The organism is Fictibacillus arsenicus (assembly GCF_001642935.1).
GTDB classification, from domain to species: domain Bacteria; phylum Bacillota; class Bacilli; order Bacillales; family Fictibacillaceae; genus Fictibacillus; species Fictibacillus arsenicus_B.
Map to the genome: position 1 here is coordinate 2,822,178 of NZ_CP016761.1, position 115,343 is coordinate 2,937,520.

Annotated in this window: 108 protein-coding genes, 1 tRNA gene, 2 pseudogenes, 3 riboswitches and 2 other annotated features (2 of these 116 cut by a window edge); of the genes and pseudogenes, 36 read left to right on the top strand and 75 right to left on the bottom strand. The window is 38.2% G+C overall.

The features are described 5' to 3' along the window. A protein-coding gene (gene rpsD, locus ABE41_RS14520) for a 30S ribosomal protein S4 (protein WP_066291704.1) crosses the window boundary here: on the top strand, window positions 1–238 show its final stretch. The gene continues 365 nt to the left of window position 1, outside the view; the window shows 238 of its 603 coding nt (coding positions 366–603); the start codon falls outside the window, past its left edge; it ends in the stop codon at window positions 236–238. A gap of 550 nt (window positions 239–788) precedes the next feature. Here the strand turns inward: rpsD and ABE41_RS14525 are convergent. Next, window positions 789–1,691, bottom strand: a pseudogene (locus ABE41_RS14525) (aldo/keto reductase). A 64-nt stretch (window positions 1,692–1,755) separates the two neighbouring features. Continuing rightward, window positions 1,756–3,015, bottom strand: a complete 1,260-nt coding sequence (gene tyrS, locus ABE41_RS14530; RefSeq protein WP_066291706.1) for a tyrosine--tRNA ligase — start codon at window positions 3,013–3,015, stop codon at window positions 1,756–1,758. A gap of 53 nt (window positions 3,016–3,068) precedes the next feature. Next, window positions 3,069–3,294: a binding site (T-box leader), on the bottom strand. A gap of 126 nt (window positions 3,295–3,420) precedes the next feature. On the opposite strand from tyrS, the gene ABE41_RS14535 reads away from it, so the two are divergent. Next, entirely contained in the window at window positions 3,421–6,288 is a 2,868-nt protein-coding gene (locus ABE41_RS14535; RefSeq protein ID WP_253805353.1) for a transglycosylase domain-containing protein, read from the top strand. A gap of 30 nt (window positions 6,289–6,318) precedes the next feature. Here the strand turns inward: ABE41_RS14535 and acsA are convergent, their stop codons facing one another. Then, window positions 6,319–8,034: an acetate--CoA ligase gene (gene acsA, locus ABE41_RS14540; protein ID WP_066291708.1), complete on the bottom strand. Its 1,716-nt coding sequence runs from the start codon at window positions 8,032–8,034 to the stop codon at window positions 6,319–6,321. A gap of 160 nt (window positions 8,035–8,194) precedes the next feature. Here acsA and ABE41_RS14545 point away from each other — a divergent pair, with 160 nt between their 5' ends. From ABE41_RS14545 to ABE41_RS14555, 3 genes are read left to right on the top strand one after another with little or no spacing between them, the layout of a single operon-like run. Continuing rightward, window positions 8,195–8,827, top strand: a complete 633-nt coding sequence (locus ABE41_RS14545; protein ID WP_066291710.1) for a GNAT family N-acetyltransferase — start codon at window positions 8,195–8,197, stop codon at window positions 8,825–8,827. 44 nt (window positions 8,828–8,871) lie between these two features. Beyond that, window positions 8,872–9,522 carry an acetoin utilization AcuB family protein gene (locus ABE41_RS14550; protein WP_066291715.1) on the top strand — a complete coding sequence of 217 codons (651 nt, stop codon included), beginning with the start codon at window positions 8,872–8,874 and terminating at the stop codon, window positions 9,520–9,522. After that, window positions 9,512–10,666, top strand: a complete 1,155-nt coding sequence (locus tag ABE41_RS14555) for an acetoin utilization protein AcuC (protein ID WP_066291718.1) — start codon at window positions 9,512–9,514, stop codon at window positions 10,664–10,666. The genes ABE41_RS14550 and ABE41_RS14555 overlap by 11 nt, the downstream gene beginning before the upstream one ends. Before the next feature lie 253 nt (window positions 10,667–10,919). Here the strand turns inward: ABE41_RS14555 and ABE41_RS14560 are convergent, their stop codons facing one another. The 3 genes from ABE41_RS14560 to ABE41_RS14570 all read right to left on the bottom strand — a co-directional run bounded on the left by ABE41_RS14560 (window position 10,920) and on the right by ABE41_RS14570 (window position 14,261). Continuing rightward, the gene (locus ABE41_RS14560) at window positions 10,920–11,621 is read right to left on the bottom strand and encodes a 5'-methylthioadenosine/adenosylhomocysteine nucleosidase (RefSeq protein WP_083207818.1); all 702 of its coding nucleotides are present in this window, start codon (window positions 11,619–11,621) and stop codon (window positions 10,920–10,922) included. A 308-nt stretch (window positions 11,622–11,929) separates the two neighbouring features. Continuing rightward, window positions 11,930–12,928: a catabolite control protein A gene (gene ccpA, locus ABE41_RS14565; protein WP_066291721.1), complete on the bottom strand. Its 999-nt coding sequence runs from the start codon at window positions 12,926–12,928 to the stop codon at window positions 11,930–11,932. 244 nt (window positions 12,929–13,172) lie between these two features. Further along, window positions 13,173–14,261, bottom strand: a complete 1,089-nt coding sequence (locus tag ABE41_RS14570) for a bifunctional 3-deoxy-7-phosphoheptulonate synthase/chorismate mutase (protein ID WP_066291724.1) — start codon at window positions 14,259–14,261, stop codon at window positions 13,173–13,175. Between the two features lie 129 nt (window positions 14,262–14,390). Between ABE41_RS14570 and ABE41_RS14575 the strand changes: the two genes are divergently transcribed. After that, on the top strand, window positions 14,391–16,544 hold the full coding sequence (locus ABE41_RS14575; protein ID WP_066291726.1) for a cell division protein FtsA: 2,154 nt from the start codon (window positions 14,391–14,393) through the stop codon (window positions 16,542–16,544). A gap of 286 nt (window positions 16,545–16,830) precedes the next feature. Here the strand turns inward: ABE41_RS14575 and ytxJ are convergent, their stop codons facing one another. The 3 genes from ytxJ to ABE41_RS14590 all read right to left on the bottom strand — a co-directional run bounded on the left by ytxJ (window position 16,831) and on the right by ABE41_RS14590 (window position 18,129). Next, window positions 16,831–17,169 (bottom strand): bacillithiol system redox-active protein YtxJ, encoded by a 339-nt coding sequence (gene ytxJ, locus ABE41_RS14580; protein ID WP_066291727.1) that lies wholly within the window; start codon window positions 17,167–17,169, stop codon window positions 16,831–16,833. A gap of 81 nt (window positions 17,170–17,250) precedes the next feature. Beyond that, window positions 17,251–17,673, bottom strand: coding sequence for a YtxH domain-containing protein (locus ABE41_RS14585; protein ID WP_066291732.1), 423 nt, complete (start codon window positions 17,671–17,673; stop codon window positions 17,251–17,253). Next, on the bottom strand, window positions 17,674–18,129 hold the full coding sequence (locus tag ABE41_RS14590) for a DUF948 domain-containing protein (RefSeq protein ID WP_066291735.1): 456 nt from the start codon (window positions 18,127–18,129) through the stop codon (window positions 17,674–17,676). It abuts the gene before it with no gap. A gap of 177 nt (window positions 18,130–18,306) precedes the next feature. Here ABE41_RS14590 and ABE41_RS14595 point away from each other — a divergent pair, with 177 nt between their 5' ends. Further along, window positions 18,307–19,419, top strand: coding sequence for an aminopeptidase (locus tag ABE41_RS14595; protein WP_066291737.1), 1,113 nt, complete (start codon window positions 18,307–18,309; stop codon window positions 19,417–19,419). 468 nt (window positions 19,420–19,887) lie between these two features. On the opposite strand, the gene murC is transcribed toward ABE41_RS14595, so the two are convergent. From murC to ABE41_RS14630, 7 genes are all read right to left on the bottom strand, one after another. Next, on the bottom strand, window positions 19,888–21,195 hold the full coding sequence (gene murC, locus ABE41_RS14600) for a UDP-N-acetylmuramate--L-alanine ligase (RefSeq protein ID WP_066291739.1): 1,308 nt from the start codon (window positions 21,193–21,195) through the stop codon (window positions 19,888–19,890). 230 nt (window positions 21,196–21,425) lie between these two features. Continuing rightward, window positions 21,426–22,523, bottom strand: coding sequence for a nicotinate phosphoribosyltransferase (locus tag ABE41_RS14605; protein ID WP_066291742.1), 1,098 nt, complete (start codon window positions 22,521–22,523; stop codon window positions 21,426–21,428). 478 nt (window positions 22,524–23,001) lie between these two features. Further along, window positions 23,002–25,617, bottom strand: coding sequence for a DNA translocase FtsK (locus ABE41_RS14610; RefSeq protein WP_066291744.1), 2,616 nt, complete (start codon window positions 25,615–25,617; stop codon window positions 23,002–23,004). Between the two features lie 159 nt (window positions 25,618–25,776). Continuing rightward, window positions 25,777–26,589, bottom strand: coding sequence for a DUF1444 family protein (locus tag ABE41_RS14615; protein ID WP_066291746.1), 813 nt, complete (start codon window positions 26,587–26,589; stop codon window positions 25,777–25,779). Between the two features lie 69 nt (window positions 26,590–26,658). Further along, the gene (queF, locus tag ABE41_RS14620; protein WP_066291750.1) at window positions 26,659–27,084 is read right to left on the bottom strand and encodes a preQ(1) synthase; all 426 of its coding nucleotides are present in this window, start codon (window positions 27,082–27,084) and stop codon (window positions 26,659–26,661) included. Between the two features lie 63 nt (window positions 27,085–27,147). Further along, the gene (locus ABE41_RS14625; RefSeq protein WP_066291752.1) at window positions 27,148–27,474 is read right to left on the bottom strand and encodes a thioredoxin family protein; all 327 of its coding nucleotides are present in this window, start codon (window positions 27,472–27,474) and stop codon (window positions 27,148–27,150) included. Between the two features lie 13 nt (window positions 27,475–27,487). Continuing rightward, on the bottom strand, window positions 27,488–28,495 hold the full coding sequence (locus ABE41_RS14630; protein ID WP_066291754.1) for a PTS sugar transporter subunit IIC: 1,008 nt from the start codon (window positions 28,493–28,495) through the stop codon (window positions 27,488–27,490). A 170-nt stretch (window positions 28,496–28,665) separates the two neighbouring features. Here ABE41_RS14630 and ABE41_RS14635 point away from each other — a divergent pair, with 170 nt between their 5' ends. Next, window positions 28,666–30,837, top strand: a complete 2,172-nt coding sequence (locus ABE41_RS14635) for a methyl-accepting chemotaxis protein (protein ID WP_066291756.1) — start codon at window positions 28,666–28,668, stop codon at window positions 30,835–30,837. A gap of 40 nt (window positions 30,838–30,877) precedes the next feature. On the opposite strand, the gene mltG is transcribed toward ABE41_RS14635, so the two are convergent. From mltG to queD, 6 genes are all read right to left on the bottom strand, one after another. Further along, on the bottom strand, window positions 30,878–31,903 hold the full coding sequence (mltG, locus tag ABE41_RS14640) for an endolytic transglycosylase MltG (protein WP_066291759.1): 1,026 nt from the start codon (window positions 31,901–31,903) through the stop codon (window positions 30,878–30,880). Window positions 31,904–32,211: 308 nt separating this feature from the next. Next, window positions 32,212–32,727: a DUF84 family protein gene (locus tag ABE41_RS14645; protein ID WP_066291762.1), complete on the bottom strand. Its 516-nt coding sequence runs from the start codon at window positions 32,725–32,727 to the stop codon at window positions 32,212–32,214. 13 nt (window positions 32,728–32,740) lie between these two features. After that, window positions 32,741–33,814: a M42 family metallopeptidase gene (locus ABE41_RS14650; RefSeq protein ID WP_066291764.1), complete on the bottom strand. Its 1,074-nt coding sequence runs from the start codon at window positions 33,812–33,814 to the stop codon at window positions 32,741–32,743. A gap of 87 nt (window positions 33,815–33,901) precedes the next feature. Beyond that, complete coding sequence (gene queC / locus ABE41_RS14655) at window positions 33,902–34,573, bottom strand: 7-cyano-7-deazaguanine synthase QueC (RefSeq protein ID WP_066291767.1); 672 nt, start codon at window positions 34,571–34,573, stop codon at window positions 33,902–33,904. 4 nt (window positions 34,574–34,577) lie between these two features. Further along, window positions 34,578–35,306, bottom strand: a complete 729-nt coding sequence (locus ABE41_RS14660; RefSeq protein ID WP_066291772.1) for a 7-carboxy-7-deazaguanine synthase QueE — start codon at window positions 35,304–35,306, stop codon at window positions 34,578–34,580. Further along, entirely contained in the window at window positions 35,303–35,776 is a 474-nt protein-coding gene (gene queD / locus ABE41_RS14665) for a 6-carboxytetrahydropterin synthase QueD (protein ID WP_066291775.1), read from the bottom strand. Before queD ends, ABE41_RS14660 begins: the two co-directional genes overlap by 4 nt. 232 nt (window positions 35,777–36,008) lie before the next feature. Between queD and ABE41_RS14670 the strand changes: the two genes are divergently transcribed. Next, window positions 36,009–36,317, top strand: a complete 309-nt coding sequence (locus ABE41_RS14670; protein ID WP_066291779.1) for a PepSY domain-containing protein — start codon at window positions 36,009–36,011, stop codon at window positions 36,315–36,317. 73 nt (window positions 36,318–36,390) lie between these two features. Here ABE41_RS14670 and ABE41_RS14675 read toward each other — a convergent pair whose 3' ends face one another. From ABE41_RS14675 to trmB, 3 genes are all read right to left on the bottom strand, one after another. After that, the gene (locus ABE41_RS14675) at window positions 36,391–36,927 is read right to left on the bottom strand and encodes a hypothetical protein (protein ID WP_066291781.1); all 537 of its coding nucleotides are present in this window, start codon (window positions 36,925–36,927) and stop codon (window positions 36,391–36,393) included. Window positions 36,928–37,054: 127 nt separating this feature from the next. Then, window positions 37,055–37,894, bottom strand: a complete 840-nt coding sequence (locus ABE41_RS14680) for a YtnP family quorum-quenching lactonase (protein WP_066291783.1) — start codon at window positions 37,892–37,894, stop codon at window positions 37,055–37,057. A 93-nt stretch (window positions 37,895–37,987) separates the two neighbouring features. Further along, window positions 37,988–38,626: a tRNA (guanosine(46)-N7)-methyltransferase TrmB gene (gene trmB / locus ABE41_RS14685; RefSeq protein ID WP_066291786.1), complete on the bottom strand. Its 639-nt coding sequence runs from the start codon at window positions 38,624–38,626 to the stop codon at window positions 37,988–37,990. A gap of 120 nt (window positions 38,627–38,746) precedes the next feature. Between trmB and ABE41_RS14690 the strand changes: the two genes are divergently transcribed. After that, on the top strand, window positions 38,747–39,031 hold the full coding sequence (locus ABE41_RS14690; RefSeq protein WP_066291789.1) for a YtzH-like family protein: 285 nt from the start codon (window positions 38,747–38,749) through the stop codon (window positions 39,029–39,031). A 44-nt stretch (window positions 39,032–39,075) separates the two neighbouring features. Here the strand turns inward: ABE41_RS14690 and ABE41_RS14695 are convergent, their stop codons facing one another. From ABE41_RS14695 to thpR, 6 genes are all read right to left on the bottom strand, one after another. Then, complete coding sequence (locus ABE41_RS14695; RefSeq protein ID WP_066291791.1) at window positions 39,076–39,858, bottom strand: phosphotransferase family protein; 783 nt, start codon at window positions 39,856–39,858, stop codon at window positions 39,076–39,078. 150 nt (window positions 39,859–40,008) lie between these two features. After that, window positions 40,009–42,147 (bottom strand): type I pullulanase, encoded by a 2,139-nt coding sequence (gene pulA / locus ABE41_RS14700; protein WP_083207819.1) that lies wholly within the window; start codon window positions 42,145–42,147, stop codon window positions 40,009–40,011. 101 nt (window positions 42,148–42,248) lie between these two features. Next, the gene (locus ABE41_RS14705; RefSeq protein WP_066291796.1) at window positions 42,249–42,449 is read right to left on the bottom strand and encodes a hypothetical protein; all 201 of its coding nucleotides are present in this window, start codon (window positions 42,447–42,449) and stop codon (window positions 42,249–42,251) included. A gap of 29 nt (window positions 42,450–42,478) precedes the next feature. Further along, window positions 42,479–43,405: a diacylglycerol/lipid kinase family protein gene (locus ABE41_RS14710; protein ID WP_083207820.1), complete on the bottom strand. Its 927-nt coding sequence runs from the start codon at window positions 43,403–43,405 to the stop codon at window positions 42,479–42,481. A 45-nt stretch (window positions 43,406–43,450) separates the two neighbouring features. Continuing rightward, complete coding sequence (locus ABE41_RS14715; protein WP_066291798.1) at window positions 43,451–44,233, bottom strand: hypothetical protein; 783 nt, start codon at window positions 44,231–44,233, stop codon at window positions 43,451–43,453. Window positions 44,234–44,257: 24 nt separating this feature from the next. Then, the gene (gene thpR, locus ABE41_RS14720; RefSeq protein WP_066291803.1) at window positions 44,258–44,818 is read right to left on the bottom strand and encodes an RNA 2',3'-cyclic phosphodiesterase; all 561 of its coding nucleotides are present in this window, start codon (window positions 44,816–44,818) and stop codon (window positions 44,258–44,260) included. A gap of 116 nt (window positions 44,819–44,934) precedes the next feature. On the opposite strand from thpR, the gene cysK reads away from it, so the two are divergent. Beyond that, a complete protein-coding gene (gene cysK / locus ABE41_RS14725) occupies window positions 44,935–45,870 on the top strand; it encodes a cysteine synthase A (RefSeq protein WP_066291806.1) in 936 nt (311 codons plus the stop codon). A 287-nt stretch (window positions 45,871–46,157) separates the two neighbouring features. On the opposite strand, the gene ABE41_RS14730 is transcribed toward cysK, so the two are convergent. The 3 genes from ABE41_RS14730 to ABE41_RS14740 are packed head-to-tail and all read right to left on the bottom strand — an operon-like array spanning window position 46,158 to window position 49,791. Beyond that, entirely contained in the window at window positions 46,158–47,336 is a 1,179-nt protein-coding gene (locus ABE41_RS14730) for an MFS transporter (RefSeq protein ID WP_066291808.1), read from the bottom strand. 25 nt (window positions 47,337–47,361) lie between these two features. Beyond that, a complete protein-coding gene (gene pepV, locus ABE41_RS14735; RefSeq protein WP_066291810.1) occupies window positions 47,362–48,762 on the bottom strand; it encodes a dipeptidase PepV in 1,401 nt (466 codons plus the stop codon). Between the two features lie 24 nt (window positions 48,763–48,786). Next, a complete protein-coding gene (locus ABE41_RS14740; RefSeq protein WP_066291816.1) occupies window positions 48,787–49,791 on the bottom strand; it encodes a potassium channel family protein in 1,005 nt (334 codons plus the stop codon). 430 nt (window positions 49,792–50,221) lie between these two features. Here ABE41_RS14740 and ABE41_RS14745 point away from each other — a divergent pair, with 430 nt between their 5' ends. Then, window positions 50,222–50,440 (top strand): DeoR family transcriptional regulator, encoded by a 219-nt coding sequence (locus ABE41_RS14745; protein ID WP_066291818.1) that lies wholly within the window; start codon window positions 50,222–50,224, stop codon window positions 50,438–50,440. A gap of 70 nt (window positions 50,441–50,510) precedes the next feature. Here ABE41_RS14745 and ABE41_RS14750 read toward each other — a convergent pair whose 3' ends face one another. Next, window positions 50,511–51,140 (bottom strand): PRC-barrel domain-containing protein, encoded by a 630-nt coding sequence (locus ABE41_RS14750; RefSeq protein WP_066291824.1) that lies wholly within the window; start codon window positions 51,138–51,140, stop codon window positions 50,511–50,513. A 42-nt stretch (window positions 51,141–51,182) separates the two neighbouring features. Continuing rightward, a complete protein-coding gene (locus ABE41_RS14755) occupies window positions 51,183–51,911 on the bottom strand; it encodes a pseudouridine synthase (protein ID WP_066291827.1) in 729 nt (242 codons plus the stop codon). Window positions 51,912–52,011: 100 nt separating this feature from the next. Between ABE41_RS14755 and ABE41_RS14760 the strand changes: the two genes are divergently transcribed. Beyond that, the gene (locus tag ABE41_RS14760) at window positions 52,012–52,449 is read left to right on the top strand and encodes a DUF6884 domain-containing protein (protein WP_066291829.1); all 438 of its coding nucleotides are present in this window, start codon (window positions 52,012–52,014) and stop codon (window positions 52,447–52,449) included. A gap of 50 nt (window positions 52,450–52,499) precedes the next feature. On the opposite strand, the gene ABE41_RS14765 is transcribed toward ABE41_RS14760, so the two are convergent. Then, window positions 52,500–54,104, bottom strand: coding sequence for a putative polysaccharide biosynthesis protein (locus tag ABE41_RS14765; protein ID WP_066291831.1), 1,605 nt, complete (start codon window positions 54,102–54,104; stop codon window positions 52,500–52,502). Between the two features lie 237 nt (window positions 54,105–54,341). On the opposite strand from ABE41_RS14765, the gene ABE41_RS14770 reads away from it, so the two are divergent. Next, window positions 54,342–55,604, top strand: a complete 1,263-nt coding sequence (locus ABE41_RS14770; RefSeq protein WP_066291832.1) for a BaiN/RdsA family NAD(P)/FAD-dependent oxidoreductase — start codon at window positions 54,342–54,344, stop codon at window positions 55,602–55,604. A 1-nt stretch (window position 55,605) separates the two neighbouring features. On the opposite strand, the gene ABE41_RS14775 is transcribed toward ABE41_RS14770, so the two are convergent. From ABE41_RS14775 to ABE41_RS14805, 6 genes are all read right to left on the bottom strand, one after another. Further along, window positions 55,606–55,794 carry a sporulation protein Cse60 gene (locus ABE41_RS14775; protein ID WP_066291835.1) on the bottom strand — a complete coding sequence of 63 codons (189 nt, stop codon included), beginning with the start codon at window positions 55,792–55,794 and terminating at the stop codon, window positions 55,606–55,608. Window positions 55,795–55,881: 87 nt separating this feature from the next. After that, the gene (locus ABE41_RS14780; RefSeq protein ID WP_066291837.1) at window positions 55,882–56,517 is read right to left on the bottom strand and encodes an SDR family oxidoreductase; all 636 of its coding nucleotides are present in this window, start codon (window positions 56,515–56,517) and stop codon (window positions 55,882–55,884) included. Between the two features lie 564 nt (window positions 56,518–57,081). Further along, window positions 57,082–59,001: a putative bifunctional diguanylate cyclase/phosphodiesterase gene (locus ABE41_RS14785; protein ID WP_066291838.1), complete on the bottom strand. Its 1,920-nt coding sequence runs from the start codon at window positions 58,999–59,001 to the stop codon at window positions 57,082–57,084. A gap of 138 nt (window positions 59,002–59,139) precedes the next feature. After that, complete coding sequence (locus ABE41_RS14790) at window positions 59,140–59,442, bottom strand: rhodanese-like domain-containing protein (RefSeq protein WP_066291841.1); 303 nt, start codon at window positions 59,440–59,442, stop codon at window positions 59,140–59,142. A 14-nt stretch (window positions 59,443–59,456) separates the two neighbouring features. Continuing rightward, on the bottom strand, window positions 59,457–61,877 hold the full coding sequence (leuS, locus tag ABE41_RS14795) for a leucine--tRNA ligase (RefSeq protein WP_066291843.1): 2,421 nt from the start codon (window positions 61,875–61,877) through the stop codon (window positions 59,457–59,459). Between the two features lie 279 nt (window positions 61,878–62,156). Next, window positions 62,157–62,384 (bottom strand) — a binding site (T-box leader). A 131-nt stretch (window positions 62,385–62,515) separates the two neighbouring features. After that, complete coding sequence (locus tag ABE41_RS14805) at window positions 62,516–63,715, bottom strand: MDR family MFS transporter (RefSeq protein ID WP_066291847.1); 1,200 nt, start codon at window positions 63,713–63,715, stop codon at window positions 62,516–62,518. 163 nt (window positions 63,716–63,878) lie between these two features. Here ABE41_RS14805 and ABE41_RS14810 point away from each other — a divergent pair, with 163 nt between their 5' ends. Continuing rightward, window positions 63,879–64,844 (top strand): tRNA modification radical SAM protein MnmL/YtqA, encoded by a 966-nt coding sequence (locus ABE41_RS14810; RefSeq protein WP_066291852.1) that lies wholly within the window; start codon window positions 63,879–63,881, stop codon window positions 64,842–64,844. Continuing rightward, on the top strand, window positions 64,841–65,416 hold the full coding sequence (locus ABE41_RS14815) for a tRNA 5-(aminomethyl)-2-thiouridylate-methyltransferase MnmM (RefSeq protein WP_066291855.1): 576 nt from the start codon (window positions 64,841–64,843) through the stop codon (window positions 65,414–65,416). The genes ABE41_RS14810 and ABE41_RS14815 overlap by 4 nt, the downstream gene beginning before the upstream one ends. Window positions 65,417–65,732: 316 nt before the next feature. On the opposite strand, the gene ABE41_RS14820 is transcribed toward ABE41_RS14815, so the two are convergent. Then, window positions 65,733–66,803, bottom strand: coding sequence for a tetraprenyl-beta-curcumene synthase family protein (locus tag ABE41_RS14820; protein WP_066291857.1), 1,071 nt, complete (start codon window positions 66,801–66,803; stop codon window positions 65,733–65,735). A gap of 28 nt (window positions 66,804–66,831) precedes the next feature. Next, entirely contained in the window at window positions 66,832–67,632 is an 801-nt protein-coding gene (locus ABE41_RS14825) for an alpha/beta hydrolase (RefSeq protein ID WP_066291859.1), read from the bottom strand. A gap of 321 nt (window positions 67,633–67,953) precedes the next feature. Between ABE41_RS14825 and ABE41_RS14830 the strand changes: the two genes are divergently transcribed. Continuing rightward, complete coding sequence (locus tag ABE41_RS14830) at window positions 67,954–68,472, top strand: gamma carbonic anhydrase (RefSeq protein ID WP_066291862.1); 519 nt, start codon at window positions 67,954–67,956, stop codon at window positions 68,470–68,472. Here the strand turns inward: ABE41_RS14830 and ABE41_RS14835 are convergent. Then, entirely contained in the window at window positions 68,462–68,833 is a 372-nt protein-coding gene (locus ABE41_RS14835) for a VOC family protein (protein WP_066291865.1), read from the bottom strand. The two genes, ABE41_RS14830 and ABE41_RS14835, sit on opposite strands and share 11 nt — an antisense overlap. Window positions 68,834–68,973: 140 nt before the next feature. On the opposite strand from ABE41_RS14835, the gene ABE41_RS14840 reads away from it, so the two are divergent. From ABE41_RS14840 to ABE41_RS14860, 5 genes are all read left to right on the top strand, one after another. Continuing rightward, window positions 68,974–69,195: a spore coat associated protein CotJA gene (locus ABE41_RS14840; RefSeq protein ID WP_066291868.1), complete on the top strand. Its 222-nt coding sequence runs from the start codon at window positions 68,974–68,976 to the stop codon at window positions 69,193–69,195. A 5-nt stretch (window positions 69,196–69,200) separates the two neighbouring features. Continuing rightward, on the top strand, window positions 69,201–69,464 hold the full coding sequence (locus ABE41_RS14845; protein WP_066291870.1) for a spore coat protein CotJB: 264 nt from the start codon (window positions 69,201–69,203) through the stop codon (window positions 69,462–69,464). 24 nt (window positions 69,465–69,488) lie between these two features. After that, entirely contained in the window at window positions 69,489–70,058 is a 570-nt protein-coding gene (locus ABE41_RS14850) for a manganese catalase family protein (RefSeq protein ID WP_066291873.1), read from the top strand. A 121-nt stretch (window positions 70,059–70,179) separates the two neighbouring features. Further along, the gene (locus ABE41_RS14855) at window positions 70,180–70,716 is read left to right on the top strand and encodes a phosphatase PAP2 family protein (RefSeq protein ID WP_066291876.1); all 537 of its coding nucleotides are present in this window, start codon (window positions 70,180–70,182) and stop codon (window positions 70,714–70,716) included. Between the two features lie 70 nt (window positions 70,717–70,786). Next, window positions 70,787–71,107, top strand: coding sequence for a UDP binding domain-containing protein (locus ABE41_RS14860; protein ID WP_083207821.1), 321 nt, complete (start codon window positions 70,787–70,789; stop codon window positions 71,105–71,107). Window positions 71,108–71,388: 281 nt separating this feature from the next. On the opposite strand, the gene metK is transcribed toward ABE41_RS14860, so the two are convergent. Further along, window positions 71,389–72,594, bottom strand: a complete 1,206-nt coding sequence (gene metK, locus ABE41_RS14865; RefSeq protein ID WP_066291881.1) for a methionine adenosyltransferase — start codon at window positions 72,592–72,594, stop codon at window positions 71,389–71,391. Between the two features lie 161 nt (window positions 72,595–72,755). Next, window positions 72,756–72,885, bottom strand: a riboswitch (SAM riboswitch). A gap of 261 nt (window positions 72,886–73,146) precedes the next feature. Between metK and pckA the strand changes: the two genes are divergently transcribed. The 3 genes from pckA to ABE41_RS14880 all read left to right on the top strand — a co-directional run bounded on the left by pckA (window position 73,147) and on the right by ABE41_RS14880 (window position 76,718). After that, on the top strand, window positions 73,147–74,730 hold the full coding sequence (gene pckA / locus ABE41_RS14870; RefSeq protein ID WP_066294891.1) for a phosphoenolpyruvate carboxykinase (ATP): 1,584 nt from the start codon (window positions 73,147–73,149) through the stop codon (window positions 74,728–74,730). Window positions 74,731–74,863: 133 nt separating this feature from the next. Next, window positions 74,864–76,150, top strand: coding sequence for an MFS transporter (locus ABE41_RS14875; RefSeq protein WP_066291883.1), 1,287 nt, complete (start codon window positions 74,864–74,866; stop codon window positions 76,148–76,150). Then, the gene (locus ABE41_RS14880) at window positions 76,104–76,718 is read left to right on the top strand and encodes a TetR/AcrR family transcriptional regulator (protein ID WP_066291884.1); all 615 of its coding nucleotides are present in this window, start codon (window positions 76,104–76,106) and stop codon (window positions 76,716–76,718) included. The genes ABE41_RS14875 and ABE41_RS14880 overlap by 47 nt, the downstream gene beginning before the upstream one ends. Window positions 76,719–76,730: 12 nt before the next feature. On the opposite strand, the gene ABE41_RS14885 is transcribed toward ABE41_RS14880, so the two are convergent. Next, window positions 76,731–77,528, bottom strand: a complete 798-nt coding sequence (locus ABE41_RS14885) for an alpha/beta hydrolase family protein (protein WP_066291886.1) — start codon at window positions 77,526–77,528, stop codon at window positions 76,731–76,733. Window positions 77,529–77,634: 106 nt separating this feature from the next. Between ABE41_RS14885 and ABE41_RS14890 the strand changes: the two genes are divergently transcribed. Genes ABE41_RS14890 through ABE41_RS14900 form a run of 3 tightly spaced genes read left to right on the top strand, consistent with a single transcriptional unit; the run spans window position 77,635 to window position 80,221 of the window. Then, window positions 77,635–78,639, top strand: coding sequence for an ABC transporter substrate-binding protein (locus ABE41_RS14890; RefSeq protein WP_066291887.1), 1,005 nt, complete (start codon window positions 77,635–77,637; stop codon window positions 78,637–78,639). 18 nt (window positions 78,640–78,657) lie between these two features. Next, window positions 78,658–79,449 (top strand): ABC transporter ATP-binding protein, encoded by a 792-nt coding sequence (locus tag ABE41_RS14895; RefSeq protein ID WP_066291890.1) that lies wholly within the window; start codon window positions 78,658–78,660, stop codon window positions 79,447–79,449. Next, window positions 79,415–80,221, top strand: a complete 807-nt coding sequence (locus ABE41_RS14900) for an ABC transporter permease (RefSeq protein WP_066291892.1) — start codon at window positions 79,415–79,417, stop codon at window positions 80,219–80,221. Before ABE41_RS14895 ends, ABE41_RS14900 begins: the two co-directional genes overlap by 35 nt. Before the next feature lie 7 nt (window positions 80,222–80,228). Here ABE41_RS14900 and ytkD read toward each other — a convergent pair whose 3' ends face one another. From ytkD to ABE41_RS14915, 3 genes are all read right to left on the bottom strand, one after another. Next, window positions 80,229–80,708 (bottom strand): RNA deprotection pyrophosphohydrolase, encoded by a 480-nt coding sequence (ytkD, locus tag ABE41_RS14905; protein WP_066291893.1) that lies wholly within the window; start codon window positions 80,706–80,708, stop codon window positions 80,229–80,231. A 121-nt stretch (window positions 80,709–80,829) separates the two neighbouring features. After that, window positions 80,830–81,372: a hypothetical protein gene (locus ABE41_RS14910; protein WP_066291895.1), complete on the bottom strand. Its 543-nt coding sequence runs from the start codon at window positions 81,370–81,372 to the stop codon at window positions 80,830–80,832. Window positions 81,373–81,631: 259 nt separating this feature from the next. Continuing rightward, window positions 81,632–81,895 carry a holin gene (locus ABE41_RS14915; RefSeq protein WP_066291899.1) on the bottom strand — a complete coding sequence of 88 codons (264 nt, stop codon included), beginning with the start codon at window positions 81,893–81,895 and terminating at the stop codon, window positions 81,632–81,634. Between the two features lie 220 nt (window positions 81,896–82,115). On the opposite strand from ABE41_RS14915, the gene ABE41_RS14920 reads away from it, so the two are divergent. Beyond that, window positions 82,116–82,328 carry a hypothetical protein gene (locus ABE41_RS14920; RefSeq protein WP_066291901.1) on the top strand — a complete coding sequence of 71 codons (213 nt, stop codon included), beginning with the start codon at window positions 82,116–82,118 and terminating at the stop codon, window positions 82,326–82,328. Window positions 82,329–82,681: 353 nt separating this feature from the next. Here ABE41_RS14920 and abbA read toward each other — a convergent pair whose 3' ends face one another. The 4 genes from abbA to ABE41_RS21085 all read right to left on the bottom strand — a co-directional run bounded on the left by abbA (window position 82,682) and on the right by ABE41_RS21085 (window position 83,860). Beyond that, window positions 82,682–82,870: an antirepressor AbbA gene (gene abbA / locus ABE41_RS14925; RefSeq protein ID WP_066291904.1), complete on the bottom strand. Its 189-nt coding sequence runs from the start codon at window positions 82,868–82,870 to the stop codon at window positions 82,682–82,684. Between the two features lie 90 nt (window positions 82,871–82,960). Then, window positions 82,961–83,146, bottom strand: coding sequence for a hypothetical protein (locus tag ABE41_RS14930; protein WP_066291911.1), 186 nt, complete (start codon window positions 83,144–83,146; stop codon window positions 82,961–82,963). A 48-nt stretch (window positions 83,147–83,194) separates the two neighbouring features. Continuing rightward, window positions 83,195–83,279, bottom strand: a riboswitch (cyclic di-GMP riboswitch). 118 nt (window positions 83,280–83,397) lie between these two features. Continuing rightward, window positions 83,398–83,586 carry a Fur-regulated basic protein FbpA gene (locus ABE41_RS14935; RefSeq protein WP_066291913.1) on the bottom strand — a complete coding sequence of 63 codons (189 nt, stop codon included), beginning with the start codon at window positions 83,584–83,586 and terminating at the stop codon, window positions 83,398–83,400. Window positions 83,587–83,695: 109 nt separating this feature from the next. Further along, a complete protein-coding gene (locus ABE41_RS21085) occupies window positions 83,696–83,860 on the bottom strand; it encodes a hypothetical protein (RefSeq protein WP_156774282.1) in 165 nt (54 codons plus the stop codon). 163 nt (window positions 83,861–84,023) lie between these two features. Between ABE41_RS21085 and ABE41_RS14940 the strand changes: the two genes are divergently transcribed. Then, entirely contained in the window at window positions 84,024–84,599 is a 576-nt protein-coding gene (locus ABE41_RS14940) for a DNA-3-methyladenine glycosylase (protein WP_066291915.1), read from the top strand. Here the strand turns inward: ABE41_RS14940 and ABE41_RS14945 are convergent. Together ABE41_RS14945 and ABE41_RS14950 are read right to left on the bottom strand one after the other, a co-directional pair. After that, a complete protein-coding gene (locus tag ABE41_RS14945) occupies window positions 84,596–85,279 on the bottom strand; it encodes a hypothetical protein (RefSeq protein ID WP_066291918.1) in 684 nt (227 codons plus the stop codon). The two genes, ABE41_RS14940 and ABE41_RS14945, sit on opposite strands and share 4 nt — an antisense overlap. A gap of 149 nt (window positions 85,280–85,428) precedes the next feature. Beyond that, window positions 85,429–86,664 (bottom strand): dicarboxylate/amino acid:cation symporter, encoded by a 1,236-nt coding sequence (locus ABE41_RS14950; protein WP_066291920.1) that lies wholly within the window; start codon window positions 86,662–86,664, stop codon window positions 85,429–85,431. 167 nt (window positions 86,665–86,831) lie between these two features. Then, a riboswitch (cyclic di-AMP (ydaO/yuaA leader) is annotated at window positions 86,832–86,993 on the bottom strand. Window positions 86,994–87,169: 176 nt separating this feature from the next. Here ABE41_RS14950 and ABE41_RS14955 point away from each other — a divergent pair. Then, window positions 87,170–87,364 (top strand): hypothetical protein, encoded by a 195-nt coding sequence (locus ABE41_RS14955; protein WP_066291922.1) that lies wholly within the window; start codon window positions 87,170–87,172, stop codon window positions 87,362–87,364. A gap of 35 nt (window positions 87,365–87,399) precedes the next feature. On the opposite strand, the gene ABE41_RS14960 is transcribed toward ABE41_RS14955, so the two are convergent. Together ABE41_RS14960 and ABE41_RS21090 are read right to left on the bottom strand one after the other, a co-directional pair. Further along, window positions 87,400–88,125, bottom strand: a complete 726-nt coding sequence (locus tag ABE41_RS14960; RefSeq protein ID WP_066291928.1) for a GDSL-type esterase/lipase family protein — start codon at window positions 88,123–88,125, stop codon at window positions 87,400–87,402. A 74-nt stretch (window positions 88,126–88,199) separates the two neighbouring features. Next, window positions 88,200–88,358, bottom strand: a complete 159-nt coding sequence (locus tag ABE41_RS21090; RefSeq protein WP_156774283.1) for a hypothetical protein — start codon at window positions 88,356–88,358, stop codon at window positions 88,200–88,202. Window positions 88,359–88,484: 126 nt separating this feature from the next. On the opposite strand from ABE41_RS21090, the gene ABE41_RS14965 reads away from it, so the two are divergent. Continuing rightward, on the top strand, window positions 88,485–89,186 hold the full coding sequence (locus ABE41_RS14965; RefSeq protein ID WP_066291931.1) for a TrkA C-terminal domain-containing protein: 702 nt from the start codon (window positions 88,485–88,487) through the stop codon (window positions 89,184–89,186). Between the two features lie 32 nt (window positions 89,187–89,218). Here ABE41_RS14965 and ABE41_RS14970 read toward each other — a convergent pair whose 3' ends face one another. From ABE41_RS14970 to ABE41_RS14980, 3 genes are all read right to left on the bottom strand, one after another. Next, entirely contained in the window at window positions 89,219–91,870 is a 2,652-nt protein-coding gene (locus tag ABE41_RS14970) for a bifunctional diguanylate cyclase/phosphodiesterase (protein WP_066291933.1), read from the bottom strand. A gap of 203 nt (window positions 91,871–92,073) precedes the next feature. Next, a complete protein-coding gene (locus ABE41_RS14975) occupies window positions 92,074–92,301 on the bottom strand; it encodes a hypothetical protein (RefSeq protein ID WP_156774284.1) in 228 nt (75 codons plus the stop codon). A gap of 219 nt (window positions 92,302–92,520) precedes the next feature. After that, window positions 92,521–93,165, bottom strand: a complete 645-nt coding sequence (locus tag ABE41_RS14980) for a 3'-5' exonuclease (RefSeq protein ID WP_066291937.1) — start codon at window positions 93,163–93,165, stop codon at window positions 92,521–92,523. Window positions 93,166–93,687: 522 nt separating this feature from the next. Here ABE41_RS14980 and ABE41_RS14985 point away from each other — a divergent pair. Beyond that, on the top strand, window positions 93,688–94,350 hold the full coding sequence (locus ABE41_RS14985) for a hypothetical protein (RefSeq protein ID WP_066291940.1): 663 nt from the start codon (window positions 93,688–93,690) through the stop codon (window positions 94,348–94,350). A gap of 125 nt (window positions 94,351–94,475) precedes the next feature. Then, a complete protein-coding gene (locus ABE41_RS20730; RefSeq protein WP_083207823.1) occupies window positions 94,476–94,652 on the top strand; it encodes a YjcZ family sporulation protein in 177 nt (58 codons plus the stop codon). 43 nt (window positions 94,653–94,695) lie between these two features. Here ABE41_RS20730 and nagE read toward each other — a convergent pair whose 3' ends face one another. The 9 genes from nagE to nagZ form a co-directional block, all read right to left on the bottom strand. Beyond that, entirely contained in the window at window positions 94,696–96,099 is a 1,404-nt protein-coding gene (nagE, locus tag ABE41_RS14990) for an N-acetylglucosamine-specific PTS transporter subunit IIBC (protein ID WP_066291942.1), read from the bottom strand. 21 nt (window positions 96,100–96,120) lie between these two features. After that, window positions 96,121–97,020: an N-acetylmuramic acid 6-phosphate etherase gene (murQ, locus tag ABE41_RS14995; RefSeq protein WP_066291944.1), complete on the bottom strand. Its 900-nt coding sequence runs from the start codon at window positions 97,018–97,020 to the stop codon at window positions 96,121–96,123. Between the two features lie 49 nt (window positions 97,021–97,069). Then, window positions 97,070–98,116, bottom strand: a complete 1,047-nt coding sequence (locus ABE41_RS15000; protein ID WP_066291947.1) for a DUF871 domain-containing protein — start codon at window positions 98,114–98,116, stop codon at window positions 97,070–97,072. A 17-nt stretch (window positions 98,117–98,133) separates the two neighbouring features. Then, entirely contained in the window at window positions 98,134–99,510 is a 1,377-nt protein-coding gene (locus ABE41_RS15005; RefSeq protein ID WP_066291949.1) for a PTS transporter subunit EIIC, read from the bottom strand. 51 nt (window positions 99,511–99,561) lie between these two features. Continuing rightward, complete coding sequence (locus tag ABE41_RS15010; protein WP_066291952.1) at window positions 99,562–100,281, bottom strand: GntR family transcriptional regulator; 720 nt, start codon at window positions 100,279–100,281, stop codon at window positions 99,562–99,564. A 9-nt stretch (window positions 100,282–100,290) separates the two neighbouring features. Then, entirely contained in the window at window positions 100,291–101,010 is a 720-nt protein-coding gene (gene nagB, locus ABE41_RS15015; protein ID WP_066291961.1) for a glucosamine-6-phosphate deaminase, read from the bottom strand. Next, window positions 101,007–102,194 (bottom strand): N-acetylglucosamine-6-phosphate deacetylase, encoded by a 1,188-nt coding sequence (gene nagA, locus ABE41_RS15020; RefSeq protein ID WP_066291964.1) that lies wholly within the window; start codon window positions 102,192–102,194, stop codon window positions 101,007–101,009. The genes nagB and nagA overlap by 4 nt, the downstream gene beginning before the upstream one ends. A gap of 119 nt (window positions 102,195–102,313) precedes the next feature. Next, window positions 102,314–103,576, bottom strand: coding sequence for an exo-beta-N-acetylmuramidase NamZ family protein (locus tag ABE41_RS15025; protein WP_066291966.1), 1,263 nt, complete (start codon window positions 103,574–103,576; stop codon window positions 102,314–102,316). A gap of 18 nt (window positions 103,577–103,594) precedes the next feature. Beyond that, the gene (gene nagZ, locus ABE41_RS15030) at window positions 103,595–105,655 is read right to left on the bottom strand and encodes a beta-N-acetylhexosaminidase (protein WP_066294895.1); all 2,061 of its coding nucleotides are present in this window, start codon (window positions 105,653–105,655) and stop codon (window positions 103,595–103,597) included. Window positions 105,656–105,986: 331 nt separating this feature from the next. On the opposite strand from nagZ, the gene ABE41_RS15035 reads away from it, so the two are divergent. Beyond that, a tRNA-Ala gene (locus ABE41_RS15035) sits at window positions 105,987–106,062 on the top strand. 336 nt (window positions 106,063–106,398) lie between these two features. On the opposite strand, the gene ABE41_RS15040 is transcribed toward ABE41_RS15035, so the two are convergent. Beyond that, on the bottom strand, window positions 106,399–110,052 hold the full coding sequence (locus ABE41_RS15040; RefSeq protein WP_066291967.1) for a type IIG restriction enzyme/methyltransferase: 3,654 nt from the start codon (window positions 110,050–110,052) through the stop codon (window positions 106,399–106,401). 410 nt (window positions 110,053–110,462) lie between these two features. Then, window positions 110,463–113,027: a helicase C-terminal domain-containing protein gene (locus tag ABE41_RS15045; RefSeq protein WP_066291968.1), complete on the bottom strand. Its 2,565-nt coding sequence runs from the start codon at window positions 113,025–113,027 to the stop codon at window positions 110,463–110,465. 139 nt (window positions 113,028–113,166) lie between these two features. On the opposite strand from ABE41_RS15045, the gene ABE41_RS15050 reads away from it, so the two are divergent. After that, the gene (locus ABE41_RS15050) at window positions 113,167–114,900 is read left to right on the top strand and encodes an ATP-dependent nuclease (protein WP_066291979.1); all 1,734 of its coding nucleotides are present in this window, start codon (window positions 113,167–113,169) and stop codon (window positions 114,898–114,900) included. Between the two features lie 126 nt (window positions 114,901–115,026). Here ABE41_RS15050 and ABE41_RS20735 read toward each other — a convergent pair. Further along, window positions 115,027–115,146: pseudogene (locus ABE41_RS20735) on the bottom strand (type I restriction enzyme endonuclease domain-containing protein); the annotation flags it as partial. Window positions 115,147–115,176: 30 nt separating this feature from the next. Beyond that, window positions 115,177–115,343: the final stretch of a site-specific integrase gene (locus tag ABE41_RS15055; protein WP_083207960.1), read on the bottom strand. 925 nt of this gene lie beyond the right edge of the window; only the last 167 of its 1,092 coding nucleotides appear in the window; its start codon lies off the right edge, out of view; its stop codon occupies window positions 115,177–115,179.

A 115,343-nucleotide genomic window follows, 5' to 3' on the forward strand; every position in this document is an offset into this window, starting at 1 on the left:
CGGAAAGCGTGTTGACATCGCTTCTTACCGTCTTTCTCCTGGAGATGTAATCGGAGTTCGTGAAAAGTCACGCAACCTTACTGCTGTTAAAGAAGCTATCGAAGTAAACAACTTCGTACCTGACTTCTTAACTTTTGACGAAAACAAATTGGAAGGTACTTTCACTCGCTTACCAGAGCGTTCTGAGCTTCCAGCTGAGATCACAGAACAACTTATCGTTGAATACTATTCTCGTTAAGAGTTTAAAAAACCTGAAACCCATTATGGGCTTCAGGTTTTTTCTTCTTCTAAGGCTATTTTCTAAAAGATTGTTGCTTTTGGTTCAATTTTCCATCCTTTTCATTGACAAGGTGATTGAAGTGCAAGGTGCGAGACGAAAAGCGTAAGCGTCATTTTAGTTAGCCCTATCTCCTGTCCTTTGTTGATGCAAGTTCACGGTACGTGTTCTTAAATTTATTACACGTTAGCTCAGAATTATTGAGTTTGGCTCAAAAACGCCGAGTTACGCTCAAGATCCACTCGTTTCGCTCAAACTACCTTTGGTTTCGCTCAAAATCTTCCTTTTTCGCTCAAAGTAACTAAAAACGAGGATAGCACTCGAGAGGCTCACCGCACGCTCCGCGGAAAGCGAGCATCCTGTAACGGAAATCAACCACTACCAAGAGCAACAAAGATTGCGAAAACAGTCTTTTAATGTATATTATTTATTTTTTATTTGTGAAAACAAAAAATCGGGGCTCCCAAAAGTAAGTTTACATTACTTTTGGGACAGCCCCTTCTTTCGTTTATTAATCTACTTCTTTCCCCATGCTCTCTTGAAGAATATCAAACCATTGTTCACGGGTTAAAGTGATATTTGCAGCATTGATCGCTGATTGAATCCGCTTCATTTGTCCGCTGCCGACAATCGGCATCACTTCTGCAGGATGAGCAAGCAGCCATGCATAGGCAACTTCATCTATCGACGCAGCACCTGTTTCTTTTGCAACTTTCTCAAGAACTTTCCTTGCTCTTAGACTTTTTTCATCTTGTCCTTTAAAAAGTTTTCCTCCAGCTAATGGAGACCAAGCCATAGGTTTAATGTTTTCTTTTTGAAGATAATTAATCGTGCCATCAAAGAAAGACTGTTCATGAAGTACTGATAATTCAATCTGATTTGTTACTAAAGGGCCATTGAATTCACGCTGCAACATTTCCATTTGGCGCGGCGTGAAATTAGAAACGCCAAAGTGCCTTACTTTTCATTGTTCTTTTAATTGATGAAAAGCTTCAGCCGTTTCGTACGGATCCATAAAAGGATCTGGGCGATGAATCAAAAGAACATCGAGATATTCAGTGTTCATCTTTTGCAATGAATTCTCAGCAGACTTAATGATATGCTCTTTGCTTGTGTCGTAGGATTTTATCTTATGATGCGGTCTGTTTTCCGATACCAGTTTGATGCCGCATTTTGTAACGATTTGAATATCTTTTCTTAGTGATGGTTTTAAAGCAAGAGCTTGTCCAAAGATTTCTTCACACATATAATTTCCATAAATATCTGCATGATCAAATGTCGTAATGCCTGCTTCTATACATTGCTCTACAAGATGAAGTAATTCTTCTGAGGTTAAGTTCCATTCAGCTAAACGCCAGTGTCCGTGAATGATTTGTGAGAAAGAAAGATCTTCTGCGATTTGAATTCGTTTCATAGCTGCACATCCTTTCGAAAATAGAGAAGAACCCTATAGTTAAAGGGTTCTTTCCTTTATATATTTAGTATCTGATTAATGTGTACTTCTTCTTCCCTCTTCTAAGGATAACAAAACGATTTTCGATTCTGTCTTTCGCATCAATCGTATATGAGAGGTCTTGAACCTTGTCGCCATTTACAGAAACAGCACCGTTTGTCACATCTTCTCTTGCCTGACGCTTAGATGGAGAAATCTTTGCTTCAACTAAAAGATCTACAATGTTCATGTCCGCTTGGTTCTCTACAGAAAACGATGGAACATCTTTAAATCCTTGTTCGATTTCATTTGCAGTAAGATCGCTAAGATTCCCGCTGAATAGTGCTTCAGTTATTTTCACTGCTTGAAGGTATGCTTTTTCTCCATGAACAAGCGTTGTTACTTCACGTCCTAAAGCTTTTTGCGCTTCACGCTTTTCAGGAGCTTCAGCCATTGATTTTTCAAGATCTGCAATTTGGTCCTTAGATAAGAATGTAAAGTATTTCAGCCAGTTAATAACGTCAGCATCTGCTGCATTCACCCAGAACTGGTAGAACTCATATGGCGTCGTTTTTTCAGCATCTAACCAAATTGTTCCTGATGCTGTTTTCCCGAACTTTGTGCCATCCGCTTTAGTAATCAAAGGTATGGTTAATCCAAAAGCCTTCTCTTCTTCTCCAGATCGTCTGATTAACTCCATTCCTGCAGTAATGTTGCCCCACTGATCACTTCCGCCGATCTGCAGCTTAATATCTTCTTTTTGGAAAAGATTTAAGAAGTCATAAGACTGCAAAATCATGTATGAAAACTCAGTAAAAGAAATACCGCCTTCTAAACGTGAATCTACAGAATCCTTAGCAAGCATGTAGTTAATAGAGAAATTCTTCCCTACATCCCGCAGAAATTCAATCATTGTAAGTTCGCTAAGCCAATCGTAGTTATTCACTGTATTTGCAGGGTTACCTTCTCTTTCAAAATCAAGTAGCCTGGAAAGCTGGCTTTTAATTTTTTCCGTCCATTGAACGACGATTTCAGCTTCGTTTAATGTTCTTTCTGTCTGTCTTCCGCTAGGGTCACCAATCAAACCTGTACCTCCGCCGACAAGAGCATAAGGCTGATGCCCTGCTTCCTGAAATCTTCTTAATGTAAGAATCGGCAGTAAGTTACCAATATGAAGACTGTCTGCTGTAGGATCAAATCCACAGTAGAGCTTTACTTTACCGCTTTCAAGTTCTTTTTCAAGCCCTTCTCGATCTGTAACCTGATTAAGCAGACCTCTAAATTCTAAGTCTTGTAAAATGTTCATCTCTTTCTTTCCTTTCTCTTTTTAATGGCAATAAAAAAAGTCCCTTTCAAATTGAAAGGGACGTGATTACAATCTCGCGGTACCACCCTAATTAAAAGCTCGCTAAAAAAAGCTTTTCACTTCATTTCATAACGGTTTCAATCCGTTCCTTGCTACTAAACGGTTCACAAGGAAAGCTCCAGGAGGTAATTCACAAACTGCCTATGTGCTGGTTTGCATCAACCACCAGCTTTCTGAAACAGGGAGACATCTGCTACTTATTCCTATCTTAGCTTTATCATTATTATTGTTCTTTTATTTTTACCATATGGACGAAATTCATGTCAATCTTATAATTTCAAAAAAACTGCCCATTTTCACAATTCGACCGTATGTTATACTTATACACAGGGGGGGGAGTACCAAATGATGTCTCATTTTGATGGACTTAAACAAAAATGGGAGAAATTTGTCCACTTTTTGAATGAAAAAAGTATTATTCGAACAGCACGAATTACATATAACGTTACTTGGAACATGTTTTTGATTGTCACAGTTCTTTTTGTTTTGGGTGGTGTTTTCGCAGCTGGAGTAGGAGCAGGATTCTTTGCTTCACTAGTAAAGGATGAACCAGTACGCGCTTACTCGGCTATGAAAGAAGACATCTACAACTACGAGGAAACAAGCACTGTTTATTTTGATAACGATCAATACATGGGTAAACTTCAATCAGACTTGGACAGGCAAGAAATTAAACTAAAAGACGTTTCTCCATACGTAATTAAAGCGATTATTTCTACAGAAGATCAATACTTTTATGAACATAAAGGCATAGTGCCAAAAGCGATTCTGCGTGCAATGTATGAAGAATTTTCTGGTGCCGCAATCGTCACAGGCGGAAGTACGCTGACACAGCAGCTAATAAAAAATCAAATTCTTACGAATGAAGTTTCATTTGATAGAAAAGCAAAAGAAATACTTTTAGCTATGCGTCTTGAAAAAGTATTAAAGAAGGATGAGATCCTTGAAGCTTATCTCAATATCGTCCCTTATGGCCGTAATTCTTCTGGACGAAACGTGGCAGGAATCCAGGCAGCATCTGAAGGTATATTTGGAGTCAAAGCTTCCAAGCTTAATTTGGCGCAATCAGCTTACATAGCAGGACTTCCGAAGAACCCGTTCGTGTACACGCCTTTCAACAATGGCGGTGAGCCAAAAGAAGATATTTCAGCAGGCTTAAAACGGATGAAGACTGTTCTAAACCGTATGCTCTCGGCTGGAACGATTACACAAGCTGAATATGATGAAGCGATTAAATATGACATTAAGAAAAATTTAACGACCAATAAGCAATCTTCTTTTGAAAAGTATCCGTTTTTAACAGTTGAAGTACAAAAGCGTACAGTTGAAGTTCTTACAAAATTAGAGGCTGAAAAAGACGGTAAGAAAGTAGAAGAATTAACTCCTGAAGAATTAAAAGAATATCAGGATAACGCACGTATTCAAATCAGGCAAAAAGGAATTAAAATTCATACAACTATCAATCAAAAAATTTATGATGAAATGCAGCAGGTTGTTAAAAATGATGGATTGTTCGGACCAGCTAATCAGTATGTATACAATAATAAAGGTCAGCGAATAAAACTTGAAAAACCACAGCCTGAAGAAGTCGGAGCAACATTAATTGACAATAAAACAGGAAAGATAATCAGTTTTGTTGGCGGGCGTGATTTTAATAGAGAACAAACCAATCATGCGACAAGCGCACCTAGACAAAACGGTTCAACAATGAAGCCATTACTCGCATACTCTTATGCTGTCGAAACAGGCAAAGTTCAGCCAGGAACAATCGTACCTGACACTCCAATCGACATAAATGGATGGAAACCTAATAACTATGATAAAGATTTTGATGGTCTAGTTTCTGTTCGTCACTCACTTAAGAAATCTAGAAATATTCCTGCTATCAGATCTTATCAAAGAGTAGATCATGCGAAAGCTACTGAAAAGCTGATTCAAATGGGGGTAACTACTCTTACTAAAGGTGATAGAGCCCACACTGCAATGGCACTAGGTGCTCTAGATATAGGGGTTACAGTCGAAGAAAATGTTAATGCTTTTTCTACATTTGCAAACAGCGGGAAATTTGTTGATGCTTATATGATTGATAGAATAGAAACGAATGATGGTGAAGTAATCTATCAGCATAAAAGTGAACCGAAACAAGTTTATAGTCCGCAAACATCATATCTAATGATTGATATGATGAGAGATGTACTGTCATCTGGTACTGCCGCAGGTGTACCTCGAAAACTGGCATTTCAGTCTGATTGGGCTGGTAAGACAGGAACAACCAATGAAGATAAAGATTCATGGTTTGTGGCCTCTAATCCTAATGTTACATTCGGAGTTTGGATTGGTTATGACACACCTGCTGATTTAGCTGGTAACACCGGTCAAAGAAATCAGACCATATGGGCTCAGCTTATAAATGTAGCTCATAAACACGCACCTCAATTAGTTGATCCTGAACAAAGATTTGCGATGCCTTCAGGAATTGTACGCCGTGAAATTTGTGGAATCTCTGGTAAACTTCCATCTGATCTTTGCCGAAGTGCGGGTCTTGTAACAACAGATTTGTTTAATGCAAAGTTCACTCCTAAAGAAGTAGATGATACTTTAACAAAAGGCCGTTATGTAGTTGTTGGAGATGCAAAATATAAAGCACTACCAACTACACCTGAAGAATTTACTAAAGAGGGTGTGCTTATAAAAGAAGAATTCTTAAAGGAGCTCGGATTAGAAACCCTGAATAAGCTTACCCAAAAAATTGATCTCTTGAGCAACATCGTTCCTGAGAAAGAGTTAAAAGAGAATGGCAAAGTGCCATCACCTGTTGCAGGAGCAAAAATGTCTGATGGCGTATTATCGTGGTCAGCACATGGTGAGAATGATGTGATTGGATACAGAATCTATCATTCAACAGATGGCAAATCGTTTAATAAAATAGGATCCGTTACAGCAGATAAAACTTCTGCGAAAGTTCCTAATGGAGTTGTCTATGTAACAGCCGTTGATATCTCTGGGAAAGAATCAGCTGCTCAAACAAAAGTTCAAGTAGGGGAAAAGAAACCGCCGGCAGAACCCGGAACTCCTCCTCCGACTGGGGGAGATGGAGATAAACCAGATAAACCACAGGATCCTCCACCACCTCCAACTGATCCAGGTACAGGAGATCCTCCACCAGCAACTACACAAGATAATAAAAAGAAAGACAAAAAACCCTCGAATTGATTTCGAGGGTTTTTCCTGTCTTATATACGCTTAGTCTTCCATTGTAGAAAGGTCGCCTGTTGGAAGATCAAGCTCCCAAGCCTTTAGTACACGACGCATAATTTTACCGCTTCGTGTTTTTGGAAGTTTATCCCGGAATTCAATCTCACGTGGAGCCGCATGCGCTGCGAGTCCTGATTTCACAAAACTTCTAATCTCTTCTATCAGCTCGTCGTTTGGCTCATAGCCAGAACGCAAGGCGATGAATGCTTTAATAATTTCTCCGCGAACAGGGTCTGGCTTACCAATTACACCTGCTTCTGCAACAGCCGGATGTTCAACAAGCTTGCTCTCCACCTCAAACGGTCCAACACGTTCTCCGGAAGTCATGATTACATCGTCAATTCTTCCCTGGAACCAGAAATATCCGTCTTCATCCATGTATGCTGAATCACCTGATACATACCAGCCGCCAGGAGTAAAATATGAATCATACTTTTCAGGGTTATTCCAAATTTTCCGCATCATGGACGGCCAGCCCTTTTTAATCGCAAGGTTACCCATTCGGTATGGAGGCAAGATATTATCCTGATCATCAATAATTGCTGCTTCAACACCAGGGAACGGTTTCCCCATCGAGCCTGGTTTAATTTCCATCGCAGGATAGTTACTGATTAATTGGCCGCCTGTTTCAGTCATCCACCAGTTATCATGAATACGAAGATTAAATACCTTCATCCCCCATCGAACAACTTCAGGGTTTAAAGGTTCACCGACACTTAAGATGTGACGCAGTGCGGACAGATCAAATTTCTTCACAACTTCATCTCCAGCGCCCATCAGCATACGGAAAGCTGTAGGAGCACTGTACCATACTGTTACGCCGTATTTTTCAATGGTTCCATACCAGTCTTCTGGTGAAAAACGTCCGCCTCTAATTACACTCGAAGCTCCGTTCAGCCATGGTCCAAAGATTCCATACGAGGTACCTGTTACCCAGCCTGGGTCTGCTGTACACCAGTATACATCTTCTTCTTTTAGATCAAGAACCCATTTAGAAGTCTGATAATGCTGAAGCATTGCATTGTGTACATGCAGCACACCTTTCGGCTTACCTGTTGAACCTGATGTATAATGAAGAATTAATCCATCTTCGCGGTCAACCCATTCAATATCAAGATCCTTAGAGGCTTTTGCCATGCGATCAAAGTAACTTACATATGGACCTTCTTCTTTTACATCTTCTCCAACAAGAATTACATGTTTTAAGTTTGGCAGTTCACTGACAGGTACACGTTCTAAAAGTGAAGGTGTTGTCACCAGTACTTTTGCTTCACTGTCTTCAAGTCTATCTCTTACGGCACCTTCCATAAATGCTTCAAAGAGCGGACCAACAATAGCTCCTAATTTGACGGAACCAAGGAATGCGAAATAAAGCTCAGGTGAACGCGGCATGAAAATAAACACACGATCCCCTTTTTCTACTCCTAGTTGACGCAGCATATTTCCTGCTTTATTAGACATTTCCTTCATTTCTTTAAACGTGTACTTCTCGTCCCTCTTTTGATCTGAAAAATAGAGTGCGACTTTGTTTTTTCGATGGGATGCAGCATGCCGGTCAATGGCTTCATATGCTATATTTACTCGACCTGTCTTATGCCAGGAGAATTCTTTCTCAATGTCTTTCCAATCAAATGCTCCGTATGCTGCCTCATAATCTTGTAAATTAAAATCACCTTTTATTATCGGAAGCGCTTCCAGTTTCATTGCTATTTCTCCCTTCCCTATTGAATATCTCTTCAAGTATAACATATTATCAAAATTTTTTAACTTATTAGAACTATCTATAAAAAGGGTTATGAAACCCCTTACATTGCGACGATATCATGTATAATAGAAGTTGGAAACAAACCTAGGTGGTGTAGACATGAAACACAATAAAACATATAACTGCGTTGCTTTAAAAACATCTCATGGCACAATAACCGTTGAAGGACCCGTGTCAGCCGAAACACTGGAAGGCCTATATTTTCATGAAAATCTAAAGGCGTTCAGACCAGCTAACGAGCAAAAAAAAGCTGTTACTGAAATTGCTAAGCTGGATGAAGGAAGAATTATTATTGCAAAAAATAAAGATACAGTCATCGGCTATGTTACATACGTGTATCCCGATCCACTTGAACGATGGTCAGAAGGCAACATGGAAAATCTGCTGGAACTTGGTGCTATTGAAGTAATACCTGACTACCGGAATTTTAAAGTTGGCAAAACACTATTAAAAGTTTCTATGATGGATGATGCGATGGAAGACTACATCATCATCACAACTGAGTACTATTGGCATTGGGACTTAAAAGGAACAAAGCTTTCTGTATGGGATTATAGAAAGATCATGGAAAAAATGATGAATGCAGGTGACCTTGAATATATGGCCACCGACGATCCGGAGATTAGTTCACACCCTGCAAACTGTTTAATGGTTCGGATCGGAAAGCGAATCGACCTGGATAGCGTTCAGCAATTTGATAGAATCCGTTTTAAGAATCGATTTATGTATTAATTCGACTGACAATACAGAGAGAATTTACTTGGGAGTGGTATATTGTGATCGTTCAAAATATGATGCAAGTAAACACAGTGACAATTCATGCGGAAGAAACGATTGGAACAGCCCTTAAACTTATGCTTGAGAAAGATGTACGTTACCTCCCTGTTGTTGATGACAGCGGCAATTTATTGGGTCTTGTTACTGACCGGGAAGTAAAAGATGCAAGTCCATCCATCTTTCATCAAAATGAGCATCCTGAAGATTTTGAGAATCCAGTTTCAACGATAATGAAAAATGCCGTTTTCACAGCACATCCTTTAGATATTGCAGAAGAACTCTCTACTATTTTTTACGAACATAACATAAGCTGCATTCCAGTTTTAGAAGATAACAAACTAGTAGGTTTAATTACCGAGCGGGAAATGCTCCATGCTTTTATTCAATTAACAGGTACTCATCAGCCTGGATCTCATTTGGAAGTTGCTGTACCAAACGAAGCTGGCCAGCTAGCGAAAGTAGCCAGTGTATTAAAGGATTTTCATTTAAATATCAGCTCTGTACTCGTCTACCCCTCTCATGATGAAAAAGAGAAGATTGTTGTTTTCAGAGTTGGAACGATGAACCCATTGCCAGTAATCGAGCATTTAATAGATCATGGCTATGAAGTGAAGTGGCCTCCAGTTCCAGGTGAGAACAATGGGAAATGATTCTGTCTTTGTTTATTCACCAGATCTTTTAGGCTATAAATTCAATGATACACATCCCTTTAATCAGCTTAGAGTCCAGCTGGCCTATGAGTTGCTTAAAGATTCAGGCTGCCTGGATGACAGCAAGATTGTCCTTCCAAGACAGGCTACAGACGAAGAAATCATGCTTATTCATGACAAAGGTTATGTTGATGCCGTTAAAAAAGCGGGAGAAGGAAAGCTCAGTAAAGAAATCGGACTTAATTACGGACTTGGTACGGAAGATACGCCGATCTTCCAAAACATGCATGAAGCAAGCAGCTGGATTGTTGGGGCTACACTAACAGCCGTCGATTGGGTCATGGAAGGGAAAGTAAAACACGCTCTTAGTTTGAGTGGAGGCCTTCACCACGGATTCAGAGGTAAAGCATCCGGATTTTGTATCTATAACGACAGCTCAATCGCTATTGAATATATGAAGCAAAAGTATAAGGCACGTGTTTTGTATGTGGATACAGATGCTCACCACGGAGACGGTGTTCAATGGGCTTTTTATGACGACCCGGATGTATGTACATTATCCATTCACGAAACGGGAAGATATTTATTTCCTGGAACTGGCTCCATTCATGAAAAAGGGGCTGGGAAAGGTTATGGATATTCCTTTAACGTTCCTGTTGATGCCTTTACTGAAGATGAATCTTTTTTAGAATGCTATGAAAAAAGCCTGTGGGAAGTGGCTGACTTTTTTAAACCGGATGTAATTATCACCCAAAATGGTGCTGATGCTCATTATTATGATCCTCTCACCCACTTGTCGGTGACGATGAAAACGTATGCTGAAATACCGAGAATAGCAAAAAAAGTAGCAGATAAGTACTGTAGCGGACGCTGGATAGCAACAGGCGGAGGTGGATATGATATTTGGCGAGTCGTGCCGAGAGCATGGTCTTATTTATGGTGTGTGATGAATGATAATGCACCTGCTGGTCGGATCGCTGAGAGCTGGCTTACCCGCTGGGATAAAGAAGCCAAGCATCCATTGCCTCGTACATGGGAAGATGAAACTGGCATCTATAAGCCGATTCCAAGGAAAGACGAAATCACTTCAAAGAACAGGGCAACACTTGAAAAAAGCTTGTATTCCATTCGAAAAAGCTCATAAAAGAAGGAGGACTCCGTGGGGAGTCCTCCTTTTTGGTACTATAAATGTCAGTTTTTGATAATCGCACGTAAATAGAAATATTCACACGTTATTTTAGATAATCGCACGATAGCGGCTATTAATCGCACGTTATTTTAAAAATAAACGATTTTCGACAAAGTCTCATATTCCCTCTGCAAAATAGAAGGTTCGTTATTAAAAAAACTGGCTTAACTAGGAAAATATACGCCTATGTTGAGCCAGCTGTACAACTTTATATGGATTTTATAATAGATTCCACCATATCAGATGAACGTCTTGCTGCAAGTGCTGTAAATTCTCCAAAGCTTGCTGGAGCTTCACCATTTGCTTTATCTGAGATGGAGCGAATAATAACAAATGGCACCTCGTTTAAGAAGCAAGCTTGAGCTACAGCTGATCCTTCCATCTCGATGCATGATCCATTAAACAGTGTACGATAAATTTCTACCAGCTCACGATCGGCGATGAACTGATCACCGCTTAATACTTTGCCAACCTTTACTTGTGGTCCTGAAAGATTTTCAGCTGCTGTCTCTGCTAGTTTAACTAGCTTCTCATCCGCTTTAAACTCAGAGTCAAAGGCAAACATCGGAATGGTTCCCTTCGGAAAATCAGGACTCAATGCAGATGCATCGATATCATGCTGCATCGCGCTCGATGAGATGACGATATCCCCCACTTCAAGAACAGGGTCGAGTGCACCAGCAACACCAGTGAATAGGATGTGAGTAACTTTGAATCTGTCGATCAGAATCTGTGTAGTAATCGCTGCATTAACTTTACCTACACCTGATTTACAGAGTACTACCTCTTTATTATGATGTGTGCCCTCATAAAATTTATTTTGTGCGAAAATGCTTTCCCCATATATATCAAGTGCTTCTTTCATATATACGATTTCTTCATCCATTGCACCGATAATACCAATTCTCAATTCTCCCACCTCATCAAATCGTCTTTATTTGGCTGTTTTCGCAAACTTTGTTACTTTGAAAGTAGTTGATTTCCGTTAAAGGATGCTCGCTTTCCGCGGGGCGTGCGGTGAGCCTCCCTAACGCTTTGCGCTGGCGGGGTCTCACCTGTCCCGCTGATCCCGCAGGACAAGGAAGGCTTCGACAGCATTACATCGCACGAAGAAAATGTTGATTTTCATTTTCGAGGAGTCTCGCACCTTGCACTCCAATCAACTTTCAATGAAGAGGATAAAAAATGACCTAGCAACAATCTTTTGAAAAAAACCTTTTATTTTGTAGAATCTCTAAATTGAATACGATGAGGCAATACAACAGTATGTTCTTCCACCGTTTCTTTGTTCATTAACTTTGTCAGCAATCTCATTGCTACCGCTCCAATATCATACATAGGCTGTACGACTGTTGATAGGGTTGGACGAACCATAGTCGCAAGTCTGGTATTGTCGAATCCGATAACTTCAATATCTTCAGGAACCTTTAAACCGCGATCCTGTGCGCCATGAATAACACCTAAAGCCATTTCGTCTGTTCCTACAAATATAGCGGATGGTTTATTATCACTATCAAGGAAAGACTCGACAGCTTCAATACCTGAATCGTACGTGTATTCACCGACAAAAACTTGGCTCTCCTCCACTTTTTTTCCATGTTCTTCTAGCGCTTTTCGGTAGCCGTTAAACTTATAGTAACCGTTGATTGGATCCTCTAGGGGTCCTGTCACCATAGCGACAGATGAGTGTCCTTTTTCAAGAAGGTTTGTAACTGCTTCGTAAACAGCATTTTCATAATCGATATTAACTGAAGGAACTTCTTCGTTCATGTCCACCGTTGCTGCCATAACAATAGGAACCGGAGCACGCTTGAACTCTTCTACATGCTCTTCTGTAATTTTACCGCCCATGAACACAATTCCATCTACTTGTTTTCCAAGCAGCGTGTTCAATAGATGAATTTCTTTTTCTTTGTTCTGATCAGAGTTACATAAAATAATATTGTACTTATACATTGTCGCAATATCTTCAATACCCCTTGCTAATTCAGCAAAGAAGATACTTGAGATATCAGGGATAATAACCCCTACAGTCGTGGTTTTTTTGCTTGCTAATCCTCTTGCTACTGCATTAGGACGATAGCCTAGTCTTTCAATTGCTTCTAATACCTTTTTTCGGGTAGACGGCTTAACGTTCGGGTTTCCGTTAACAACGCGTGAAACCGTTGCCATTGAAACGCCTGCCTCGCGTGCCACATCATAAATTGTTGTATTCAAAAATAGTCCTCCTTTTTACTGCATGTCCGACAGCTATGTAATGCTAATATCATACGATAAAGTAGTAAAGTAGGCAACGAATAGGAGCATGTTTCACGATTTATTCAATAATTGAAATGATTTTAAAAGAAAACATACCTATTTTGCTTATTTTTGGCGAAATCAGAGTTTATCATACTCTTTTTAATCCTGAAACCATAATAAAAACCGGCAGCGTTATTTACTGCCGGCTAGCTGAAACACTCTATACCATCTGATTCATTTTAATAAAGCCCGTTTTAACAAGTTCACTAACGAACTTTTCAAACTCGCTAATGTTCATTTGCTGTGCTGCATCCGATAAAGCCACTGCAGGATCTGGATGTACTTCAGCCATAACTCCATCAGCTCCGATAGCTAACGCTGCTTTAGCCGCAGGAAGGAGCAAGTCCTTTCTCCCTGTAGAATGCGTAACATCTACAAATACGGGAAGATGTGTTTCTTGTTTTAGAATTGGAACAGCGGTTATATCCAGTGTGTTTCGAGTTGCTCTTTCATAGGTACGGATTCCTCTCTCACAAAGGATGATCTGGCCGTTTCCTTGAGACATGATGTACTCAGCTGAATTGATAAACTCTTCGATCGTAGCAGATAACCCTCTTTTTAAAAGAATAGGCTTGTCTATCTTCCCTGCAGCTTTTAGTAATTCGTAGTTTTGCATATTTCTTGCACCGATTTGAATGATATCCAAATACTCAGAAGCCATTTCTAAATCATCTGGATGAACGATTTCACTGATTACTGCGCAGTTGTATTCATCTGCAACTTTTTTTAATATGTTCAGCCCTTCAATACCAAGTCCTTGAAAATCGTATGGAGAAGTACGAGGTTTAAACGCCCCGCCACGAAGAATCCTCAAACCATTGTCCGTTACAGCTTGTGCTACTTCTGCTGTTTGTTCATAGCTTTCTACAGCACATGGCCCCGCAATCAGGATTGGGCTCCCGCTTCCGATTTCAGTCCCTTTTACCGATATAATAGTATCCTCTGACCGCTGTTTTCTGGATACGAGCAGCGCCTTTCTATGATCATCTTCTTGTAGTTCCAGACCTGCTTTAAATATTTCTTTAAAAAGGTGCTGCATAGTAGCTGTTTCAAACGGACCGTCATTTTCTGATGCAATTAAGTTCAGCATGTGTCTTTCTCTTACAGGATCATATTTTTTCATGCCTTGTGCGGTCTTAATCTTTCCGATCTTCTGAACAAGCTCGCCTCGTTTACTGATTAACTCCAAAAGCTCTTTATTGACTTCATCAAGCTCGGTCCGTAATGTGTTTAATTCTGGATGATTCATCTATATACACCTCTGTATTTATAAAATGTAAAAAATGTGATACATTTCTAATAATTAGGCTATAAAATTATCAGCTTTAAATCGTTTAAACAATTCCTTACGTCTATCGTATCAAAAAGAGGTGCCTTCGTGGACAAAAATCTTTTATTTGCACTGGATATCGGCACTCGCTCAGTTGTCGGTATAATATTAAAGCAGCATTCTGATGGAAAATATGAAGTTTTGCATATGAAAGTCATGGAACATGAAGAGCGTTCTATGCTGGATGGACAAATCCATCATATACCTGCCGTTGCTAAAGTTATTAAAAAAATTAAAGAACAGCTTGAAACGGAAACTGGACCACTCCAAAAAGTTTGTGTAGCTGCTGCAGGACGAGCATTAAAAACAGTAAAAGGCAGATCAGAAAGAGACATATCAGCAGTTGCTGTAGCAATGCAAGAAGAAGTTATACATATGGAGCTTGCTGCCGTTCAGCATGCTCAGTTCCAGCTGGCTAGCATACTGGATGAAAAATCTAATCACATCTACGATTGTGTAGGATATTCGGTTCTTCATTATTACCTGGATGATCAGGAAATCGGAAGCTTTATCGGTCAGCAAGGTTTAACAGCTTCCGTGGAGGTAATCGCAACATTTCTCCCAAGAGTGGTTGTCGAATCCTTAATTAGAGCTTTACGAGAAGCAGATCTTGAGATGGAGGCTTTAACACTCGAGCCAATTGCAGCAATCAATGTGCTGATCCCCCAATCTATGAGGAAATTAAATGTGGCTCTCGTTGACATAGGTGCAGGAACATCTGATATAGCTTTAACAGCCGAAGGTACTGTTGTGGCTTATGGTATGGTTCCAGTAGCAGGGGATGAAATCACTGAAGCGATCAGCTCAGAGTTCCTATTGGATTTCCCAGTGGCTGAAGAAATGAAGCGATCCCTATTCAATAAAGATTTTGTGGAATATACCGATATTTTAGGATTTTCTGCAAAGAAATCTAAATTCGAAGTTCTAGAAAAAATACAGCCAGCTATTGAAAATCTTGCTGAAAAAATAACGCAAGAAATTCTTCAGCTGAATGCAAAACCACCGCAAGCTGTCATGCTTGTAGGCGGAGGAAGCATGACACCAAGGCTGCGTGAGAAAATTGCAGAAAAACTTAATTTACCAATAGAACGTGCAGCTATTCGGGGTATTGATGCTATAACATCACTTACTTCATCCATTAAACAGACCGGTCCTGAATTTGTTACCCCTGTTGGGATTGGGATAGCTGCAAGAGAAAATCCTGTAAAATATGTAACCGTCACTGTAAACGAAAAAACGATAAGGTTATTCGAAGTAAAAAAACTAACAATTGGGGATGCGCTTATAGCAGGCGGCGCTGACCTTTCAAAGCTATATGGCAGACCTGGAATGGGTCTAATGATCAAAGTCAATGGTGAAGTAAAAATGTTTAAAGGCGGTCTTGGCACTCCACCGCAAATTATTATGAGCGGAAAGGAAGCCTCTCTTTCGCATGAAATTTTTGACGGAGCTGTTATCTCCTATAATGCAGGCGTAAATGGAGCAAATGCCTCTATTGTCGCAAGTGAAGCCGTTTCAGAACATTTAATTAAAACGATTGTAATTGATGGTGAACCGACAACCATCGAAACGCAATATTATGTTAATCATCAATCTGTTACCCCTGATACTCTATTAAATGACCGGGATGAACTTATTTCTTATTTTCCTAGTACTATAGAAGAAATGATGGAGATAAAAGGTTTGCACCTGATCGACAACAACTCTTCATTCTCTGTAAAAGTCGACGGCAAGCCAATCCAATTGTCCCGCAGTATAAATAATTCCATTTATTTAAACGGCTGTGTCATGGTTAGAGGATCAAACTGGAACGATGGTGATCATCTCACTTTCGAAGCTGCTAAAGACAAACAGGTAACCTTAAAAGATTTACTTGATGTTCTTCAGTTAAATCTTCTTCAATCCTGTTCGGTAACATTTAATAATGAAGAAGTATCACTGACCAGGCCTTTATTCAAGTTCTACCGTAATGGTGAGTCACTTACGGAAGATTCTGTTCTTTATCCAAATGACGAACTAAATATGGAAAAAACAAAACAGCAGCCGTTTATTTTTCAGGATATTTTTACAAAGGTTGATATTGCAATTTCCCCGCGGCCAGGTGAAACATTAGTCATATTAAAAAACAAAGAAAAAGCAGGCTTTCAAACAGAGATTGAAACAGGAAATTCATTAGAATTAAAGTTTGAGGTTCCTATTTAATGACCATTTAAGTTGATTGGAGCGGAAGGTGCGAGACTCCAGCGTGCCAACCACCTGAAAATACTTCTTGTAAGGCATGCACGAGGAACACGCTGAGTCAGGATTTGCTTGTAGACGCAGGAGCACACTAACTTCCTTGAAGGTGAGACCCCGTCAGCGCGAAGCGATAGGGAGGCTCACCGCACGCCCCGCGGAAAGCGAGCATCCTGGAGCAGAAATCAACCACTTTCAAGGGCAACAAAGCTTGCTAAAACAATCTTAAAGAAAAAGCGCAGCAGTCTACCTGCTACGCTTTTGTTTTTTCATTTGCCTGAGTCAATTTTTTATTTGTGATATTCCAATGTGAATCATGCCAAACGACTGTATCATCTTCAAAAATCAGTACTTGTGGTGATTCATGTTTTACTCCTGTTTGATCTGCAATCAGATTAGAAAGCGGTCTGGAGTCTTGAACATTCAAGTAATAAAGCGTTTCTTCTTCATTTTCAGAAGCAAATTTTTGGTATTCTTTAAAAGCTTCATGACTTACAGGACATGTTGTACTGTTCTTCATAATAATGAGACGTTTTTTTTGTTCCTTAACTAAATTCCAATCCTGTTCATTTTGCAGTTGAATAAGTGACATTAATAATCTACCTCCATAATAAAAAGACAAGAAAAAGAATCTGATTCTTTTTCTTATCTTTTCATATTTGTTATTTACTTATCAATATTTTTGCTCTACTAATTCTTGCTCATTTGCTGGATCATAATCTAATGTCTTTTCGTCTTGGATATCGTCTGTAATTTCACCATACAATTCGGACGCATTCTCTTCTTCTTTTGCACGCCATTTATCAATGTCTTTGCGCAGGTTAGAAGTTAAATCTTTAACTTTTGTAGCTACTTGATTCGATTGCTCGGAAACAGTACGTACAATATTTGAGGATTTCTCACGAGCTAAATGAGAAAACTCGTTACTTTTATCCTTTAAATACACAGCTTGTTCATTTAAATCACTTCGCAACTCTTTTCCTGCTTTAGGAGCCAATAATAATGCTGCCGCTGCCCCTAACATACCGCCAACGAGAGCACCGATCATAAAATCCTTGCTGTCAATGTTTTGATTGTTGTTATTGTTGTTGCTCATTTACACTCCTCCTCTTGAATATTGGTTTGTCGCTGAATCAACATTGGATTTTTTGAGCTTATACTTCTCCCATAAATTCAATGCTGCATTTCCCCATTGAACCGCTTGCGATATTTGCTTAGACTGCCGCTCCGTTTCTACCGTGATCTGGTCAGTAACTTTACGGACAGATTGGTTCACCTTTTGAACAGATTGACCAAAATCCTGTACTGCAGAGAAAACGTGATTTAATGAATCAGATTTCTTTTGAACATCCTCGGCTAACTGGTTTGTTTTATGTAACAAATCGGTTGTCTCGCGCGTCACGCCGTCTAGTTGTTTTTCCAGACTTCCAAGCGTTACCGCGACATTATCGAGGGTTATTTGCAAGGACTTTAAAGCTCTTGATAAAAAATAAACGAGTACAACAAATGCTACTGCAATGATAGCTACACTGATTGAAATAATGGTTTCCATTATACGAGACACCTCCTGAAAGTATATTATTAGCTTTTCCCGAGTTTATATCAAAGGAAACGTGTTTTATTAAGTATTCTGGGCTTAAAGCTAAATTCCTTTAATAGAACATTACAAATTGTTTAAATTAAGTTAAAATAAAGAAGATATTAAATATATATAGGGGGATTATTCAACATGAGAGATCCGCGAATTCAGCAACTCGCAAAAAACTTGATTACATACTCGGTAAACTTACAAAAAGGTGAGAAAGTTCTCATCGAAAACTTTGGACTGCAAAAAGAATTAGTAAATGCATTAGTACAAGAAGCATATGCTGCTGGAGGATATCCTTTTGTATTACTAAAAGATCATTCAGTAATGCGTGCACAGTATACTCAAGCATCTGAAGAACAAATGGAGATGATCGCAAAGCATGAAGGAGAGCTAATGAGCCAGATGGATGCTTATATCGGCTTGCGCTCAGGTGACAACATCAACGAAATGTCAGATGTTCCTTCTGAAAAGATGGCACTCTATGAAAAAACCATTTTTGCAATGCACCGCAAGATTCGTATAAAGAAAACAAAATGGTGTGTTCTTCGTTATCCAAATGCTTCAATGGCACAATCAGCCAGCATGAGTACTGAAGCATTTGAGGATTTCTATTTTGAAGTCTGCAACCTTGATTACGGCAAGATGGATGAAGCAATGACCGCACTAAAAGATTTAATGGATAAAACAGATAAAGTGCGTATTACGGGACCAGGAACAGACCTGTCGTTCTCTATTAAAGATATTCCTTCTATCAAATGTTCGGGCCAGAACAATATTCCTGATGGAGAAGTATTTACAGCTCCAGTTAAAGATTCAGTAAATGGAACTATTTCTTACAATACTCCTTCACCTTACAATGGCTTCACTTTTGAAAATGTACAATTAACTTTTGAAAATGGGAAAATTGTTAAGGCGACAGCAAACGATTCAGAGCGTATCAACAAAATCTTTGATACTGATGAAGGTTCCCGTTATGTTGGTGAGTTTGCAATTGGTGTAAATCCATTTATCAAACACCCGATGAAAGATATCTTATTTGATGAGAAGATTGACGGAAGTTTCCACTTCACTCCAGGTCAAGCTTATGAAGAAGCTTATAACGGAAATGAATCTAACATTCACTGGGATATGGTAATGATTCAGCGCCCTGATTACGGCGGTGGAGAAATCTATTTTGATGATGTTTTAATCCGTAAAGATGGTGTATTCGTATTGCCAGATCTTGAACAGTTGAATCCAGAGAACTTAAAGTAATATAAATGGGACCGCCCTATAGTTAATTTAGGCGGTCTTTTCTAATGGCTGTTTTCGTAAACTTTGCTGCTTTTGGAAGTAATTGATTTCCGTTACAGGTTGCTCGCTTTCCACGGGGCGTGCCGTGAGCCTCCTAGCGCTTTGCGCAGTTAGGAGTCTCACCTGTCACACTCGTCCCGTAGGAGTCTCGCACCTTGCACTCCAATCAACATCTCAAAGAAGAGAATGGAACCAAATTACTCAAAAGCAAAAATCTTTTAGAGAAAAGCCTTTCTAATAGATAGCTGAATATTATTGTATGTGTTCTTTTATTTGTTACGCGTTCGCGCAAAAACATGTGTGTTTCATGCAGAACATTGCTAGTCCCGCGCCAATTCCTTTTAGTTTCACGCGGTACCTCCAAATCTTAATCCAAAAAAAAGCTGACACCATAAAGTTTTATCATTATGGGTCAGCTTCTTTTTTCTCTTATGGAGTTGCTGTAAGTGCTTCTTCGTATGCTCTTTGGAACTTTTGGATGTCACCAGCTCCCATGAACAGAAGTACACCATTATCGAATTTCTTAAGAACATCGATGGTATCTTCTGATATAAGCTCCGCATTAGGAATCTTTTCTTTAAGATTATCGATTGAGAGATTACCAGCATTTTCTCTAGCGGAACCAAATATATCACAAAGGTATACATGGTCAGCTTCGCTTAGGCTCTCTGCAAATTCATCCAGGAAAGTTTTTGTGCGGGTAAACGTATGCGGCTGGAAAATAGCAACCACTTCACGATTTTTATACTTATATTTTGTAGCTTCGATTGTAACTTTAATTTCAGTCGGATGATGCGCATAGTCGTCAATCAAGATTTGATCGCCAACTGCCTTTTCTGAAAATCTGCGCTTCACACCTGAAAAGGTCTTTAACTGCTCTTTAATAATATCCATTGGCAGTGTTTCGTAATGACAGATCGCAATCACTGCTAATGCATTCAATACATTATGAGTTCCGTATCCAGGAATCTGGAACGTACCATAAAACGTATTTCGCACAAATACATCAAAAGTCGTACCTTCATCACCGCGTTGAATGTTTTTAGCCTGAAAATCGTTATGATCTTCAAATCCGTAAAATACAACGGGAACTTGAGCATGTATTTGTTGAAGATTTGCATCATCTCCGCATGCGATAATCGCTTTTTTCACTTGCATCGCCATCTGTTGGAATGCGCTGATTACATCATCCAAGTCAGAAAAGTAATCAGGATGATCAAAGTCGATGTTTGTAATGATTGCATAATCTGGTTCATATGAAAGAAAATGTCTTCGGTATTCACACGCTTCAAACACAAAGTATTCGCTTCCCATGCTTCCTTTTCCGGTTCCATCTCCGATAAGGAAAGAAGTAGGCTTTGCTGCCCCTACAACATGTGCAAGCAGTCCCGTCGTTGAAGTCTTTCCGTGTGAACCTGTAACGGCAATAGAAGTGAAGTTAGAAAGAAATTCACCAAGAAAGTGATGATACCTGTGAATCGGTATATTCTTTTCATTTGCAGCTTGAATTTCCTCATGCTGCTCACCAAATGCATTACCTGCAATAATGGTTTGACCCTCTTGAATGTTATTTTTGTCAAACGGTAACACAGGAATGTTTCTCTCTTCCAGCGCTGACTGCGTAAAAATGTATTGAGTAATATCAGATCCTTGTACATCATGACCCATGTCATGAAGGATTTGTGCCAACGGGCTCATCCCTGTCCCTTTAATTCCAATAAAATGGTATTGTGTCATGTAAAGCCCTCCACAAAAAGAACACCTTCTAAAAGGCCTATTTGTATTATTATATGCCTGATTACTTGAATGGTTATATCTTACAAATTACAGGCTGATTCAATACTTGAACCATTATAGCAAAAATTAAGTATCATCACCATGATAGACAGATGATAAGATTCTATAGTCCGATATTAAAAGAATACCTTCCTATAACTTCACCAAAAAAATGAATATTTAATCCAAATCTATTCTACGCGTTCAAGTCTTGGATTGTGTCGATAGATTCTTCCTGCTTTTGCTTGATGATTGTCATGCATCAGGACATTGTCGCCAGTGAATCCAATATTAATCTTTAATAGATTACTGCCTACACCATAAATATCCACAGGAACCTTTTGCTCTTCAAATTGTTCGATTCTTTCTTTTTTGAAGCCTCCGCTTACAACGATTTTCACATGCTGAAAGCCTTCTTCATCCAGAGCTTTACGAAGTGCAAATATCAGCTCAGGGTTAACGCCTCTTGGATCAAAAGAACCAAGCACGTCTGGGTTTCTGAAAAAGTATTGGTCGACCATCGTTCGTGAAGTATCAACCCTTACCCCTTTTAGCGTTTCCCCAAACTCTCTCGCTACTTTTAGAGCATCTGTAATTACATCGTTGTTGTAATCGACAAGTGAAATAAGATCATCTTCCGGATATTTTGCATGGTATGCTTTAGTAGCTTCAACAATATCGCCATTAAAAATTTGTATAAGAGCATGAGGCATAGTCCCCATACCTTTTTTGCCCCACCATTCGTTCATAGCATGTGTAGCTTGTGCGGTTGAGCCCCCGATATAGGATGCATATCCATCTCCAGCCTGCTGAGCAAAGTGATCGTCTCTGTCACCCATAAAAATTACAGGCTTTTGGATACCGGATTTGCTCGCAGCTTTAACTACATTATAAACATTCGTAGCTACCGACGTTCTTCTGGCTAGGATTCCATCAATCATTCCTTCGAGAAAGCCAAAATTCTGATAGGGTCCTTTTATAGTGAGTACTGTTTCAAAAGGAGAAATTTTATCTCCGTCTTTCAACGAATAGATTTCTAAGGAGTCTGGATCTTTAGCAAACGTCTTTATAAGTGCGATTGCTTCATCTGAACCGCATAAAACAGCCTCGCTTTTTTGGAAAAACTGCATGGTTACTACATTATCAGGTTTAAACGATTCTACTATTTCACATGTTTTAAGAAAATAAACAGCAGAGAACCATCCCTCTCTGATCCGTTCATCAAATTTAAATGTTTTATTCGTCAGCCGCTTAATTTTTCCCTGCAGCTTTAATTCTATTTCTTTCATCTATTTACTCCTCATGACTTTTTCATGGTTAATAACAGAAGGGAACTATTCCCCACACTATAATAGCCGACAAGTCCCAATAACTCAAGAAAATCATTTATGATGGGCTTCTTCATATGCAGATCATTCACCGGAAAACAGAAAAACTGGCGGGATCACCGCCAGTTTATTCTATCTTTAAGACTCTTTTCTATAGGCTCTTTTCTAAAAGATTGTTGCTTTTAAGTAATTTTGTTCATTCTCTTCACTGACAAGTTGATTGGAGTGCAAGGTGCGAGACTCCTCGAAAATGAGAATCAACATTTTCTTCGTGCGATGTAACACTGTCGAAGCCTTCCTTGTCCTGCGGGATCAGCGGGACAGGTGAGACCATTCAATGTCGCAAAGCGACGAGTGGGCTCACCGCACGCCCCGCGGAAAGCGAGCATCCTGGAGCGGAAATCAACTACTTCCAATAGCATTACAAAATCGGCCATCTTTAATCTACTTGACTGTATAAACGATTCTCTAATTCTTCTTGTGTGAGGAGGACATGCCTTGGTTTGCTTCCCATCGCTTCAGAAACTAATCCAAAGCTCTCCATCATATCAACAAGTCTCGCTGCTCGGTTATAGCCAATTCTAAACCTGCGCTGCAGACTGGAAGAAGATGCTGCCCCTACTTCGATCACATAATAGCAAGCTTCTTCAAAAAGCTCATCTTCAACTTCAGTCGTTTGCTGATGCTGAATCAGTTCCTCGCGTGTAAATAGATAATCTGTTTTATATTCTTCTTTCACATATCGTGTTACTTCTTCAATTTCTTCATCCGATACGAAGGTACCTTGAATACGAACTGCTTTATTCGATCCGTTTTCCATAAATAGCATATCACCGCGGCCCAATAAACGTTCAGCACCGCTCATATCTAAAATCGTTCGTGAATCGATAGCAGATGATACTGCAAATGCTGTTCGTGTCGGTACATTCGCTTTTATCAAACCAGTAATAACATCAACTGATGGACGCTGAGTCGCGAGAAGCAAGTGAATGCCGCAAGCTCTGGCCTTTTGGGCAATTCGGCAGATAGCTTCTTCTACTTCCTGTGGAGACACCATCATTAAATCAGCAAGCTCATCAATGACGACTACAATATAAGGCATCTTGTTCTGATAGAGTCTTTCCTGCTCCATCTTTTCGTTATAGCGTTTGATCTCTCTGACACCAGTTTTTGCAAACTCTTCGTAACGTCTTTCCATTTCTTCAACAGCCCATTTCAAAGCGGCAGTTGCTTCTTTTGCATCGGTTATAACCGGTGTAACAAGATGAGGAATATGATTGTAAGGTGCAAGTTCAACCATTTTAGGGTCAACGAGCAGCAGCCTAACTTCATCTGGTTTCGCTTTATATAACAAGCTTACTAAAATCGAGTTAATGCAGACACTCTTTCCTGATCCTGTCGCACCTGCAATCAAGCCATGCGGCATCTTTTGCAGATCAGTTACAACAGGAGCTCCCGAAATATCAAGACCTAAGGCAACTGTTAAAGAAGAAGCTGAGTCTCTGAACACCTCATGTTCAATAATTTCACGTAAGAATACCGCCCTGCTATGCTGATTCGGCACTTCAATACCTATTGCGTTTTTACCAGGTATCGGCGCTTCAATACGTATATCCCTTGCGGCAAGACTTAACTTAATGTCATCCGTTAAATTCGTAATCTTGTTAACCTTGACTCCTGGTGCCGGCTGAACTTCAAATCTAGTTACAGCAGGACCTTTTGTCATGTGAACAACTTTTGCATTCACATTAAAATTGTCCAATGTAGACTGAAGAGTATGTTTTTGTTCATTCAGCCAAATATCATCGTCTTCTAGAGATACAGCCGCCTTATTTAAGAATGATAATGGAACAAATAGCTGCTTGTTCTCGTTTACCGCTCTTTCTGGTCTTGTATGAAATGCAGGGGGTTGAGGTCTAACTGTTGTTTGTTCTTTTTTAGTCTGTGATATGCTTGGTTGTCTGTCTTTTTTAAGCATCAGTACATTAAAAGGCACATACTTTCCGCCGCTTCTTGGTGTTTCACGTTTTATAACTGGAGCTGGAGCAGTATCTTCTTGTCCTGCTCTCTCTTGTTCCATTCTTTCTTGTTGAACTGGTCCAGCTTCAGTGGAAGAAACCTCATTTAAGCCGTTACTTTTTTCTTCCTGCTGAACTGGGTCTTCAAAGATCACTGGAGCTTCTTCCTGATGGAAAGCTGGTGTTTCCTCAGAAATCATTTCTTGTTCTTGTTCTAATTCGATTAAATGTTCTGCTGCTCGGGTTTCATGAACAATTAGTTCTTGATCCACAAATTCTTCATCAGGTGTTTCAGGATCCAATACAGCATTTTCTCTTATTTCTTCTGAAACAGAAACAACTTCTTCAGGTGCTGCAGGAAGTGCTTCATCTACTGATTTCAAAAGTTCTTCCGCAATCGAGTTCGTTGGAGGTATGTCTCTCCCAATAAATAAAATCCCTTCAGGTTTCCGCTTTCCATAGCCATAGACAGGTGACGGCACATCAGTAGGAGTAAACCTTGATTTAACCTCTGAAACCGAATCTTTTGCATCGTTTGTTGGCTTATGTGAGTTTTTATTCTTTCTCTCATAGCCATAAACCGGCGATGGAACGTGTGTAGCCTTAAATGCAGGGCGTTTAGGTTCTGGTTTCTTTTGATTCGGAGCCATAGAAGATGATGATCTTCTACTTTCACTTCTAGCTGACCTTTCTTCTCTGCGCACTACCTGCTCTTTTTCAAAATTGTTTTCTCTTGGCTGATATGTATTCCGCTGGATTGGAGCCTTTTTGCTTGTTTTTTCATCAGGTATGACCGGGAAACGGAAAGGAGCATTCTCTGGATACTTATGCAGCATTTTAGCCGAATGCTGATTGTTCGGTTGAACAGGCTTTCTCCCGCTGTTTTTAAAAGCTGGTGTTCTGGCCGGCTTATGTGCTGGAGTGCCTTTCTCATCTGCACGCTGTTTTTTTACAGGCTGCTCTTCTTTTTCATATAAGGATTCATCCTCATTATCATCATCAAAAAACGTATTCATTAATTTTTTTATCCAACTCATTTTCTCACCTATTTCTGTTGGTTGTTTCTTTATTGTAGCGAAAATAGAAGAGAAACAATAGTATAAATATTTATTTGAGCACATACGCCCCAAAAAGAAGAATAAAAACCACTAGAATGTTCTAGCGGTTTTTATTTAGGGGAACTTACCATTTACTGATTACTCATTCGTTTCATCTTCTACCGGCTTATTTTTCGCTAAAATAAAGACTGGTTCAAGCTCTTTGTTCTCATAAATAAATGGTAAAGCAGTTACCGGTACGCGGCCATTCATGAAAAATTGCATAGCCATTTGCGCTAATATGTCATACCCCTGCTTATTTTGAATATCAGCAAGAATCAATACATCCTGATGAGGTACAGCTACAGCCATTTCACCCGATATACGCTTCTTCATATCTTCTAAGAAACTTATATTGAGAATCCTGCTCGCATCATAACCATCATTATGATTTAAAAAGAAAAAAGTATTTCCGGCTACCTGGTCCTGCTTATAGTCTGTTGACAGCCGCTTCACATTAAATCTTGCAGCATCAACAACCTGAGACTCCTCAACATTTAATTCCCTCATCTTATGATTCGTCAAAAGTTTATAAGTTTTGCCTAGGTCTAAAGCATAATAAATTCTTGTTTCTGCAGTGTGTTCCTGATAGAAGAGCTTTTCACCCTCTGGTGTTTCAGCAGGAAATGATGCTGAACGGATAACAGGGAAAATACGTGAAAGAGACTCTTCATCAGCAGATAGACGTGTGGCTTTTAAACCTTCCTCAACATAATAAACGAGCTCCTCTAAGAGCTGGTCTTTTTCTTTATCCCATTTCGCACTAAGTCCGCCTAAAGAAAGAGATACCCCTTTCCCTGTTTGCGTATCTTGTACTCTCAACGTTTCTTCTTCTCTCATATACGTAATTTCTCGTTCAGGATTTGAGAGTCTTTGTTCTAATGCCTTTTTTAGTTTAATTGTATTACTCAAAACCTACCGCCTCCTTTCATTAAGCGAAAAGTGTGTCAACGTGAAAAACCTCCAAAAGGAGGTTTTCATTTAGTTGCTGCTATCTTCTTTATATTCTACTACTACTTCAGTTCCTAGTCCGCCGCGTGCATTCCAGTTACCTGTTACTTTTAGATATTTAGGTTTTAAAAGTTCTACCAAGTCCTCTTTAATGCGGTTGGTTGCATGTTCTTGATAGATTCCTACATTTCTGTAAGATGTTAAATAGTATTTTAACGACTTCATTTCAACTAAATCTTTGTTTGGAATATAGCTGATAATAATATCTGCGAAATCCGGAAGTCCTGACCACGGACATACAGACGTAAATTCAGTTGTCGGAATCGTAACCATTGTTTCTTTACCTGCATATTCGAATGGAATCGTTTCTAAGATATCTACTAAAATAACGTTCTCATCTTGAATATCAAAACGAATTCCTTCATATTTACTGTGGTTCACTTCAACTTTTGCCATACTAAAATACTTCCCTTCAATTATAAAAATTGCTATATCGCTATTATAGCATACACTTTTATCCTATTTGTTTTGGATATTTAATTCTTCTAAAAAGGCTGTGATCTGCTCTTTTGTTTTTCTCTCTTTATTCACATAACGGCCGATCTCTTGACCGTCTTTAAAAGCTACAAAACTTGGAATTCCGAAGATGTCCAGCTCCTGGCATAGTTCGATTAGTTCATCCCTGTCTGCATAGACAAAGTTATATTGTGAATATTCCTCTTCAATCTCAGGAAGGATTGGTTTAATAACAACACAATCAGGGCACCAATCTGCAGAAAAAACAGCCACGGTTACACCTGATTTTATAGTCTCACGAAATTGTTCGATTGATTTAATATTCTGCATATATAACAGCTCCTTATTGGTTCAGTTTCATATCACCGAATTTTATCCGGCCTGTCTTTCTTAGCCACTCTGATAATAGCAGACTAATGATTATAGGGCCTGCAAAATGCAAAATAAATATAGCAAGAAATGTTTCAAAGGTAAAGCCCATAGTCCTGAGTGTCATAATCTGACCGACTAATCCGCTTGTTCCCATCCCAGCACCAGCTGGAATGTTCTCCATCTTAAAAAACATCGTTCCAATCGGAGCCAGGATTATCCCTGCAACTGTTGGAGGAATTAGGATGTAAGGATTTTTCACGACATTTGGAAACTGAAGCTTCGATGTGCCGATTCCTTGTGTTAACCAGCCTCCAAAGCCATTTTCCCTATAGCTGCTCGTGGCAAATCCAATCATTTGCGCAGCACAGCCGATTGTTGCCGCACCAGCTGCAATACCTTCGAGTCCTAACATCATTGCGATAGCCGCAGATGAGATCGGCCCTGTTAAAGCAAGACCTAATAATAAAGCAACTAATATCCCCATTATTAAAGGTTTTTGCTCAGTCGACCACATAACCAGCTGTCCAAATGTTTTCATGAATTGATCGATTCCCGGTCCTACAAAAGCAGCCACAGTATAACCGGTTAAAATGGTTACAGCTGGAGTGACCAATATATCAAACTTTGTTTCACCCGATGTTAATTTTCCAATCTCAACCGCGATTAAAGCAGCTGCAAAACAGCCTGCAACACTTCCAAGTTCAGCCCCGGCTGCCCCTGCAATTCCAGCTGAAAAGAGAACAAGAGGTGGCGCCTTTAATCCATAAGCAACCGCCGTACCAATAACTGGTCCCATTAATGTCATAGCTAATTGGCCCATTTTAACAAAAAACGGAATAGACATCTGTTCACCTATGGTTTTAAAAATCAGTCCAACGATAAGGGAAGCCATCAAACCAAGGGCGAAATATTGAAAACCTGTAATGAAATAAACCTTTGGAGACAAACTAATCCCTTTTTTATGTAAAAAATCCCGCATGATTTTACTCCTTTAATTCTAGTTGTGAAAGATAACACTATCACATTATATCTTGTTTTACCCGGGTGTAAAGACACATGTCAACAACATTGAGTCTCTTTCATTATCTTTTATAGAAAAACTTAAAAAACTGTAAAAAAAGCCGATAAAATTGCAGGGGGGGAATACATATGAACATGACGATACGAAAAAGAGTTCAGCTGATGCTTCTTATTAGTTTAGCCGGAATGATAGTATTACTTGCATTTATCGGTTTATTTTTATGGCAGAATTCTCAAATGGAAAATGAAAGAGAAAGTGTGCAAAGTGCATTTCTTTCAAGCAGCAATATTCGAAGTTCATTTAATGAAGTACGCAAAATGGAACAAGAATACCTGCGCACTCCAAGCGCAGACTCCAAACAGAACGTTCTTACTTATTTAAAAACATTGCAGAACGAAACAAGCAAACTCGCTAAAGAGACAGGTGATAAATCCATCAAAGGAATTGAGAGTGATTTAACTGCTTATCAAACTTCATTTGAATCTGCAACTGGGCTAACCAGCCAGCTAAATTCATTAAAACAGATGATGACCGAAACTTCTGATGAGTTTGCTGAAACAGTAAATACAATGAATGATCAGGCTTTACTCGTAAACTTGCTGCAAATGCAAACGTATGAAAAAGATGTTCATATTAAATACGACAGCACTTCCGTAAAGAACTTTAAAGACAGTGCAGTTGTATTCGACCAAATGTTGGATACAAAAGATATGCCTGCAGATCAATTATCAAGCTTTAAATCAAAACTATTAAAGTACACAAATTCTGCAGATTCCATACAAACGATCACAAAGCGAATTGAAGATGACATAAAAACATTTGAAAAAATTGCTGGAGTGGTAGATCAATCTACTTCAGATGCTGAAAAGTCCTTACAAAAGGAGAATACAGCTCTCTCAGAAAAACAAAAGTCGGTTAAATTCTGGCTTACGATCTGCTTAATAGCACTTAGTGTAATCATTCTTGTCATTTTAGGAGTTATCGGTGTGTGGCTGCTGCGCTCCATACAATCTTCTATTTCTGTACTTAAAGAAGGTGCTACCATTATCGGTGAAGGCGACCTCTCATACCGTGTACATACTTCAGCAAAAGACGAAATGGCAGACCTTGCTCATACCTTTAATGCAATGGCGGAAAAGATGCAAAAATCTATGAACGAAGTAAAAAATGCTGCTGAAAAGCTTACAAGTTCCTCTCAAAATCTTGCGGCTGTATCTGAAGAAACAACAGCACAAAGTGATGAAGTAACAGAAGCCATCTCCCAAGTAGCAACAGGTGCTCAAAGCCAGGCAGATCACCTTCATGAATGTACCGTTTTATTATCAGAAGTTACTGAATCCATTAAGGAAACAGCGACGATAAGTGATGAAATTTCACTGGATGCCCAAAAAGCAGAAAACGATGGTAAGGCTGGCTCAGATACTGTACAGCGGCTTAATACGCACTCTGAACAATTTCTGGAACTGGCTCAGAGTTTAATTTCTGAAATTCAGCATGCATCTCAGCAGTCTAAACAAATTAATTCTATCGTGGAAACCATTCAGGAAATTGCGGGCAGTACAGACCTGCTTGCATTAAATGCTGCCATTGAATCTGCAAGAGCAGGAGAAGCTGGCCGAGGATTCTCTGTAGTAGCAAGTGAGGTTAGAAAACTTGCAGAACGATCAAAAAATGAGGCACTTAGAATCCAGCAGCTTGTAAAATCAATGACTAGCCAGATGGAATTATTATCAAAAGAGACGGTTCGTTTTGAACAATACAGAAACGATCAGCAAATTTCTGTACAACAAACAGAACAAGCTTTTACAAGCATTATTCATAACGTTTCTAAGATAAACGGCAGAATCACTCAAGTGAAAGGTGCTATCGGCCGTGTTGAATCTGCAAATGAAAACTTATCGGAAAAATTATTCGAGGTAAGTGCAATTTCAGAAGAATCTGTTGCAACAAGCGAACAAGTAAGTGCTTCTAGCGTTCATCAAAAAGAAGCGATCCACCAAGTTAACCTGGCTGCCACAGAATTGCAGGAAATTGCTCTGACACTTCAGCAGGAAGTCGATCAATTCCGTTTAGGTGAAACGTTGACTGTTGAAGAAGAAATCGAGTTAATGGAAGAATACCAAGAAGCTGCAGCAACAATAGAAGAAGAATACGAAATTAAGATTACAGAAGAGGACACAGTTTACGAAGAAAATGAACACATCGAAGAAACTGATTTCTTTGAAGAAGAGATGATTGAAGACGATCCAAATACAGAGAGTGAGATTCCTTCAGAATTTAAGGATGAAAATCAAAAATAGTACGATTTAGAAAGAGGGTGTCTCATGGTGAGGCACCCTCTTAATAATTCCCGCTTAAATTTGTGTACTTACGATGTTCCTTGTATGTTTTTGAGAAATAATGACTCCATGTACCGTCCTGTTTGGCTACAAAGTAATAATAATCATGTTTCTCAGGATTTGCTGCCGCTTTTAACGACTGAAGATCAGGACTAGCAATCGGTCCCGGCGGAAGTCCATCATTTAAATAAGTATTGTATGGACTTTTTATCTTTAAGTCCTTTCTCCGCAGCGTTGCTTTAGGTTTATCCAGCAAATACTGGACTGTCGAACAGGATTGAAGCTTTTTGCTATCTTGAATTCTGTTCATAAAGACCCCTGCTATCACAGGCTTTTCTTTATTCAACAAAGCTTCTTTTTCAATGATCGAAGCAAGTGTTATCCACTCATAAAGTGTTTGATCAGTTTTTATTTCAATAGATTCTGTTTTTTCAATAAAACGATCTGTCATTTGACGGATTACTTCAGCAGCATCAAGTTGTTTTTCAAAGAAATAAGTATCGGGAAACAAAATGCCTTCCATCGCATATTTTGTTCCCTTCTGTAGTTTCTTATCTTCTAATTGTAAACTCTCAAATTGATCTTCCCTTAAGCTATCCCACGTCTTTGATGTTTTTAGAAATTCATCTCTCGAAGTGATGCCCTTCTTACTTAACCTGTCAGCAATCTCTATAACGGTAATCCCTTCAGGAATAATCATTTCAACAGCTTCTGTTTCTCTGTCCAGTGTAGAAAGATCTGCTAATAATTCTTTGTAGCCTGTACCATATTTTAATGTATGTTCACCTGCAACCACCTTAGATTTTTTGCCTGTTATCGTTCCATATATATAGAAAAGAAGCTTATTTTTTATGAATCCTTCTTTCTCAAGATTCTCCGCCAGCTTTTGAAAATCACTTTTCTCGTTAAGAATAAAAGGCTTTTCTGCCCTGCCTTCTACAGGTCTTGTTTCATATCCTATCCATATTGAGAAAAAGGCAAGAACGATTAGAGAGATAAGTAAAATTCTCTTCAACAATGTGTTCAAAGTAGATCCGCCTCACATTTTTGTTTCTAATCTGCCCAGAACACCGCAAATCATTCTTTTTGAATGGCTGTTTTCTAAAAGATAGTTGCTTAAGGTCGTTTTTTGTTCTCTTCTTTGACAAGTTGATTGGAGTGCAAGGTGCGAGACTCCTACGGGACGAGCGGTCAGGTGGAGACTCCTAATGGCGCAAAGCGGCAGGAGGCTCACCGCACGCCCCGTGGAAAGCGAGCAGCCTGGAGCGGAAATTAACTACTTTCAATAGCAACAATGTATGCGAAAAAAGAAGTGCCTCATATGAGACACTTCCTTTATTTATTACTATTCATATACACATACTGACCTAACAGGATTGTTGCAATATGAGAAAACATTTCGCCTCTGGATAAAAGTCCAGCAGTAAATACGCCGATTGCTCCATCCTTTTTCCTGATTTCCGGATCATTTGTCCACTCTCCCATAAACTGTCCGAGTTCCTTGCCTTCGCGCAAACCGTCAACTATCGGAGGTGGAAGCAATATTCTTGCCCCAGCAGCAGTAAGGATATTTCCTTGTCTATCCGCGACCGCTCCCCAATTACTCAAATACATGCCATCTTCCATTTCCATTACTCCACCCTCAAAACCAAGACCGATCGCAGCACCTTGTCGTACACAATCTATTGCCCGATTTACTGCACCTGTCTTGGTTTCCTCATCAGAAAATGGCTGTGAGGAAACGAGTGAATCGGAAGAAAAAACAGTGAGTTCCGCATTCTCAAAATAGTTTAAGAAGGCATCCGCAGCTTTAACTTTTGCGGGATTAGACGACCCAATTCCAATTTTCATAACATATTCATCCTTAACTATTTTCTAAGATTGTTTGAAGCGTAGAAGCATCTGCAGTTTTAATTAAATTAACAAGCAATTCTTTTGCCGCTGCATAGTCATCGATATGGATAATTGAAGCATGTGTATGAATATAACGGGAGCAAATACCGATTACAGCAGAAGGTACACCGTTTCCTGAAACGTGTACACTGCCAGCATCTGTTCCGCCCTGTGAGATAAAATATTGATATGGAATATTGTTTGTTTCAGCCGTATCTAGAATAAACTCTTTCATTCCTCTATGTGTAACCATCGTTCTGTCTAAAATTCTTAATAAAGCCCCTTTTCCAAGCTGGCCAAATTCACTTTTATCACCCATCATGTCATTTGCAGGACTCGCATCAAGTGCAAAGAACAAATCCGGCTGAATCAAGTTTGCAGCTGTCTTTGATCCTCTAAGTCCTACTTCTTCCTGTACTGTCGCACCGCTGTAAAGTTCGTTTGGAAGAGTTTCATCTTTAAGTTCTTTTAACAATTCAATCGCGAGACCTACACCATAACGGTTATCCCAAGCTTTTGCCATGATTTTCCTAGGGTTCGCCATAGGAGTGAATGGGCAGATTGGAACGATTTGCTGACCCGGTCTGACTCCCATGTTATAAGCATCTTTATCATCATCTGCTCCGATATCAATATACATATTCTTAATGCCCATCGGTCTATTACGCTGATCCTCAGAAAGCAGATGCGGAGGGGTTGATCCAATGATCCCTGTGATAACTTCTCCAGAATCTGTGTATATATTTACACGCTGTGCCAAAAGAACTTGGCTCCACCAGCCTCCCAATTCCTGAAATTTAAGCATTCCGTTCTTCGTAATTTTTGTAACCATAAAACCGACTTCATCCATATGACCGGCAACCATGATCTTTGGTCCGCCATTGCCTTTTTTAACTCCGAAAATACTCCCTAGTCCGTCTTGAATAATTTCATCAGAAACCGGTTCGAGTTCCTGGCGGACAAACTTGCGGAGATCTCTTTCAAATCCTGGTGCAGCAGGCATCTCCGTCAACGTTTTAAACAATTCGAGTGTTTCTTTATTCATAATAAAAACAACCCCTTCTAAATAATCCTATGTACACGTTTATTGTACACTTTATCAGAAGGGGTTTTCTAGGTTTATGAATATTGTCTAGTTTTCGTATGCGATGGGGTCAAAAGAACCTGCTTCTTTAAATCCTTTAAGACGGAGCAGACAGCTGTCACATTTCCCGCATGCGGATTCTTTTCCGTTGTAACAAGAGGTTGTTAATTCATAAGGCACGTTAAGAGATAATCCAGCTTCAATCGTTTCCTTTTTTGAAAGATTGATTAACGGAGTTTTTACAAGGATGTTCTTCCCTGTAACCCCAGCTTTCGTTGCCAGGTTAATCGTTTCTTCCATGCTATGAATAAATTCAGGCCGGCAGTCAGGGTATCCGCTATAATCAACAGCGGAGACTCCTGTATAAACTGCTGTTGCACCTATGACTTCTGCATATGCACTTGCTAATGCCAGGAAAATCATATTCCGGGCAGGCACATAAGTGACTGGAATGCCTTCTTCAGTCTCAGTTGGAACATCTAAAGTCTCATCTGTTAAAGCACTTCCGCCTATATCTTTTAAGAAAGTAAGATCAACAATTCTATGGTCAGCAACTCCATAATACTTACCTACTTCAATTGCCTGTTCTACTTCCCGATTGTGACGCTGCCCATAATGAAACGTTATAGGATAAAGATCATAGCCTTCCGCTTTCGCGATTCCCATGCATGTCGTGCTATCAAGTCCTCCGCTTAGGACAATAACTGCTTTTTTACTCATGTAGTTATACCCCTCTCTCTTCTGGGTGCCAGATTACTTTATGAAGCTGCAGGCTCAACTTAGCATTCGGCAAATGACTTTCTAATAAAAGTTCCACTAGCCTTCTTGGCGGCATACTTTCCCAAACCGGACTTACACAAATCTGTCCTTTTCGATAATGATGCTCCACCACTTGTTGCGTAATTTCAAAATCTTCTTCTGAGCCGATTACAAATTTAATTTCATCCTGATTTTGAAGTTCTTTAAAATTACCTAAATTCATTTTGTCCATCTCACCAGAAGCAGGAAGTTTGTAATCCATAACAAACCTCATTTTTCTTTGAAGTTCTGGGTGGGAATTACGCAGTTTTTCAAAAGGAACTAAATCGATAGCACCATTTGTTTCAATATGGATATCTACAATGTGTTCTAAATCAGCCATTGCCATGAGCAAAGCTGCAGACTTTTCTCGATGGATGAGGGGTTCGCCTCCCGTGAAACAAATACGGGAAGAACGGAATGATTTAATAGTTGAAATGATCTCATCAATGGATGCTTCAAATTCAGGCTTTGCAGGTGCATAACTATAAGTCGTGTCGCACCAAGTACAACGCAGATTACAATGAAAGACTCTTACAAATACAGTTGGATAGCCTGCCTGAAGACCTTCCCCCTCTACTGTTTCAAAAATTTCAACCATCGGGAGTTTCCAATGTCTCCAGATGTCTTTAGATGGCAGATCGAACGACTTCATTCTCCCACCATCCATTCTCTTTTCATAACGGCAAAGCTTGTTGGAGTTTCATACAGCTTTAATTCTTCGATTCTGTGCCCTTTTTCAGATAAGCCTCTTTGTTTTAGTTCAGCATCAATCTGTTCCCACATCCAGACAACCATATTTTCAGCAGTTGTATTCATTGGAGGAAGCACTTCGTTTAAGTATCTATGATCAAGTTTTTCATCAATTGCTGTCTTGAAAATTTCTTTAATTTCACCAAAATCCACTGATATACCGATCTCGTTCACATATCCACTCATTGTGATTACAAGTTTATACGTGTGGCCATGAAGGTTCTTACACTTTCCCTCATAACAGTGAAGGTGATGGGCTGCATCAAACGTAAATTCTTTGCAGACTGCAACACGTTTATTGTGATATTTTAATTGCTCACGCTTTATATCACGGTCAAGCATTTGAACATCTTTAGGAATTTTATAGGTCATTCCAGTTCATCCTTTCAATGGAGAGCACGAAAACAAAAAAATCTCTGCAGATGCAGAGAGTGTGGAATATCATTCTTCACGCTCCCTAGTTTTGTTTTAGGAGGGGTGGGAATCTCGAACCCTCCATCTGTATCATGAGTATCTTAACAAAAACAGAGAAGAAAAAGAAGGCTTTTCTTTGTTATACTAAAAAATAGAAGAAAAGAAACTCTACATAAGGTGGTTAATGATTATGAAATGGAGAAACTTAATCTTTGCCGGACTTGCAGGTGCTGCAGCAGGCTATGCATTTACTAAAAAACAAACAGAATGGCTCTCACCCGAAAAAGCATTAAAAATGTTGAAAGAAAAAGCAAATCAAACCTATAACATTTCAGGTTCATGGATTTTAGTCAATCGAGAAAGTACTTTTGTTTTTGGTCTTCCATACACGGTTTATAAAGGCGGCTTTTCTGACTCAAGTTATGGCAGTGCCCCTGTACATTACGAATTTTTAATCGAAGCAAAAACAGGGACACTGCTTCAGCTTATTGAAAAATAACATCTCTTTTATAAACAGCCAAAAAAACAAAGCCCCTTGTCAGCCATTCAGGCTGAAAAAGGGGCTTTACTTATTAACGGTAAAGTTTTGTTTGGTTGTATAGGTTGTTTTCAATCTTGAATTTTGTAGTAAGGTACTGACGCTTTTCCCAAACCGTCAAGATGAATAACGGAACAATAATCAAGATGAACAATAATGCTGTTACAACGACTACATCCATATGAGTTCCAAGATCAGACTCATGCTTCTTTTTATAATCCTTAATTTTGTCACTAGCTTTTGCTACTGCACCTTCAGCTAATAATTCATTTTTGTCTGCATCATAATAAACAACTTCAGTATGATCAAAATAAAAAATATTATCTCTGACAGTATCATAATTAGCGACAGCAACTGTAACCTCAGAAGCTTCTAACTCAGGATCTTCATTGGGAAAAGACTGAACGTCTGTTAGCGTTAAAGAACCTTTTTTATAGTCTTTGTGCTCGCTTTTAATCCCTTTTTCAATTGTTTTCTTCATTTCATCAGTTGCTGTGTCTGCAGATGCAAAAGAACCGATTGATAAAAACAGTGTAAATACGGTAAACATGGTAATTAACTGCTTTTTCATTTTTTAATCCCCTTTCAATTCATCTCTTGAATTGCTTATAAAAAATATAATTTCATACCTTTCATATTTTAACATATCCTGTCGATTTCGACATTCACTTGAAAATGGAAATTGTATGACTTTTTTTTCACATTTTTGGAGAACGCGGTACTCTTTCCAATATGTTCCCATCTTTATCCCATTTTACTGCTCTGTAAATGCAGTCATGATAGAAGAAATACCATGTATCAGGTTTAATCCATTTCTGCTTTGCAAAAATAGATGTCATTGGATAATCATCATACGCTAAAACCCAGAGAGGATTATGGTGAGCGTGAGTAGGCATGATATCACCTAGATGATATATTTTTTCGCTGCCAACATTAAGCTCGATGATTGAATGCCCATCGCTATGGCCTCCGGTATGTATCATTTTTATACCTTCTATAGGTACAATCTCTTCTTCGAATGTTTTTACTTGGTGAGCAATAGGTTCCCAATTTTCACGCCAGTATGTATTTTGAGAACGTACATTAGGATTTTTAAGCTCTGCCCATTCTATTTCCGATGTGTAGATGACAGCGTTTTCGAAAACTGGTACCAATTTATCTTCTTGCCACTTGGATAGTCCGCATGCATGGTCAAAATGCATATGTGTCATAAGGACAATATCAATATCACTAGGAGCCAGACCTTCTTTTTCAAGGCTCTTATGAATTAGAGATTCTTCAGAAACACCATAGTTCCTTAGCTGCTTATCTGTTAATTTACCAGCTCCAATTCCAGACTCAATTAAGATATTTTTACCTCCAAGTCCTTTGATAAGAATGGGTTCAGTTCTTAACTCAATCTGATTTTTGTCATTAACGGGATATCTTTTTTCCCACAAAGGTTTTGGAACAACTCCAAACATTGCACCGCCGTCCATATGTGTTACTCCACCGTCCAGCCAAGTTAGTGTTATCTCGCCGATTTTCCACTGATCCATTTTTCATTTCTCCTTTCTCTTCACTCCTTTTACAAGTGTATCATAAGATCCTGATTCGGAATAAAAGAAAAACCCGGTGTTATCACCGAGTTTTTATGAACGAAATTGAGCTTCCATTCTGTATATACGAAATCCCTTTTCCGAAAACTTTTCTTCATATTCAGTCATAACGTTGTCCATACCGCTTTTATGAAGATCAAGACTAACATCCTGAAAAATCATGCCGTATTTAGACATGCTATGAAGTGAATATTCAAATAACCCTTGATTATCCGTTTTAAAATGAATCTCACCTTGTTTTTTTAGGATGGTTTCATAACGTTCTAAGAAGCTTTCATGTGTAAGTCTTCTTTTTGCATGTTTTTTCTTTGGCCATGGATCAGAGAAATTAAGATAAACACGATCGATTTCTCCCGTTTCGAAATAATCTAAAATATGGGTTGCATCTGCACGAATTAATTTTACATTGGACGTTCCATCTTCTAAGATTCTGTCCAATGCAGTAATGATGATGCTGTCATAAAGCTCCATCCCTAAATAATTTATGGATGGATTCTGCTTACCCATGCCTTTAATAAATTGACCTTTACCTGTTCCAACTTCAATATGAATCGGATTATCATTTCCAAAGAAAGAACTCCACTTTCCTTTCATGGATTCAGGTTCAAGTGATACTACTCCGGGGTTGTCCAATAATTTTTCTTTAGCCCAAGGCTTAAACCGTTGACGCATAACAATTTCTCCCGCCTTACAATATGTTTATTATCATTGATGTTATTTAGATCAGTTCAATATTTCAAGGATATTTTTTTCTTAACTCCATAACCTATGCAATGAAAGGATGTGCAGCAAATGCCATTAACTTACAATGATCAATTGCATATAATCAGAGATCTTCTGCAAGACCATTATACAGATTGTGCCGGTTCACCATCAGAATGTGCACAAATTGAACGCTTGGCTGCACATTTGATTGAAAATGGTGAAATCCACGAAGAAGTAAGAAATATTTTAACAAATATCAATGAATATAGTCATACAGGTTTCTCACATCAGCACTTGGAAGAACATATATCTAATCATCTTCCACATCTGGAATCGTGGATTAATACGATTCAGACACACCATCCATATTAAGACACTATTCCCTAGGAAATAGTGTCAGATTTACATTTTAATTGTCAGATCGTCCCCGCAAGTTCCTTGATACTTTCAGCAAACTGGGCAGTTTCCTTTGACTGTCCTTTTTCTTTATACCAGAAAAAAGAACTGATTGTTTGTGCAAGTACATACCAATGCATTCTACGTTCAAGATCATCATCCAAAGTCTGACCATAGATTTCCAGCCAGTTATCCCACTCTTCATAAGGAATATAGCTATAGAGCAGCATACCTAAATCCAAGGCAGGGTCTGCAATCATTGCACCATCCCAGTCAATAAGAAATAATTCATTAGTATCACTTAAGAGCCAATTATTATGATTTACATCACAATGACATACCACCATATTCTCAACTTCAACTTCTGATGCAGTTTCCATTAGATAAGCAAATGAATCATTAATTATCTCGAGGTAATCTTTTTCTTTCCGCATCTGCTTTTGAATATCATTCAGCATATCAACAGGAGTCAGTCTCTTTTTTTCTAAGCGGTTCATCATTCCCAGCAGCTCTTGAGACTGATGGATTTTTGCTAACAGTTCTGCTACGTTTTTACTCTTCATATCAGCTGCTTTTAATTCTCGTCCGTTAAGCCACTGCTGTGCAGTAATAACATCACCGTTGCCAAGTCTTTTTGTCCATAACAATTTGGGTACAATGCCTTCAGCCGAAAGAACAGCTAAAAACGGAGAGGAATTACGCTTTAAGAACAGTTTTTGGTTCCCGTATTCAGCTATATATGCTTCTCCTGTTGCTCCGCCAGCAGGGGAAACCTGCCAATCTTCTCCCAAAATCTGTTCCAAAATGTTCACCTTCTTGTCTAGTTAGATCCGTTTTTCATTTATGTTCATTCAGCAAAGAGAATAAATTTCCGTATCAAAATAAAATACTGCGAAGTCATTATTTTAACACAAAAAATCAATAAAAGCACTTGAATATTACGACTTCAATAATCATCTTTTTACAAATAACAATGAAAACGATAATGGATTAATGAGATACGTATTAGAATCCAAATTTCTTACAACACTGCTCTCGTTTTCAACTGCTATTTTCCAAGAGCCCTGATGTATTGGTATTTCTGCGGCTTTTAGAGATTGATTAAATAGAAGTAATACTTTTTGCCAATAAGAACACTTTACTTTTTTATCGGTCAGGGGATGTTTGATTTCCACTCCTAAAATACCTTCTGGGAGTTCATGCAATTGATTTACACTGCCTGCTTCATCACGAAAAACTGGCTGTTCATTGCGAATTTTTATTAGTTCTTGAAAGTACTTAACATCATTCTCGTATTTTTCACATTCATGCCAATTAAAAGCATTTATTCGATCAGGCATATTATAGCTATTCTCAACTCCATGTTTCGTACGATAAAATTCCTGCCCGGAATGAATAAATGGAACTCCTCGTGAAAACAAGGTAAATGCCAGTGCAAGCTTCTGCCGTTTTTTTCGTTGCATTTCATTTTCATGCGGGTGACGAATTTTCAGAAGATCATATAAAGTATGGTTATCATGGCATTCTGTATAGTTGATGCTTTGTTTTGCAGATAAAAACTTGTCATTTTTACCGGCATACCCTTTTATGGATCTCAGGATTTGATCCATAATAGAAAGGTCCTGATTTCCGTTTATAAAACCGGCCGTACCGCCAGTAAATATACTTCCTTTTACACTATCTCGAAAAGAATCGTTGAAAAATGAATAATCAGGAAGAACTTTTGCTGAAGATAAGTTAGCTCTCTTCTCCGGGTCGAGATTCGTATTTAGATCCCAGCCTTCTCCGAGCAGAAAAATTCCAGGGTTTAATGATTTTAGTTTTGATGCTGCAATATTCATCGTCTCTACATCATGTATTCCCATTAAATCAAAGCGAAAACCGTCGACTTTATACTCATTTAGCCAGTATAAAAGCGCATCTAGAATGAACTTTCTTACCATTTTTCGTTCTGAGGCTGTATCATTGCCAACACCTGTACCGTTTACAGGATTGCCGCCGTCATCATAACGAAAATAATAGCCTGGAACTAGCTTCTCAAAAGATGACTCTTCCAATTTATATACATGATTAAATACAACATCCAAGATAACAGAAAGCCCGTTGTCCTGGAGTGTTCGAATTAAAGTTTTCAGCTCTTTGATCCTGCATACCGGGTTATTTGGTTCCGTTGCGTAAGATCCTTCTGGAGCAAAGAAATGAACAGGATCATACCCCCAGTTATATTGGGTATTTGGTTTTGTTTCATCTACACTTCCAAAATCCGCGACCGGCATTAACTGTACATGCGTAATGCCCAAGCTTGTTAAATAATCCAGCCCCGTAATATTTCCTTTGGATGTTTTTGTGTTCTTTTCCGTAATTCCAAGATATTTACCTTTATGTTTCACACCGCTTTCAGGATGTATAGTAAAATCTCTAATATGAAGTTCATAGATGATACTGTCAATTTTCGAACGAAGGTTCATTCTTTTTTCGGATCGCTGCCATTGGTCAGGATCTGTTTTACGCAAATCAATAACAACCGATCTCTCACCATTAATTGTTACGGAGCGTGCATATGGATCTGCTGCTTCGACCCATTCGTGATTAACTTTAGCTCTGTAAATGTACTGAGTTAAATGGTGATCACCTTGTAAGGTAAAATGCCAAACTCCTTTTTCTGTTCTTTCCATGCTCGCTTCTAAAAAATCTGATTCCCCGAATACTTTATACCTAAGCTGCATTTCAACAGCTACAGGAGACCATACTCTAAAAACTGTGGAGTTCGGTGTATACTGGGCACCAAGAAGACCATCATCAAAAAAGAGCGAATCAAATTGATCTGTTCTGACTATACTGCCTATTTTAAGGGGAATTTGGTTTCCGTTAATTTTTATCCAATAATCTTTGCCCATCTTCAATTGAATGGGAGATTTGCATTTATAAATATATCGCTGGTTATAATTTTCTTGTTTAAGGATCGTTAAGGAATGTACAATACCATCCGTTTGTAATAAACCAAACGACGGGACGATTGAAAAGGACTTTTTAGCTACTATTGTTATTAGTGAAAAGTCATCAATATAAGCTTTTGCTTCAAAGTTCTTCAACCTGTGTTCACACTCCTTCAGTCAGCTATTACATCATATTGAACTTAAATTCATTTTGTTATTCGTAAATATGAAAAAGAGAGAGGGATGACCCGCTCTCATTAATTATTTAAGTATTTATTTCTAAGAATTCTTCCCGCGATTACCAAAGCTGCATAAAGGATAATTGGAATAATAATACCCCACATAAGGTTATCGTTTGTGACTTCTGACACCCATTCTTTTATGCCAGGTTTTTTTTGAATCAACGCAACCCAAAGGATCGAAAAAAGAGCAATATTAAAAAAGTCAGTCCATTTCATTTTCTTCACCACTCAAGTATTCATAGATTTTAAACTTTTATCGGTACAGACAGAGGATTTATTTCAATGGAAACTGGTGTTGTTCCTTTATATTCACCATCCGCATGAATCGCAACTGGTCTATTAGTATTCACTGTAATATTACGGCATGTAAACTGTGAAACTCCTTGCACTTTTACATGTCCGCCCCAAAAGACTGAAATAAAAAGCATAAGAAGTTTTGTTAACGAGATATTATGTACAACACACACATCCAGTCTTCCATCGTTGTAACGAGCCTCCGGGCATATTTTCATACCCCCTCCATAATAGGGCATGTTTCCAACCGCTACAAGCCATACCGTATCAAAAGTATGCACCTGCCCATCGATCTCAAGTTCCACAGAAGCTGGTTTAAAGGATTTCAAAACTTTAAAAAGTGTAATAACATATGCAAAAGTTCCTAATCTCATCCTGTGAAGAACTTTTTTGTAACGAGCTTCATTTGTATATCTGGCAACTTCTCCGTCAAGGCCGATTCCAATCGCACTTAAAAAAACTTGATCCTTCATGCTTCTTCCGATCATATGGATAAGCCCGGCATCACTTTTGATTAACCTGTTTCTTTTTAAATAGGCAATTTGACTTTTACTGCCTTTGATTTTTTTTGCAAGTACACGAACAATGTCATTTCCTGAACCACCCGAAATAAAGCCAAGAGGGATTTCAGGGTGATCTTTTATCCCATTGAACACCTCATGGATTGTCCCATCTCCGCCTACCGCGATGATAGCTTTAATAGAATCTTTGTTTATGTAAATTATTTTCTTAGCTATTTCAACAGCATGGCCTTTGTGCTCTGTATAGAAAGTTCGATATGAAATCTCTTCTTTATCTAAATCCTTTTTTAACCGATTGAATGCTCTCACTGCTTTTGAGTTATTCGTATTAATTATAAAAAAGTATCTTTTCATCATTTAAGTCCTCGATTGTTTGTTTTACAATCAATTCGACAATATGTATCAAATTCCTTCAAAACTTAACTCAGACTCGTTTGTTAAAGGATCTTTTCTATAAAGAGAATTCGTCACACCGATTCCTAAGATATCCGCAACAAATTTTAATTGCTGACTCTTCACTGGTGCAGGTTCATGGATGATCTTCATATGCCATTCTTTAAAATTCCGTTTATCAACGTAGTTTATTTTTCTCCAGTCGTTTGAAAGATCTATAAATGCATCCGGTGCTATTATGGTTTGCTGGATTGAAAGCTGTTCTTTATATAGTTCAGTCCATCCTTTGATTATACTGTTCATCCTCTCAAGCCTGACAACCGGACTTAATCTTGTTTCTTTTTGCTCTGGACTGACATTTTTCCAAAAGCGCTTATTCTCCGCTTCCTGCCAAATCCCTTCACCGCTCAGCCAGACAATAAGTGATATCATTGCAGGGCCTGCTAAAATTACATCAAGTTCAACCGGAGCACTTTTAATCCGTAATACTGGCTCATAAAATAAAAAGTAATTATCAGGGATTTCTTGTGTCAGAAATTGTAGCTGCTGGTCTCTTATATATTTCTGATCAACGTTCGAAACTTCTTTTACAGTAGAAGTTGCCCAGTTCATTTGATTTTGAAAAAGGGTTCTTCTGAATTCCTTATGCAAAAGTTTACGGCTCTCTTCTTCATTGCCAGGAAAAAAAGCTTTCCAGCGGTTTTCCTTAATACGCATAAATAGAGATTGATAATGATAAAGGTTCTTTTCATACCGTGAAACATAATCTTGTATTTTAACAAGCTGTGCCATTCTTTTTTCCCCTCCTCCTGCTGCTTATCTAGTTAATGAAAAGGACTGTACAATCTGATATTTCGGCTGCTTTTCAAAATGTGTTTCATATAGAACAACATTTTCTGCCAGGAATTGAATTTCCCTCCCATAAATATCCCACCATTTTTCTGAATCAACAGGCAGTGCTGATGAATCTAAATGTTTTCGTGCAAGTGTAATATGAGGAGAGTAGGATCTTTTCTCTAAGGTGAAATCAGCCTGCCTGCATGCAAATGCCACTTGTTTTTGAAGGTTATATAATTTAACCTGTTCTTCAACACCAGTCCAAAAGATTCTTGGGTTCTCTTTGTTTCCAAAGAAACCAAAATGGTTAATGTTTAATGCAAAGGCTTCATACTTTTGCACGGTCTCTTGTAATAAAGGATTCAATATCATTAATTGATCGCGTGCTGCTTTTCCTAAAAAAGCGAGTGTAATATGATAATCATCGGGATGAACCCAAGTTTTAAATGAATGCTCCTTTTTTATTTCTTGGCACATTTGATCAAGAGTTGATTTTACATCGGCCTGCAGCTGCAGTGCCACAAATAAATGCCTTTCCATATAATTCACCGCTTTCCATTATTTATTTTATCAGATATTCGTATCCCTCTATCTGCTTTTTTACCGAATAGATTATTTGTTATACTAATAGAAGTAATAAAAAGGGAGTGCAAATTATGAGAGTCGTAACAAACATCGCGGAACTGATTGGAGATACACCTATTGTTAAATTAAACCGCTTGCCTCATTCAGAAGGTGCAGATGTGTACGTTAAGCTTGAGTACTATAATCCTAGCCGAAGTCTGAAAGATCGAGCTGCTTATAATATGATTATTGAAGCCGAGAAAAAAGGCGATTTAAAAGAAGGTTCTACGATTATTGAACCGACTTCCGGAAATACAGGGATCGGACTTGCTATGAATGCTGCAGCAAGAGGCTATAAATCTATAATAGTTATGCCAAATACGATGACTGAAGAAAGAATAAATTTATTAAAAGCCTATGGAGCAAAAGTTGTACTGACTCCAGGGGATGAAAAAATGCCTGGAGCGATAAAGAAGGCAAGAGAACTTGCAGCAGAAATTCCAAACAGCTTCATGCCTATGCAATTTGAAAACCCTTCTAATCCAGATGCTCACAGGCAAAGTACAGCAATTGAAATAAAAGAAGCCATCGAAGAAATAGGCAAACCATTTACTGCATTTATTGCACCGGCTGGAACTGGCGGAACAATAACGGGTACAGGTGAAACGCTTAAATCAATGTTTCCTGACCTAACCGTTCACGTTGTAGAGCCTAAAGGATCTCCTGTACTTTCTGGCGGAAAACCAGGAAAACATAAGCTCGTGGGAACTAGTCCCGGCTTCATCCCTGCGATTTTAAACCAAAACGTATATGATGAAATTGTTCAAGTAAATGATGAAGACGCTTATGACATTACAAGACGTCTTGCTTCAGAAGAAGGCATACTTGTAGGTCCATCTTCTGGTGCTGCTGTTTTCGCAGCTCTAAAGATAGCAGAAAGACGAAAAAAGGGAGAAGTAGTGATCTGCATGACTTGTGACTCAGGCGAACGCTACCTCTCAAGCGATCTATTTCAATTTAATTCATAAGAGATAAAAAGACATCCCAGAATACGTTCGGGATGTCTTTTTAAATGCGCAGCAGTCTCACACCTTTGATTTTGTATGCTAGTTCTTCGCGAAAAAACAAAATAAATTGAGACCAAACAAAAATGGCTGTTAACCGAACAAAAAAGTGGAGCAACCGAACAATTTTTCTTCTTAACCTAACAAAATAGTACTTTCACCAAAAGATGTCCGCCTAAAAAGACACCATCTCCTTAAGTGTTTTCTTTATTGCGCTCCAATTAACTCAACAACGAAGAATCTTAAGCTCTTTAAATTGATCTGTGTACAAGAACGGGTTCTTGTTCCATTTTTGAAAGAATAATAACCATCAATAGACCCGCAAATGAAAGGACTCCAAAGAACAAGTACGTATAAAAGATTGAAAATTTATCAAAAATAATTCCGCCAACAAACGTACAAAACCAAGAACCAAGTCCGTTCCCCACAGCTGAATATAATGAAACTGCAGTCGCTCTTACCTCACTAGGCGTATACATCCGAACATACTCCATTGCTGCTGGAATGAATAGACCAACTGAAAACCCTTGAGCAATGGTGGTAGCCAAGACAATTGAAAAGGACGGCTCAAAAAAGTAGAAAGTCCAGCGAACAGCAGAGACTGCTGCTGCAAACATCATAATCTGCATCATGCCCCATTTTTTGATCGTAAGCCCAGCAAATTTCATAAAAGGAGCTTCACTGCCTGCAGCTAATAAAAAAGCGAGTCCTACACCAGCAAGAGTGCCTCCCGTTTCCTGAATATAAAAACCAAAATAAAAGTTATTTGCAAAAATCGGTCCAAAAACAAGGAATGTAGCGATAAGAAAAATAATAAAAGAGGGCATTTTTATCAGCTTATCAATACCCTTTTTCATATCCGTTTTTAGTGACTGATTTTCTTTTGGCATATTAAATACAAACAAAATACACAGAAAAAGAACTGCTGCAAACATATAAAATATTACTTGGGTACCAAAAGTTTCAGCAAGTCTTCCTGCGATATATACCGCAATTGCGAAACCTACAGCACCGAACAGCCTATAGTTCCCATACTGCTTGTTCTCTTTTTGAACATAATTAAGTAATATACTGTCTGATACAGGTACAAGAGCACTTTGCATAAATGAGAATAATATGAGCAGCAGCAAGAGCCACAAATACGAATCCAGCAATAATATACTGTATCCCAATCCAGCTGTTAATAATAAGGTTAAGCCCAGTACTGACCGCGGACGTCGTGAAAAGTCGGTGATCATCCCCCAGAGAGGCTGAGCGAAAATCATGACAACAGGACTAATGGACATTAATGTACCTATTTCAGTCCCGCTAAGTCCCACTTCTTCCTTAAAATACACACCCAATAAGGGAAATAAACTTCCTAGACCAAAAAAGAAAAGCAAATAAAAGCCTTTTAAACTGATTGAGGTTTGATCAAAAGTTTTGTTCATGATGTTTTCCTCTTCTCTTTCTTACCTATTTTGCCAGCTCATAAATAGCTTGAGCGTATATAGCTGAAGCTCGCAATAAATCGTCAATATACATATACTCATCTTTTTGGTGAGCCACATCTTCTCGGCCTGGGAACAATGCACCGAAAGCAACTCCTGTATTCAGAGACCTAGCGTAAGTACCGCCTCCAATTGCAATCAAATCTCCTTTTTCCCCTGTCTGCTCTTCGTATACTTTTTGCAGTGTTTTGATCAATGGATGTTTTTCATCAACATAATTTGGAGGATTATTTTCGATGATTCTGAGATCCCAATTATCATCCTTCGCCCTCTTAAATAGTGTCTCTTCTATTTCATTACTGTTATGTGTAACCGGATAACGGATGTTCAATCCAACTTTGCCGCCATCAGAATTAAATTTCATTACTCCCGAATTTACGGTTAATTTCCCGCTAGCATCATCCTCAGCTGCAATCCCAAGCTTATTACCGGTGTATTCCCCTGTAACAGCTTCGAGTAAAGCCAAGAATGCTTTCCCTTGCCCCGAAAAAGTATATCCGTTCAAAAATTCCGCAAGCTCTAAACCTGCATTTTTGCCGATTTCAGGTGTACTGCCATGCGCAGATTTTCCTTCTGTCTGCAATTTTATTTCCCCGTTTTCAATAAAAGAATTACATTGCATGCCCTTACTTTCTGCATAACTTACAAATGCTTTTTCGATATTTTCTAGATCACTGCCTTTTATTTTTGCAGCTGCACGATCAGGAACCATATTCAAACGCTGACCAGATTCGAATGACATAAGTTGAAGACCATCGTAGTTCCCGCTATCGCCGCCTAAGGTGAATTCAACATCAAATATACCCTTTTCGGCATTGATAATCGGAAAATCCGCATCAGGAGCAAAGCCGAAATCAGGCATTTCTTCATTTTTAAAATAATATCTTACACATTGCCAATTGCTTTCTTCGTCACAGCCTATAATCATTCGAACTCTTTTCGATAAAGGAAGCTTTAGTTCCTGAATAATCTTCATTGCATAAAAAGCAGCCATCGTTGGTCCTTTGTCATCAATCGCGCCTCTTGCAAAGATCTTACCGTCTTTTATTTCAGCTCCAAATGGATCAACCGTCCATCCTTCCCCTGCCGGCACAACGTCCACATGGCAAAGAATACCGACCAGTTCTTCCCCGCTTCCCATTTCCAAGTGTCCGGCATATCCATCAACATCTTTGGCTGACATACCGCTTTCTTTTCCTAGATCCAGCAAATACGTTAATGCTTGATGAATTTCTGGACCAAATGGAGCATCCTTTGTTCCTTTCGTTTCATCCAAGATACTTGGGATCTTCAATAGACCTTTTGTATCTTCTAAAAGCTGTTCTTTTCTTTTTTCAACTTCTTCTGACCAATTTATTTTTGACACGCGTTACACCCTTTCCTTTGAAGCCTAAGTGAGAGATTCGTACACTTCTTTACTGCAAATAATATATAGTCTGGCATCTTCACGTATAGGTTCATTTAATTTTTTATTAATACCTAGATCACTTCCGTCAGAAATCAGTGTGGCTCCTTCTTTTAAAAGTCCTTCAAAAGCATCTTTATATGTCTTCCACTCACCTTTTTTCTTTACTTCAAAAAGGTTTTCGCCTTCTTTATATGACAAAAGCTGCGTATAAATTTCTGTGATTCCCCTTGAGAAGGCAGAGCGTACAGCCATTCGAGAAACAGTTTCGTGACTCAAAACAAACTCATCTACTTTAGCATGCCTGAAATTTTGAATGTTTTCCTCTTTTTTTATCTCAACGGTACTATGTATATGGTGGTTAAGCCTTTCAACCGATGTCACTACCAGTAGTGTCTTTCCATCTGCCAATGCTGAATCTTGGATAGAATCATCTGAAAAAACAAGAACGGATTGAGCATCGTTAATGTTAGCCTGCAGCAGCACAGACTCACTTGAAGGATCGCCTTGTATGTAATGTACATTTTTATGTGTTATAGGTGTTATGTTTAATTGGTCGATGAGAACGATGTCTAATTCTGGGTGAGTTTCAATAATCTCAGAAATCGCATACTTTGCTTTCTCAGACCAGCCAATAATAACAAAATGACCTTTTCCTTTAAAATTCAACCTTCCTTCCTCCTTTCGTTTCCGGTGAGCTCCTAAAGCTTCAACCAATTTCCCAATTGCTAAGCCAGCAATGCCAATTCCAATCAAAAAGATAAAAATAGCGTAAGTTCTGCCTGCTATAGTTACCGGATAGAAATCCCCGTAACCTACAGTCGTAACGGTTGTCATTACATACCATAAAGCATCAAACCATCCAGGAAATGTTTCCGGTTCTAATATACGCATAACAATTGAAGAAAAAATGACGATAAAAAAAGTAAAGGAGAAAATCCCTAGTTTGTTTACAACTAGCTGCTTGAAAAATTTTTGTAAGATATACACTTTCATCCCTCCTAACTTTAACGGTATTCATAACTTTTTTCATTGTACCTTATATCATTCTTTTTTGTTATCGTTCTTTTTCAAAGTATTGGAAAATAGAAGGCATTGACATTTTCGGATTTTCGTGTATAATGATGCGTAAATGGGAGGTGTGGTGTGTTACCTGTACTGACAAATATTCCTTAAATGAGGATTATATGTTCTTTACAAAGGTTTTGCTGCATAGCCGCACAGACATCTTTTTGAACTCACACATTATAACAATTGGCTTACGCAGCGAAGAAACCGATATGGATTCTTCGCTTTTTATTTTTTAGAAACAATGGTTCTTCCCGAATTAAAGAGATTGTAATCTAATATTCATACTTCATTAACTTTTGATTGCTATCATATAGTATGTTAACAACTAATTTAAACAAGGAGTGGTTTTTTGAGTCCTTCAACTGACAGAATGTTGAATCGTGTGAAAGCCCTATATTTGTTTATACGCAAGAAAGGTACTGTAACAACACGAGAATTAGTTGAAGAATTTGGAACTACACAGCGAACAATCCAGAGGGATTTGAATGTACTTTCTTATAACAATTTAGTAACAAGTCCTGCCCGCGGAATGTGGGAAACAACAGCAAAAAAAGTAAAAGTATCATAAACAGTTATACAATTATGGATAAGCATAAGAAAAGTTCCCGCAGTATTAATGCGGGAACTTTTTTGTTTATTTATAATTCTTCAGGTGTATTCTTGAGAAGCAAATCAGGAGTACGTTCAATTTTCCACTCTTGTGTTTTCCAATCTGGCTGACCTGTAATCGGCATATATTTTTCATCGTGACCAAATAAACTTTTCCAAAATCCTTCAGAAAGGACAAATCCAACCGCCTGCTGACGTTCAGTATCCATGACAAGATCTTTAATCTTACCAATCTTTTCACCACTCTGGTCTATTACTGGCCAATCCTTTACAGCAAGATAAGAGTAGCATTCAATTGGTTCTTCCTTTTGTCGTTCATTACCTTCAAACACAAGCTTTTCTTCATTAATATCTACGATCTGATGCCAAGGAATAAAGTAAGTTTCTTTAACCTCACTATAATTTGTTTCAGGATAAGCGCTACCTGTCATAGGTGTGTTTTGCGTTCCAATCCCAGATGTTGCCGCGACAACAGATTCCATATGCCGGTCAGCAGGCATTTCCTCACGTTCAGGACTTCTGTTTTCAATCGTGAAAGTAAAATAGCATAAACGGTGATCATACATATTGAATAAAATATCGTTTACTTTATGTTCATCAAGAGGAGCCGCATCATGTTCAGCTTTTGCACCAATTATTTTATCAGCATATAACCTCATTAGGAATCATCCTCCTTTTTATTGGAAGATACCCCTTATAATTTATTCAAAAACATTCTCTTTTTCAGAAAGCAGAGAGAGTTCTTCCTCTGTTAACTCTCTATATGTCCCTAATGGCAAAGTTTCATCAAGTTTTAAGTTACCCATTTGTACTCTTTGAAGATAAGTCACTTTTCTGTCCACCGCTTCAAACATTCTTTTTACTTGATGGAATTTGCCTTCTGTGATGGTTAAGAAGATTTCTGATTCATCCATCGAGTCCTTAACGATTTGTAATTTTGCAGGCTGCGTCTGGTATCCATCTTCTAAAACAACACCTTCTTTAAATTTTTCATAAGTGTTTTCAGGAATAGACCCATTTATTTTTGCAAAATATGTTTTAGGAACATGCTTTTTTGGTGATAGCAAAGTATGTGACAGTTGGCCATCATTCGTTAAAATAAGAAGCCCTTCCGTATCTTTGTCCAATCTCCCAACAGGGAACGGCTCAAAACCTTGATCTTCCAGTTCGAGTAAATCGATTACAGTTTCATGACGTGAATCTTCAGTAGCGGAAATGACACCCTGCGGCTTATTCATCATTAAGTATATAAACTCTTTGTAAACTGCTTCTTCACCATGAACCAAGACATAATCTTTATCAGGATCTGCCTGAGTTTTCGGATCTTTAATCACAGTTCCATTTAAGGTAACTGCACCAGATTTTAATAATTGTTTAACTTCTTTTCTGCTTCCAAAGCCTATATTGGAAAGCCATTTATCAATTCTCATAAGAACCTCCAGTTATATGATCTATTTTTCCTATATTATTGTAAAAAATTGATTGAATTTTATATAAACGGGGTAATTTAGTACTATAGGAGGAATTGGAATGAAAAGGAAAATAGGTCTTCTAGCAACTGCACGGAAAAAAGCTTCAACCCCTTCGGCAGCTATAGATTTATACATAAGCCCGTTATTCGTTAAGTCCGTTCAATACGCACAGAATAATTATGATGACTTCTATTTTTATAGTGCAAAAGAAGGACTATTAACGAAAGATCAATACATTGAACCCTATAATGTGTCCATCAAAAACTTTTCCACTTCTGAAAAACGGGAGTGGGCAGATCAAGTAATCGCTTCATTAGAACAGCATGTTAAACCCTCTCAATGCAGAATCTTCATTCATGGCGGCTGGGTATACCGCGAGTACCTTCAGCCAGCATTAGAAAAAGCCGGTTTCGAATTCGAAGTGCCGCTTGAAGGCTACAGCATCGGCAATCAGCTTAAGTGGTACGACGAACAACAGCAAGAGGTAAAAAAATAATATTCTTCATGGGAAAAGAAGGCTGGATCAGCCTTCTTTTTCATACTCCCTTATTTCCTTCGTTTAAGAAATGGTATCCGGTCTCCTAAAATAATCGTCAGCAGCCCTGATCGGTAACCTAAGAAGATGTATACCACTCCTCCGGTAAGAATTCCCACTGTAAGCTCTATAATGGTATCTAGTCTTGTATCTGGCTTTCCTAATAGTGATGTTATCCCCACAACTGCTATCGACATGATCACGATGAATACTGTCATTAAGACCGTTCTTCGATAAACCCATTTAAATGAAAATCCGCTGTATTTTTTGATGATATACAGGTTAAACAGTATAGATAAGGTATATCCAATATTGGTTGCAATGATTGACCCTGTTCCGGCAAATACTAGTAGAAAAGGTTTGTTAAGCAATAGTTTAGCTAAAAATCCAACGCTTAAACTAATAAAGGCAAACCGCTGCTGATTCAAACCTTGTAAAATCGCTGCTGTAACAGTAAACAACGCAAACCAAATTGCAGTAGGCGCATACCATCTAAGGTAGAAACCTCCCGTTTCCATTGTTGGCATTCCGAACAATGCTCCATATGCAGGATATGCCAGCACAGCTAGACCAATCGCTGCTGGTGCTGTTAAAAACAATACCATCTGAAATGTTTGCGTGATTTGTTTATGCAGTAGATCTTGATTGTTTTGTGTAAAAGATTTAGTAATGACAGGTATTAAAGTCAGAGCAAGTGCGGTTGCAAGTGATACAGGAATCATCACCAGCTTATGTGCAATCTGTGTAATGATCGCAAAGACAGACTCTGATTCTTCTTGTGTATAACCATAGTCTGATAGTGTTTTTACAATCGTAAATTGGTCAATCATTTGATAAAGCGGAATAGCAAGACCAACCGCGACAAATGGTATCGCATATTTAATCGTTTCTAAATAAATATCTTTTAATGAAATATCTGCAACAGGTTTGCTTTTATCGTACATTTTTTGCAGATGAGGCTTTCTTTTTGTCCAATACCATATCAAGACAATAAGCCCTGCAACAGCACCAAGTGTTGCAGCAAATGTAGATAATGCAACAGCTGTTGTAGTGTTTCCATCTAATAAATTCATAACGATAAAGCTGGCTATGAGAATAAATAGAATTCTGACAATCTGTTCAACCACTTGGGAGACAGCTGTAGGTCCCATGGATTGAAAGCCTTGAAAATACCCCCGGATCAAACTCATGGAAGGTACGATAATTAAGGCTGTACTAACCATCCTGATAACTAATGTAATATCCTCGATACTGTTGCCTTTTCCGCCGCGTTCATCAATAATCTGATGGGCAAGTGCAGGGGCTAGCATATACAGGATGAGAAATGCTAGGAATCCAGTTAAAGTCATGACTAGCAATCCAGATTTAAGCAGCTTTCTTCCTGCTGCATAATCGCCTAGTGCGTTATATTTAGAAACAAATTTAGAAACAGCAAGCGGTACTCCCATTGTGGAAATACTAAGTAATATCGTGTATGGAATATAAGCATAACCGTATAAAGCCATGCCTGGTTCTCCTACTAAATTGGTAAACGGAATAACAAAGATCAATCCAATAAATTTCGAGAAAAATGTAGCTGCAGATAAGATCAATGTTCCACGAAGTAATCGCGACAAACTTTTTCAGCTCCTATTAAAATCAATAAAGAAAATTTGCCTGACATCACTGTGTCCGGTCAGGCTTTATACATAAACTAAAAAACATTATTAGTATTGTATCACATTAAAAGCCCGTGTAACCTCATTTAACTTTTTGCAAAAAAGTAAGGAATTGAAAATACATAGCCTTTTTTGTAAAGCTGTGCTATTGTATGAAATGATTTTTAACTGAACGATTAAGAAAGTTGGGATGTTATGATTTATGATTGTATTGTCATTGGAGGAGGTCCATCAGGTCTAATGGCTAGTGTTGGAGCTGCATCGAACGGTGCTCGTGTTCTTCTGATTGATAAAGGTGAAAAACTTGGCCGTAAACTTGCTATTTCTGGCGGAGGACGGTGCAATGTTACAAACCGTTTGCCTGTAGATGAGATCATTAAGCACATTCCGGGCAACGGACGTTTCCTGTATAGTGCTTTTTCTGTATTCAACAATGAGGATATTATTTCTTTCTTTGAAAGTTTAGGAATTAAACTTAAAGAAGAAGATCATGGGCGTATGTTCCCTGTTTCTAATAAAGCAACGGATGTTGTACAAGCACTTTTAAATAAGATTAAAGAGCTAGGTGTTCTAATCCGGACGAATACACCTGTTAAGACTATAAATTATAAAGAAGAATTACACGAAGTTATCCTGCTAAATGGAGAAGTACTAAAAACAAAATCTATCGTTATCGCTGTTGGAGGAAAGTCTGTTCCGCATACAGGATCAACAGGTGATGGTTATGCATGGGCAAAAAAAGCTGGCCATACGATTACAGAACTGTATCCGACAGAAGTACCGATCACTTCAAATGAAAGCTTTGTAAAACAAAAAACACTGCAAGGAATATCACTAAGAAACGTGGCGCTCTCAGTCTGGAACCCTAAAGGCAAAATAATCAAAGCCCACCAAATGGATATGATTTTTACCCATTTCGGAGTATCTGGACCAGCCGCATTGCGCTGCAGCCAATATGTAGTAAAAGCTCTGAAAAAATTCGGCGTTCCTTCAATTGAAATGAGAATTGACTCATTTCCAGATGAAAATGAAGAAGCTCTTCTTTCCACTATCCAAAAAAGAGTTGATGAGGAACCAAAAAAGGCTGTGAAAAACGTTCTGAAAGGAATGCTACCTGAGAAGTATCTTTTATTCTTAATTGAAAACGCCGGCATTGATGGCGACATTTCAGCTGATCAAATCCCTAAGCAATCATTGCGTAATCTAACTCAGCAAATGAAAGGTTTTTCGTTTCATGTTAATGGGACGTTATCCATCGAAAAAGCTTTTGTAACAGGCGGCGGAGTCTCTATAAAAGAAATCGCACCTCAAACAATGGCTTCGAAAATCCAGGAAGGTCTATTCTTTTGCGGAGAAATTCTGGATCTGCATGGCTACACAGGCGGTTACAACATAACAGTAGCTTTTGTGACTGGCAACATAGCGGGGACAAATGCCGCTTATCATGCGCTTGGCTAATCTATTTTTTATAAATAATCATAGCTGAAAAAGAAAACATAGTAGAGTTTTCTTCATGTACGTTTTCACAAACAGCTATCTGATACTTAATATCAATAATATGATCATGAGGAATACCACTTAAAAACTCGTTCACACTTTCCTCCAGATCATCTTCATGTTCTTCATCAAAAACTTTAACCTGTATCATAAAAAGCATCCCCCTAAGAATGAGTCTCTGCATGAGCATTCGTTCAGAGAGGATGCTTTTCCTTTGTTGGACTTTGACTAGTTTTGTCTATATGTTTTCGATCGCATTTCGAATTGGAGTTTCTCCTTCTATCAGTTCAAAAACTTTGCGATACACATGCTCATTGCCCAAACAAGCTGCGATTGTTCTCGCTACATCCGCCCTTGGAATAGATCCATGTTCATTTAATTTTTGCTGCGCATTAATTAATCCCATCCCGTCTTCATCTGTTAATGCACCAGGACGCAAGATCGTGTAGTTTAATGAACTTTCCATCAGTACCTGATCAGCGTTCCCCTTTGCTTTTAAATAGTGCTGAAGACTCTCCGGTCCTTTTTCTGGTGTATCAGCTGCTATTGAGCTCACCATGATAAACTGCTGAACAGAATGCTTTTCAGCAAGCTTGATTGATTGTACAGCTCCTTCATAATCTACTGCATCTGTTTTCTCAGGACCTGTATGTCCACCAGAACCCGCTGTAAATATAACAGCATCTGCTCCATCAAATACATGTTCAAAATCTCTCTCTAAGTCCCCCAGCACAGCTTCAATATTTTCATGTTTAAAATGATCCTGCTGCTCTTCTTTTCTAACCATCGCTTTAACTGTATGACCTTGTTCAGCAAGCATGACACTTGTAAGTTTTCCGATATTCCCGTTTGCTCCAATAATAAGAACGTTCATTATCATCCACTCCTTCAACTTGAATACTTATGTATTGTTTCACTAATCGGCTTTTGTAAAACATCGCTAGTAAGGGAGGGTGTGTGGCGAGAGTAGGGTGAGTTTGTAATTCTAGAAGAGTCGCTTGTAGTCAAGAGAACCGTTCGTAAATCTCGAGAAATGCTCATAAATCCCGAGAACCGCTCATAAATCTCGAGAACCGCTCATAAATCCCGAGAACCGCTCATAAATCCCGAGAACCGCTCATAAAACTCGAGAACCGCTCGTAAAACAGTATTCCCCTTAATCAAAAAGGCTCTATTCTAAAAGATTGTTGCTTACGATTATTTTATTCCTTCGCTTCATTGATAAGTTGATTGGAGTGTAAGGTGCGAGACTCCTGCGGGACGAGTGTGACAGGTGAGACTCCTAATGGTGCATTGCGCCAGGAGGCTCACCGCACGCCCCGCGGAAAGCGAGCACCTGGAACGGAAATCAACTACTTTCAATAACAACAAAGATTGCGAAAACAGCCATTAAAAAAGACCCAAAAAGCCATTTCCAACTGGCTTTTTGAGTCTTTTACTAATTAATCACCATATTCTCTTGAAGATACTTTTCTAGTTCTTCAGGCTGTAAAGGCTTAAACAAATGGTATCCTTGCCCGTACATACAACCTTGTTCCAATAGAAAATCAATTTGTTTACAGCTTTCGATACCTTCAGCAATAACATGAAAACTAAGATTATGACCCATATCAATTATGGTTTTTGCGATTGCACCAGCTTTCGGATCCGTCAAGATATCATCAATGAACATTTTATCAATCTTTAGAGTATCTACAGGCAGCTGCCGTAAATACGTTAAGGAAGAATAGCCTGTACCAAAGTCATCAATTGATATCCGTATCCCTTTCTCTCTTAGACGGTTAAGAACCGGCAATGTTTCTTCCATGCTTTCCATTGTTGTACTTTCTGTAATTTCTAGTTCAAGAGAAGATGCAGGAAAATGGGTCTCGATTAAAATACTTTCCACTCTGTCCACAAACGATTCTTCCAAAAGCTGTCTTACTGAAATATTTACTGATATCAAGAGATCATCAAAGCCATTTTGATGCCATTTAGAACCTTGCATACAAGCGTTTTTTAATACCCATTCGCCGATTGGCAGGATCATTCCTGTATCTTCAGCAATAGGAATAAATTCTCCTGGTGAAATGATCCCTTCCGAATCTTTGTTCCATCTTAATAAGGCTTCTACACCAGCTATTTTTCTTGTATGGAACTGTACTTGCGGCTGGTAGACAAGAAACAGTTCATTCTTTTTCAAGGCTTTTCTCAAACCGTGTTCAAGGTTCAGCCTTCTTTCCATTTTGCCATCATGCTGTTCGGTAAAAAATTGATACGTGTTTCGACCGCGGTCTTTTGCCTGATACAAAGCTGCGTCTGCTCTTTTTAAAAGAGTTTCACTGTCAGATCCGTTTCCTGGGTATAAACTTATTCCGATACTTGGTGTCGTGAAGACTTCTTTACCGCTTAATAAGAATGGCTTTGTAAAAGAACATATGATATCCTCAGCCACTATTCTTACTTCTGCTGCATCTTTAAATTCCATGAGAATAAGGAATTCATCTCCGCTTCTTCTAAACACTTGACCTTTTCCTGCAACTGTTGATTTCAGCAAATCCGCTACCTTTTGAAGTAAAAGATCTCCAAAGCTATGACCAAGTGTATCGTTGAGCACATTAAAGCGATCCAGATCTAAGAACAGCAACGCCAGGTTCCCCTGTTTTAAATCAACTTCGTTCATTTTCTGTTCGATGGTCTCCATAAATCCATTACGATTTGGCAGTCCTGTTAATTCATCAAAATAAGCCATTTGATTAATTGTCATTTCAGCATGTTTGCGTTCTGTTATATCAATCAGAATTGAATTAAAATCAACAAGTTCTCCCTTTTCATTTAAAAATGGTATTCCTCTGTCCTGAATCCATCTGATGTCTCCGTCTGGACGAAGAATTCTGTATTCACTCGTAGCAATAATCCCTTTTTCAATATCAGATGCACGCATTATAATAATTTCAAGATCATCAGGATGGATCACTTTTTTCCATAAATCCACATCATCATAAAATGCTTGAAGCGGATAGCCATAAAGTTTTTCAATACCAGATGTGATAAGAAGCTTATTCGTTTGCAAGTTATGTGACCAAATCGCAACATCAATGCTGTCAAAAACGTTTTGAAGATTGCCCCTGCTTGCTTCTAATTCTGCATGGGTTTCTTTATGTTTTTTTATTTCCTTCTCAAGATCTATGGCGTAGCTGTCTTTTTCCTTCAGCATTTTATAGACAAAAATTCCAAACACAAAAACAACGCCGATTTCTAAAACATACAACCATATATTTTGAGTATAGATCGACCCTATTGAGCCCGCTAAATGAATAGTAAAAAAAGCAGCAATTATGCTTAACCACTTCTTTTTGTTTGAATGAATAAATGCCATGAGAGCCTCCAGGGTACACAGTATACCCTTACTATCGGCTGAAGTTCCTTAATTTTTCACTCTTCGTGATAATTAGATATGTTAAATTTTTTCTTCATGTAAAAAACCCCCTGCTTATTAAAGCAGAGAGTTTCATGGTTATTCTTTATTATATTCAAGCATGCCGCCAGTCATATTTTTTACTTTATAGCCTTGATCTAATAAGAAGTATGCTACATTTTCACTTCTTCTTCCAGAACGGCAAATAATGATATGTTCTTCGTTCTTATCGATCTCAGTTAATCGGTCTGGTATATCACCCATTTTAATATGGGCTGCTTCAGGAATTTTCCCTTCAGCAACTTCCTCGTCTTCTCGAACATCGATCAAGGATACTTTCTTGCCATCTTTTAATAATCGTTTCACTTCGGAAGGTGAAATTTCTTCTAATTCATAGTCCATTGAAAAAGCCTCCTTTAGTTTGCCACGATATTTACGAGTTTGCCAGGTACAGTGATTATTTTGCGAATCGTTTTGCCTTCTATGCTTTGTTGTACAGCTTCTTCTTTTAAAGCAACTTGCTCCATATCTTGTCCGCTGCTGTTTGCCGGAATCGTCATCTTCGCTTTTAATTTACCGTTTACTTGAACGACGATCTCAACTTCATTTTCAACTAGCTGCGCTTCATCCCATACTGGCCAGGCTTCATATGCGATGCTTCCTTTACCACCAAACTTTTCCCAAAGTTCCTCGCAAATATGCGGTGCGATCGGAGAAAGCATTTTTACAAAGCCCTGAACTAATTCCTTAGGAAGTGTCTCCTGCTTATTGGCTTCGTTAACAAATACCATAAGCTGTGAGATAGCCGTATTAAAACGAAGACCTTCATAATCCTCCGTTACTTTTTTAACAGTCAGATGGTAAAGACGGTTAAAAGAATCTGTTCCTTTAGTATCTTGAATCGCCGGATTCAGGCTCACACCATCTTCTGAAACTAACAATCTCCAAACACGGTCAAGGAAACGGCGGGCACCATCAAGACCTGTCGTACTCCATGCGATAGAAGCATCCAGCGGTCCCATAAACATTTCGTATAAGCGAAGTGTATCCGCACCATGACTCACAACAATTTCATCAGGATTAACGACATTGCCTTTTGACTTACTCATCTTTTCGTTGTTTTCACCAAGAATCATACCTTGGTTAAACAAGCGCTGGAACGGTTCCTTCGTTGGAACAACTCCAAGATCGTACAGCACTTTGTGCCAGAAACGTGCATATAGAAGGTGCAATACTGCGTGTTCTGCTCCGCCAATATAAATATCTACCGGCAGCCAATGCTCCACTTTTTCAGGAGATGCCAGCTGCTCTTCATTTTTAGGATCGATGTAGCGAAGGTAATACCAGCAGCTTCCTGCCCACTGCGGCATTGTATTTGTTTCACGGCGGCCCTTCTTGCCTGTTGTTGGATCAACAACATTTACCCATTGTTCCTCATTAGCAAGTGGTGATTCGCCTGTTCCTGAAGGTCTGATTTCTTTCATTACTGGAAGAAGTAATGGAAGTTCTTCTTCAGGGACAGTTGTCATTGTGCCGTCTTCCCAATGAATCACTGGGATAGGCTCTCCCCAATAACGCTGACGGGAGAATAGCCAGTCACGAAGACGATAAGTAATCTTCTTCTCACCTTTTCCGTTCTCAACAAGCCATGCATTCATTTTTTCGATCGCTTCGACTTTTTGCATGCCGTTTAAGAAATCAGAGTTCACATGCTCGCCATCACCTGTATAAGCTGCTTCAGCTACATTTCCTCCAGCAACTACTTCTGCAATCGGAAGCTCAAATTTAACAGCAAACTCGTGATCACGCTCATCATGAGCAGGAACAGCCATAATAGCTCCAGTTCCGTAGCTTGCTAGTACATAGTCGGCTATCCAGATTGGAAGCTTTGCACCTGTTACCGGATGGACCGCATATGCTCCAGTAAACACGCCTGATTTTTCTTTTGCAAGCTCTGTACGCTCAAGGTCAGACTTCGTTTCTACTTGCTTTTGATAAGTTGTTACTGCTTCAAGCTGTTGGTCTGTAACGATCTCTTTTACAAGCTTATTTTCAGGAGCAAGGACAAGATACGTTGCACCAAATAGTGTGTCAGGTCTTGTTGTAAACACTGTAATTTTAGAAGAATGACCGTCTACGTCAAAATGAACTTCTGCACCTTCTGAACGTCCGATCCAGTTACGCTGCATATCTTTCAAGCTCTCAGGCCAATCCAAGTCTTCAAGGTCTTCTAAAAGTCTGTCCGCATAAGCCGTAATCTTAAGCATCCATTGTTTCATTGGTTTACGGACTACAGGGTGACCTCCGCGTTCGCTCTTTCCATCGATAACTTCTTCGTTAGCTAGAACTGTTCCAAGTGCTTCACACCAGTTAACCGGAACTTCATCAACGTACGCCAGACCTTTTTTATAAAGCTGGATAAAAATCCATTGCGTCCACTTGTAATAAGATGGATCTGTTGTATTAACTTCACGGTCCCAATCATAAGAGAAACCTAATTCTTTAATCTGTCTGCGGAATGTATTAATGTTTTGCTCTGTAAACTCTGCAGGGTCATTACCTGTATCAAGTGCATATTGTTCAGCAGGAAGACCGAATGCATCCCAGCCCATTGGGTGAAGTACATTATAGCCTTGCATGCGTTTCATACGGGAAAGAATGTCAGTTGCTGTATATCCTTCCGGGTGTCCTACGTGAAGACCTGCTCCAGATGGATATGGAAACATATCTAATGCGTAGAACTTCTTTTTGTCATATTCTTCTTTCGTTTGGAATGTCTTGTTCTCATCCCAAAAATGCTGCCATTTTTTCTCGATTGTTTTGTGGTTATAATACATAACCGTTCCTCCTTCATTGACCCCTGCTTTTTGTTAAGTATATAAGGCTTTTTAGCAATCTCTCCTGTTGATCTCCGCTCCAGGATGCTCGCTTTCCGGGGGGGCGTGCGGTGAGCCTCCTCTGCGCTTTGCGCCGTAGGAGTCTCACCTGTCCCGCTAATCCCCCAGGAGTCTCGCACCTTGCGCTCCTATCAACTTTCAAGGATGTTTTTAAAAAAACGACCATGACAACTTTCTTTTAAAAAGCCAAATAAAAAAACCTCCCGCCCCTAATAAAACATTAGGGACGAAAGGTTAGATCACAATTTTAAACCTGCCGCGGTACCACCCTGATTAACGCAAAAATCACGTTCACTCAAACTAACCTTAACGCGGCGGGACGGCAAGTATTACTTTATTCACACTTGCAACTAAAGGGTGAGTTCAAAAAAGTCCGGGTTGACTTGCACCAGCCGTCAACTCTCTAAATGCCATTCTTTTTTTACTAGTCCCTCTCATCGTTATTAACGAATAAAAGATGTTAATTTGTATTTTATGAATTCTTTTAAAAAATGTCAAGGTTGTTTGAACTAATATAACCTAATTTTTCCTTTTTTAAACTAATATCCTACTAGGCAAAATGATCTGCCCATACTTTTTTAAACAGCTGCGGATTGAGATGGGTTAGTTTTTCTAATAGACTGCCTGTTTCGAATGTAAACAATGGTCAGCATAAATGCGAGGACCATTAACCCAATAATCGTTTGAAATAATATACTTATATTAAAGAGGTCTGCGATCATTCCCCCAAATAAAGGACCCAGCATCCTGCCGCCTGTCGCTGTGCTATTAACAATTCCCTGGTAGAACCCTGCACGGCCCTGAGGAGCAAGTTCTGCCGCAATACTCGGTACGCCTGGCCAAACTAGCATTTCACCTATTGTCAGTACAATCATAGCAATCATAAATCCGCTAAAGTCCTTCGCGTTTCCTACAATCACAAACGAGATGATAAATATGACATATCCGACAAGTATTTGGCTTGTTGTTGAGTGCAGCCATTTCTTTAGAAAAACATTTATTAAAGGCTGTCCGAGAACGATAAACAATCCATTCACGGTCCACAAAAGACTGTACATCTTTAATGTCACACCTAAATCCTGCGTGTATGAGGCAATGGTCGATTGCCATTGAACATAACCAATCCAGGCTAACAAGTATCCCCCGCAAAGAATTAGTAAGGCGAAGAAAGCTTGTTTATTATGAATACGCTTTTTTTGTGAGAAAACAGTTTGAACGCTGCCGCTTTCATTTTCCTCTATCCCTTTAAAACCAAATAATACGATCATAAAGAAAAGTAATGAAAGAGCAGAACAGCTGATAAATGATAATGTGAAAGAATAAGAGGCAGCTAATCCGCCAAGCGCAGCACCTAGAGCGACACCTACATTTTGCGCGATATAGATGCGATTAAAAGCTTTTCTTCCGCCTTCTTTCCACATCGTACCGGCAAGTGCGTACATGGAAGGAAAAACGATTCCCATTCCAAATCCCATAAAGACCAGCAAGATGCTGTAGGACCAGAAATCATGAAACCAAATCAATAAAAATGAAGTGGTAAATGAAATAGAAACCCCAAGCATGATCGTGCGATATCCGCCTAGTTTGTCAAAGAGCAAACCGCCTGTTAAATTCCCTATGATGCCTGCACCAGAATTCAGTAATAATACGATTCCGGCTATGGTTAAAGATTTACCTAAATGCTCATGCATGAAGATGGTATTGATCGGCCAAAGAAAACTTGAACCTGTAACATTCAGTGCCATACCTATAATGAGCAGCCACACTTTCGCTGGCATGAAGATCCCCCGCTTACCATGATGTCATAAAAACCCTTCTGTATTTTAGTCCTTTTTCCTGAACTTTACAACGAAAATAAATTACAGCTATTTTGCCGCTCATCCCTTGTACATGCTACAATTGTCTTGGTGCTCTTCACCGGGGAAAAAAGGAGTGAACAGGTTGATACACCTAATAGAAAAACCCGCTTATTTTGGCGATAAAAGATATTACACGTGGAACCACCATTTAAAATCTCACTTCGGAGAAAAAATTATCAAAATCCCTTTAGACGGAGGATTTGATTGTCCAAACCGAGATGGAAATGCGGCTTTCGGCGGCTGTACATTTTGTTCGCAAAGCGGTTCAGGAGATTTTGCGGGGAATCGCCGTGATGATATTATTACACAGTTTCATACAGTAAAAGAACGCATGCAATCTAAGTGGAAAAAAGGAAAGTATCTAGGCTATTTCCAGGCTTTTACGAACACATACGCTCCTGTTGAAAAGTTAAAAGAAATGTACGAGACGGTTCTTGAGCAAGAAGATGTTGTTGGTCTAGCTATCGCTACTCGTCCTGACTGTCTTCCTGATGATGTCGTGGAATATCTGGCTGATTTAAATAAACGTACGTATTTGTGGGTTGAACTGGGGCTTCAAACCGTACATGAAAGAACTGCTATGCTTATTAATCGTGCACACGATTATCAGACATACGTTGAGGGTGTTAACAAACTGCGGAAACACAATATTAGAGTCTGCTCCCACATCATTAATGGACTACCGCTCGAAACGCCTGAAATGATGATGGAAACTGCACGTGAAGTTGCAAAACTGGATGTTCAAGGTATTAAGATACATCTATTGCATCTATTAAAAAAGACTCCGATGGTAAAGCAATATGAACAAGGCATGCTTGATTTTCTTGATTTTGAAACATATGTAAACCTTGTATGCGATCAGCTCGAAATTATTCCTCCAGATATGATGATTCACCGTTTAACGGGTGATGGTCCTTCTGATCTCTTAATTGGACCTATGTGGAGTTTAAATAAGTGGAAAGTGCTTAATGCCATTGAAAGCGAACTGAAACGCAGAAACAGCTTTCAGGGGAAATTTTATTTAAAAGACGAGGTGAACTCTTTATGAAATTAGAAGGTGTTCTCCCTTTTGCAAGAACTCTTCTTCGTTCATTTTGTTCGCAAGGTGATATCGCTATTGATGCTACATGCGGCAATGGCAATGATACTTTGTATTTATCAAAGCTAGTAGGTAAAGATGGACAAGTATTTGCTTTTGATATTCAGGAGCGGGCAATTGAAAAATCTAAACTGCGGTTAACAGAAAACCAAGCTGATGATAATGTAACGTTTTTTCACGCTTCGCATGATGAAATGATAAAACAGCTTCCTGAGTTCGCAATAGGTAAAGCCTCAGCTGCGATTTTTAACCTTGGCTACTTGCCTGGAAGTGATAAGTCGATCACAACAAAAGGTTCTTCTACAATCGATGCGATCAAACAGCTGCTTCATATATTAAAACCTGAGGGCATCATCATATTGGTAATTTATCATGGTCATGAAGAAGGAAAACGAGAGAAAGATCTTGTGTTGGATTTTGTGAAAAATCTTGATCAGAAAAAAGCACACGTACTGCAGTATGATTTCATTAATCAAAAAAACGATCCTCCATTTGTTGTAGCGATCGAAAAAAGAGGCTGATATCAACGTACTTATGTTGATTCCCTTTTTATTTGGCTCTTCTTTAAAAGATTGCTTACTTAGTTCATTCTCTTCATTGTTAAGTTGATTGGAGTGCAAGGTGCGTGCCACCTACCTGATTACACTTCATGCAAGGCATGCGACGAGGAAGATGGCTTCGATAGGATTTCTAGCAGACGCAGGAGCACACATGCTTCTTTGACCCACAGGCTTACATATAAAGGAGGCTCACCGCACGCCCCGCGGAAAGCGAGCATCCTGGAACGGAAATCAACCACTTACAAGAACAACAAAGATTGCAATAACAGTCTTTTTATTACGAAAGCGATGGCTTTAATTTCTGGTACACTTTTCGGTTTACGTAAAAGAAGTAGCTCGTTGCGCCTCCTACTTTTACAAGTTGTGATGCCATTTTTTTAATCACCGGGCATTCAGAAACTTTGCGGTCTGCTAAATAAATTCCGAGCAGGCCTCTTTGGATTAGTCGATGAAATTTTGAATTGGGTAATTTCGAACAGCTGCTTTCCGCTTCTTTTGCGAAATAGACCATGCGCTCAAGCATGTGCTGTTCATTTTTATAGTACGTACAAAAGTTAAGATCCCCTTCAAGCTTGTCCTCATTTTGATCAATAAAATAATCCAGCAGAATATGTAATCCCTGCAGCCAAGGGAAGTAACCTTTTGTAATTGTTTTGGCAGATTCTTTTGTGAAATCGCCTTGAAAAGCATAGCTGACGAGACAAAAGATACCAAGTGTCGAACCAGCACAAGCGGAGAATTCATACCATGTTATATCAGGCAGAACAGACTGATATTCCCCAAACCAACTGATCAGACGAGGTTCCCTTTCCTGCACCACAACATGCTTATGAACTTGAAGATCGCAATAAATTTGGGCAAGTCCTATCAGCTCACTTGCAATGTTCGGATATGCCTGCATTTCCGATAATACCTTTTGACAGGCTAATACAAGATCAGCAAGGTATCCGCCGTCCTCTTGCTCATCCCTGTACCTGTAGTAGTTAACTGGTTTTACCCCTGGACTAAGTGCATGGAACATACTTTCATGAAGTGCCCTGAAGTCCTTTTCACTAAGAGAGGTACTCCGATCACAGAGGTTATCTAAATAATCACTGATCGTTTGGTAAGCTACTACAAATTCTATGGCTTTTTTTCGATGCTGTCCGGCGAGAAGAGTAAGGATGGCGCCGCCTTCACAGTGAAACATCTTATTCGAAATGCTGCTTAAAGCCTGCTGCCTCAATTCAGGATCAGGTATTTTCTCTGCTTGATCACGCCAATCTTGTAGCAGCTGGCTGACAGTTGGAAAAACTTTCGTGTAAACGGAATACATCAATCCCCATGGGTGAACCGGAACTTTGTTCATATAGATGCTCCTTTTGATTATTCTTTCTTTACCTTTTTCCTTTATTGGCTTCACTATGCAGATATAAAAATCTTTTTACGTATTCAAAGACATTTTCCCGCTCAGGTTCGTTTAAAACTTCGTGATACAGTGAAGGAAATTCTTTATACCATTTCTCTTCTAGATAAATGCCATTAAACCAGCGTTTTACGGCATCCTTATCTACAATTAAATCGTCACCCGCCTGAAGCAGCAGTAATGGGATGTTTGGAAAGGATTTATAATGTTCGAATGCATGCTTAATTGAAGCCGTCAGTTCCCGATACCACCTTACTGAAACTTTTTTAACGATTAATTTATCCTCTTTATCCCTTACTCTTATCTCTTCATTTCTTGTTGCACTGCCTTCTGGCAAGTTTGTTGCAAGCCTTACACCAGGTGCGAATTTGTTCAATAACCGTGAAAGGGCTTCTTTTCCTTTTGAAGGATAATGAACTAACCCAAGACAAGGTGAAGATAAAACAACAGCCTGAACATCCAAGTTCCTCTCCATTAACGTACGTATAACAGCGAGTCCGCCCATACTGTGACCTAATATATACACTGGCAATCCAAGTTTTTTACCCTCTAGAAACCAGTTCTCAATTGTAAAGATGTACTCATCAAATGTATCGATGTGTCCTCTTCTTCTCGTTGTTGTGCCTTGACCTGGGAGATCTCCAGAAACACAGTGAAAACCGGACTCATTCAATTGCTTTATAACCCAGTCGTACCTTCCATGATGTTCGTTTGCACCATGTACGACTACAATCGTACCTTTAGCTTCCCCATCTGTCGTCCAAGTCCACATATATTCCACCCTCTTCCCTATTCATATAGGTATACGATTTGCTAAACTATACTTAATTAATGGCTCATTTCTAAAAGATTGTTGCAGTGCTTCTGAACATTTTTTGTTGAGTACGCTTCTTTGACTAGTTGGTTGGAGCGCAAGATGCGAGACTCCTGCGGGATCAGTGGGACAGGTGAGACTCCTAAAGGCGCAAAGCGCGAGGAGGCTCACCGCCCGCCACGCGGAAAGCGAGCATCCTGGAGCGGAAGTCAACAACTTCTAATAGCCACAATGTTTACGAAAACAGCCTAATTAATAAAAATACAGGATGTGTATACAATGATTTATCCTTATGGAGACAAGAAACCTAAAATTTCTGAAACTGCGTTTATTGCAGACTATGTGACAATTACAGGTGATGTTCAGATTGGAGAGTACTCTTCTATTTGGTTCAACACATCAATTCGGGGGGATGTTTCCCCCACAAAAATCGGCAATTATGTAAATGTACAAGATAATTCTGTACTTCATCAAAGTCCGAATCGCACACTACAATTAAAAGACGGGGTAACAGTTGGTCATAGCGTTATTCTGCATAGCTGTACTATTGAGGAAAACGCATTAATCGGCATGGGTTCATTGGTGCTTGACGGAGCACATATCGGTAAAGGTGCCTTTATAGGTGCAGGAAGTCTTGTACCTCCCGGAAAGGTTATACCGCCAAATACTCTTGCTTTCGGAAGACCGGCAAAAGTAATACGTGAATTGACAGAAGAAGATATTAAAGATATGGATCGTATACGTCGGGAATATTATGAAAAAGGACAATACTATAAGACACTTCAGACTAAACGTTAAATTCGATTAAGTTTCCATCAGGATCACTCACAAATACCTGATGCCAATCGGTTTTATTGTTTGGTTTATTTACATATTTAACACCGTGTGCGTCAAGAGTCTGGATTAGTTTATCCATATCTTCAACCCTAATCGCAAAATGACCGTCTCTGCTGTCAATTTCGGTCGTGTTTCTTCTGGCTTTTCCTTTATTGTGAACAATTAAATGAAGCTGTGTATCGCCAATATCATACCAAACGCCCGGAAAATCAAATTGAGGGCGTTTTTTATTTTGTTTAAAACCTAAGATACCTTCGTAAAAATATAATGATTCCTTCAAGTTTGTAACCAGTAGTGAAACATGATGTATTCCTTTGTACATGTGCTCTACACCTCATCTTCAAATCATGATTTGCCCATTATTTTATCACAATTAATCAAAAATAGAGATTTATTAGTGCTTAAACACCACCCTTAATGAATATCTTTATAAAAGTAAACTTTATGAAGGGATGGTTTTAGATGAATAGAAACACACCTGTAAAATCCTATACTCCTTATCATAGTCCTTTCGATCCTTGTCCGCCTATTGGCAAAAAGTATTATTCCACTCCTCCAAATTTATATATGGGTTTTCAGCCATATGATCTTCCGCAGTTTCCGCCAAAAGAAGCATTGCGAAAAGGTACACTTTGGCCTGCCTTTTACGATTATTATGAAAATCCGTATGAAAAAAGGGGGTAACTGCGATGCAGCAGACATTGCCAGAAGAATTTTATCAATGGATGGAAGAGCTCCAAGCTGTTGATTTTGTACTCGTGGAGCTTACTCTATATTTAGACACTCATCCACAAGATCAAAATGCCGTTCACCAGTTCAACCAATATGCGCAACAAAGAAAAAAAATAAAAAGAGCGATAGAGTCAAAATACGGACCGCTTCAGCAATATGGAAACAGTTATTCCGGAATGCCCTGGAATTGGAGCAGCGGTCCTTGGCCCTGGCAGCTTTAAAAAGGTTAAGGGAGGTTCACGTAAATGTGGGTTTATGAGAAAAAACTGCAATACCCGGTAAAAGTAACATCATGTAATCCAAGACTAGCAAAATATTTAATCGAACAGTACGGCGGATCTGATGGTGAACTTGCTGCTGCACTTCGATACTTAAATCAGCGGTATACAATTCCTGATAAAGTAATCGGTCTATTAACGGATATCGGTACAGAAGAGTTTGCACATCTAGAAATGATCGCAACAATGATCTACAAGCTGACGAAAGATGCAACACCTGATCAAATAAAAGCAGCAGGAATAGAAGATCATTACGTTAACCATGATAGTGCTTTGTTTTATCATAATGCAGCAGGTGTACCTTTTACTGCAAGTTACATAGCAGCAAAAGGGGACCCGATCGCTGACCTTTATGAAGATATAGCTGCAGAGGAAAAGGCCCGGGCTACCTATCAATGGATTATAAACATGTCAGATGACCCCGACTTGAATGATTCTCTTCGTTTCTTAAGAGAAAGAGAGATTATCCACTCCCAGCGTTTCCGGGAAGCTGTTGAAATATTAAAAGAAGAACGAGACCGGAAAATATTTTTCTGATTTTTACCGTCCAGCGTTTTTGGACGGTTTTTTTTATAAATATTTACACTGCCTTCATTTCTCCATAACAATTTTATTTTATGATGAACATATCAAGCTATAAAATAAAGAGGGGATATTAATGGCAAAAGTTATTAATTGGCTTTACGAAAAAGAATGCACATTTTTCCGGCTTATTAATGGACGAATGCACAGAAGTTCCATGGATCGTTTCTTTCATGTGTGGACTCATCTTGGCGGCGCAACTGCTACGATCTCAACAGCTGTTCTTCTTTTATTGCTCCTCCCTGCACATTTAAAATCATGGGGAGCTGTCTGTATGGTTTCACTCATCATCAGTCACATCCCAGTTATGATTTCGAAAAAAATATATCCTCGGAAGCGTCCATACTTGAGCCTTCCCGATACGAATATCGGAGACAATCCGTTGAAAGATCATTCTTTCCCTTCTGGTCACACAACAGCCATTTTTTCTATTGTGACACCTCTTATCCTATTAAACCCGTTTTTGGGCGTGTTTCTGCTTTTCGCAGCTCTCTTGGTAGCTATTTCACGGATGTATCTCGGGCTTCATTACCCTACTGATGTTCTTGCCGGGATTGTTCTCGGCATAAGTTCAAGCTTTGTTTCATTGTTCTTAGTAAAGCTTTTTTCCTAGCTAGCCTAATTTTATGTTGGAATTCCCCGTAAAGACCTGAAACATTATGAAATGGAAAAATCGTTAACTCGTGAACGAGGGAGCTCGAGTGACTGCATTCGATCCGCTCGTTAGAGATTTTCCCGTAGAAGGTGTGCAAATTGCCCATACTTTTGAATCAGCCATTACTGATTCGGAAATTACAGTTATCGTTACTGAATGGGATGATTTTATACAACTTTTGCAAGCAGAAAATATCAGAAGAATGAAGCAGCCTGTTATTTTTGATGGGAGAAACATGTTTACTCTTGAAGAGGTCAGAAATGCTGCTGAACAGCATCCTTTGCATTATGAGTCAATTGGAAGACCACAAGTTAGCAGTTTAGGTGTTAAAAATAAGCTATTTGTATAAAAAGATGCCTGCCATTGAAAAATGGCAGGCTTTTTCATGTTTAAGCTATATCGGGGGAAGATTTAGCGGCAGTTTAGGGTAAATAAAGTCCCTTTTCCCAATACCCCTTTAGGTATAGGAAACGATAATTCCATGGTTAATCACTTTTTTCCCACGTTAAATGGAATAATCCCACGTTATTTTTAAAATAACCACAAGTCGACACATCTCGTCAAACTTCGCAGCTCAAAGACCCAAAAACAAAAACAGACTCCCTTTTAACAAGAGTCTGTTTTATCACATTAAATATTTGCTTGGTTCTTAAGCTCTTCTGCTTTGTCAGTTTTCTCCCATGGAAGATCCACATCTGTACGGCCAAAGTGACCATATGCAGCAGTTTGCTTGTAGATCGGACGGCGAAGATCAAGCATCTTGATGATTCCAGCCGGACGAAGATCGAAATTGTTGCGAACTAATTCTACAAGAACTTCTTCTGATACTTTACCCGTTTCAAAAGTGTTTACAGCAATTGATACAGGCTGAGCCACACCGATCGCGTATGCAAGCTGAACTTCAACTTTATCTGCAAGACCTGAAGCTACGATGTTTTTCGCAACATAACGAGCAGCGTACGCAGCTGAACGGTCAACTTTTGTAGCATCCTTACCAGAGAATGCTCCGCCACCGTGACGTGCATAACCGCCGTAAGTATCAACGATGATCTTACGTCCAGTTAGACCAGCATCACCTTGTGGTCCGCCGATAACGAAACGGCCTGTAGGGTTAATGAAGTATTTTGTGTTCTCATCAATTAACTCAGCAGGAACAACTGGCTTGATCACTTTTTCTTTAATGTCTTTCTGAATTTCTTCAAGTGTGTTCTCTGGGTGGTGCTGGGTAGAAATAACGATTGTATCAATACGTACTGGCTTGTCGTTCTCATCATATTCAACTGTTACTTGAGTTTTTCCATCTGGACGCAAGTAAGGAATTTCTTCAGACTTACGTACTTCAGTAAGACGGCGAGATAATTTATGAGCTAATGAGATTGGAAGAGGCATAAGCTCTTCTGTTTCATTACAAGCAAAACCGAACATTAGACCTTGATCACCTGCACCGATCGCTTCGATCTCAGCATCTGTCATAGAGCCTTCTCTTGCTTCTAGCGCTTGGTCTACACCCATCGCGATATCAGCAGATTGCTCATCGATAGAAGTCAGTACTGCACAAGTTTCAGAATCGAAACCGTATTTTGCACGGTCATATCCTATTTCTTTAATTGTTTCACGTACAACTTTTGGGATATCTACATAAGTAGAAGTTGTGATCTCACCAGCAACAAGTACAAGACCTGTTGTAACAGATGTTTCACATGCTACACGTGCATTAGCATCACTAGCTAAAATTTCATCTAGAATTGCATCTGATATCTGGTCACAAATCTTATCCGGATGACCTTCTGTTACCGACTCAGATGTAAATAAACGACGACTAACTTTTTTGGACAAATTAATATCCTCCCTTAATTGCTTTCAGTATGATACGGTACTTTATTCTTATCTATTTTGTATTGTTTATGTTCTTAACTTGAAAAAGGCATAAAAAAAGCCCTTCCCTGTTTCACATATCATTCACGAGGGAAAAGGTTTAAAATAAAAATGCCTTCATCCTCTTATTGTCCAAGGTTATTTTCACCTTGCAGGTTAGCACCTTTTCATTTTAAGCAGATTATAAACTCCGCTTTCATGTCGGTTGCTGGGTTTCATAGGGCCTGTCCCTCCACCTACTCAGAATAAGAGTAGCCGTTCTCGAAATATAATAGCGCAATGACTTTATGATGTCAATAGAAATCCCTTTAATATCAATAAGAAGAAGCTGAATTTCGCACTTTTTTGATATCGCTTTCAATATGATGGAGATTCCTGGTGTATTTAAGCCTTTTTTTCTGGATTAAGAACTTTTCTGATGCGCTTTCATAAAATAGTATACATTATTTAAATTAATGTGTTATACTAATTTTCGAATATATCACTCTAGGATAAAGGATGGTACTGTCTGATATGAATACTTTGGAATTTACGACAACCTTAAATGAACTTGTGACCCGTGAAACAACTCACCAGAACTTGCCTGTTCCGGTTTTAGTAGAGAAATCATTAACAAGAAAAGAAGGCATTCTTACTTCTACAGGTGCACTTCGAGCAACCACGGGGAAATACACAGGCCGGTCCCCTGAGGATAAATTTATTGTTGAAGATGCATCCGTAAAAAAATCCATTGACTGGGGCAAAGTAAACAAACCATTTTCACCTGAAAACTTTGATAAATTATATAAAAAAGTACTTCAATACTTAGGCACTAAAGAAGAGTTATTCTTATTTAAGGGGTTCGCAGGGGCAGATCAAGAGTACCGTCTTCCTATTCAAGTTATTAACGAATATGCATGGCACAATTTATTTGCACATCAAATGTTTGTGCGTCCAAATGAAACAGAACTTGCTTCACATGAATCTCAATTTACAGTAGTTTCAGCTCCTGGATTCCAAGTAAATCCTGCTGATGATGGAACAAACTCTGAAACGTTTATTATTATTTCTTTTGAAAAACGAATCGTATTAATCGGCGGTACAGAATACGCTGGTGAGATTAAAAAATCAGTATTCTCTGTTATGAATTACTTGCTTCCTGAAAAAGGGATCCTTTCTATGCACTGTTCAGCCAACGTTGGAAACGAAGGTGATGTAGCTCTTTTCTTCGGCTTGTCCGGAACAGGGAAAACAACACTTTCTGCTGATCCTAACCGACGCTTAATCGGAGACGATGAGCACGGATGGGCTAACACTGGAGTATTTAACGTCGAAGGCGGATGCTATGCAAAGACAATCGATCTTTCCAAAGAAAAAGAGCCGCAGATTTGGAATGCCATTCGTTTTGGAAGTGTATTAGAGAATGTAATGATCGATGATGATTCTCGTATTGCGGATTATAAGGATTCCACATTAACTGAAAATACAAGAGCGGCATATCCTGTTGATGCCATTCCAAACATCATTCAGCCAAGTGTGGCAGGTCATCCAAATACAATTATCTTTTTAACAGCTGATGCTTTTGGAGTATTGCCTCCAATCAGTAAATTAACAAAAGAACAAGCGATGTACCATTTCTTATCTGGATATACAAGCAAGCTTGCTGGAACTGAAAGAGGAGTTACCTCACCGCAAGCAACTTTCTCAACATGTTTTGGTGCTCCATTCCTTCCGTTGCCTGCAACTGTTTATGCAGAAATGCTAGGCAAGAAAATCGATCAGCATAATGTTCAAGTATTCCTTGTTAACACAGGCTGGTCTGGCGGTGAATATGGTGTCGGAAGCCGTATGAATTTATCTTACACTCGTGCTATGGTTCAAGCGGCACTTGAGGGTGAACTGACATCTGTTGAAACTGTTGTAGATCCTGTATTCGGACTTCACATTCCAACACATTGCCCTGGTGTCCCTGACCAAGTTCTTCAGCCAAAGAAAACATGGGATAACCCTGAACAGTATGATATAAAAGCAAAAGAACTTGCTGCTAAATTTAATGCTAACTTTGAAAAATTCAAATCCGTTTCTTCTGAAATCACGCAAGCAGGACCACTCGCTTAATCATCTTAAATCAACCCTCCCTTATCCAGCGGGAGGGTTTTTGGTATTTATTAGAAAAAACAGTTGTAAAGTGACATGGATGTCATTTATAATAACGACATGGATGTCACTTTAAAAACTGGGAGCTGATTACATGGAACAATCGGAAAAATTATTAAAAAACAAACCTTATCAATTTTTAATTTCTGCTCAACTGATTTCCAATCTTGGAGACTGGCTGTCAATTCTTGCTGTATTTACGCTTGTGGGACTTAAATGGGAAGCCACACCACTACAAGTTTCGTTAATAATCTTATCTCTTGCCCTCCCAATGACTTTACTAGGACCTGTAGCAGGTGTCTTGGCTGATCGTTGGGAACGCAAATACATTATGATTATTTCTGATACGGCAAGAGGTTTCATTATTTTTGGTCTCGTTTTTGCTAATGAACTTTGGCATGTGTATACTTTATTATTTGGTTTAGGTATTTTTTCGGCTCTCTTTACACCGGCCAAAAACGGAAAGCTAAAAGAAATTGTGCCTGATCACCACATGCAGCAAGCTGCCTCAATCAGTTCCATAATTGAGAGCGGCACGAAAATAATCGGACCTGCAGTAAGCGGCCTTCTTCTTGCACTATGGAATTTCAAGATCATCTTTTTTCTTGATGCAATAACCTTTTTACTATCCGTTCTTCTCCTGCTTAAGATTCCAGCAAACCCTTCACAAATTCTAAATGAAGAACACGAAGAGAATAAGCTAAAGAAGAACTTTATCAAAGAAATGCTTGATGGCCTCTCATTTATTAAGGGTATTCCTGCTATTATGTACGGAACGCTTTTAATGGCTGTTACCATGTTCGTTATTCAGATGTCAGATTCACAGTTCGTTACTCTCTTTAGAGAATTAAAAGAAGTATCACCACGATTAATTGGTACTGTTATGACCGCTTCTGGAGCAGGATTTTTAGTTACTGGAATCATCTTGAGTAAGTTTGAAATTAAAAATGCAATTAAGGCTATGGCAGGAGGAATATTCACACTCGGTTTAGGATTTGGAAGTCTAGCTATCCTTACTGATTATAATCTTTCCAATCCTATGTTTTGGGCACCTTCTATAACATTTTTAGCTTGTGTTGGAGCTGGTTATGTTTTTATTCCCTTTCAGTCCAATGTATTAAAACTAACTCCAGAACACATGACCAGCCGTACATTCGGTACAATCGGAAGCATCATGACGTTTTCCTCTTTAGTCGGTCCTATTGCTGGTGGATTCTTAGCAAATTTATTCGGAGTAATCCCTATCTTTATAGTTACATCTAGTGGATTGTGCTTTATAAGTGTGATAGCTTTTATTTTAAGAGCACAGTCTAAAAGGAAAAAAGGAGAACCATATGTCACCGAAAGTAACGGAGAGCCACAAAGAAGAGCGGAAGCGTAGCATTCTGGAGGCTGCAAAAAAGATATTTATTAAAAAAGGATATGAAGCCTTTGTCATGCAAGATGTAATTGATGCAGTCGATTTAAGCAGGGGCGGTGTTTATTCATACTTTTCTAGTAAGGAAGACTTGTTTTTATCTATATTAGAAGATTCAAATCGGACTTACAGTAAAGAAATTAAAGATATAGCTAAACATCCTTCAATCTGGAATTCATTGGTAAAGGATTTTGAAGATTATAAATCTGCTGATGATACAGAAGATTTGTTTGGAGCTGTACAAATCGAATACTTCTTAATCAATAGACTGCTGCCCGAGAAAAAAATCTACATGAAAGAACGATATGAATTTGCCATTGAACACCTTATGAATTTATTTGATGAAGGCGTAAAAAAAGGTGAATTCAACCCCAAATACCCTTTAGATACAATCGCAAGGTATTTTATAACCTTTAACGATGGGATAAATATAGCCACAATCTTCCTTAATAAAAAAGATTTAAACTTTAACGCTCAAATTGATATCTTCTTGTCTCATTTAGCCAGTATGTTAGGTGTAAAACATCAATAAAAGGAGCTGTTTTCATTCAGCTCCTTTTCCTTGCTCCTTCATCCACTCACATAGCGCATATGTTATTTTTCTGTTTTCTTTTGGCGGGAAGTAATGCGTATATTCGGGATAGATCCAAGTTTCACATGGTTTCCCGAGTTCTCCTAACCTTTTTTCAATCTTAAGTGTGTGCTGTACACTCACATTTTCATCCTTCATTCCGTGGATACACAGTAGAGGGACTTGCAATTCACTACAGTAATACAAGGGCGACCGCCATTCGTATTCTTCAGGATACTTTTCTGGGGTGCCGCCGATTACCCTCTTCATCATCCGCCGCAAGTCTTCTCTTTCCTCATAAGTGACAGCCATATCTGTTACACCGCCCCAAGTAACTACAGATTTGATTTCAGGGTACTTCATGGCAGTAAACAATGCCATCGGTCCGCCTCTGGAAAAGCCAAACACGTGGATTTCATTGTCATCAACTTTTGGAAATTGTTTCAGCACTTCAAATGCAGCAAAGGCATCTGTACGATCCTTACCAGCAAAGTCTTCGTTTCCCTCTCCACCCAAGTTTCCTCTGTAATATGGAGCCATAACTGCAAATCCTTGTGATGCGAATTGAATAATCCTCGCGATACGAACCATGCCAACTGACTTAATACCGCCTCTTAAATAGAGAAATCCCGGAAAAGGGCCTTCTCCCTCAGGCAGAGCAGCCAGACCTTTTATTCTCAATCCGTCATTTAAGTACGTTACAACATACAATCTAATGGTTGGATGTGGGGAAGGAAATCGCTGCCATTCTATGATTTTTGCTCGTTTCATTCCGACACTCCTTATTTATTTAGTGGGTAAACACACATTTTCAGTAATCACATACATTATTACATAAAAGTCATGACTTCATCCCTATTTGTGCAGGAGGATTGCAATGAAACATATAAAAAGGAAATTCACTTTACTGTTTACTTTCCTGCTTGCCTTTTCCTTGCTTCTGGCTGGCTGCAGCACTTCCAGTTCTAAACAAGAAAAAGTCCGTATAGCAGAGGTTACCCGCTCCATCTTTTACGCCCCTCAATATGTAGCCATTGAAAAAGGTTTTTTTGAAGATGAAGGGATTAACGTTGAGTTAACAACAACTTGGGGCGGAGATAAAACGATGACTGCTTTACTGTCAGACGGTGCTGATGTTGCACTTGTAGGTTCAGAAACAACGATTTATGTTCACGCTCAAGAATCTACAGACCCTGTAATCAACTTCGCACAGCTTACGCAAACGGATGGCACTTTTTTAGTGGCACGCAAAAAGCCCGATTTCTTTTCATGGGAACAGTTAAAAGGAAGTACATTCTTAGGCCAGCGTAAAGGCGGTATGCCTCAAATGGCTGGTGAATTTGGCCTTAAGAAACACGGGATCGATCCTAAGAATGATCTGAAAATGATCCAAAACATCGATTTTGCCAATATCGCTAATGCATTTGCTTCTGGTACAGGTGATTACGTTCAATTGTTTGAACCTCAAGCAAGTCTTTTTGAACAAGAAGGTATAGGTCACATCGTTGCTTCCTTTGGGGCAGAATCGGGGAAAATACCTTACACGACTTTCATGGCAAAAGAAAGTTACATGAAAGAAAACAAAGAAACTCTTGAGAAATTCACAAAAGGCTTATACAAAGCTCAGTTATGGGTAGAAAACCATTCAGCTGCTGAAATTGCTGAAGTCATCGCACCATATTTTGAAGATACCCCTGTCGAATTAATTGAAACAGTAGTCGATCGTTATAAGAGCCAGCATAGCTTTGCATTAAATCCGATATTGGATGAAGAAGAGTGGAACAATCTGCAAACCATAATGGAAGAGGCTGGTGAACTTCCTAAAAAGATCGATTATGATGTTCTCGTTGATACAACGTTAGCGAAGAAAGCTATTAAATAAAGTACAGGAGGAATCGTCGTGGCTTTTTTGCAGCTAAAATCAGTAGGTCAAACTTACTTTTCAAAAACATCCGCCACAACGGCCTTAGAAGATATTTCACTTTCAATAAATGAAGGAGAGTTCACTTCCATTCTCGGTCCAAGCGGATGCGGAAAATCCACCTTGCTATCTATTATCGCAGGTCTTCTAATCCCAACCGCTGGATCGGTTATGGTTAACAATCAGCCAGTCAATCAGCCGCATCCAAAGATTGGCTATATGCTTCAGCAAGATTATCTTTTTCCATGGAAGACAATTGAAGATAATATTACGCTTGGCCTAAAGCTCAGAAATCAATATACAGCCGAACACATTCAAGCGGCCTACCGTTTATTAAAAGAAATCGGACTTGAACATACAAAGAGTAAATACCCTTCAGAACTTTCAGGCGGAATGAGGCAAAGGGTAGCACTTGTTCGAACTTTAGCAACCCAGCCTAAGGTGCTTTTACTTGATGAGCCATTCTCAGCTTTAGATTACCAAACAAAACTGAAGCTGGAAGACTTAGTATCTTCTACTCTAAAAGAACACGGTAAAACGGCAATTCTTGTTACCCATGATATTGGAGAAGCAATTGCGATGAGTGATAATGTCATATTGTTATCAAGCAATCCCGGCCGTATTTTCCGCACATTTAAAATTCCAGAAACTCTAAAAAGCCTCCTGCCATTCGAAGCGAGACAGCACCCTGATTTTTCAGCAACATTTCAGCAAATATGGGAGGAGTTGGAGCACATTGAGCAAAACGATCACGAACAAGAAACATCTTGAGTTTCTTTTATCCATAAAAAAAGAAAAACGAAACATCCGGATTGTCCAGCTGCTCATTTTTCTAAGTTTTTTTTCGATGTGGGAAATCTCTTCAAAACAAGGCTGGATCAATCCATTGCTTTTTAGTTCTCCATCTAAAATCTGGTCTCTGTTTCTAGAGAAGGCAAGTGACGGCTCACTTTATATCCATGTTGCATTTACTCTTGGAGAGACTGTTCTTGGGTTTATTCTAGGGACTCTGTTCGGGACCTTATTAGCCGCAATTCTGTGGTGGTCCCCTTTCTTATCAAGAGTATTAGATCCATATCTCGTAGTTCTTAATGCTATGCCGAAAGTTGCCCTAGGTCCTATTCTGATAGTTGCGATCGGGCCTAATTTCGGATCGATCATAGCAATGGGCATTCTCATCTCGGTTATTATCACAACACTTGTCGTGTATACGGCTTTTCAAAACGTTGATGAAAACTATGTTAAAGTTGTCCGTTCGTTTGGCGGAGATAAAAAACAATGTTTTAAAGAGGTTATCCTTCCCGCATGTTTTCCAAGTATTATTTCATCCCTGAAAGTAAACGTCGGATTATCATGGGTGGGTGTTATTGTTGGCGAATTTCTTGTTTCAAAACAAGGATTAGGCTACATGATCATTTACGGATTCCAAGTGTTCAATTTTACACTTGTTTTAATGAGCCTTTTAATCATTGCTTTAATGGCTACGGTAATGTATCAAGGAGTCGAGTACCTGGAGAGCAAACTTATAAAGCACCATTCATAAACTCTGATCAGACCAGGGAATGTTCGAGAGCGTACCTCATGCTTTCTGACAATACCTGGTCTTTCATCATAAAACTAAAGGCTTTGCTGGTTGCTACATCTTCAGGAAGTTGACTCATCAGGACTGGACCATTCGTTTCAAAATAACGATGTTTCAATAAAATTTTATCTACGTTAGCCACATAGATATTTTTTATGATTTTTCCGCCTTTTCCGTCTACGTAATATTGGCCAATGTATTTTAATTCAGAAACTCGACCTCCCGTTTCTTCATAAACCTCTCGGACTGCTGCCTCATCTGCCGTTTCACCTGGCTCTACTTTTCCACCGGGAAACTCTATACCTCGCCTTGGATGTTCGGTTAATAACCATTGGTCTTTAAATTTACAAATACACCACACATGCATTGGAGTATCAGAAAATGGGTGGTCAGAAAACGACAATTGTACGGTGTTGTTATAGAAATCTTTAAATGTAATAATATCCATCGCACTACTCCATCTCGACTATTTCCTCTATTGTAAAGTTCACAACATTTAAAGTCCATTTGTTTTAATCGTTCATTCTGATGTTTGTTCTAATCGTGAAAAAACATGGGTAGCCCCATGCTTAATCCACTGAAGCAAATGTAATGATCCATTTGCCGTCAATATATTCATATCCAAGAGTAATTTCATAGATACCGTAAAGATCAGAACTGTTTTTTTGATAAACGCGGTAAGATGTATCAGAAAGCTGCTTGATATTTACTGGTTCCTCTTCTTCTAACCAAGGAGGCAATTCAGTCGGAATGATATACAAAGAACTTTCCCTTTCTTCAAATAAACCATCTGTATAGTATGCAGCAATATCTTCAGAAACAAAGTTAGTTAAATAAGTTATAAGTTCATCTTTTGTAGAATAGTTTAGTACTTTATAATTATCATCTGTTTCCTGTTTTAAAGCTTCCATGAAAAGGCTTGCATTTTTCTTTGCAAGATCTTCGTTGAATTCAGGAATTTTTTTCTCTCCAGTCTTTTTCTCTTCAGCATTTACTGGCTGTGAGATAGCTTTTTCCTTCGAACTGGAATTCTGGTTAACTTGATCTGGGATGTTAGGGACAAATAGAAAGGACAACATAACAGCAAAACATAGTGCTATAAAAGCCTTCAAGAGATCCACCACCCGTCATTGTTTTCTTACTATAATCTATTCACTGTCTTACAAATTCTAAACATTTGTAATAAGAATCATTTTCAAAAGATTGGAGTACGCTCCTATGACTAGTTGATTGGAGCGCAAGGTGCGAGTCTCCTGTGGCGGGTTCACCGCACGCCCCGTGAAAGCGAGCATCCTGGAGCGGAAAATCAACCACTCCTAATAGCCAACAATGTTTATGATAACAGCTTAAAATAACATCAACTTGAATATCTTAGCATGTTCTTTTTGATTTTTTACTTTTCTTCCCTATTTCATACAATCCAGTTGCTGCCAAGCCTGCTATTCCTCCAGACCATAGCCTTAACTCAACATCCATATTGGTAAAAGGGGAAGCAAGAATTCCAACTATTAAACCAACAAAAAAGCTGCTAATAGGGATATATTTCTTAGGAATCGGGAAAGTACGTTTTAACAGCTCCATAAGTGCAGTAACTAATGGGGCCAGAAGCGATGAAAACATGAGTACCTGCTCCAACCGGACCACCTCCTCTTTTTCACAGCACGTTCTTCCATCCTTTATGTATTTTAAAGATTCAAGCTGCATAACTTAAATCCTGCCTAACTAAAAAATTACTTTTTGTCCTAATCAAAATGCACCTTTTTGCATAAACTGAACTGCCATGATTTTTTTTCGATTATTTTTATTAAATCGGTCCATACTATGGGTAATGAAAGGCAAGACAGGAGTGAGTTATATGGTAAAAGGTGACGATCTTTTTCTTATACGTCTCGAAGCAAATGAAATCTCTTGGTGGGAGTATGCTAGAAATGTTTCCCCAGTTTCAAGACCGCCACAGTATTTAACATATTGGTCTTTCTTGAAAAATAGAGGAAAACTGCCTCGAAGATTAGTAAAAGAAGCTGAGTGGCGGATGGAAGCTAGAAGAAAAGGGTTACTAGATACTTAATAAAGAAAAATGGACGATAAAAGGTTTACAATCTTTGTTGCTCTTGTAAGTGGTTGATTTGCGCTCCAGGTGCTCGCTTTCCGCGGGGCGTGCGGTGAGCCTCCTCGGCGCAAAGCGCCTGCGGGGTCTCACCTGTCCCGCTGATCCCGCAGGACAAGGAAAGCTTCGACAGCGTTAAATCGCACGAAGAAAATGTGATTTTCATTTTCGAGGAGTCTCGCACCTTGCACTCCAATCAACTTGTCAATGAAGAAAAGTAACAAAATATTCAATAGCAACAATGTTTACGAAAACAGTCAAATAAAAAGAGGTTTGACTTCAAAAATTTATTTTGAAGTCAACCTCTTTATTATTTAGCTATGTAATTTTTTTAATAAAACGTTCAATTTTCTCATTTTTGATTCGTAGCCCGGTTTCAGCTCATATTCAAGATCTTTTAATTCAGAATCTACAACCTCATATGCATAACCCTGGCTAAGTAACGCTTCGACTAGTAACTCCTTATCTTCATCAGAGAGATTAAGTCTTTCTTTATATTTCAATGTTAAAGCCCCCTTCCATGTATGCATCAATTATAACGCGGGGCTTTAGAGTATATCCTTACTAAAAATTTGGAAATTTCCAATCTAATGCTAACTCGTGATAACCACCCATGCAATTGCACCTATAATGATCAATACATTAGTAAAATAATCAATAATGCGTGTATCTTTTCTTACCATTGTCGCTGTAAAATACAGAAGCAATCCGAAACAAAATAAAATTGCTAAATAGTAACCGACCACCGACCAAGATAAGAACAAAATTTGATTTTCCATTTACATATCCTCCCTCTTTTACTTCATAAATCGAAGGATAATGATTCGTAAGGTAGCTGGCTGGCATATTATAAGAAATGAAGCCCCTTTAGCTTTGCGTCCCCACTTTTCAGTGAATTTGCCTTTATCAAACGATTTATGGTATTTCTTCTGTTATTTTGTCGTAAAAATAAACCCTTTTCCCTACCCTTAGGGATATTATACCAAAAATAAAGTAAAGAAGTATCTATTTTTTAAATATTTAAAATTATTTAGCTTATATGATCCTCTCTTCCTAAAAGCTGAGCATTTTTCCACTCTGATTCTAATTCTGTTAATGTGAATTCTGTTAAGTGTCTATGATCTTCATAGCCATATAGCCCTTTATGAATAAGATGCTGAATCAAACGCTGTTTTCTTCCTTCTACAGCTCTTCTCAACTGCCCTTTATTATGATTCATTCCTCAATCTCCTTTTTTTTAACCATTTTAACCATCTTAAGGAAGATTCAAGCATTCAGGAAAATAAAAAAGTCCCTTCCATGAGAAAGGAACTTCAAAAGTACTTCGTTTAATGTAAGACAGATTTACTCCATTGTTCATAAACAGAGTTAGGCGCATTCCAGCAAAGCCATGAAACCATTGTTTTTACTCCGTGCTGGCTCACTTCCCAGTATTCCCAGCGTCTTTTGGAGAGATTCTGATAAATTCCTGTTTCATTAACCCAACCATCCACATTAAACGCCTCCTATTTATTTGCTTATAAAAACTTCTTTCTAAACTTATGATTTCCTTTTTTTTACGTTTGCAAAACTCCGACAAAAGGTAACATAATACTACAAATTCTATAAGTTATTCTACTGATATCATGCTCATGTCATACATAATAGGAGAAAAAAATGGATTTATGGAATCTGCCAACATTAGACCTGGCAAAAAAACTTCTTGGTATGGAACTTATTCATAAAAATCGAGATGGTTTAACTTCTGGCATAATTGTCGAAACAGAAGCTTATTTAGGCCCTGAAGACCGGGCAGCCCATTCTTTTGGAAACCGGAGAACCCTAAGAACTGAAGTCATGTACCATGAAGCGGGAACAATTTATACCTATTTCATATATGGCATGCATGTTTGCTTCAATATTGTGTCCGGTCCGGCAGATAAACCCGAAGCGATCTTAATTAGAGCTATTCAGCCTGTCAAAGGAATAGAAATCATGAAAGAAAGGAGAGGCAGGATAAAAAAAGAGGTTCTGCTCACAAATGGTCCTGGCAAGCTTTCAAAAAGTATGGGGTTTTCACTGGAGCATTCTGGTCAAAAAATGAATACGTGCGGAATAAGTATTAAAGAAAAAATTAAAATCGAGCCACATGATATAGCGTCCGGACCAAGGATAGGCATTCAATATGCGGAAGAAGCCGTATATTTCCCCTATCGTTTTTGGATAAAAAACAACCCTTACGTATCGCGTTAATACGTAGGGTTGCTTTCATTGATAGATACAGCCGCATCATCCTGAATTAAGTCAACAGCTGCAGTCCTGTTCGTCTCTTGCATCCAGGCAAGATGGTAATAGGTCTGCTTTTTCATGGAAACATATTTTGATTGCATGATAAAAAGCCATGTAAGTAAGAATAAGACAGTTTTCAAAACACTTTCTCCCGTAAAACTTACAGAATTGATAGGGAGTACATTTGCTGCAATGCTCGAGAATAATCCTGTTAGAAGTGCTGCCAATAAAAATAAAGGCTGATTATTTCTTAGGAATCTCATTCGCTGCTGCAAGTTATTTTGAATAAATAGTCTCTCTTGTAAATTAAACTGTAAGTATCGGCTTTTGGCAGCTTTCGCATTTGCTACTAGCCCTTTAGATCGGTCTGTTTGCCAAAGGGTCTTAATAAAGAGGCTAAATTCAATATCACGGGCAGGCTCCCTGACCATCTTACGGTGAATGAAATTATGCGCCTGATAAAAAGTAATAGCTTTATTTAATAACTCCATGATTACGCAGCCTGTCAGTACAGTTAAAGCAAACACGAACCAAAAAGAATTCATGCCGCTTTCCATTAACTCAACAACGGGATTAATAACGGTTTGCAGCTGCACCCAAATAACTTTTCCAGCAAGTATTATTAATTCAAGCCATTTTTCCAAAAATATCACTCCGAAACATCATTATGTATTTATCTATTTTAACATGAAGTTCCGTTTATGCTTACATTTATTTACTCATTTTTACTAAACTAGGGATTTTGGCATAAACAAAAGCCGCAGGAAATTCCTGCGGCTTTTAATTACTTTTATTAAGCAGTTGCTTCTTCTTTTCTTTCCCCAACATGCTTATCTTCACCTTTGTCAACGATAACTGCACAAGCAGCATCCCCAGTGATATTAACCGCTGTTCTAAGCATATCCAATAGACGGTCTACTCCTAGAATCAATGCGATACCTTCTACTGGCAATCCTACAGAGTTTAATACCATCGCTAACATGATAAGCCCAACTCCAGGAACTCCTGCTGTACCGATACTAGCCAATACTGCAGTTAAGATAACCGTAAGCATAGCACCAATACTTAAGTTCACATCATACACTTGTGCGATAAAGATTGTCGCAACCCCTTGCATAATAGCTGTTCCATCCATATTAATAGTAGCACCGAGTGGCTGAACAAAACCGCTTACAGACTTACGAACTCCAAGGTTTTCTTGTGCTGTTTTCATTGAGATAGGCAGGGTAGCATTAGAACTTGATGTACTGAATGCTACAGACATTGCAGGTGCGAAGCCTTTAAAGAACTTAACAGGATTCATTTTACCTAAGAATGCAACAGATCCACCATAAGTGACAACGGAATGAATCGCTAATGCTGCAATTACGATAGTCATGTAGAGACCCATCGCTTTAACCGCATCCATACCCTGGCTTCCAATTGCTGAAGCAATTAAAGCAAAAGCACCGTATGGAGCGAACTTCATAACAAGGTTAACAAGGTACATCATTATATCATTACCTTGTTCAATTAAATCCATAATACCCTTTGTTTTGCTTCCCAGCATCGTTAAAGCGAATCCTACAAATACTGAGAATGCAATGATTTGAAGCATGTTCCCGTCAGCCATAGCCTGAACAGGGTTAGTAGGAATAATTCCTAACAAAGTATCTGTTACAGCTGGAGCTTCTTGAGCTTCAAATTTAGCTCCTTCGGTTTCAAAGTCACCTACGCCAGGTTTAAAAATGAGTGCTAAAGCCATTGCAATAATGATGGCGATTGTTGTAGTAGCAAGGAAGAAACCGATTGTTTTCGCACCGATACGTCCTAATTTTTTAGGATCACCCAATCCTGCGGTACCTAGTACGATTGAGAAGAACACAATTGGTACAACCAGCATTTTAATAAGGTTTAAGAATAATGTTCCCACTGGTTTCAATACATACTTATCGAGTGTGGCGAAAGCATCTGGCAAGGCTAAGTTAAGAATAAGTCCCGCAACAACCCCAAGTGCCAATGCAATCAAGATTTTTGTTGATAACTTCATAAACGCATCCCCCTTTATTAGAAAATTCTTACTATTGTTACTATAGTATGAGGAGTGTGTCCTAATACATGCCTAAATTTTTGTTTGCATATAAAAACCCACGAAAACTAGAGAGGAATTTTCCGTGGGGTACACTGCAACACATAGACTTAGCCCATGTATATAAGCTCTCTCTCCAAAAACGCTTACGAGGTTAGCTGTCGGATTAGGGAATTGAGAGTTATCCCTTCTGCTTTTAACAAATTCATCCCAGGCATAGTGCCAAAGTTGTGGTTCCCCCGCTTCTTTTAAGTTCAGAATAGAACAAAAGAATTCAGCGAATCATATTAACATGTTTTAATCTTATCAACATACATAAAAATTTGTCAAGATTTCTGAACATGCATATTTATTCCATCTAAATGTTTCATCATGAAGGTTTTTCCAAATCTTCTTTTCTACCCCATAAGCATGAACAAATAAGCGAATTATGTAAAAGGTTCTATTTTTCAGGGAGGTATTGTAAATGAAGATCGTATTTTATGAAAAAGGTGATTTAAGCATTATCGTGGGTGCTTCTAAATTAAAAGGTGAATTAACGATTGAGCAGATAAAAAATGAAAGTGAAAAAAAGGCTAAAGAACTTGGTGAGTTATTAGGCCGTGAAATTGGATTCCTAATTGACATGAACGGCAAATTAGATACTCAATTTAAAAAATAGCATGAAGAAAGCTGACCAAATTGGTCAGCTTTTTCTTATGGCTTCCACTGATTATAAACCCAATTCCCCATCTTATAATAACCTCTTCGGTTCGGATGTAAAGAATCTGCAAAATACATGTCTTTCTCAATATTTTCATAAAGTTCATACGTAGAAATGTATTTCGTTAATGTGCTTTCTTTGCTTGCTTCAATAATTGCTTCATTCCACGAACGTATACTTTCAGGAGCTTTAGTATCATATTCCTCGCCAAAATATGGATTATACAAACCTAGAACATATACTTGTGCAAAGGAGTTGTTTTCCCTAATGACTGCAAGTGTTTTACTCAAATTATTGCGCAGCTTTTCCTTTCCAAGTAAGAGCGGCTGCTGCGGAAGCTGACGGAAGTTCCAGCCAGCAGCATGCCTAAAATCATTTGTCCCTATAAATACAAACACATATTCAGCCTGCTTGAGGGCTTTTATTACGACGCCATTGTCCAATTGACGTAAAAGCTGGTCTGATCGTTGTCCGCTAATTCCGAAATTATTTACAATTACATTTCTGCCGGTTTGCTTCTGGATGTTTTGACGTACAACGCCAATATATCCGGTCTTTGAAGGGTCCCCTACGCCATACGTTAACGAATCACCAAGTGCGACTATTTTTATTGTCTTTATCTTATTAGAACCTTCTGTTTTTCCTGCTTGAAAAATAGCAAATAAAAGGATGGCAAGTATTGCTCCTCCAATTAGCCACTTTTTTGATACTTTCCTCACATTGCGTCCTCAATTCTAATTATTGTTTTATTACTTTTTACCATAATGGAGGAAAATATCAAGTAATGAATGTGCTACTTAAGACGATAATCTTCTGAAGTTTGCGGTGCATCTTCCCAAAGGTGATCTTTATCATAGTGATAGGTGTCCTTTTTCACAAATGAATGTATGAGCAATGCCACTCCTCCGCATAATAGTCCTGCCGGTAATAGAGCAATAAGAAAGCCTGTCATCTACATCCCCTCCTGTACAAAACTATATGTGAAGCATCGATTTTTTATGAAAAGGGGAAATTGAATCATTACATATAGATTTTTTAGGGTATAAGAGGATAGAAAGTATAAGTCGGAGGTGCCTTCGTGGGTTTTTTGTTTACTTTACTTTATTTTGCAATTATTGCAGTCGTTATTGAAATCAATGTTCTTTTATTTACACTTACAGGATTAAAAAAAGAAATTGCCCGTTTTCAGGTTATCTCTATGTTTACTGCTACAGGATTTACTACGGGAGAATCAGAATTAATTTTAGAACATCCAATCAGAAGAAGACTGAGCACTTTTCTTATACTCTTTGGTGTTTTCTCTCTTGCTGTAGTCATTTCTGCGATAAGCAATATATTATCTGATGAGTTTCGCTCTATTGAACTTGGGATGATTACATTGGCACTTATAGGACTCTACCTCATTCTGAGTATGCCGAAGTTTAAACGCTATCTGGAGAAATCGTTTGAAGGACATCTTGAAAAACAATACAATTTAGCTGATCTGCCTTTGCGTGATGTTATGTATTTTGATGAAGATGACGTCGTTATTGAACTGCCTATCCACAAAAACTCATCAGTAATCGGCAAGAAATTAAAAGACGTTATTGAAATAGAAGATGATATGCTGGTGCTATTTATTAAACGCGGTGATGTTACATTAAGGAAGGACAGCTATACTACTGAAATACAAGAAGGAGATATGATATTCCTATACGGCAATCAAGACTCCCTTACAAAAAGGTTTAAAAAAGAAATGGAAGAACTAAAGGAAAAAACAGAAAAAGAAAAGAAAGTGTAAAAAAGGAGCTTTGTAATAAGCCCCTTTTTTCATTAAACCGTAATAGGTTTGATTGCTTTTACCTTAGTCATATGATTGATAATCAACAACTCAATTTTTTCAGCTTCCATCGGCCGGCACGTATAAAATCCTTGTATTTCATTGCAGTTCTTCTCTTTTAAGTAATTATATTGTTCTTCTGTTTCAACGCCTTCAGCCACAACGTTCATTTTTAATGAGTGAGCTAAAGTGATGATGGCAGTAGCAATGGCAGAATCATCTGTTTCTGTTCCAATTCCTCTTATAAATGATTGATCGATCTTTAATGTATCAATATGGAATTTCTTTAAATACCCCATTGAGGAATAACCCGTCCCGAAATCATCCAGCGCAAAATGCACACCCATTTTTTTTAATTGCTCGATGGAGAAAAGTATAGTTTCTTCATACTTCATTAATGTACTTTCCGTAATCTCAAGCTCTACGAATTCCGGAGGCAAACCCGTTTCCTTCAGAACAGATTGAATAGATGCTACAAGATCTCTTTGCAAAAATTGCCTAGCAGATAGATTTATAGCTATTCTAACCGGAGGATATCCATTATCCATCCACTCTTTAGTTTGTCTGCAGGCAGTGCGAATAACCCATGCTCCTATTTTAGTAATCAGCCCTGTTTCTTCAGCTAAGGGAATGAATTCCCCAGGAGAGATCATCCCCCAGCGAGGATGTTTCCATCGAATTAAGGCTTCCAAAGCAATGATAGATGTTCGATCTATAGAAAACCTTGGCTGATAATGAAGCAGCAGTTCATCATTCTCAATGGCTCCGTGCAGTTCATTCTCCATAAGCAGTCTTTCATAACTGTTGCTGTCTAGCGCACTTTTATAATATTGATACGTATTTTTACCATCTTCTTTCGCTCGGTACATAGCAAGGTCTGCATTCTTCAGTAAAGCTTTCGGGTCGTGACCATCTAGGGGGAATATAGAAACACCTATACTCGCTGTAATATGTATCATTTCGTCCTTAATAAAAATAGGTTCCGAAAATATTTCTAGAAGATTAGTCATTTTCCTCTTAAGCTTCTCTTCGTTTATATCTTCAAGAATGATTGTAAATTCATCACCGCTCATCCGATACACTCTGCCAAAACCTCTAGTGAACAATTTCAATCTTAAAGAAACTTCTTTTAAGACGAGGTCGCCAAAAGAATGCCCGAGTGAGTCATTAATAAATTTAAAACGATCTAAGTCTAAAAACAGGACTCCCAGCTGCTGACTTTTATTTTCAGCGTTCCGTAGGTGACCTTCAAATTCTTCTGTGAATGATCTTCGATTTGGCAAGCCTGTAAGCTGATCCTGATATGCCATCCTTTTAATAAGTTCTTTGTGTTTATTTCTTTCAGTAATATCTCTTGCCACTACAACAATGTTCTCAATATCACCTGATTCTTTCAGCACTGGCATGGCCCTGGCTTCAATCGTAACGTAATGGCCATCTGCATGAAGATAACGAAACTGAACTTCTAACGGCTTTTTATCATTTAAAAGATCTCGAAATTTATCAGATACCGCGGGAATATCTTCCGGATGTGTATAGGTCAGAAAAGAGTTACCCAGATTGGCTTCTGCTCCAAAAATAAGCTTATAAGAAGGTGACGTATACTTAACCTTTCCGCTCGTATCAAGTGTGACAATTAGGTCTGTAACATTTTCAGTCATCGCTCTGAATTTAGCTTCACTTTTTCGAAGTGCTTCTTCTTTCTGCTTTTGTTCAATCGCTAATCCTGCGAGATGCGAAAACGCTTCCATTGTTCCCCATTCTTTTTCATCAGGGGAAGAAGGTGCCTTAAAGTAAACGGCTAAGATTCCAAGTAGCTGATTGGAAGATGATAGAATCGGATTGCTCCAGCAGGCTCTTACTCCATGCTGCAAAGCCATTCGTTTCTTTTTATCATTTTTCAATTCCTTCCCTATATCCATTAAAATAACTGACTTGTATGTGAACGCCGCTCTGCCGCAGCTCTCTTCAGCAGAGCTTATTTCAATCTGATGTATATCTTGAATGAATGATTCAGACAGATTAGCTGAATAGAAATACTCAAGTCTTTTATCCCGCTCATTAGCCAAATGAATACAAACTTCTGATTGTGGCATAGCTGCTTCAAAATTTAAAGAAATGGCTTTAAACACATCCTTCAAGCTGCATCCTTTTGCAATCATCTCTAATATTAATTTTTGGCCGATAAGTAAGGATTCTGCATTTTTTTGTTCTGCATAAAGGATACGATATTGTTCTTCAGATCTTTCTAGTTTTTCTGCGATGCTTTTGGATTCGGTAACGTCTTTAACAGATGCTAATAAATGTGTGCACTCGCCTTGTTGATTATGTATAGGGGTTAAGCATGTCACGGCAGTTTGCAGTATACCCTTATGGAACGTTTCTGTCTCAAACTGAATCGATTCTTCGGAGAATACCGCTTGTTCATAGACCTCTTGCAGTTCTTCAGCTAGTTTCCTATCAAGTACCTCTTCCATAAACTTGCCAATAACATCCCTCTTGATGCCTGCAAATTTAAGAGCTGAATCATTTGCTGCTGCATATTGAAATCTCTTTCCTTCATCCACTACTTTCATTAAAAACATCATATCGAGAAATCCATTAAATAATGTGTTAATCTCTGTTTGATCTTCTATCCGAAACATACTTTAGTCTCCCCGATAATTAAGTTGATAACTATCAAAAAATTCAAATTTCTACTATAAGTATATAAAATTGTTAATTTTTTTACCATAAATAATAAAACAACCCCCAAAACCAATAGAAGGTGTTCGAAAAATTAAAAAGTACATAAAAAAAGAACCTCTCCGATGGATGGAGGTCCTTTTATTGCTGCCGCTTTAAATTGTCATCCTACTTCTTTAACAGTCATAGGAACAAAAGATAATAACAAAGAAATAATGTTATTAATTTGTTCCGGAGTAATATGTATTCCATCGTTAGCTAATAATTCTTCTTTAAGACGTATGATTCTATCCACTTCTTCTAGCCGAGCATCACTCAAGCAATAATCAATCGTATTTAATAACTCCAGCAACTGATTATTTTTATTGGTAATGTAATATGTAGTGTTCACCAATAAACACCCCCCACTATCATTATTATCGAAACTAAGGTCATTTTCCTACAAAAACAATTCGTCAAATGACGACATATCTTACTTTATATGGATTTTAACCCATTATACCTAATGCTTTTTGTCGAAATCGGTCGTATTTTCAGGAACAAAGTCCTATTATTAATTCTTTTGTTAACTTACATATTTTACAAGTTTACGCATATCTGTGTAATTACTTTAGTTAAATAACTTTGATAATGAAGCAAATGGAGAGATTTCCTCTTCAGCTTTTGTTTTATATACTAGTTTTTCAGGTTCGAAGAGTTTAGATTCCATGTAAGAAGCTGGATTAATTGTAAAGACAACATTACTGAAAATCTTTTGAAGGATTTTAGCAGTATTAATTGCATCATCTAACGCCCGATGCTTAGAACCCTCATAGGTTAGTTCCAATGTTTGAAGGGCCCGTGATAATCCGTAGCGAAATCCTTTATCACTATCATGCAGCATACTGAAATGGAATTGCAGATCATTGTGATTAATAATCCATTCAATATCTGTCTGGTGAAAAGTAGAATCTGTAATGAGAGCCCATTTATCTTCAGGTCCCCAGGAGCATAAATAATAGTCTTCTAAGCCTATCCATGCTCGAAAGCTTTCAATGGCTTCAGTGTAAGAAGGAGCCGAAATTAAATCTTTTTTTGTTATACCTGTAAGATTTGTTATGCGTGTATTTAATTTATCCATTTTCGGCTGAACAAAGGATTGAAACGTATCAAGATGCATTAGTTCTCCATTTACTACCTTCATTCGTATTGCGCCAATCTCAATAATTTCAGACAATCGGTTAGTCATTTCCAGATCATAGACAATATATTGCATCCTCCACCACACCTGCCTTTCATCATTTTGCCCTTTTGGTGAATGTCTACCATTATTGTAGATGATTTGTTAACAAAATGAAATATTTCCATGAGTTTAATTCGTTGCAAGCTGATATAATTACTATGTCTTTTTATTTAGCTTCTTCGTTAACATTATTTTATGATTTTGATCAGCTTACATGTCATCTATTCTCCATCTGTAAATGTTTATTAATCTGCCAAACTTTTTCATTTTCAATTTACTGTTTCTTTTGTTACCATTATTGTTGTCTGTTTTAAATAAATACTATTCATGTAATCTTTGTAGCTCTTGGAAGGGTTGATTTCCATTTCAGGTACTCGCTTTCCGCGGGGCGTGCGGTGAGCCTCCCTATCGCTTCGCGCTGACGGGGTCTCACCTGTCCCGCTAATCCCGCCGGAGTCTCGCACCTTACACTTCAATCAACTTTTCAAAGAAGCCGAAAAGTAAAAATCTTTGTGAAAAGCCTAAAAAATCGAATTACATAATGAGGGATCTACTATGAAAAAACCAATAATTTTATTAATATGCGCTGTGCTTTTAACCTTCTCAGCTTGTTCTAATGATGATAAACCGATAGATCAGACAACTGCTGAGACGAAAGCAGAAAATAATAAGGATGAACCTTCTCCGCCTGCCGCTTCAGGTGATGAAGAAGCAGAAGAAACTGCAGCAGCTGATGATGCAGAAAATACTTCAGAAGAAGATGAAACGAACGAAAATCAGGATGAAGAAGAAAAAGATTACTTAACAAGCCATCACCAATTTGTAGCAAGTGAAGTAACAAACCTTTCGGAAAAAGAAGTCAGCAATATGTGGGGAGAACCCGTAAGAACTGAAAAAATTCAATTTCGTTATTCTGGAACTTCGAACTTTATTCCAGCTGTTGTTAACTATTACCAAAATGAAAAGTTTGCTGTTACTTTTGTTGAAGGAAAAGCCGCTCGTCTTGTTTATTCGGTAATTGATGAAGAAATCTTATTTGATGATGATAAAACAAAGGCACTAGAATTAGCTGGTCTGCCAACAGATGTTGAAGAAACAACAGATACCGATACTGCTTTTGTATGGAACGATATTGGCGGTGTACATGAGGTAACAATGTTCTCTAAAGGTGAATTTGCAGACTATCTTTATATCATTCTAGATGAAGCCTATAAGTAAACTACTAAACTGACACTTGGTTTCTATAAATCCGCACCTATCACGTTTCTATGCTTAACCTGTCTGCATAAAATGGGATGAGGAGAGAAATCGGCTTCTCATAGTGCAAGAAGAGGAGTGAAACCATGTCGTCGAGAAAGTACTGTTCTGATAGCTTTACGCTTTATGTGGTACTATTCGTGCTGCTCATTATTGTCGGAGCCGTTTCGTACAGCGGGAGTTGCTGCGAGTATTCGTATCCATGTCCTTACCCATACGGATATGCAGCCAATGCGCCGGTAAGCGGTTATTGGAACGCTTAAGCGAGAAAAAACACCATTCCTTTGGGAACGGTGTTTTCTTTTATTACAGCTTTTCTCTCATACTGTCTGCAATTGGCTCAACTTCTGCTCCCACTACTACTTGGATGTTTTGATTATTAAGTTTTATTAAACCTTTTGATCCAGCTCTTTTGAGTGCTTCTTCATCCACTTTGCTAATATCCTTGATTTGCAAACGTAATCTTGTAATGCAGTTATCAAGCTGAACGATGTTATCCTTACCGCCTAGAGCTGAAAGATATGCATCAGCTGCCGTATCATATTTTGAATCGGTTGATGTACCTGTTGCAGCTGCTTCTGCTGTTATCACATCTTCATCTTCTCTTCCAGGCGTCTTTAAATCTAGCTTTACGATTAAATAACGGAAAACGGCATAATATAGAGCAAAATATACTGCACCTATTGGCAGCAGCAGCCATCCATTTTGAGCGATTCCAATATTGAGGAAATAATCAATTGCCCCCGCCGAAAATGTAAAGCCATGGTGGATATCAAACAATACTGCAACTGACATAGAAACTGCTGTTAAAAGTGCATGAACTACATAAAGCAAAGGTGATAAAAACATAAATGCAAATTCTATAGGCTCAGTAATTCCCGTTACAAATGACGTCAGTGCCATACTGCCCAGCATCCCAGCAACCGCTTTTTTACGATGCCTTTTCGCTGTATGAACCATAGCTAAACAAGCAGCTGGCAAGCCGAACATCATAACCGGGAAGAATCCTGCCATATAGAATCCTGCTTTAGGATCTTCTGCAAAGAATCTCCAAAGGTCTCCTGTGACCTTGCCATTCTCACCAGTGAATTCACCAAATACAAACCATAAGAAACTATTTAATACGTGATGAAGACCTAATGGGATTAATAGACGGTTGAAGAAACCAAATATTCCTGCACCAATTGCTCCAGCACTTGTAATCCATGTTCCGACATTTTCTAGCCCCATTTGAATAGATGGCCAGATGAATCCAAAAACCAATCCAAGAAGAACCATCGTTCCTGCGGTTACAATTGGCACAAATCGTTTTCCGCCAAAGAAAGATAACCATTCCGGCAATTTTATATTATAGAACTTATTGTATAAGAGCCCTGCGATGACACCTGCTAAAATCCCCCCCAGAACAGACATATCGAACTTTTCGAATTCTAATGTCCCTACTGCGATCGATTTAGCACCTTCTGTCAATACAAAATAGCCAATTGCTCCTGAAAGACCTGCAGCTCCGCTTCCATCTCTGGACAAACCTACAGCAACACCTATCGCAAAAATTAAAGCCAAATGTCCAAAAATCGCATTACCTGCTGCAGCTAAAAAAGGAATACCTAATAAGTCATCTTGGCCAAATCGTAATAACAACCCCGCTGCCGGAAGAACGGCAATCGGCAGCATCAGTGCACGGCCAATACGCTGTAAAAATCCCAACATCACAACCTACCCCTTTCACTTTTAAGTGTAGTTTTTGATCGCTTCTTTTAATCTTCCATTATGCTGTTCCAGATGTGTTATTGCTTCATCTGGTGAAACTCCAGTTACAAGCTGAAAGATAGCTGCCTTCGTGTTTCCATTCTGTTCTTTTAAAGCTTGTTCTGCTTCCTTTTCTGATACCCCAACTGCCTCCATAATGATATTTCTGGCACGCTGTTTCAGCTTTGCGTTAGTAGGCTGAACATCAACCATTAGGTTGCTGTACACTTTTCCCCATTTGATCATACTTGTTGTACTGATCATATTAAGTACTAGTTTTTGTGCAGTCCCTGCCTTCATGCGAGTTGAACCTGTAACCACCTCAGGTCCTGTCACAACCGTAATGCTCGTATCTGCAGCTTTTTCCATAGGTGAATTTAGAGAACAAACCACAGCAGCTGTGAACGCTCCTTGAGCCTTCGCATATTCCATCGCACCAAGACAATAAGGAGTTCTTCCTGATGCGGCTATCGCAACAACAACATCTTTTTTAGTTACATTTGCTTTTTGTAAATCTTTCTTACCAAGCTCGGAATCGTCTTCTGCTCCTTCGATAGCATGCTGAAGGGCATAATCTCCTCCTGCGATAATACCAACTACCAAATTTGGATCGGTTCCATATGTCGGCGGACATTCTGATGCATCTAATACACCAAGTCTTCCGCTCGTACCTGCGCCTATATAGATCAGCCGGCCACCATTTTCAAAAGCCTCGACCACTTTTTCTGCTACCGTGCCAATTTTAGATAATACCGGGGTGATACAGCTGGCTACGCCAAGATCTGCTTCGTGTATTTTTTTGACCACTTCTAAAGTTGAAAGTTCATCAATATTTATTGTGTCTGGGTTTCTTTTTTCTGTAGCCAATTTTGTTAAATCCATCACGTTCTCCCTTCGGTGTTTGTTCATAACTCCTAATATCGTATATCTGCTAATCTAAGAAAATATACTTTTGTCCGCTTCCGATCCATTTCAATAGTGACTCGCTTTCCTTTCTTACGTATCCGGCTATATTCACTTTTGGACTAGCCGGAAGAGTCTCTAAACAAATTTGAAGTTCGCCTGAATATCTTCCATACAGCTTATTATCCACTGTAATCAAGCCTCTCTCGAACGTATAAGCGGATGAAGGATCAGGCTCATAGACAGCGACCATACCCCTCGATTCTACAGATCGTATAACATATTGAGCAGGATCCATCCTATTCGTGTGGGTGCTGTTCCAAAAATGCTCATACCCCTTATTAAAAGAAGCATAAATCGGTACTGTACCATCAGCTAAATAGCTAAATCCTTTTGCGGTCTCTTCTGAGAGATTAGGATCACCGATGCAAATCTTATCGGTACCAAGTTCACGAAGTTCTAAAGCTGCATCTAAAGGTGAGATATGTCTATGATCCTCAATCGTTGGAAGACCTTCATGTAAAGGTCCTCTTAATCGATCGTCTCCGGGAACAAATCCCATCGTTCTTATTCCAAAACGATGAAACAATGCATTTCGATCTTTTAATGCTTGCTTAGAAATGCCGGTGAACGGTTTCGGATAAAAGTTATGCCATGCTTCTGATTGATTTGGCAAAAGCCCTTCATCCAGAAGATCTGACAGCTGAGCTTCATCCACAGTACTAGCGTTCAATCCGATTTTTAGAGAATGGGACAGCCAAGCAATCTGCTTAGCTGTGAACCCATAGTCCATTCTCACTCCAGATATACCCCAATCTTTTAACAGCGGAAGCTCCTCAAACTTAAGACCCAGCCGCTCAAGTGAAGCTGGCGAAACATCAGCCATAACTTCCATATGAACATCCTGTGCTGTTTCGCCCAGCCATTTAACTTTTTCAACAAAAGAGAATCCCTCTTCTTCTGGAATATGAAGAGAGGTAAAAATGTACTGAAAACCATTTTTAGCCGCCTTCTGAATCCAGTCTTTATTTAGAGAATCAGGTTCACTTAAATAAATGGATATACCATAACACAAAAGTCATTCACTCCTGGTTAGATGTCTTTTGCCATGCTTTCTTTAAATCCAAACGTCCATGTGAACAAGAATCCAAAGACATAAGCAATGACTAATCCTACTAAATAGAGAACCATTTCATTTGGATTCACTAAGAACACAAGCGGGATTCCAGATACACCGATTGCAATTGTAGCAACCTCATAGAATGCCTGGAATGCTCCGCCTACTGCAGCCCCTAAACAAGCAGTTAAGAACGGACGTCCAAGCGGCAGTGTTACACCGAAGATTAATGGCTCACCGATACCTAGCATACCAACTGGCAGACCGCCTTTTATTACTTTACGAAGTCTTTGGTTCTTCGTTTTGAAGTAAATGGCAAACGCAGCACCTACTTGACCGGCACCACCCATTGCAAGAATCGGCAATAACGGGTCATCTCCGATTGTGTTGATAAGCTCCATGTGTACAGGTGTTAAACCTTGGTGAAGTCCTGTTACAACTAATGGCAAGAATGTACCTGCTAAAATAAGTCCAGAGAATATACCGCCAATATCAATTAAATTCAACAATCCTTTAGTGATAAGGTCTGACAAGAAGCCTCCTACAGGCTGAAGAACAAAAAGTGTAGCAAAACCAGTAATTAATAACGCAAGTGTAGGTGTAACAATGATATCAATTGATGGATGAACAAACTTTCTGATACGTTTTTCTAAAAAAGCAATAAATACAGCTGCAAGCATAACTCCGATTAAACCGCCGCGTCCAGCTACAAGCGGATCACCAAAAAGCGTAATATTTGCAAGCCCCGGGTTGATGATCAATATCCCCGCTGCACCACCTAATGCAGGTGTTCCTCCAAATTCTTTGGCCGTGTTAATCCCTACAAAAACGGCTAGATAACTAAAAACACCCCAGCCAATCAAACCTAACATTTGTATAAATGCAGATTCTGGATCTGCACCCATTCTTATCGCTACGTTCGTAATCCCAGCAATCAAACCTGAAGCGACGATAGCAGGAATTAACGGAATGAAGATACTTGCAATCTTTCTTAAAAATTGTTTAAATGGCGTAGCATTTTTCTTATTAATGGCATCTTTGTTCATACGAGCCATCTGCTCTAAGTCCATTGGGTTTGTTTCTTCCTCAACTGAATGAATGTTCATACCTGTTTCTTCACTCATAGCAAGTGTGACACGGTTGACGATTCCAGGACCGACAATGATTTGCAATGTATCATCTTCTACGACACCTAAAACCCCATCCACGTCTTTTAAACCTGCTAGGTCTGCTTTTGACGGGTCATGTAAATTCACCCTGATTCTTGTCATACAATGCATCAATGTCTGGATATTGGATACGCCACCCAGCTTTTCAATGATGCTGTGAGCCATTTGCTGCTCTTTCCCCATTTTTTCCTTCCCCCTTCACGTAAACGCTTTCATTTTTTTATATAAAACGCTTTAGCGCTTCATATCGATCATAAATTTGTATCGGTCACCTCGATAAACTGAATGGACCACTTCAAGCGGTTTCCCTGTAGTTAAATAAGTCTGCCTTTGAATAAGCAGGACGGGAGCGCCCTTGGCAATCTCCAGAATCTCACTTTCTGCCTCTCGGGCAATGGAAGCTTCTAAACTTTGAGTTGCATAATCTATATGGAAGCCTGCATTCTCGACCTGAGAATACAAGGAGCCTTCTTTTATATGAATCTCATTTAAATGGATAAGCTGTACAGGCACAAAAGTTGTTTCGATTGCCATCGGTATTTCGTTCGCAAGACGAACACGCTTAATCTCGTAAACTTTTTCATGTTGTGAAATCTCCAGTGCCTTGGCTAGCTGATGGTTTGCTTCAACCGTTTGAAAGGATACGAGCTTTGATGCAGGTTTATAACCTCTTGCTTTCATATCTTCTGTAAAACTTGTAAGCCCTAATAATTTTTGCTCTATTTTTTTACCGGAAACGAAAGTGCCTTTACCTTTGCGCCTCGTTAAATATCCGTCATTGACTAGATTGTTGATGGCTTGACGAACAGTCATTCGGCTTACTTCATAATTCTCAGCAAATTCTCTTTCAGAGGAGATCATGCTGCCAGACTCCCATTCTCCTTTATCGATCTTCTGCTTGATCGCCTCTTCTATCTGAAAATAAAGTGGCAGGGGTGATGTTTTATCAATCATAAAAATGGGTCAACTCTCCTTATCTAAAAGCTTTCTAGCACCTTTATCCGCAAGCACTGTAACATTTGGATGATTTATTAATGCTGTTGCAGGTATATCTTCACTTAATGATCCTTTAAAAAGCTCTTTTACAGCATTCGCTTTCCTCTCACCGATTGCGAGTAGAAGAATCTCTTTACTCTCCAGTATCGTTCCAATCCCCATGGTAATCGCTTGTTTAGGCTGTTCACTGTCAACAAAATATTTAGCATTCGCTTTCAATGTAGAATCTGTAAGCTGTACAACATGTGTTCTTGCATCAAAACTGGTACCCGGTTCGTTAAAACCGATATGGCCATTTTCACCGATACCTAACACTTGCAGATCTATGCCGCCAAGCTCTTTAATCATCTGTTCATATTTGCTGCACTCTTCTATTAAACTAGCTGCCTCACCATCTGGAATATGAATTTGGTCTCTGGGAATATCAATATGTCTGAATAAGTGCTCCTCCATGTAAGCGTGGTACGTTGTGGATCCCACGTATTCATCCAGATTAACAGTGTGTATATGTTGAAAAGTTTGCTTACACTCTTTACTATATTTTGAAAGGTAGCGGTACATGCCTTGTGGCGTTTTACCGGTTGCGAGGCCAAGAACTAATCTTTTAGCAGACTTTACTTTTGTAAATAATATATCTGCCGCTATTCTGCTGAGTTCTTCTTCATCTGAAACCGTTATTAGTTTCAAACTTTCTCCTCCTTTCTCCGATATGCAAGTTCTCCTCTGCAAAAAGTCATGTACACATTATAATCTTCTGTTAATACTGTTATATCGGCATCTTTTCCTTTTGAAAGACTTCCCTTTTTGTCATAAATGTTTAATTCGTTCGCAGCATTCACGCTAGTCATTTTTACGATATCTGCAATGGAACAGTTCGTAAATTTCATCATGTTTTTCACTGCATCATTCATGCTCAAAATACTGCCTGCAAGTGTACCATCTTCTAAATAAGCTCTTCCGTTTTTCACCGTTACTTGCTGTCCGCCTAACGTATAAGTTCCATCACCTAACCCTTTAGCACGCATGGAATCTGTAATGAGAACTGTACGGTCTGGTCCTGTTGAATGGTATGCGAGATTTATCATTTCCGGGCTGGCATGCACACCGTCAACAATCATCTCAACGTTTAATTCCTTCTGAATAAGTGCCGCACCGGCAACTCCAGGGTCTCGATGATGCATACCTCTCATTCCATTAAATAGATGTGTAACGTGAGAGATGCCCGATCTAATTCCTTCTTTAACTTCTTCAAAAGTACTGTCACTATGGCCAATTGAAGCGATTATTCCATTGCTGGATAAATAGGAAGCTAAATCAAGACCTCCCTCCATCTCTGGAGCAAGTGTCACTAATCGAATATGACTTTTAGCTCTTTCATGCCACTTTTTAAACATTTCTATATTTGGCGATTCTATAAATCCTTTTGGCTGAGCACCTGCACGCTTAGGAGAAATAAATGGTCCTTCCAAGTGAATTCCAACAATTTCAGCTGATCCAGGTTTTTGGTTTTCAATAAAGGATGCTGTCTGTTCTAATGCTTCTTCAATATAAAGAGGATTTTCTGTCATCGTTGTCGCCAAGAATGAAGTTGTTCCTTCAGCAGGCAAGGCTTTTTCCATAATTGATAAAGCATCTTCTGTTCCATCCATCACATCTGCACCTGACGCTCCATGAATATGAATGTCGATCATACCTGGAATTATAATGGAACCTGAAGGCATCCCATAAGTCTCTGCTTCTTCATCCTGCGTTAATGGGTTCACTCCGCCAACGTATTCAATTTTTCCGTTTTTAATAAAAAGATAGCCATTTTTAACAAGAGATCCGTTCTCATCTATATAATCTCCATGCAATAATACTCCCGGCTTCATGTCCACTCCCCTTTATCACTTTATGCCAAGCGTATCATTGTTATGACTAGTTGTCTATACCAGTCAGAAAATTCAAACAAAAAAGCTAAGGCCAAGTGTTCAGCCTTAGCTCCCGTACATTAATAAAGCAAATAGTTCTTCCTTGTTTCTTTAAAATCATTTAATTCATCTTGGTAGCGGTTTACGATCTCCTCTACAGAACTTCCAGATTCAATAGCATCCCTTACCCATCCATTTCCGATCAATAAATCAAAGAAAGATTTACCTGCACTGTCTTCAGCACGGAAAGCAAAGTCTTGAGGGTACATATCATGAATCGTTTTCACTAATGTAATTCCAGTAAGCACTTGCTGGAATAACTTTTCATCTGTTACATGTATTTCTACCCCATGAGATAGTTTACCTACATGTTTTGAAAATGATGGTATGAAAGATGCTGAACGGAACTTCACTCCTGGAAGTGCTTGTTCGTTTAATGCTTTAGCAAGATCATCCCCATTTATAAAAGGAGCTCCGATCAACTCAAAAGGTTTCGTTGTTCCTCTTCCTTCTGAAACATTCGTTCCTTCAATTAAGGCTGCACCAGGATAAGTGATAGCTGTATCCTTTGTTGGCATATTTGGAGATGGAAGCACCCATTCGAGTCCGCTGTCCTCATATGTCCAAGATCTCTTCCAGCCTTTCATTTCAACAACTTCCAAATCAGCACCGATATTGAACTCTTCATTAAAAAGTTTCGCAAGTTCACCAACCGTCATCCCGTGTCTTAATGGGATTGGGTAAAGACCAACAAACGATGAATAAGATGGATCCAATACTGGCCCTTCTACTTGTTCTCCGCCAAGCGGATTAGGTCTGTCTAATACAACAAATGGAATATTGTTTTCCTTAGCGGCTTCCATCGCATAAGCCATCGTATAGATGTATGTGTAGAATCGAGTCCCTACATCCTGAATATCAAAGACCAATACGTCAATGCCTTCAAGCATTTCAGGAGTTGGCTTTTTTGTTTTCCCATATAAGCTATATACAGGAAGTCCTGTTTTGGGATCTGTATAAAACTCAACGTACTGACCCGCCTGGGCACTTCCTCTTACTCCATGTTCCGGACCATATAACGCCTTTAGTTCGATGTCGGGATGATTGTATAGCACATCAACGATACTGTTCAATTCACGATCAACACCTGTTGGATTTGTGATCAAGCCTACATTCTTACCCTCTAAAAGGGATACCTGATCACTCATTAGCATTTCAAGACCAGTCTTGAAATTTTGTCTATGCTGAAAGCTTTCACCCTTCGTTGCGTTCAGGATTTGTGTACCTGGGAGCATACTAATTACCAGAGCCAAAACTGTTAAAAACAATCCCCATTTTTTCATCTCGATATTCCTCCTCTATTAATAACTTAAACCGTGTCCAAATGGATAAAGAACCGAATCAGCATCTCTATAAATCGTTACCGGAAGCTTTCCTGACGGATTATTTAAACCAAAAATAGTTTCTGCCGAAGCTTTGAAACTTGCATCTCTAAAACCGTACTGAGTGATATAAGAAGTAACTTCCGGAAAAGCCATAATGTCATATGGATTTCTAATTCCTACAGCAACAGTCTTATCAGGCGCAGCCTGAATAACTTGATTTACCATCTGCATTTGAGGAGACGATGGTGAACGGCCAGATACATTGAATGTGTATGTTCCAAGAACGACTAAATCTGCATTTCTTACCTTCGTTAATTGCGCTTCACTTAGAGGCTGTGTTGATTTAATCAGTTCTACTGACGAGTGATGCTCAGCTAGAGCTTTTTGCAGACTATCACTATATGTGTTTCCAATAACTACAACAGAGTCTAGGTTATTTTTATCAGCAGGCAACAAGCCATTGTTTTGTACTAAAGTAATCGATTTCCGGGCAACTTCTAGTTCTGTTTCTTTATGAGTGATGTTTCCAACCACTTCTTCTGCATGTTCGATCTTTTCCTCTACTGGAGTTTCCGTTACTTGTTTGAAAATTCCGCGCTTAGCTTTTAATGTCAGCAGCCTTTCAACAGACTGATTTAACCTTTCTTCAGTAATTTCACCCTTCTCTACTGCTTCATATAATCCAGAAGCCACTTCTTCTAACCCTACAGGCATTAAGATAATATCTGTACCGGCATTGACCGCTCGAATTACAGCATCAACAGGACCAAAGTGATCTGCAATTGCTTTCATATTTAATGCATCAGTAGAAATGACACCATCAAATCCCATTTCATTTCTCATTAAGTTTGTTAGGACTTCGTATGACAATGTTGCAGGCAGCGCAATTTCTGTTCCGTCCTTTTTTGAAATAACTGTTGTCGGGTCAATCTTAGGGAAAGTGACATGTGCAGTCATTATTGCATCTATCCCTTCATTCATTGCCTGCTGAAAAGGATAAAGTTCTACTTCTAATAGACGCTCTTTATCATGTGGGACAGAAGGCAGTCCTAAATGCGAATCTGTTGCAGTATCTCCGTGACCTGGAAAGTGCTTTGCAGTTGCAGCCATGCCTGAATTTTGCAGTCCTTTTGTGTAAGCAGTTCCTAAGTCAGCAACAAGCTGTGGATCTTCACCGAACGAACGAACTCCGATAACCGGGTTATCAGGATTGTTATTCACATCTAAGACAGGCGCTAAATTCATGTTTATTCCTAAAGAATGAAGCTCTGATCCGATTGCATATCCGACAGATTCCGCCAGTTCTGTTGATCTTGTTGCACCAAGCGCCATATTTCCTGGGAAATCGGTACCACTCTGCAAACGTGTCACAATTCCTCCTTCTTGGTCGATTGAAAGGAGTAAGCCATAATCTTCATTTGCCTTTTTATACTCATCAACAAGTCTTACCGTTTGCTCTGTTGTTACAACATTTTCGCGAAACAGGATGACTCCGCCAAGATGATATTTCTTAACTAGCTCTTTAATTTCATCATTCATTTCTGTAACAGGCTGTCCATTCCAGTTACGGAAATCTGGCATTAACATCTGGCCGACTTTTTCTTTCACTGACATAGAACGTACAGCATTAGAAATGATGTCATATTTATGCCCTTTTTGCTTGTCAAAATTTGCTTCACCATGTTTTACATGTATACCGATTCTGTCGTAAGATTTACCATTTGTAACAAAAATAAATGTTTTGCCGCTTTGGCCGCTTAACGTAACGACACCTTCATTTGAAATTGATGCTACATTTTTATTCAAAGATCCCCACTTAAGATTTTCTTTCACTTCAACATATTTACCATTCTCATAAGCTAATAAAGCTGAAAGATCAAAGGTTTCCCCCTTGATTTCATCATCTAGCTGTGGAATGTTCTGTGCAATGATTAAATGCCCATTATTACCTTGTTCCGCAGAAACAGAATCACTCTTCCCCATTCCACTGAACAACGGAACGATCAATACAGCAGCTAAAATTAAAAAACGAATCATTTTAAATGCGTTCAATTTTCTAGCCTCCTCTTTTTTTGGTAGCGCTTTCTTTCTTTGACACTTTTCGGTAGAAAAAAGGAGGTTCCTGTCACATGTTGTTAAAACAGAACTTAAGTCCTCTGCAGTACTAGGACTAGTTGTCTATACCAATTTGAATTACTGTTTTTTACAGGTAAGAAAGCCTCATGTAAAAAAGCTTTATCCGATTTGGACAAAGCTTTAGATTATTTCTTTTATTGTTAGAAATGAGAATATATTTATGCAAAATTAGCCAAAAAAGCTTGCGGCTTATTTTCTAAGAATATATAATTCAATTTGTCAGGACAGATATGGGGGCTTAGCTCAGCTGGGAGAGCGTTTGGCTGGCAGCCAAAAGGTCAGCGGTTCGATCCCGCTAGTCTCCACCATAAATAACAGTCGAAAACCCTTGATAATCAAGGGTTTTTTTTATTTATAAAGAGTAAATTTTTTTGAAATAAAATGTTTTTATTGCATTGGTTCACATTTGGTTCACCTTTAGTTAACTAAAGTGAATATTAAAAATATATACTTAAGAAAAATCCCTTTTCTTTTATGCGATATAATTTCCAATAATTTTAGTTATAATCACAAAAAACACCTCAATTCTCTGCTCTTGATAGCGGATAATTGAGGTGTTGGACTAAATAAAGATAATACAGATACGATTTAAAAAATCCAAAGATTTTTTCTAGTGAATCTTAAACAATCTTACTCAAAATGTTTTATTCAATTTTGAAGTCCCTAATAACTTGTTTTTCTTCTTGGTTTAATTTGTAAAGATCCATTACATATTCATTTATTGCATGATCTAAATTAGTCATTTCTTCTCTTTCGTTTTCTGTTGGAAGAGAAGTTGTATGCAATGCAATTTGTTTTTCTACTAGATTGGAAAGGTGAACTTGTTCCTCTTGGGTAGCATTTGGTATCGGTAATTCTTTTATCTGATACAAACGTAATTGAGGAAAAGTTTTCCGCTGCAGAAAATCATATTTATGGATAGCATAATAACTTTCTACTTTGGAATTTAAAACACCTAAGATAAAATAGGAATTAATTTTTAGGTTACGAATTGCAATTAAACTTCGTTCGTGCATTATAGGTTTGTCTGTATGCATTACTGTTAATGAATAAGCAGCTTTTCTAGGAATTTGTCGAATAAGAAGGCGTTCACCCATAAACATTTCTGGATTTCGAGGTTCTGCTAAATGACGTCCATATCGAATATATTCTTTCCCTCTAAAAATTTTAAAACGATCAATGTGTTCGCCCTTTATAATTTCCCAGTAGTTTTTATCTACCTTGAGGGGTGAAAACCAATCCCTATCCTTTTTTAATTTTTTAAAATCATTATCATCATGTGTTTGTTTAGGTTCTCCTTTTCCTTTTTGATATACTTTCAAACCATCTCGGACAATAGCATAATTAGGTTCAAGGATTTTCGAATTATCTTCTATGGATTTAATTATTGTAGAAATGTCTAAAGGGTTTTTTCCTTCTTTAAATACTGAGAGATTAAAAACTTGGTGCTTTAATAATTCATTTGGTCCTACTTTTTTAATTACATTTACTTCTTCGTTTTGCAGTTCAGCTAGTTCAACCAAGGATGGTGATGAAATTTTACCACTAATTATGCAATTATCTACAGAGGCATCCTCAAAAATTTTATCATGTGAATTTAAAATGAATACGTCTCCTGTGTTTTCCAAAATATATCTTCTCATTGTATTATATTGACCGATTGTAAGGAACGTATTAGGTATAATCATTGAATACAGTCCGTTTTTTCGTAAAATTTTAAAACTCAACTCTAAAAATAGTCCAAAAGTATTTGCCTGATACTTACTCAATGGATATTCCTGTTCAAAATATCTTTTTTCGGAAGTGCTAAAAACGCCTTCAGAAGAATATATATATGGCGGATTAGCAATTACTACATCAAAACCAACAAAGTTACCATCATCATCTAAAATTTCAGGAAATTCCATGCGCCATTCTAAGCCTTTACGAAAAAGAGGATTTTGACGTGAGTGCTCCAAATCGGCCATAGCTTTATTAAGTTTTTTCTCAATTTCTAAAATTTCTTCTCGCTGTTTTTTAACATCTTCTTTAGAAGCGAAAAGATCTATCTGACCTACTTTTGCTAGATTACTATTCAATCGTTTTACTTTTCGTAATTCAGGTGTTTCAATACTTGATAAAAAATTCAGTTTAATTTGATCAATTTGATTTATTATATCTTGTTTCTTTCGTTTATTATTAGTGCTTTTATAATCAGAAACAAGTTGAGTATAATTTTTTATTTGAGAAAATCTTTTATCTAAACTATCATCAACTCTAAATTTATGAAGTAAACTGTTACCAACTTTGATGTTAATATCAATATTGGGTAAAGTGATTAACTGCTGTGTTTTTGATTCCTTTTCAAGGTAGTAATAAGAGTTTTTAAGTAACTCAATCCATAAACGCAATCTACATATATTAGCTGAGTTAGGATTGATATCAACACCAAATAGGCAGTTTTCAATTAATTTTCTTTTTTCAAGGAAAATAGCTTTTTGGATGCGCTCAGATTCTGGATTACCTCTCTTATAAGTAAAGTTGTCGCCATTAAAATCTTGAATGATAAGCTCATCATTTACTACCGTACAACGAATATCATTCATTGATCGTTCTTCATGATCAATTAAAACTCGAAGCTCACTTTTAATAGCAATAAGTTCGTTTAACACAGATACTAGGAAATGCCCTGAACCTACTGCTGGATCACAAATTTTAAGTGTATTAATAATTTTGTTGATTTCTTTAGCATCATCTAATGATGTTATATTAAATTGTACTTCGTAAATATTTTTACAATTCCAACGCTTGATTTCATTTATTTTTTCCACCACAGCATCTCTAATAATTTTCCGGCTCATATACATTGTGATGCGTCCAGGGGTATAGAAAGAACCCTCTCTATAACCATTAATTTTTTCAAATATTAATCCAAGTACTGCAGCGTTTATTAAATTATTTTTATCTTTTTTATTATGTCTAACTGAAGTGGAAAAATCATATGCGCTCAAGAAATCAAACAGATAAGTCAGGAATTCAACTTTTCCGGTTTTTCTTTTTCCATCTTTACCTTTTAATATTGTTTTTGAATAAAATGTAATTTGATGTTCTCTTAGACGATCGATTCCTAATCCATCACGAGAAATTTCTAATTCAGTTTCTTCAAATAAACTACTATTTAAATATGGAATTTGTGGGAATTTTTCTTGCATTTCGCTACTTCTTTGATGAACTTTTTTTGCAAGAACACCAAAAAATAGGTAGTATATATCATCAAATGTTGGTAACAAGTTTTTTGTTAAAAACTTATACTTTTCCTCACCATTAAAAGCTATTAATTGGCTTTCTAATAGCTTTAAAAACAATATTCGATTTACCCAAACAACAGTTAATTGAATAGCAATTTCCTGTTGTTTTTCTGTAGGAACATCATTCATTTGTAATCTGTCAACTACGTTTTCAACAAATGAACCTAATTGACGCTTATTAGCAGGCAAGCGTTGAATAATCTTTTTATTATCAACTTTAATTTCTTCTAGTCCCATAAGAAAAAGTAATTCATCATAGAACCCTTTGTTTAATTTATTGGAATCTGCAAAAATTTCTTTGTTTAATAAATTTTCAGGTGTAAAAAACCTATAAAGTTGAGTAAGTTTATTTTGTTGGATCTCGATTTTCTTATTTTGTTTTAAAGCATTACGTAAATCAAAGTGTGCTAGTATCAATCCATCATTAATAGCTTTATCAATTGCCGGAGCTATTACTTCTTTAAATAAGAAATCTGTTTTCACACTCGATAATTGTGCTAGGCGCCACTTATTATATAAATCAATTAATTTCTTATTTTTAACGAAATGTTTTTCTATTTCTTTGGCTTCAATAACAAACCATTCTAAACCGTTTGTTATTATACATTTTTTTACTTCAAGATTTTTTCTTATCAATCGTTCATTTAAGTAATAATGAATAATTTCTTGAAATGCCTTAGTATTATAATTTACTTTTGACATCATTTCACTTTTGTTTTTGAGACTCTTAGATTCAATTAATATTCCTACTGTTGACTCTGGAGAAGGACCGTTATAAATAGCTAAGTCAGTTCTTTCAATTGTATTAATAAAATTGTTTGGAAAACATTCCTTTAAGAAATCTTTTAATAGATTTTTTTGAAATTCTTCTGATTCCTCAGGCTTTGCGTAGAGATTTTCTAAAAAACCCACAAGATTGGCTTCAAACACCAATTTATCATCTTCTTGTGGCATTATTGCTTGTATATTTTTCGACATACTCTGTTTTAAAGTTAATCCTTGAATACTCATTTTCATCCCACCAATAACTATATATATATTTATAATAGTACACTTATTTATAACATTTAAATATACTTTTGAATTTTTTACAAAAAATAGGCTATTGAATATAAATCGAGTTTGCATGAAACTTATTCGCACATAAATAGCCTTGGTATCTCCCTTATATACCAAGGCTTTATTCGATTGAATCTTCTATCTCAAACTTGATTAATAAAGACTTTCATAACATATTCGATAGATATATAAACCTTGTTAGATTAAGGATTTGCCACCGATTTTTACTTTAATAACATTTCAATGCTTTTCATATTTTTATTTGGCGCAAAAAATTGGCATAAAGTAAAGACGATAGTGATATGGTTTCCAATGAGAAATCTGTGTTATATCATTTAAAGTTGAATTTTTTTCTATTAACTTTAACCATTTGTAATTTTTATGTGGCTACTTTTTCTAATTGGTCTTTCAGGTAGTGAATTTAATATATCTGTATGAGTTAGATTTGCTTCTATAAGATTTTTCTCTAACTCACTGTACAAAGTTGCTGGAGTTGATTCTTTCCAAGTATCTCGGATTAACTTACGGATACGATCTGAAAGCTTATATATTTCCTCAGGTAACCATACATTCATTTCTTCTGTGGGACTCGCTGCAGGGGCAGCTTCAACATCTGGACCAGCAATCATAAGTTTCGAGTTCACCTTTATATCAGGATAGTCCTCTCTTATCCACTCTATGTGATTATGAGATTGGCCCACTTCCTTTTTTGAATATGGAGCCACCCCTCCTTTCTCACTTTTGCTTTCAATCATTATAGCAACTTCTGAAGAGAGCCAAAAATTATCTGGCCCACGACCTATACCAGATTCTTGATCAGGTCTAGTGCTTTGAAAACCAAGATAATTTCCTAACCATTTTAGAGCCTCTTCATAGACATTAGTAGAAACATTTGTTACTTGTGATAAGGCGGAGATTCTATCGTCCATTTGTGAGAAAGAGCCGTAATTAATCTCACCACGTTCTGCCAAAACTTTAAGTATACGAGCAGCTTGTGTTTCATTATCAGGAATAAGTGGGGAAACAACCGTTTTTTCTCCTACCTCTGGCATAGCACCTAATATACGAAAGCTTTTTGATGCTCTTTTAAAATATTTTTCAGCTGTTATTTCATCTCCAGCTTTTAAATAACAATAGCCAATCCAATGCGAATGCCATGCAGCAAGGCCCTTATCATGTTTAAACAACTCATCTAAATGTTGTTCCAGCTTCCTAGCTGCTTTTACATAATCCCTATTCCAGAGATGTCTAATGAAATTAACTTCAGCAATTGGAAGCTTCTCAGTCTCATCCTTCTCTGGAGCTACCTCAATTGACTCTATTTCCGATGTAACAGAAGCATTTTTTATTTCCTCTTGGTGTAATTCAGCCCAACTAGGGTTTCTTTCTAATATTGAACTTTCTAATTCCTTAAGTTCTTCTATTGAAGATAAATTTTCTGTCATCCGTTCGCCTAATTCAAGTTGTGCACTTATGTAGGAAGATAAACGATTTCTATTGTTTTTTCGTGTAATCCAATCAGCTAAATCATTACCAAGTAAATAAACAATCCCATAATCGTCATTCCCTCTGGAAATCCTACCCAAAGACTGTACTACCCTTGAAGCAATCGTACCTTGTAACGACTTTACTTCACCTAATGAATTCCACATCAATTTTTCCAGAAGACCAGTTCCTGATGGAAGTCCATCAATAACTAAGGTTCTACATGTATCGTTTGGAAAATCCATTCCTTCAAATCTTGCAGGAGCCACTAACAAGCCCGAACTAGCTGATTTAAACTCACTTACTCTTTGGGCAAAATCATCGCTAGTAAAAGTCATTTCATGAGAGCGCCAACGACGTGCTCTTCTTTCACTGTTTGAAATAACTAGAACTTTGTTAGTTTTGCTATATTCTAATAAATGATCAAACAATTTCTCCGATACTTCCTTATTTACATAAGGAGTTACTATCAATCTTTCAGACTCCCCAGCTCGTGTTTTAGGTGCTATCTTTTCACCAGGTAAAAAGCCAAACGATCTAATAAAGTCAATATTATCTTGAACAGTAGCTGAAAGAAATATTTTTCTAGTATTCCCACCCATAAATTTCAATAAATGCACTGGAGGTAAAAAGGGTGTTACTTCAATAGAGTGTGAAGTAAGAAAAACCGAACATAAATCAAGGTGATCACGTAAATACTCCCATGAATATTTTGTAGAGTGCCCAGTTGGTACTCCTTCTTCCACCATAACTTGTGCTAATTTCTTATAAGCATCCTTCCACACAAACATTGGAATGAAAAGAATTGTAGGATCATTCTTATGTACAACTACTTGTTCGAACAATTGAGAAGAGTGAACATTGCTGTAATAACCCTTTACGGTGTTTATTAGTGTAGAATAAGTTTCTGGAAATTCATTTTCGGATAAACTCAAAGTATAATGATCACGAATTATGTGAGATGCGACATGTGAATCATCAAAGATCAATCCAGAAATATCATCTTTTGCAAAACGGCTGAATCCATTAAACAAAGCTTGATAAGTTGTAATACAAAGAACTTCCCCCATATTGAATTCTCTTTCATTTTCAAATTTCCGGTTATAGTATGTAGCAACTTTTAGCCCTAAGGACTTAGCTGCATCTGCAGTTTGCTTTATTAATTGTATTGAACCGCACAGGTAAAATACTCTACCTTGTGTTTCGTTCACTAAAGCTTGTCCTTGTAATAAACCAATTACTGTTTTTCCTCCACCTGTATTTAATCCAACCACTAGATTTTCATTAGCACGTAGTTCATGCCATTCCTCCAATGCTAAATACTGACCACGCCACAAGTCGTTTAGCCCTCCACTTCTAGTTAATCCATCATATATCTTTATAGGATGTGTATCCCTTGGTACTTCCTCTTTCTTTTTAAATTTACTAAAATCAATCGGCATTATGATCCCCCTCTAGAATAAACTCATTCTTTATTTCAATTATTATATAAATAGCTAATACTCACACACTATTTTACATTACTTTTCCAATTATGATAGACTTTATATAAGTAAAATATTGTAAAAGGAGACATGATAAATGACAAAACACAATATTCCACGTCCTAGGTTAAGTAAGTTGGTTATAAGTAACTTTCGTTGTATTGGACCAAAACCTGTAGTTATTGATCTTGATGAAATTGTTGTGCTTGTAGGTCCAAATAATTCAGGGAAAAGTTCAATTTTAAGAGCCTATGAAGTTGTAATGTGCGATGGGTCAAAGAATGGAGAGTTAAACCTAGATGACTTTCCAAATGGGAAAATTGAATCTCACGCACTTCCAAAAATAGAATTACATACAGTTGTATATGATCATTCCCCAGGAGAAAAATGGATAGATGAAACTTCAGGAGAAAAAGTGGTCCGTGAACTTTGGACTTGGGCAAATATCGGGAAAGCAAAAAGACAAGGATTCAATGTGACAACTGGAGAATGGGATGATTCAGTACCATGGGGGGCAGCAAACGTTGCTAATTCTAGAAGACCCCAACCTCATAAGGTAGATGCCTTCTCAGATCCTGAAGTTCAGTCAAAGGAAATTATTAAACTTTTAACCTCAATTATAAACGATAGGGTTAAATCTTTTATTAATCCAAAGATAGACCAAGAAGAACAATCCGAGTTTGTTAAACTTCTTGAACAAGTAAAAACAATTCAAAAAAGCATTATTTCCGAATCTCAGGATGAAATTAACAAAGCACAAGATGGTATATCTGAATTAATAAAGGAAGTATTTCCTGGTTATAAAGTAGTTTTTGATTCACGCCCAGAAGATGATATTGAAAAAAGTATTAGTTTATTTAAAGCAGGTTCAAAATTATTAATGGGACCAGAGGAAGGATTTCAAAGTACAATTGATCGTCAAGGTAGTGGTGCCAGAAGAACATTGTTATGGGCGGCACTTCGCTATATTTCTGAATCCTCTTCAAAAAATGATAGACCTCATGTTTTATTATTAGATGAACCAGAACTATGTTTGCACCCCAACGCAGTTAGAGAAGCGTGTAGGGTTCTTTACGATTTGCCTAAGACAAATAAATGGCAAGTTATGGTCACAACACACTCACCTTCTTTTATTGATGTCTCTAGAGACAACACAACAATTATTAGAGTAGAGAGAAACGCTGAAGGAGAAATTGAAGGGACAACTGTTTATAGACCCAATAAGATAATGTTGAATGATGATGATAAAGTACGATTGAAATTGTTAAATATTTGTGATCCTTATGTAACTGAATTCTTTTTTGGTGGACATACAATTGTTGTTGAAGGAGATACCGAATACACAGCTTTTAAACATGTAATTTCACAGTATCCAGACCAATTTAAAGATGTTCACATTATACGCGCGAGGGGTAAAGCTACTATTATTTCACTAATTAAAATTTTGAACCATTTCGGTTCAAGGTATTCAATTTTGCATGATAGTGATTACCCTACCTTATCAAATGGAAATAAAAATGGAGCATGGACTACTAATGAAAATATACGAAATGCTGTATATTGCCACGAAGACCCTACCAAAGTACGATTAATAGCTTCCATAAGAAATTTTGAAAACGCATTTTTAGGTGAGGAAGTAAGTAAGGAAAAACCTTATAACGCATTAGTAAATCTTATGGAAAAACCAAATTCTCTAAAACAAATAAGAGACTTACTAGAAGCTTTAGTTAATCATGCTGCCCGCATTCCACACGGATTTATAGAGTGGGACGTTCTTGAGGATCTAGAAAAATCACTTAATAATAGAACAGAATTAAATCATTTTAGTTAAGAAGGTTTCGCAACCATTAAGGAGAGAATTTCTTTTAAACGGAATTCTTTTTTTTATTATTTAATAATAGATTTCTTTAAAACAAAAGAAAGTTCTAGATTAGAACTTTCTTAAATTCTTTATTCTTTATAAGTTAGTTGCCATTAATTCCGCCTGTTTCACCACTGTTTCTAACGCCATTTTTTGAAGATCAGGCGGATAGCCGTATTTCTTTAACAGTCTTCTTACAGTGATCCTCATCTTAGCACTTATTATTATCCCCTAACATTAACATATTCATTTATTGTTGAAAAAAGATTCTTCTAATCTTAGAGCAGCTTCTTCTTGGATATCATCTGTAACATGAGAATATAAATCAAGGGTTATTCCTACGCGACTATGTCCAAGTCTTTCTGAAACTACCTTAGGATTTTCTCCGTTTTTCAGCAATAAAGTAGCATGTG

Bases quoted from the DNA above. Each gene is read 5' to 3' on its own strand.
- tyrS (WP_066291706.1), bottom strand. From the start codon at position 3,015: ATGAACATTTTACAAGACTTAGAATTTAGAGGTCTGCTTAATCAGGTT.
- ABE41_RS14535 (WP_253805353.1), top strand. From the start codon at position 3,421: ATGATGTCTCATTTTGATGGACTTAAACAAAAATGGGAGAAATTTGTC.
- acsA (WP_066291708.1), bottom strand. From the start codon at position 8,034: ATGAAACTGGAAGCGCTTCCGATAATAAAAGGTGATTTTAATTTACAA.
- ABE41_RS14545 (WP_066291710.1), top strand. From the start codon at position 8,195: ATGAAACACAATAAAACATATAACTGCGTTGCTTTAAAAACATCTCAT.
- ABE41_RS14555 (WP_066291718.1), top strand. From the start codon at position 9,512: ATGGGAAATGATTCTGTCTTTGTTTATTCACCAGATCTTTTAGGCTAT.
- ABE41_RS14570 (WP_066291724.1), bottom strand. From the start codon at position 14,261: ATGAATCATCCAGAATTAAACACATTACGGACCGAGCTTGATGAAGTC.
- ytxJ (WP_066291727.1), bottom strand. From the start codon at position 17,169: ATGTCACTTATTCAACTGCAAAATGAACAGGATTGGAATTTAGTTAAG.
- ABE41_RS14585 (WP_066291732.1), bottom strand. From the start codon at position 17,673: ATGAGCAACAACAATAACAACAATCAAAACATTGACAGCAAGGATTTT.
- ABE41_RS14590 (WP_066291735.1), bottom strand. From the start codon at position 18,129: ATGGAAACCATTATTTCAATCAGTGTAGCTATCATTGCAGTAGCATTT.
- ABE41_RS14595 (WP_066291737.1), top strand. From the start codon at position 18,307: ATGAGAGATCCGCGAATTCAGCAACTCGCAAAAAACTTGATTACATAC.
- murC (WP_066291739.1), bottom strand. From the start codon at position 21,195: ATGACACAATACCATTTTATTGGAATTAAAGGGACAGGGATGAGCCCG.
- ABE41_RS14605 (WP_066291742.1), bottom strand. From the start codon at position 22,523: ATGAAAGAAATAGAATTAAAGCTGCAGGGAAAAATTAAGCGGCTGACG.
- ABE41_RS14610 (WP_066291744.1), bottom strand. From the start codon at position 25,617: ATGAGTTGGATAAAAAAATTAATGAATACGTTTTTTGATGATGATAAT.
- queF (WP_066291750.1), bottom strand. From the start codon at position 27,084: ATGGCAAAAGTTGAAGTGAACCACAGTAAATATGAAGGAATTCGTTTT.
- ABE41_RS14625 (WP_066291752.1), bottom strand. From the start codon at position 27,474: ATGCAGAATATTAAATCAATCGAACAATTTCGTGAGACTATAAAATCA.
- ABE41_RS14630 (WP_066291754.1), bottom strand. From the start codon at position 28,495: ATGCGGGATTTTTTACATAAAAAAGGGATTAGTTTGTCTCCAAAGGTT.
- ABE41_RS14635 (WP_066291756.1), top strand. From the start codon at position 28,666: ATGAACATGACGATACGAAAAAGAGTTCAGCTGATGCTTCTTATTAGT.
- ABE41_RS14645 (WP_066291762.1), bottom strand. From the start codon at position 32,727: ATGAAAATTGGAATTGGGTCGTCTAATCCCGCAAAAGTTAAAGCTGCG.
- ABE41_RS14650 (WP_066291764.1), bottom strand. From the start codon at position 33,814: ATGAATAAAGAAACACTCGAATTGTTTAAAACGTTGACGGAGATGCCT.
- queC (WP_066291767.1), bottom strand. From the start codon at position 34,573: ATGAGTAAAAAAGCAGTTATTGTCCTAAGCGGAGGACTTGATAGCACG.
- ABE41_RS14660 (WP_066291772.1), bottom strand. From the start codon at position 35,306: ATGAAGTCGTTCGATCTGCCATCTAAAGACATCTGGAGACATTGGAAA.
- queD (WP_066291775.1), bottom strand. From the start codon at position 35,776: ATGACCTATAAAATTCCTAAAGATGTTCAAATGCTTGACCGTGATATA.
- ABE41_RS14670 (WP_066291779.1), top strand. From the start codon at position 36,009: ATGAAATGGAGAAACTTAATCTTTGCCGGACTTGCAGGTGCTGCAGCA.
- ABE41_RS14675 (WP_066291781.1), bottom strand. From the start codon at position 36,927: ATGAAAAAGCAGTTAATTACCATGTTTACCGTATTTACACTGTTTTTA.
- ABE41_RS14680 (WP_066291783.1), bottom strand. From the start codon at position 37,894: ATGGATCAGTGGAAAATCGGCGAGATAACACTAACTTGGCTGGACGGT.
- trmB (WP_066291786.1), bottom strand. From the start codon at position 38,626: ATGCGTCAACGGTTTAAGCCTTGGGCTAAAGAAAAATTATTGGACAAC.
- ABE41_RS14690 (WP_066291789.1), top strand. From the start codon at position 38,747: ATGCCATTAACTTACAATGATCAATTGCATATAATCAGAGATCTTCTG.
- ABE41_RS14705 (WP_066291796.1), bottom strand. From the start codon at position 42,449: ATGAAATGGACTGACTTTTTTAATATTGCTCTTTTTTCGATCCTTTGG.
- ABE41_RS14710 (WP_083207820.1), bottom strand. From the start codon at position 43,405: ATGATGAAAAGATACTTTTTTATAATTAATACGAATAACTCAAAAGCA.
- ABE41_RS14715 (WP_066291798.1), bottom strand. From the start codon at position 44,233: ATGGCACAGCTTGTTAAAATACAAGATTATGTTTCACGGTATGAAAAG.
- thpR (WP_066291803.1), bottom strand. From the start codon at position 44,818: ATGGAAAGGCATTTATTTGTGGCACTGCAGCTGCAGGCCGATGTAAAA.
- cysK (WP_066291806.1), top strand. From the start codon at position 44,935: ATGAGAGTCGTAACAAACATCGCGGAACTGATTGGAGATACACCTATT.
- ABE41_RS14730 (WP_066291808.1), bottom strand. From the start codon at position 47,336: ATGAACAAAACTTTTGATCAAACCTCAATCAGTTTAAAAGGCTTTTAT.
- ABE41_RS14750 (WP_066291824.1), bottom strand. From the start codon at position 51,140: ATGAGGTTATATGCTGATAAAATAATTGGTGCAAAAGCTGAACATGAT.
- ABE41_RS14755 (WP_066291827.1), bottom strand. From the start codon at position 51,911: ATGAGAATTGATAAATGGCTTTCCAATATAGGCTTTGGAAGCAGAAAA.
- ABE41_RS14760 (WP_066291829.1), top strand. From the start codon at position 52,012: ATGAAAAGGAAAATAGGTCTTCTAGCAACTGCACGGAAAAAAGCTTCA.
- ABE41_RS14770 (WP_066291832.1), top strand. From the start codon at position 54,342: ATGATTTATGATTGTATTGTCATTGGAGGAGGTCCATCAGGTCTAATG.
- ABE41_RS14775 (WP_066291835.1), bottom strand. From the start codon at position 55,794: ATGATACAGGTTAAAGTTTTTGATGAAGAACATGAAGATGATCTGGAG.
- ABE41_RS14780 (WP_066291837.1), bottom strand. From the start codon at position 56,517: ATGAACGTTCTTATTATTGGAGCAAACGGGAATATCGGAAAACTTACA.
- ABE41_RS14785 (WP_066291838.1), bottom strand. From the start codon at position 59,001: ATGGCATTTATTCATTCAAACAAAAAGAAGTGGTTAAGCATAATTGCT.
- ABE41_RS14790 (WP_066291841.1), bottom strand. From the start codon at position 59,442: ATGGACTATGAATTAGAAGAAATTTCACCTTCCGAAGTGAAACGATTA.
- leuS (WP_066291843.1), bottom strand. From the start codon at position 61,877: ATGTATTATAACCACAAAACAATCGAGAAAAAATGGCAGCATTTTTGG.
- ABE41_RS14805 (WP_066291847.1), bottom strand. From the start codon at position 63,715: ATGCCAGCGAAAGTGTGGCTGCTCATTATAGGTATGGCACTGAATGTT.
- ABE41_RS14815 (WP_066291855.1), top strand. From the start codon at position 64,841: ATGAAATTAGAAGGTGTTCTCCCTTTTGCAAGAACTCTTCTTCGTTCA.
- ABE41_RS14820 (WP_066291857.1), bottom strand. From the start codon at position 66,803: ATGAACAAAGTTCCGGTTCACCCATGGGGATTGATGTATTCCGTTTAC.
- ABE41_RS14825 (WP_066291859.1), bottom strand. From the start codon at position 67,632: ATGTGGACTTGGACGACAGATGGGGAAGCTAAAGGTACGATTGTAGTC.
- ABE41_RS14830 (WP_066291862.1), top strand. From the start codon at position 67,954: ATGATTTATCCTTATGGAGACAAGAAACCTAAAATTTCTGAAACTGCG.
- ABE41_RS14835 (WP_066291865.1), bottom strand. From the start codon at position 68,833: ATGTACAAAGGAATACATCATGTTTCACTACTGGTTACAAACTTGAAG.
- ABE41_RS14840 (WP_066291868.1), top strand. From the start codon at position 68,974: ATGAATAGAAACACACCTGTAAAATCCTATACTCCTTATCATAGTCCT.
- ABE41_RS14845 (WP_066291870.1), top strand. From the start codon at position 69,201: ATGCAGCAGACATTGCCAGAAGAATTTTATCAATGGATGGAAGAGCTC.
- ABE41_RS14850 (WP_066291873.1), top strand. From the start codon at position 69,489: ATGTGGGTTTATGAGAAAAAACTGCAATACCCGGTAAAAGTAACATCA.
- ABE41_RS14855 (WP_066291876.1), top strand. From the start codon at position 70,180: ATGGCAAAAGTTATTAATTGGCTTTACGAAAAAGAATGCACATTTTTC.
- pckA (WP_066294891.1), top strand. From the start codon at position 73,147: ATGAATACTTTGGAATTTACGACAACCTTAAATGAACTTGTGACCCGT.
- ABE41_RS14875 (WP_066291883.1), top strand. From the start codon at position 74,864: ATGGAACAATCGGAAAAATTATTAAAAAACAAACCTTATCAATTTTTA.
- ABE41_RS14880 (WP_066291884.1), top strand. From the start codon at position 76,104: ATGTCACCGAAAGTAACGGAGAGCCACAAAGAAGAGCGGAAGCGTAGC.
- ABE41_RS14885 (WP_066291886.1), bottom strand. From the start codon at position 77,528: ATGAAACGAGCAAAAATCATAGAATGGCAGCGATTTCCTTCCCCACAT.
- ABE41_RS14890 (WP_066291887.1), top strand. From the start codon at position 77,635: ATGAAACATATAAAAAGGAAATTCACTTTACTGTTTACTTTCCTGCTT.
- ytkD (WP_066291893.1), bottom strand. From the start codon at position 80,708: ATGGATATTATTACATTTAAAGATTTCTATAACAACACCGTACAATTG.
- ABE41_RS14920 (WP_066291901.1), top strand. From the start codon at position 82,116: ATGGTAAAAGGTGACGATCTTTTTCTTATACGTCTCGAAGCAAATGAA.
- ABE41_RS14930 (WP_066291911.1), bottom strand. From the start codon at position 83,146: ATGGAAAATCAAATTTTGTTCTTATCTTGGTCGGTGGTCGGTTACTAT.
- ABE41_RS14935 (WP_066291913.1), bottom strand. From the start codon at position 83,586: ATGAATCATAATAAAGGGCAGTTGAGAAGAGCTGTAGAAGGAAGAAAA.
- ABE41_RS14940 (WP_066291915.1), top strand. From the start codon at position 84,024: ATGGATTTATGGAATCTGCCAACATTAGACCTGGCAAAAAAACTTCTT.
- ABE41_RS14950 (WP_066291920.1), bottom strand. From the start codon at position 86,664: ATGAAGTTATCAACAAAAATCTTGATTGCATTGGCACTTGGGGTTGTT.
- ABE41_RS14955 (WP_066291922.1), top strand. From the start codon at position 87,170: ATGAAGATCGTATTTTATGAAAAAGGTGATTTAAGCATTATCGTGGGT.
- ABE41_RS21090 (WP_156774283.1), bottom strand. From the start codon at position 88,358: ATGACAGGCTTTCTTATTGCTCTATTACCGGCAGGACTATTATGCGGA.
- ABE41_RS14970 (WP_066291933.1), bottom strand. From the start codon at position 91,870: ATGTTTCGGATAGAAGATCAAACAGAGATTAACACATTATTTAATGGA.
- ABE41_RS14980 (WP_066291937.1), bottom strand. From the start codon at position 93,165: ATGCAATATATTGTCTATGATCTGGAAATGACTAACCGATTGTCTGAA.
- ABE41_RS14985 (WP_066291940.1), top strand. From the start codon at position 93,688: ATGAAAAAACCAATAATTTTATTAATATGCGCTGTGCTTTTAACCTTC.
- ABE41_RS20730 (WP_083207823.1), top strand. From the start codon at position 94,476: ATGTCGTCGAGAAAGTACTGTTCTGATAGCTTTACGCTTTATGTGGTA.
- nagE (WP_066291942.1), bottom strand. From the start codon at position 96,099: ATGTTGGGATTTTTACAGCGTATTGGCCGTGCACTGATGCTGCCGATT.
- murQ (WP_066291944.1), bottom strand. From the start codon at position 97,020: ATGGATTTAACAAAATTGGCTACAGAAAAAAGAAACCCAGACACAATA.
- ABE41_RS15005 (WP_066291949.1), bottom strand. From the start codon at position 99,510: ATGGGGAAAGAGCAGCAAATGGCTCACAGCATCATTGAAAAGCTGGGT.
- ABE41_RS15010 (WP_066291952.1), bottom strand. From the start codon at position 100,281: ATGATTGATAAAACATCACCCCTGCCACTTTATTTTCAGATAGAAGAG.
- nagA (WP_066291964.1), bottom strand. From the start codon at position 102,194: ATGAAGCCGGGAGTATTATTGCATGGAGATTATATAGATGAGAACGGA.
- ABE41_RS15025 (WP_066291966.1), bottom strand. From the start codon at position 103,576: ATGAAAAAATGGGGATTGTTTTTAACAGTTTTGGCTCTGGTAATTAGT.
- nagZ (WP_066294895.1), bottom strand. From the start codon at position 105,655: ATGATTCGTTTTTTAATTTTAGCTGCTGTATTGATCGTTCCGTTGTTC.
- ABE41_RS15040 (WP_066291967.1), bottom strand. From the start codon at position 110,052: ATGAGTATTCAAGGATTAACTTTAAAACAGAGTATGTCGAAAAATATA.
- ABE41_RS15045 (WP_066291968.1), bottom strand. From the start codon at position 113,027: ATGCCGATTGATTTTAGTAAATTTAAAAAGAAAGAGGAAGTACCAAGG.
- ABE41_RS15050 (WP_066291979.1), top strand. From the start codon at position 113,167: ATGACAAAACACAATATTCCACGTCCTAGGTTAAGTAAGTTGGTTATA.